At 59.5% G+C, this 113,589-nt stretch carries 110 protein-coding genes and 7 pseudogenes (2 of these 117 cut by a window edge); 53 read left to right on the forward strand and 64 right to left on the reverse strand.

What is annotated here, in order from left to right:
- Positions 1–4: pseudogene (locus J2J99_RS34600) on the forward strand (MoaF C-terminal domain-containing protein); its annotated part reaches 103 nt to the left of the window's first position; the annotation flags it as partial.
- A 26-nt stretch (positions 5–30) separates the two neighbouring features.
- Here J2J99_RS34600 and J2J99_RS22515 read toward each other — a convergent pair.
- The 3 genes from J2J99_RS22515 to hpaR all read right to left on the reverse strand — a co-directional run bounded on the left by J2J99_RS22515 (position 31) and on the right by hpaR (position 3,104).
- Complete coding sequence (locus J2J99_RS22515) at positions 31–1,437, reverse strand: aldehyde dehydrogenase family protein (RefSeq protein ID WP_168298011.1); 1,407 nt, start codon at positions 1,435–1,437, stop codon at positions 31–33.
- 102 nt (positions 1,438–1,539) lie between these two features.
- On the reverse strand, positions 1,540–2,526 hold the full coding sequence (locus tag J2J99_RS22520; protein WP_168298013.1) for a helix-turn-helix domain-containing protein: 987 nt from the start codon (positions 2,524–2,526) through the stop codon (positions 1,540–1,542).
- Between the two features lie 104 nt (positions 2,527–2,630).
- Entirely contained in the window at positions 2,631–3,104 is a 474-nt protein-coding gene (gene hpaR / locus J2J99_RS22525; RefSeq protein ID WP_246735388.1) for a homoprotocatechuate degradation operon regulator HpaR, read from the reverse strand.
- Positions 3,105–3,553: 449 nt separating this feature from the next.
- On the opposite strand from hpaR, the gene J2J99_RS22530 reads away from it, so the two are divergent.
- Positions 3,554–4,036, forward strand: coding sequence for a CBS domain-containing protein (locus J2J99_RS22530; protein WP_168298017.1), 483 nt, complete (start codon positions 3,554–3,556; stop codon positions 4,034–4,036).
- 175 nt (positions 4,037–4,211) lie between these two features.
- Positions 4,212–4,562 (forward strand): 5-methylcytosine restriction system specificity protein McrC, encoded by a 351-nt coding sequence (locus tag J2J99_RS22535; RefSeq protein ID WP_168298019.1) that lies wholly within the window; start codon positions 4,212–4,214, stop codon positions 4,560–4,562.
- A gap of 66 nt (positions 4,563–4,628) precedes the next feature.
- Here J2J99_RS22535 and J2J99_RS22540 read toward each other — a convergent pair whose 3' ends face one another.
- The 3 genes from J2J99_RS22540 to J2J99_RS22555 form a co-directional block, all read right to left on the reverse strand.
- The gene (locus J2J99_RS22540; protein WP_168298021.1) at positions 4,629–5,663 is read right to left on the reverse strand and encodes an NAD-dependent epimerase/dehydratase family protein; all 1,035 of its coding nucleotides are present in this window, start codon (positions 5,661–5,663) and stop codon (positions 4,629–4,631) included.
- Positions 5,664–5,868: 205 nt separating this feature from the next.
- Positions 5,869–6,792, reverse strand: coding sequence for a glycoside hydrolase family 16 protein (locus J2J99_RS22550; RefSeq protein WP_246763159.1), 924 nt, complete (start codon positions 6,790–6,792; stop codon positions 5,869–5,871).
- Between the two features lie 26 nt (positions 6,793–6,818).
- Positions 6,819–7,961: a glycosyltransferase gene (locus J2J99_RS22555; protein ID WP_168298108.1), complete on the reverse strand. Its 1,143-nt coding sequence runs from the start codon at positions 7,959–7,961 to the stop codon at positions 6,819–6,821.
- A gap of 220 nt (positions 7,962–8,181) precedes the next feature.
- Between J2J99_RS22555 and J2J99_RS22560 the strand changes: the two genes are divergently transcribed.
- Positions 8,182–9,246 carry a glycosyltransferase family 2 protein gene (locus J2J99_RS22560; protein ID WP_246638529.1) on the forward strand — a complete coding sequence of 355 codons (1,065 nt, stop codon included), beginning with the start codon at positions 8,182–8,184 and terminating at the stop codon, positions 9,244–9,246.
- A gap of 27 nt (positions 9,247–9,273) precedes the next feature.
- Here the strand turns inward: J2J99_RS22560 and J2J99_RS22565 are convergent, their stop codons facing one another.
- Together J2J99_RS22565 and J2J99_RS22570 are read right to left on the reverse strand one after the other, a co-directional pair.
- Positions 9,274–10,353, reverse strand: a complete 1,080-nt coding sequence (locus J2J99_RS22565) for a glycosyltransferase family 4 protein (RefSeq protein WP_168298025.1) — start codon at positions 10,351–10,353, stop codon at positions 9,274–9,276.
- 71 nt (positions 10,354–10,424) lie between these two features.
- Positions 10,425–11,750: an NAD(P)-binding protein gene (locus J2J99_RS22570; protein ID WP_168298027.1), complete on the reverse strand. Its 1,326-nt coding sequence runs from the start codon at positions 11,748–11,750 to the stop codon at positions 10,425–10,427.
- Between the two features lie 284 nt (positions 11,751–12,034).
- Between J2J99_RS22570 and J2J99_RS22575 the strand changes: the two genes are divergently transcribed.
- Both J2J99_RS22575 and J2J99_RS22580 read left to right on the forward strand, forming a co-directional pair.
- On the forward strand, positions 12,035–14,002 hold the full coding sequence (locus tag J2J99_RS22575; RefSeq protein ID WP_168298029.1) for a hydrolase: 1,968 nt from the start codon (positions 12,035–12,037) through the stop codon (positions 14,000–14,002).
- A gap of 178 nt (positions 14,003–14,180) precedes the next feature.
- On the forward strand, positions 14,181–15,617 hold the full coding sequence (locus J2J99_RS22580; RefSeq protein WP_168298031.1) for an oligosaccharide flippase family protein: 1,437 nt from the start codon (positions 14,181–14,183) through the stop codon (positions 15,615–15,617).
- A gap of 83 nt (positions 15,618–15,700) precedes the next feature.
- On the opposite strand, the gene J2J99_RS22585 is transcribed toward J2J99_RS22580, so the two are convergent.
- The 3 genes from J2J99_RS22585 to J2J99_RS22595 all read right to left on the reverse strand — a co-directional run bounded on the left by J2J99_RS22585 (position 15,701) and on the right by J2J99_RS22595 (position 20,235).
- Complete coding sequence (locus tag J2J99_RS22585) at positions 15,701–17,371, reverse strand: GNVR domain-containing protein (protein WP_168298033.1); 1,671 nt, start codon at positions 17,369–17,371, stop codon at positions 15,701–15,703.
- Positions 17,343–19,388, reverse strand: a complete 2,046-nt coding sequence (locus J2J99_RS22590) for a glycosyltransferase (protein WP_168298035.1) — start codon at positions 19,386–19,388, stop codon at positions 17,343–17,345. The genes J2J99_RS22585 and J2J99_RS22590 overlap by 29 nt, the downstream gene beginning before the upstream one ends.
- A gap of 118 nt (positions 19,389–19,506) precedes the next feature.
- Positions 19,507–20,235, reverse strand: coding sequence for a sugar transferase (locus J2J99_RS22595; protein WP_168298037.1), 729 nt, complete (start codon positions 20,233–20,235; stop codon positions 19,507–19,509).
- Between the two features lie 325 nt (positions 20,236–20,560).
- On the opposite strand from J2J99_RS22595, the gene J2J99_RS22600 reads away from it, so the two are divergent.
- On the forward strand, positions 20,561–21,631 hold the full coding sequence (locus J2J99_RS22600; RefSeq protein ID WP_168298112.1) for a glycosyltransferase: 1,071 nt from the start codon (positions 20,561–20,563) through the stop codon (positions 21,629–21,631).
- Complete coding sequence (locus J2J99_RS22605; protein ID WP_375337279.1) at positions 21,628–23,013, forward strand: polysaccharide biosynthesis/export family protein; 1,386 nt, start codon at positions 21,628–21,630, stop codon at positions 23,011–23,013. The genes J2J99_RS22600 and J2J99_RS22605 overlap by 4 nt, the downstream gene beginning before the upstream one ends.
- 415 nt (positions 23,014–23,428) lie before the next feature.
- On the opposite strand, the gene J2J99_RS22610 is transcribed toward J2J99_RS22605, so the two are convergent.
- From J2J99_RS22610 to J2J99_RS22625, 4 genes are all read right to left on the reverse strand, one after another.
- Positions 23,429–24,451 carry an NAD-dependent epimerase/dehydratase family protein gene (locus J2J99_RS22610; RefSeq protein ID WP_168298039.1) on the reverse strand — a complete coding sequence of 341 codons (1,023 nt, stop codon included), beginning with the start codon at positions 24,449–24,451 and terminating at the stop codon, positions 23,429–23,431.
- A complete protein-coding gene (locus tag J2J99_RS22615) occupies positions 24,441–26,078 on the reverse strand; it encodes a GMC oxidoreductase (RefSeq protein ID WP_168298041.1) in 1,638 nt (545 codons plus the stop codon). The genes J2J99_RS22610 and J2J99_RS22615 overlap by 11 nt, the downstream gene beginning before the upstream one ends.
- A gap of 181 nt (positions 26,079–26,259) precedes the next feature.
- Positions 26,260–27,684, reverse strand: coding sequence for a hypothetical protein (locus J2J99_RS22620; protein ID WP_168298043.1), 1,425 nt, complete (start codon positions 27,682–27,684; stop codon positions 26,260–26,262).
- Complete coding sequence (locus J2J99_RS22625) at positions 27,674–28,789, reverse strand: acyltransferase family protein (protein ID WP_168298045.1); 1,116 nt, start codon at positions 28,787–28,789, stop codon at positions 27,674–27,676. The genes J2J99_RS22620 and J2J99_RS22625 overlap by 11 nt, the downstream gene beginning before the upstream one ends.
- A gap of 822 nt (positions 28,790–29,611) precedes the next feature.
- On the opposite strand from J2J99_RS22625, the pseudogene J2J99_RS34100 reads away from it, so the two are divergent.
- Both J2J99_RS34100 and J2J99_RS22630 read left to right on the forward strand, forming a co-directional pair.
- Positions 29,612–29,958: pseudogene (locus J2J99_RS34100) on the forward strand (phosphomannomutase); the annotation flags it as partial.
- A gap of 33 nt (positions 29,959–29,991) precedes the next feature.
- Complete coding sequence (locus J2J99_RS22630) at positions 29,992–31,419, forward strand: mannose-1-phosphate guanylyltransferase/mannose-6-phosphate isomerase (protein WP_168298047.1); 1,428 nt, start codon at positions 29,992–29,994, stop codon at positions 31,417–31,419.
- Between the two features lie 182 nt (positions 31,420–31,601).
- Here the strand turns inward: J2J99_RS22630 and galE are convergent, their stop codons facing one another.
- Positions 31,602–32,585, reverse strand: a complete 984-nt coding sequence (gene galE, locus J2J99_RS22635) for a UDP-glucose 4-epimerase GalE (protein WP_168298049.1) — start codon at positions 32,583–32,585, stop codon at positions 31,602–31,604.
- Positions 32,586–33,141: 556 nt separating this feature from the next.
- Here galE and J2J99_RS22640 point away from each other — a divergent pair.
- From J2J99_RS22640 to J2J99_RS34105, 3 genes and pseudogenes are all read left to right on the forward strand, one after another.
- Entirely contained in the window at positions 33,142–33,480 is a 339-nt protein-coding gene (locus J2J99_RS22640) for an ArsR/SmtB family transcription factor (protein WP_168298051.1), read from the forward strand.
- Positions 33,470–33,931, forward strand: a complete 462-nt coding sequence (locus J2J99_RS22645; RefSeq protein ID WP_168298054.1) for an SRPBCC domain-containing protein — start codon at positions 33,470–33,472, stop codon at positions 33,929–33,931. The genes J2J99_RS22640 and J2J99_RS22645 overlap by 11 nt, the downstream gene beginning before the upstream one ends.
- A gap of 140 nt (positions 33,932–34,071) precedes the next feature.
- Positions 34,072–34,182: pseudogene (locus tag J2J99_RS34105) on the forward strand (CopG family transcriptional regulator); the annotation flags it as partial.
- 112 nt (positions 34,183–34,294) lie between these two features.
- Here J2J99_RS34105 and J2J99_RS22650 read toward each other — a convergent pair.
- The 4 genes from J2J99_RS22650 to J2J99_RS22665 form a co-directional block, all read right to left on the reverse strand.
- Positions 34,295–35,494, reverse strand: a complete 1,200-nt coding sequence (locus J2J99_RS22650; RefSeq protein WP_168298056.1) for a mandelate racemase/muconate lactonizing enzyme family protein — start codon at positions 35,492–35,494, stop codon at positions 34,295–34,297.
- 14 nt (positions 35,495–35,508) lie between these two features.
- Positions 35,509–36,870 (reverse strand): mandelate racemase/muconate lactonizing enzyme family protein, encoded by a 1,362-nt coding sequence (locus J2J99_RS22655; protein WP_168298116.1) that lies wholly within the window; start codon positions 36,868–36,870, stop codon positions 35,509–35,511.
- 64 nt (positions 36,871–36,934) lie between these two features.
- On the reverse strand, positions 36,935–38,101 hold the full coding sequence (locus J2J99_RS22660) for a mandelate racemase/muconate lactonizing enzyme family protein (RefSeq protein WP_168298058.1): 1,167 nt from the start codon (positions 38,099–38,101) through the stop codon (positions 36,935–36,937).
- 39 nt (positions 38,102–38,140) lie between these two features.
- Positions 38,141–38,851, reverse strand: a complete 711-nt coding sequence (locus J2J99_RS22665) for a GntR family transcriptional regulator (protein ID WP_168298060.1) — start codon at positions 38,849–38,851, stop codon at positions 38,141–38,143.
- A 203-nt stretch (positions 38,852–39,054) separates the two neighbouring features.
- Between J2J99_RS22665 and J2J99_RS22670 the strand changes: the two genes are divergently transcribed.
- The 10 genes from J2J99_RS22670 (at position 39,055) to J2J99_RS22715 (ending at position 48,292) form a co-directional block, all read left to right on the forward strand.
- A complete protein-coding gene (locus tag J2J99_RS22670) occupies positions 39,055–40,533 on the forward strand; it encodes an ABC transporter substrate-binding protein (RefSeq protein ID WP_168298062.1) in 1,479 nt (492 codons plus the stop codon).
- A 72-nt stretch (positions 40,534–40,605) separates the two neighbouring features.
- Positions 40,606–41,565, forward strand: coding sequence for a carbohydrate ABC transporter permease (locus tag J2J99_RS22675; RefSeq protein WP_168298064.1), 960 nt, complete (start codon positions 40,606–40,608; stop codon positions 41,563–41,565).
- Positions 41,562–42,452: a carbohydrate ABC transporter permease gene (locus tag J2J99_RS22680; protein WP_168298066.1), complete on the forward strand. Its 891-nt coding sequence runs from the start codon at positions 41,562–41,564 to the stop codon at positions 42,450–42,452. The genes J2J99_RS22675 and J2J99_RS22680 overlap by 4 nt, the downstream gene beginning before the upstream one ends.
- 10 nt (positions 42,453–42,462) lie before the next feature.
- A complete protein-coding gene (locus tag J2J99_RS22685; protein WP_168298118.1) occupies positions 42,463–43,560 on the forward strand; it encodes an ABC transporter ATP-binding protein in 1,098 nt (365 codons plus the stop codon).
- Positions 43,561–43,593: 33 nt separating this feature from the next.
- Entirely contained in the window at positions 43,594–44,754 is a 1,161-nt protein-coding gene (locus J2J99_RS22690) for a mandelate racemase/muconate lactonizing enzyme family protein (protein ID WP_168298069.1), read from the forward strand.
- Between the two features lie 21 nt (positions 44,755–44,775).
- Positions 44,776–45,525 (forward strand): ribonuclease activity regulator RraA, encoded by a 750-nt coding sequence (locus tag J2J99_RS22695; protein WP_168298071.1) that lies wholly within the window; start codon positions 44,776–44,778, stop codon positions 45,523–45,525.
- Between the two features lie 262 nt (positions 45,526–45,787).
- A complete protein-coding gene (locus tag J2J99_RS22700) occupies positions 45,788–46,075 on the forward strand; it encodes a BufA1 family periplasmic bufferin-type metallophore (protein ID WP_168298073.1) in 288 nt (95 codons plus the stop codon).
- A gap of 62 nt (positions 46,076–46,137) precedes the next feature.
- Complete coding sequence (gene bufB / locus J2J99_RS22705) at positions 46,138–47,019, forward strand: MNIO family bufferin maturase (protein WP_168298075.1); 882 nt, start codon at positions 46,138–46,140, stop codon at positions 47,017–47,019.
- The gene (locus J2J99_RS22710; RefSeq protein WP_168298077.1) at positions 47,016–47,798 is read left to right on the forward strand and encodes an HvfC/BufC N-terminal domain-containing protein; all 783 of its coding nucleotides are present in this window, start codon (positions 47,016–47,018) and stop codon (positions 47,796–47,798) included. The genes bufB and J2J99_RS22710 overlap by 4 nt, the downstream gene beginning before the upstream one ends.
- Positions 47,795–48,292 (forward strand): DoxX family protein, encoded by a 498-nt coding sequence (locus J2J99_RS22715; RefSeq protein ID WP_168298079.1) that lies wholly within the window; start codon positions 47,795–47,797, stop codon positions 48,290–48,292. Before J2J99_RS22710 ends, J2J99_RS22715 begins: the two co-directional genes overlap by 4 nt.
- Before the next feature lie 216 nt (positions 48,293–48,508).
- Here the strand turns inward: J2J99_RS22715 and J2J99_RS22720 are convergent, their stop codons facing one another.
- The 3 genes from J2J99_RS22720 to J2J99_RS34110 form a co-directional block, all read right to left on the reverse strand.
- On the reverse strand, positions 48,509–48,760 hold the full coding sequence (locus tag J2J99_RS22720; RefSeq protein ID WP_168298081.1) for a hypothetical protein: 252 nt from the start codon (positions 48,758–48,760) through the stop codon (positions 48,509–48,511).
- Between the two features lie 126 nt (positions 48,761–48,886).
- Positions 48,887–49,147 carry a hypothetical protein gene (locus J2J99_RS22725; protein WP_168298083.1) on the reverse strand — a complete coding sequence of 87 codons (261 nt, stop codon included), beginning with the start codon at positions 49,145–49,147 and terminating at the stop codon, positions 48,887–48,889.
- 78 nt (positions 49,148–49,225) lie between these two features.
- A complete protein-coding gene (locus tag J2J99_RS34110; protein ID WP_221102383.1) occupies positions 49,226–49,501 on the reverse strand; it encodes a DUF6522 family protein in 276 nt (91 codons plus the stop codon).
- A gap of 324 nt (positions 49,502–49,825) precedes the next feature.
- Here J2J99_RS34110 and J2J99_RS22730 point away from each other — a divergent pair, with 324 nt between their 5' ends.
- From J2J99_RS22730 to J2J99_RS22745, 5 genes are all read left to right on the forward strand, one after another.
- Positions 49,826–50,293: a MarR family winged helix-turn-helix transcriptional regulator gene (locus tag J2J99_RS22730; RefSeq protein WP_168298085.1), complete on the forward strand. Its 468-nt coding sequence runs from the start codon at positions 49,826–49,828 to the stop codon at positions 50,291–50,293.
- A gap of 233 nt (positions 50,294–50,526) precedes the next feature.
- Entirely contained in the window at positions 50,527–51,027 is a 501-nt protein-coding gene (locus tag J2J99_RS22735) for an invasion associated locus B family protein (RefSeq protein ID WP_168298087.1), read from the forward strand.
- 140 nt (positions 51,028–51,167) lie between these two features.
- On the forward strand, positions 51,168–51,704 hold the full coding sequence (locus J2J99_RS22740) for a hypothetical protein (protein WP_246638528.1): 537 nt from the start codon (positions 51,168–51,170) through the stop codon (positions 51,702–51,704).
- A gap of 211 nt (positions 51,705–51,915) precedes the next feature.
- Entirely contained in the window at positions 51,916–52,044 is a 129-nt protein-coding gene (locus J2J99_RS34500; RefSeq protein ID WP_259664551.1) for a hypothetical protein, read from the forward strand.
- 118 nt (positions 52,045–52,162) lie between these two features.
- Positions 52,163–52,717: an SH3 domain-containing protein gene (locus tag J2J99_RS22745; RefSeq protein WP_168298089.1), complete on the forward strand. Its 555-nt coding sequence runs from the start codon at positions 52,163–52,165 to the stop codon at positions 52,715–52,717.
- A gap of 75 nt (positions 52,718–52,792) precedes the next feature.
- On the opposite strand, the pseudogene J2J99_RS22750 reads toward J2J99_RS22745, so the two are convergent.
- Positions 52,793–53,101 (reverse strand): annotated as a pseudogene (locus J2J99_RS22750) (Tn3 family transposase); the annotation flags it as partial.
- Between the two features lie 893 nt (positions 53,102–53,994).
- Between J2J99_RS22750 and J2J99_RS22755 the strand changes: the two are divergent.
- Entirely contained in the window at positions 53,995–54,447 is a 453-nt protein-coding gene (locus tag J2J99_RS22755; protein ID WP_168298091.1) for a MarR family winged helix-turn-helix transcriptional regulator, read from the forward strand.
- A 148-nt stretch (positions 54,448–54,595) separates the two neighbouring features.
- A complete protein-coding gene (locus J2J99_RS22760) occupies positions 54,596–55,003 on the forward strand; it encodes a hypothetical protein (protein WP_168298093.1) in 408 nt (135 codons plus the stop codon).
- A gap of 87 nt (positions 55,004–55,090) precedes the next feature.
- On the opposite strand, the gene J2J99_RS22765 is transcribed toward J2J99_RS22760, so the two are convergent.
- From J2J99_RS22765 to J2J99_RS22775, 3 genes are all read right to left on the reverse strand, one after another.
- Positions 55,091–55,381, reverse strand: coding sequence for a hypothetical protein (locus J2J99_RS22765; RefSeq protein ID WP_168298095.1), 291 nt, complete (start codon positions 55,379–55,381; stop codon positions 55,091–55,093).
- A 44-nt stretch (positions 55,382–55,425) separates the two neighbouring features.
- Positions 55,426–55,824: a response regulator gene (locus J2J99_RS22770; protein ID WP_205918976.1), complete on the reverse strand. Its 399-nt coding sequence runs from the start codon at positions 55,822–55,824 to the stop codon at positions 55,426–55,428.
- A 293-nt stretch (positions 55,825–56,117) separates the two neighbouring features.
- The gene (locus J2J99_RS22775) at positions 56,118–57,455 is read right to left on the reverse strand and encodes a chloride channel protein (RefSeq protein WP_168298097.1); all 1,338 of its coding nucleotides are present in this window, start codon (positions 57,453–57,455) and stop codon (positions 56,118–56,120) included.
- Between the two features lie 152 nt (positions 57,456–57,607).
- Between J2J99_RS22775 and J2J99_RS34115 the strand changes: the two are divergent.
- Positions 57,608–57,815, forward strand: a pseudogene (locus tag J2J99_RS34115) (DNA-3-methyladenine glycosylase I); the annotation flags it as partial.
- A gap of 293 nt (positions 57,816–58,108) precedes the next feature.
- Positions 58,109–59,098, forward strand: coding sequence for a lysylphosphatidylglycerol synthase domain-containing protein (locus J2J99_RS22785; RefSeq protein ID WP_168298099.1), 990 nt, complete (start codon positions 58,109–58,111; stop codon positions 59,096–59,098).
- A 365-nt stretch (positions 59,099–59,463) separates the two neighbouring features.
- On the opposite strand, the gene tnpC is transcribed toward J2J99_RS22785, so the two are convergent.
- The 3 genes from tnpC to tnpA are packed head-to-tail and all read right to left on the reverse strand — an operon-like array spanning position 59,464 to position 61,855.
- A complete protein-coding gene (gene tnpC, locus J2J99_RS22790; protein ID WP_207600943.1) occupies positions 59,464–61,050 on the reverse strand; it encodes an IS66 family transposase in 1,587 nt (528 codons plus the stop codon).
- A gap of 51 nt (positions 61,051–61,101) precedes the next feature.
- Positions 61,102–61,455 (reverse strand): IS66 family insertion sequence element accessory protein TnpB, encoded by a 354-nt coding sequence (gene tnpB / locus J2J99_RS22795; protein ID WP_168302461.1) that lies wholly within the window; start codon positions 61,453–61,455, stop codon positions 61,102–61,104.
- A complete protein-coding gene (gene tnpA, locus J2J99_RS22800) occupies positions 61,436–61,855 on the reverse strand; it encodes an IS66-like element accessory protein TnpA (protein WP_205919397.1) in 420 nt (139 codons plus the stop codon). The genes tnpB and tnpA overlap by 20 nt, the downstream gene beginning before the upstream one ends.
- A gap of 75 nt (positions 61,856–61,930) precedes the next feature.
- On the opposite strand from tnpA, the pseudogene J2J99_RS22805 reads away from it, so the two are divergent.
- Positions 61,931–63,172, forward strand: a pseudogene (locus tag J2J99_RS22805) (cation:proton antiporter); the annotation flags it as partial.
- A 255-nt stretch (positions 63,173–63,427) separates the two neighbouring features.
- Here J2J99_RS22805 and J2J99_RS22810 read toward each other — a convergent pair.
- The 8 genes from J2J99_RS22810 to J2J99_RS22845 all read right to left on the reverse strand — a co-directional run bounded on the left by J2J99_RS22810 (position 63,428) and on the right by J2J99_RS22845 (position 71,123).
- Positions 63,428–63,844 carry a hypothetical protein gene (locus tag J2J99_RS22810; protein WP_168301290.1) on the reverse strand — a complete coding sequence of 139 codons (417 nt, stop codon included), beginning with the start codon at positions 63,842–63,844 and terminating at the stop codon, positions 63,428–63,430.
- 320 nt (positions 63,845–64,164) lie between these two features.
- Positions 64,165–65,136 carry a sugar kinase gene (locus J2J99_RS22815; RefSeq protein ID WP_168301291.1) on the reverse strand — a complete coding sequence of 324 codons (972 nt, stop codon included), beginning with the start codon at positions 65,134–65,136 and terminating at the stop codon, positions 64,165–64,167.
- 16 nt (positions 65,137–65,152) lie between these two features.
- Entirely contained in the window at positions 65,153–65,968 is an 816-nt protein-coding gene (locus J2J99_RS22820) for a carbohydrate ABC transporter permease (RefSeq protein ID WP_168301292.1), read from the reverse strand.
- Positions 65,968–66,909 carry a carbohydrate ABC transporter permease gene (locus tag J2J99_RS22825; protein ID WP_168301293.1) on the reverse strand — a complete coding sequence of 314 codons (942 nt, stop codon included), beginning with the start codon at positions 66,907–66,909 and terminating at the stop codon, positions 65,968–65,970. The genes J2J99_RS22820 and J2J99_RS22825 overlap by 1 nt, the downstream gene beginning before the upstream one ends.
- Positions 66,909–68,237 (reverse strand): ABC transporter substrate-binding protein, encoded by a 1,329-nt coding sequence (locus tag J2J99_RS22830; RefSeq protein ID WP_168301294.1) that lies wholly within the window; start codon positions 68,235–68,237, stop codon positions 66,909–66,911. The genes J2J99_RS22825 and J2J99_RS22830 overlap by 1 nt, the downstream gene beginning before the upstream one ends.
- A gap of 55 nt (positions 68,238–68,292) precedes the next feature.
- Complete coding sequence (locus J2J99_RS22835; protein ID WP_205919170.1) at positions 68,293–68,970, reverse strand: GntR family transcriptional regulator; 678 nt, start codon at positions 68,968–68,970, stop codon at positions 68,293–68,295.
- 7 nt (positions 68,971–68,977) lie between these two features.
- Positions 68,978–69,862: a dihydrodipicolinate synthase family protein gene (locus J2J99_RS22840; RefSeq protein WP_168301296.1), complete on the reverse strand. Its 885-nt coding sequence runs from the start codon at positions 69,860–69,862 to the stop codon at positions 68,978–68,980.
- A 223-nt stretch (positions 69,863–70,085) separates the two neighbouring features.
- Positions 70,086–71,123 carry a class I SAM-dependent methyltransferase gene (locus J2J99_RS22845; RefSeq protein ID WP_168301297.1) on the reverse strand — a complete coding sequence of 346 codons (1,038 nt, stop codon included), beginning with the start codon at positions 71,121–71,123 and terminating at the stop codon, positions 70,086–70,088.
- A gap of 230 nt (positions 71,124–71,353) precedes the next feature.
- Between J2J99_RS22845 and J2J99_RS22850 the strand changes: the two genes are divergently transcribed.
- The 4 genes from J2J99_RS22850 to J2J99_RS22865 all read left to right on the forward strand — a co-directional run bounded on the left by J2J99_RS22850 (position 71,354) and on the right by J2J99_RS22865 (position 75,371).
- Entirely contained in the window at positions 71,354–73,300 is a 1,947-nt protein-coding gene (locus J2J99_RS22850; protein ID WP_168301298.1) for a putative bifunctional diguanylate cyclase/phosphodiesterase, read from the forward strand.
- Positions 73,301–73,440: 140 nt separating this feature from the next.
- Complete coding sequence (locus J2J99_RS22855) at positions 73,441–74,298, forward strand: AraC family transcriptional regulator (RefSeq protein ID WP_168301299.1); 858 nt, start codon at positions 73,441–73,443, stop codon at positions 74,296–74,298.
- A gap of 36 nt (positions 74,299–74,334) precedes the next feature.
- Positions 74,335–75,069, forward strand: a complete 735-nt coding sequence (locus J2J99_RS22860; RefSeq protein WP_375337280.1) for an AzlC family ABC transporter permease — start codon at positions 74,335–74,337, stop codon at positions 75,067–75,069.
- Positions 75,066–75,371, forward strand: a complete 306-nt coding sequence (locus J2J99_RS22865; RefSeq protein WP_168301300.1) for an AzlD family protein — start codon at positions 75,066–75,068, stop codon at positions 75,369–75,371. Before J2J99_RS22860 ends, J2J99_RS22865 begins: the two co-directional genes overlap by 4 nt.
- 20 nt (positions 75,372–75,391) lie before the next feature.
- Here the strand turns inward: J2J99_RS22865 and J2J99_RS22870 are convergent, their stop codons facing one another.
- The 6 genes from J2J99_RS22870 to denD form a co-directional block, all read right to left on the reverse strand.
- The gene (locus tag J2J99_RS22870; RefSeq protein ID WP_168301301.1) at positions 75,392–76,291 is read right to left on the reverse strand and encodes a carbohydrate ABC transporter permease; all 900 of its coding nucleotides are present in this window, start codon (positions 76,289–76,291) and stop codon (positions 75,392–75,394) included.
- A 9-nt stretch (positions 76,292–76,300) separates the two neighbouring features.
- Entirely contained in the window at positions 76,301–77,233 is a 933-nt protein-coding gene (locus tag J2J99_RS22875) for a carbohydrate ABC transporter permease (protein ID WP_168301302.1), read from the reverse strand.
- A gap of 80 nt (positions 77,234–77,313) precedes the next feature.
- Positions 77,314–78,618: an ABC transporter substrate-binding protein gene (locus tag J2J99_RS22880; protein ID WP_168301303.1), complete on the reverse strand. Its 1,305-nt coding sequence runs from the start codon at positions 78,616–78,618 to the stop codon at positions 77,314–77,316.
- Positions 78,619–78,778: 160 nt separating this feature from the next.
- A complete protein-coding gene (locus J2J99_RS22885) occupies positions 78,779–79,846 on the reverse strand; it encodes an ABC transporter ATP-binding protein (RefSeq protein ID WP_004680346.1) in 1,068 nt (355 codons plus the stop codon).
- Between the two features lie 76 nt (positions 79,847–79,922).
- Complete coding sequence (locus tag J2J99_RS22890; RefSeq protein WP_168301304.1) at positions 79,923–80,696, reverse strand: SDR family oxidoreductase; 774 nt, start codon at positions 80,694–80,696, stop codon at positions 79,923–79,925.
- Positions 80,693–81,679, reverse strand: coding sequence for a D-erythronate dehydrogenase (denD, locus tag J2J99_RS22895; RefSeq protein ID WP_168301305.1), 987 nt, complete (start codon positions 81,677–81,679; stop codon positions 80,693–80,695). The genes J2J99_RS22890 and denD overlap by 4 nt, the downstream gene beginning before the upstream one ends.
- 370 nt (positions 81,680–82,049) lie before the next feature.
- Here denD and J2J99_RS22900 point away from each other — a divergent pair, with 370 nt between their 5' ends.
- Both J2J99_RS22900 and J2J99_RS22905 read left to right on the forward strand, forming a co-directional pair.
- Positions 82,050–83,048 (forward strand): LacI family DNA-binding transcriptional regulator, encoded by a 999-nt coding sequence (locus J2J99_RS22900; protein WP_168301306.1) that lies wholly within the window; start codon positions 82,050–82,052, stop codon positions 83,046–83,048.
- Between the two features lie 269 nt (positions 83,049–83,317).
- Positions 83,318–85,597 carry a cation:proton antiporter domain-containing protein gene (locus J2J99_RS22905; RefSeq protein WP_246638526.1) on the forward strand — a complete coding sequence of 760 codons (2,280 nt, stop codon included), beginning with the start codon at positions 83,318–83,320 and terminating at the stop codon, positions 85,595–85,597.
- A 14-nt stretch (positions 85,598–85,611) separates the two neighbouring features.
- On the opposite strand, the gene J2J99_RS22910 is transcribed toward J2J99_RS22905, so the two are convergent.
- Positions 85,612–86,079 (reverse strand): NUDIX hydrolase, encoded by a 468-nt coding sequence (locus J2J99_RS22910; RefSeq protein WP_168301308.1) that lies wholly within the window; start codon positions 86,077–86,079, stop codon positions 85,612–85,614.
- Between the two features lie 104 nt (positions 86,080–86,183).
- On the opposite strand from J2J99_RS22910, the gene J2J99_RS22915 reads away from it, so the two are divergent.
- From J2J99_RS22915 to J2J99_RS22930, 4 genes are all read left to right on the forward strand, one after another.
- Positions 86,184–87,005, forward strand: a complete 822-nt coding sequence (locus J2J99_RS22915; RefSeq protein WP_168301309.1) for a DUF1206 domain-containing protein — start codon at positions 86,184–86,186, stop codon at positions 87,003–87,005.
- Between the two features lie 47 nt (positions 87,006–87,052).
- Complete coding sequence (locus J2J99_RS22920; RefSeq protein WP_168301310.1) at positions 87,053–87,550, forward strand: hydrolase; 498 nt, start codon at positions 87,053–87,055, stop codon at positions 87,548–87,550.
- 145 nt (positions 87,551–87,695) lie between these two features.
- A complete protein-coding gene (locus tag J2J99_RS22925; RefSeq protein ID WP_168301311.1) occupies positions 87,696–88,229 on the forward strand; it encodes a GXWXG domain-containing protein in 534 nt (177 codons plus the stop codon).
- Between the two features lie 105 nt (positions 88,230–88,334).
- A complete protein-coding gene (locus J2J99_RS22930; RefSeq protein ID WP_168301312.1) occupies positions 88,335–88,850 on the forward strand; it encodes a hypothetical protein in 516 nt (171 codons plus the stop codon).
- Positions 88,851–88,925: 75 nt separating this feature from the next.
- On the opposite strand, the gene J2J99_RS22935 is transcribed toward J2J99_RS22930, so the two are convergent.
- The 3 genes from J2J99_RS22935 to J2J99_RS22945 form a co-directional block, all read right to left on the reverse strand.
- Entirely contained in the window at positions 88,926–89,111 is a 186-nt protein-coding gene (locus J2J99_RS22935) for a hypothetical protein (protein ID WP_168301313.1), read from the reverse strand.
- Between the two features lie 72 nt (positions 89,112–89,183).
- Positions 89,184–89,540 (reverse strand): response regulator, encoded by a 357-nt coding sequence (locus J2J99_RS22940; protein WP_168301314.1) that lies wholly within the window; start codon positions 89,538–89,540, stop codon positions 89,184–89,186.
- Between the two features lie 13 nt (positions 89,541–89,553).
- Entirely contained in the window at positions 89,554–91,230 is a 1,677-nt protein-coding gene (locus J2J99_RS22945; protein ID WP_168301315.1) for a sensor histidine kinase, read from the reverse strand.
- Between the two features lie 152 nt (positions 91,231–91,382).
- Between J2J99_RS22945 and J2J99_RS22950 the strand changes: the two genes are divergently transcribed.
- Positions 91,383–92,675: a GGDEF domain-containing protein gene (locus J2J99_RS22950; protein WP_168301316.1), complete on the forward strand. Its 1,293-nt coding sequence runs from the start codon at positions 91,383–91,385 to the stop codon at positions 92,673–92,675.
- Between the two features lie 52 nt (positions 92,676–92,727).
- Here the strand turns inward: J2J99_RS22950 and J2J99_RS22955 are convergent, their stop codons facing one another.
- The 7 genes from J2J99_RS22955 to J2J99_RS22985 form a co-directional block, all read right to left on the reverse strand.
- Positions 92,728–92,928: a hypothetical protein gene (locus tag J2J99_RS22955; RefSeq protein ID WP_168301317.1), complete on the reverse strand. Its 201-nt coding sequence runs from the start codon at positions 92,926–92,928 to the stop codon at positions 92,728–92,730.
- Positions 92,929–93,367: 439 nt separating this feature from the next.
- Positions 93,368–94,402: an L-idonate 5-dehydrogenase gene (locus tag J2J99_RS22960; protein ID WP_168301318.1), complete on the reverse strand. Its 1,035-nt coding sequence runs from the start codon at positions 94,400–94,402 to the stop codon at positions 93,368–93,370.
- An 11-nt stretch (positions 94,403–94,413) separates the two neighbouring features.
- Complete coding sequence (locus J2J99_RS22965) at positions 94,414–95,820, reverse strand: TRAP transporter large permease (protein WP_168301319.1); 1,407 nt, start codon at positions 95,818–95,820, stop codon at positions 94,414–94,416.
- Between the two features lie 4 nt (positions 95,821–95,824).
- A complete protein-coding gene (locus J2J99_RS22970; RefSeq protein ID WP_168301320.1) occupies positions 95,825–96,397 on the reverse strand; it encodes a TRAP transporter small permease in 573 nt (190 codons plus the stop codon).
- A gap of 208 nt (positions 96,398–96,605) precedes the next feature.
- Positions 96,606–97,580, reverse strand: coding sequence for a sialic acid TRAP transporter substrate-binding protein SiaP (locus J2J99_RS22975; RefSeq protein WP_168301321.1), 975 nt, complete (start codon positions 97,578–97,580; stop codon positions 96,606–96,608).
- 24 nt (positions 97,581–97,604) lie between these two features.
- Entirely contained in the window at positions 97,605–98,363 is a 759-nt protein-coding gene (locus J2J99_RS22980) for a FadR/GntR family transcriptional regulator (protein WP_168301322.1), read from the reverse strand.
- Between the two features lie 140 nt (positions 98,364–98,503).
- Positions 98,504–99,232, reverse strand: a complete 729-nt coding sequence (locus J2J99_RS22985; RefSeq protein ID WP_168301323.1) for a Crp/Fnr family transcriptional regulator — start codon at positions 99,230–99,232, stop codon at positions 98,504–98,506.
- 235 nt (positions 99,233–99,467) lie between these two features.
- Between J2J99_RS22985 and J2J99_RS22990 the strand changes: the two genes are divergently transcribed.
- A complete protein-coding gene (locus J2J99_RS22990) occupies positions 99,468–100,841 on the forward strand; it encodes a sensor histidine kinase (RefSeq protein ID WP_168301324.1) in 1,374 nt (457 codons plus the stop codon).
- A gap of 175 nt (positions 100,842–101,016) precedes the next feature.
- A complete protein-coding gene (locus tag J2J99_RS22995) occupies positions 101,017–101,217 on the forward strand; it encodes a hypothetical protein (RefSeq protein ID WP_168301325.1) in 201 nt (66 codons plus the stop codon).
- A gap of 68 nt (positions 101,218–101,285) precedes the next feature.
- Here the strand turns inward: J2J99_RS22995 and J2J99_RS23000 are convergent, their stop codons facing one another.
- Positions 101,286–101,588 (reverse strand): hypothetical protein, encoded by a 303-nt coding sequence (locus J2J99_RS23000; RefSeq protein ID WP_168301326.1) that lies wholly within the window; start codon positions 101,586–101,588, stop codon positions 101,286–101,288.
- Positions 101,589–101,831: 243 nt separating this feature from the next.
- Here J2J99_RS23000 and J2J99_RS23005 point away from each other — a divergent pair, with 243 nt between their 5' ends.
- A complete protein-coding gene (locus J2J99_RS23005; protein ID WP_168301327.1) occupies positions 101,832–102,203 on the forward strand; it encodes a response regulator in 372 nt (123 codons plus the stop codon).
- A 212-nt stretch (positions 102,204–102,415) separates the two neighbouring features.
- Here J2J99_RS23005 and J2J99_RS23010 read toward each other — a convergent pair whose 3' ends face one another.
- Entirely contained in the window at positions 102,416–103,135 is a 720-nt protein-coding gene (locus J2J99_RS23010) for a Crp/Fnr family transcriptional regulator (RefSeq protein WP_168301344.1), read from the reverse strand.
- 276 nt (positions 103,136–103,411) lie between these two features.
- On the opposite strand from J2J99_RS23010, the gene J2J99_RS23015 reads away from it, so the two are divergent.
- Complete coding sequence (locus tag J2J99_RS23015) at positions 103,412–104,158, forward strand: Crp/Fnr family transcriptional regulator (protein ID WP_168301345.1); 747 nt, start codon at positions 103,412–103,414, stop codon at positions 104,156–104,158.
- Between the two features lie 25 nt (positions 104,159–104,183).
- Here the strand turns inward: J2J99_RS23015 and J2J99_RS23020 are convergent.
- Positions 104,184–104,588: pseudogene (locus tag J2J99_RS23020) on the reverse strand (molybdopterin-binding protein); the annotation flags it as partial.
- A gap of 198 nt (positions 104,589–104,786) precedes the next feature.
- Between J2J99_RS23020 and J2J99_RS23025 the strand changes: the two are divergent.
- From J2J99_RS23025 to J2J99_RS23040, 4 genes are all read left to right on the forward strand, one after another.
- A complete protein-coding gene (locus J2J99_RS23025; RefSeq protein WP_168301328.1) occupies positions 104,787–105,335 on the forward strand; it encodes a sigma-70 family RNA polymerase sigma factor in 549 nt (182 codons plus the stop codon).
- A complete protein-coding gene (locus J2J99_RS23030; protein WP_168301329.1) occupies positions 105,332–105,976 on the forward strand; it encodes an NrsF family protein in 645 nt (214 codons plus the stop codon). Before J2J99_RS23025 ends, J2J99_RS23030 begins: the two co-directional genes overlap by 4 nt.
- Positions 105,977–106,042: 66 nt before the next feature.
- A complete protein-coding gene (locus tag J2J99_RS23035; RefSeq protein WP_168301330.1) occupies positions 106,043–106,195 on the forward strand; it encodes a hypothetical protein in 153 nt (50 codons plus the stop codon).
- Positions 106,195–106,365 carry a hypothetical protein gene (locus tag J2J99_RS23040; RefSeq protein WP_168301331.1) on the forward strand — a complete coding sequence of 57 codons (171 nt, stop codon included), beginning with the start codon at positions 106,195–106,197 and terminating at the stop codon, positions 106,363–106,365. The genes J2J99_RS23035 and J2J99_RS23040 overlap by 1 nt, the downstream gene beginning before the upstream one ends.
- A 93-nt stretch (positions 106,366–106,458) precedes the next feature.
- Here the strand turns inward: J2J99_RS23040 and J2J99_RS23045 are convergent, their stop codons facing one another.
- A complete protein-coding gene (locus J2J99_RS23045) occupies positions 106,459–106,986 on the reverse strand; it encodes a sigma-70 family RNA polymerase sigma factor (protein ID WP_168301332.1) in 528 nt (175 codons plus the stop codon).
- 283 nt (positions 106,987–107,269) lie between these two features.
- Here J2J99_RS23045 and J2J99_RS23050 point away from each other — a divergent pair, with 283 nt between their 5' ends.
- The gene (locus J2J99_RS23050; protein WP_168301333.1) at positions 107,270–107,767 is read left to right on the forward strand and encodes a YciE/YciF ferroxidase family protein; all 498 of its coding nucleotides are present in this window, start codon (positions 107,270–107,272) and stop codon (positions 107,765–107,767) included.
- 55 nt (positions 107,768–107,822) lie between these two features.
- On the opposite strand, the gene J2J99_RS23055 is transcribed toward J2J99_RS23050, so the two are convergent.
- From J2J99_RS23055 to J2J99_RS23075, 5 genes are all read right to left on the reverse strand, one after another.
- Positions 107,823–109,541 (reverse strand): GH32 C-terminal domain-containing protein, encoded by a 1,719-nt coding sequence (locus tag J2J99_RS23055; RefSeq protein WP_168301334.1) that lies wholly within the window; start codon positions 109,539–109,541, stop codon positions 107,823–107,825.
- 4 nt (positions 109,542–109,545) lie between these two features.
- Positions 109,546–110,439 carry a carbohydrate ABC transporter permease gene (locus tag J2J99_RS23060; protein ID WP_168301335.1) on the reverse strand — a complete coding sequence of 298 codons (894 nt, stop codon included), beginning with the start codon at positions 110,437–110,439 and terminating at the stop codon, positions 109,546–109,548.
- The gene (locus J2J99_RS23065) at positions 110,432–111,370 is read right to left on the reverse strand and encodes a carbohydrate ABC transporter permease (protein ID WP_168301336.1); all 939 of its coding nucleotides are present in this window, start codon (positions 111,368–111,370) and stop codon (positions 110,432–110,434) included. Before J2J99_RS23065 ends, J2J99_RS23060 begins: the two co-directional genes overlap by 8 nt.
- A 92-nt stretch (positions 111,371–111,462) precedes the next feature.
- Positions 111,463–112,755: an ABC transporter substrate-binding protein gene (locus J2J99_RS23070; protein ID WP_205919172.1), complete on the reverse strand. Its 1,293-nt coding sequence runs from the start codon at positions 112,753–112,755 to the stop codon at positions 111,463–111,465.
- 35 nt (positions 112,756–112,790) lie between these two features.
- Positions 112,791–113,589 carry the 3' portion of a LacI family DNA-binding transcriptional regulator gene (locus tag J2J99_RS23075; RefSeq protein ID WP_168301337.1) on the reverse strand. It continues 206 nt past the right edge of the window, so only the last 799 of its 1,005 coding nucleotides appear in the window; the start codon falls outside the window, past its right edge; its stop codon occupies positions 112,791–112,793.

The following is a 113,589-nucleotide window of genomic DNA, read 5'->3' on the forward strand; positions in this document are numbered from 1 at the left end:
GACGATGATCTAATCGTAAGTCGTCATGGCTCAGCTCAACACCGTCTGGATCGTCGTGAATTCCTTCAGCCCCTCAGCGCCGAATTCGACGCCGATACCGGATTGTTTGACGCCGCCGAAGGGCGCGTTGGGCTGGATCGCGCCGTGCTTGTTGATCCAGACCGAACCGCATTCGAGCTGCATCGCATAGCGCTTCGCCTTCTCGACATCGGCAGACCAGACCGAGCCGCCGAGACCGGCCGGATTCTGGTTGGCGCGGGCGATCACTTCGTCGAGATCGCTGTAGCGGATGATCGGCAAAGCCGGGCCGAACTGCTCCTCGTCGACCAGCCGGACGCCATGATCGACATCGGCAACGAGCGTGATCGGGTAGAAGTAGCCGGGCCGGTCCATCGGTGCGCCGCCGGTCAGGATGCGGCCGCCCTTTGCGCGCGCATCGTCGACAAGATCGCGCACCTTGTTGAACTGCAATTCGTTCTGCACCGGGCCGAGGATGCTTGCCTCATCGAGACCGTCGCCGATGGCGATCTTGCCGGCATAATCGGCAAGTGCGGCGCAGACCTCCTCATAGATGCTGTCATGCACATAAAGGCGCTTCAGCGCTGCGCAGGTCTGGCCGTTGTTGATGAAGGCGCCCCAGAAAAGGCCCTCGACGATGCTCTTTGGATCGACGTCGGGCAGCACGATGCCGGCATCATTGCCGCCGAGTTCCAGCGTAAGCCTCTTCAGGGTGGCCACCGCCGAGGCCATGATCTTCTTGCCGGTCTCGGTCGAGCCGGTGAAGGTCATCTTGGCAATGCCGGGATGAGCTGAAAGTGCGGCACCGATGCTGTTTTCGCCGGCGATCACATTGACGACGCCGGGCGGCAGCACCTCGCTGATGATCTCGACGAGGCGGATGGTGGAAAGCGGCGTCAGGGGCGACGGCTTGATGACGACGGTGTTGCCGGCGCGGGCCGCCGGCATGATGTGCCAGCAGGCGATCATCACGGGCCAGTTCCACGGTGTGATCGAGCCGACGACGCCGATCGGCTTGCGGTGCAGCTCGACACGGCCCTTATTGTCGTCCTGCAGGATTTCGACCGGCAGGTCGAGTTCGGCCGTATGCCGCGTCCAGGCGAGCGCGCCGCCGATTTCGAAGCGCGAGCCCAGGCCGTTGAGCGGCTTTCCCTGTTCCCGGGTCAGGATCTGCGCCAGTTCTTCGGCGTGCTCGCCGATCTTCTCCGCGATCGCCCGGCAGGCCGCTGCTCGCTCCTCATTCGACGTCCGCGACCAGCTTCTGAAGGCTTCGGCGGCCGCGGCGACGGCCCTATCGAGATCGGCTTCCTGAGCAAGCGGCATGTAGCCGACGATTTCGCCATTCGATGGATTTGTAACCGGCGCATGATCGGTCGTCGCGACAGTTTCGCCGCCGATGAGCAGGGTAGACTGCTTCACGATATTCTCCTCCCGTGAGATCGAGGAGAACTATGACTTTCGGTGGAAAAGCCGTCTTGGGGAGAAACGCGCTCCGGCTTGGACGAAAGCGCAGATTGCGCTTCAGACCATCTTTTGCGCCGGTTCACCGCCGCGAAGCAGCTCGCTCGGGGCGCAATCGAACAGCTCCTTGAAGCTGCGATTGAAATAGGAGATGTCGTTGAAGCCGGCGGAATAGGCGACCTCGGCAATGGTCGTGGGGTTGCGCTGCTCCTTCAGCTGCTCGATCTTCTCGCGTGCGAAGCGCAGGCGCTTGTCGCGGATGACGGTGGTGCAGGTCATGCCCATGCCCTGGAAATCCTGCTGCAGCGTGCGGATCGATACGCCGAGCCTCGTCGCCAGCCATCTGGCGTTGAGATCGCTGTCGGTCAGATGCTTGTCGATCAGGATATCGACCATCTGTATGCGCCTGCCGGCGCTGTCATGCAGGGAATTCAGGCTTGCTGTCTGGATGTTGGTCGACAGGAACGCCTGGCGCGTCGTGTCGAACATCAGCTGGCGCAGATGCGGCGAGGCCGCCTCGCTTTCCGGCGTCGTCATCATCTTGGCGATGAGCGCGCGCAGCATCACCGCCATCGGATCGGCGGCCGAAAGCTTGCGGGCCACGTCGAATTCCACCTTGCTGCCCGAATACATCAACTGCCGCGGCAGGTGCAGGGAGAGATGATTGGAGAAGTGGCCGCGGAAAAAGAAGGTGGTCGGCCGCGTGGAATCGACGAGGATGCATTCGCCGACGCCGAGGATGTTCTGCCGGCCGAAATGCTCCACGCCGCAGGCGCCTTCGAGCTGCATGATCAGGAACAGATGCTCGTGGGCATCGCGGCGAATATCGTCCCAGCCGCGATGCACATAATCGAGATCGTTGGAGACATGGGCGAATTCCATGCCGCACACGTCGATGCGGCTTGCCGTGCCGATCACCGTGTCGCCGCGCTCCATCGTGTGCGCGTTGAAATTCCCGCAGATGTTATGAAGGTCGTCCGCCCATTGATCATAAGGCGTCGGCGACCATATGCGCTCGACAAGGCTGCGGTTCTGCAACAGGTCCAACTCTGCCTCCCGACAGTGTCAGTATCGCTGAAGACTGCAACAGGCCGGTCCGATCGTCAATCATATATTTAACACATGAATTAGTCGAGCACTGGAGTTTCGGGTCACTTCTCGTCGCTTGGCGTGTGTTCAAGCCCCAACGTCGCCAGTTCGTCGAGCATGTCCAAGAGCTCCTCGACCCTGGCTTCACCGAAACGCGCGCCGATATCCGCATAGACTTTCAGGCTTTCCGGCATGACGTCGTCGACCATTGCTTGCCCAGCCGTGGTGATCTGCAGCAGCACCCGCCGGCCGTCGGCCTTGTCCTTGTGTTTGGTAATGAAGCCACGCTCCTCGAGCGAGCGGATCATGCGGGTCAGGCTCGGCGCCAGGATAGAGGCCTTATCCGCCACTTCACTTGCGTCGAGCATCCCGGCTTCGGAGAGCACGCGGATGACCCGCCACTGCTGCTCCGTAACGTCATGCGCCGCCAATATCGGCCGGAAATGGCTCATCACCGCTTCACGCGCGCGCAAAAGCCCGATCGCCAGCGACCTCCGACGGTCCGTTGATGGCCGACCGGCCGCCGTCTCCGGCATCTCGTCCTTTTCCTGGTGTGCATTCCTCATGTTGCTTCCGATCGCATGTATTGTTTGACAAAGATCCTTCGCAAATCTGGAACAGCCGACGAAAAACCACAAGGCAGCTAGTTAACATAGCAACTTCCAATCACAAGCCCATTCGGGCTTGGTGAATGAATCCTCGGCCGGGCATGCTGGCCGGGCCCCGCTGCAGCCGAGAGCACCAGCCGTTGCCCAGTGGGGGCTGCCCTGGGCAGTCGACCCTGGTCAAAGGCAATATAACGTTCAAACCGCAATAGAACGACGGCCGCAAAGCTCTCCCCTTGAAACTTCGGGGCGGGTGATCCGCGTTATCGACATGGGTACGATTCATCATTGACAATACGCGCTATCGCAAATTGCGGTACGTCAAGGCGGCCCCCCGACTAGTCCAGTATTGTTCATGCTTTCTAACTGGAGCAGTACACATGACGATCCCCGCCAAGTCAGTGATGACAACGAATTTAGTTACGGTGTCGCCTGAGACGACCGTGGCCGAGGCTGCCCGGCGCATGCTAATCCATCACGTCACCGCAGTGCCGGTGGTGGGTCCCGATAACCGGCCGCTTGGATTGGTCAGCGAAGGCGACGTCATGCGCCACTTCGGCTCGCAGTTTCAGACCAAGCGAGCGCAATGGCTACGCATGCTGGCCGAAGGCGAAACACTCGCCCCGCAGTTCCTCGCTGAAATCCGCCTCAACCAGCAGCACGTTCGCGAAATTATGCACACTGCGATCATCTCCGCTGATGAGGATGCCTCACTTGCGGAACTGGCCGATCTGATGCTGAAACATCAGATCAAGCGCGTCCCTATCCTGCGTGACGGCGTGTTGATTGGCATTGTAAGCCGCGCCGATGTAGTCCGGGCAGTGGTCGAAAAACTGGACGATTTGCTTGAGCCGACGGACTAATCGCCAGAACGTGGCAGGCCGGAGCACATTTGTTTGTCGTCAGAAGATTTGAGACTGTGATTTCACGCCGAAACACATGCTCGTCCATGGATAGGCAATCACAGACCAGGCTGCCAGAGCAACGTGGGAGAAGAACATCAGTTACATTTGTCCGAAGACACGCCGCTCAACCGACATGAAAGCAGCAGTGGGGGTGGCGCGCCTCTTCCGGCGCGCCGCCGACCAGCAACGCCTGCGCGAGCTGGCTTTCGTCTATGCCGATATTACCGGCGTCCCGGTTTCCGCGCTGCGCTGGGATCAGGTGCTGATCGACCGCACCAACCGGTCCTGGCAGGAGCACTTCGCCATGACCCGGCTCTTCCTGCAGGACCGCCATCAGACAACCACCGGCGGCGCCGGCCGGGGTACCGCCATGCTATTCGAGATGAACGCGCTGTTAGAGGAATACCTCGGGCGGTTGATCGCCCGCTCTCTGGCGGGGACGAAGCTCACCGTCTCGTTGCAGGGCGGATGGCTGTCTGTCTGAGTGCACAAATCCCGCGATAACACATCGCCATAGGAATGCGTTAGCCCGTCGATCTCCGTCGGCAGTTCATCGAACGCCCTCCAATTGGCGCTCGAGGTCGCTGCGTGCATCAAGATACCAGTCGACGAAAGCCTTCACACCGACATCCAGCTTGGTCTCCGGTTTGTAACCGGTCAGCGCCACCAGCAGATCGGGACTGGCAAACGTACGAGGAACGTCGCCCTTCTGCATCGGCAGCATCTTGCGCTTTGCCGGCTGGCCGAGTGCCTTTTCGACGGTTTCGACGAAGGTCATCAGGCTCTCGGGCTGACCTCCGCCGATGTTCACGACGCGGAACGGCGCCTGATGCGACAACGTCTCAATGCGTTCGTCACTTACGCGATTTGCCTCAGATGGAATGACAGAAGAAAGCCGAACGAGCGCCTCGACGAGATCATCGATGTAAGTGAAGTCGCGGCTCATCTTCCCTTCGCCGTAGATCTCAATCGGCTGGTCCTCAAGTATGTTCTTGACAAACTTGAAGAGGGCCATGTCGGGACGGCCCCAGGGGCCGTAGACAGTGAAGAACCGAAATGCGGTGGTCGGGGTCTTATGGAGATGGGCATAGCTATGCGCCATCAGCTCCATCGATTTCTTCGTCGCCGCATAAAAGGTCAGCGGCTCGTCGGAGCGGTCTGTCTCGCGGAATGGAACGGTCGGGTTGGCACCATAGATCGAGGAGGTCGAGGCCAGCATGAGATGCTTGACGCCTGCGTCCTTGGCGATCTCGAGGATGTTCCAGGAGCCTTCGAGATTGGACGTCAGATAAGCCCTTGGATTTTCAAGACTGTAGCGTACGCCGGCCTGTGCCGCGAAATGCACCATTACATCAGCCTTGGCGCTCGCCACGGCGTCTTCGAGGGCATTACGATCTTCCAGCATTGCCATCACCTGGCGGAAGGCCGGAAACTGCGCCAGCGCGGCGTTGCGCATATGTTTCAGCGTGATGTTGTAGTAGGGCGTCATGCCATCGAAGCCGACGACCTCGTGGCCATCCTGCAGCAGGCGGCGAGCAAGATGAAAGCCGATGAAGCCTGCAGTACCGGTAATGAAGTAACGCATCTCTACTTCTTCTCGCTCTTCTTTTCCTGCATGATGCCGAAATCGGCAAGGCAGATAACGAAGACAAGGCCGACATAGCCTGAGCCGATCATCGCAATACGCATTCGACCGCATTTCCGGGCTTTGGGCTCGCGAGCTGCAATCGCGCCCGTTACGACGACTGGACCGACCAATAGGCTGCGGCAGCGATCGCCCCAGGTTTTCCTCATTCATAGACCCTGAAATAATCGACCCTCATATGAGCCAACATGTCATCTTCCTTTAGAGGCTGCGGAAACGGGACGTCGGTGCGCAGTGCCAGCGTCAAGAGCGGCCAGAAAACATCGGATTCCTCGTCCAATCGCCTCGAGCGCGTGATTGGCCAATTAGCAGGTTTGCCTGTCCTTCTGTCGATGACGGGCTTTCGGTTGAAAAACGGAATACACCGCTTGTCATCGACGAGCATGCCGTAGCGGCAATAGGCGGCGGTCATGTCGACCGGCGTTTCAACGCCGGTGCTTCGCGAATTTTGGTCGGCCCCTCCCCATTCATGAAGGTAGGTCCCATAAACGGTCGGCTCCCATCCCTTATGTTCAACGATGTCAAGCTCTATGCTTGTCTTCGGCTCCAGGATGCATCGGCCGTTGAGCATCCAGAACGCTGGCCAGGTTATCGGGTGCCTGGGAAAGAGCATGCGCGCCTCGAAATAGCCTTTGCGCCATCCTTTAAGAATTGTACCATCGTTTCTGGCTGTCTGGAGATTCCCCGAAATCCATTGAAACTCTGGAAGAGTGTTTCCGTAGTATTTACGCACATTCATCGGCCGCCCGATGTATTTTGCCGATATCTGCAGCGCCGTGCCGTTTTCTGCTGCTTCATCGGCGACGATGGTATACGGATTGAAACCTTCCTCACCGTATTTGGTGGCGAATGCCGACCGACCGTAGAAACCGGTTCCGTCCGTCGTTGCCTTCGGACCTGCATGCCAAACCGACCAATCGAGCGTCTCGAACAAGTCCTCGAAAACGATTTCCCTTCCGACTGTCGGATCGTCAATAGGTTCGGCCGCAACGGTAGTGCAATGCCACTGGAGGGCAAGCCATGCAGCAGAAGACTGTATGAAATCGCGCCGAAAGAGAGATGACATGATGCACATTCTCCTTGCCGATGAATGACCTACGAGAATTCCTTGGCGGCGGTCCGCAGTGCCTGCGCGTGGACTTCCACCACGCGCTCCGGGCTGTATCGGTCGATGAAGTCTTTGCGGAAATCAGAGTGTGACCGCTCGACAAAGAGGTTGTCACAATAGTATGCCATTGCCTCCGCTAGTGCCGGGCCGCCACTCACAGGAACGAGGCGACCAAGGCGAGGGTCCACGAGGATATCGCTCGGTCCGAATTCGCAGTCGGTCGCAATCACCGGCAAGCCGAACCGGAGCGCTTCGCAAATCGCCAGCGACCACCCTTCCCACCGAGACGTCGATACATATACATCACTCGTCGCAAGCGCAGGAGCGGGGTTGGTTGGGTGATGCTCAATGCTAACCATGCCGTCGAGACCCAGTCTCGAAATCTCAGTCCGCAGGTCCGCCTCGCCGACCCCATATCCAACGATTTTTAGGCTGACGTTTGGCCGGATCTTAGCGAGTTCGGCGAATGCGCGAAGGAGGATGTCCTGGCCCTTCTGGAATGCGAAGCGACCGACATTGACGAATGTCACGACGTCGGACTCTTCTTGGCCCAATGATGCTTCAGCAGCGTCAAATGTTCTGACGGGATTGGGGACCCAGACTTGCGGCACCTTGCTCCTGAACATTTCCTTGAACGATTCCAATTGCCTGGGCGATGTCCCGAACACATAGGATACTTTTGAGAGGAAATAGACACGCATCAGGAGGAACAGAATCTTCGCTTTGATATGACTGCGTTCGCGTTTTGGGTTTCCATGCAAATGAACGGCAAAACGGCGCTTCAGGCCGAGGCATGCGGCCATGCATATGACCGCGGGCTCGATCTGTGGGACGACCACAAGACTATAGTCCTTTGCTTTGATTACGCGCCTGAATGTTCGCATCAACGCGATCCGACCGTTCGCAACACGATCGATGATGTTGTAGCCGCGCGCTTCTGTCGGACGGTTTTTGTGAATGGAGGTGTAGAGCACGTCGACCTCGAAGTCCTCCGGATACCGGTCTGCGAGCATTGTGCAGACGGCATCAACCACGCGTTCAATTCCCGCAAACGCGCTCGTTCCCGGCTGGATGTACAGGATCTTGAGCCGACGTTGGGATCGATCGCGTAGCGGCTGGCCGACTTGCATTTCCATTCGTGCTCCGGATCAAAAGACGGCGAAATTCCATGTTGCCGGCGACACCTGGACGGCAAGGTGAAGACTAGGGCGCCACGGGCAAACGCCGATGGATTTACTACTGGATTGCCACGAATTCACTTCGAGGCCGTACAACCTATAGCCATATCGGCCATTTATGCTTCAGCATATATAAACATATTTTTTATGGACGTCTTGCACCGCACTCGCTATGCTGCTTTGCAACATAAGCCGTGTAGAGAAGGTTTGCAAGATGCTAAAAGTCCAGCCGCTTCTCAGCATCATAATCACTTGTTACAACTACGAAATGTATATCGGAGAATGCATCAGGAGTGTTCTTTCGCAAAACTATGACAATCTCGAGATAATAGTAGTCGATGACGGATCGACCGATCAATCCTGGCAGAAGATCCAGGAATTCGGAGATAAGATCGTTGCGGTGCGCACCGAAAATCGGGGCCAACTGAAGACGTCATTGACGGGGTTGTCGCTCTCGCACGGCGACTTCGTCTACTTTCTGGACGCTGACGACGTGCTTGGCGAAGGCGCCCTTGCGCATATAGAGCCCTACCTGCGACCTGGCGTTTCGAAGATACAATTTATGCTTCTGCCGATAGACCAGACTGGCAAATCGATTGGCAACGCGTTTCCGGCGCTCCAGCCATCCGATGATTCAGGACCGCTCATCCGATCAATTCGAGCAAGAGGCTACTACGACACTCCACCGACATCGGGAAACATCTATCGACGTGACGTTTACGAGGGCCTTGGCGAAATGACCTACGAGCGTGGCATCGACGGCGTCTCCTATTTGCTCGCTCCCTTTGTCGGTCGCGTCGTCTCGATCGATAAGACCTTGGGCAAATATCGAATTCACAATGCCAACCAGTCGTCCTTTTCCGTCCTCACCTCAAAACGCATGAAAGGCTATGTTGATCGCTTCATGGGGCGCCTCCACCATTTGGACGAACTCGTGCAGGCCCGTTGCGCGACAATAGATAAGCTCGAAGTTCGCAACGATTATGCCTACGTGATGGAACTGAAAACGATGAGCCTCGTCGTGGATGGAAAGCGGCCGAGCATCGGCCAGATTTCCGCTTATATCCGGGCTGTGAGGCGTGAACACACCGGCAAGAAGCGCCTTGCGCTTTGCCTCTTTGCCGTTGCCCTCTTCGTCCTGCCGAACGCAATCGCGAAGCAACTGGCAGCGATCCGAATTGACCCGTCTCGATCGCGGCAGATGCGGTCGCGGTTGAAGCAGGCATTCTCCGTGTAGCAACGTTTTCAATAGCCAACCCAAGCGTCACGTTGCCAAGGCAACTGCCTTGGCCCGTGGTATCGCCGAGTGGTAGACCTCCAGCGTCTCTTTGGCGACGCGCTCTATCATCAAGCGTTCAATCCGTAGTTGGCTTTTCCGGCGCCAATCGGCGATCCGATCAGGTGACTCGAGAAGATGGCTCAACGTCTCGGCAAGTGCGTCCGGATCGTTGGGCGGAACCAGAAGTCCGGCTTCGCCATGCTCGAGAAGTTGAGGAATACCGTCGACGGACGACCCGACGATTGCGCAACCGGCCTCACGGGCCTCCGACAATACGAGTGGGGCCGGGTCGGCATGCGAGGGAAGTACGAAAATGTCTGCTCCCAACATGTAAGGATAAGGGTCCCTGGTCGAGCCGACAAAGGTTATGGCCGATGCGCTTTGCAGTGTTGCGGCCGCTTTCTTGTATTCTTCGCGAAATGGACCGTCGCCGACGATGTAGAGATGTGCGCTCGAGAAGGAGCGGTGGACGGTTTCGAAAGCATTGAAAAGGTCCGGGACACCCTTGCGCGGGTGCAGTCCTCCGACAAACAGAATGCTTGGTGAGCGGAGAACCTTGGGCTCTTCGCTGCGCCCCTCGGCGCGGCTCGATCCGATCGTTCCGTTCAGTACGACCTTCAATTTCGACGGAGCCACGCCGCGGCGGCGCATCGAGGCTCCGACCACATCGCTGACGGCGATGACGCGAGTTCCGAGGCCCATCAACGTCGCGCTTTTCTCGAACTCGTTGTGGACTGTCGTAATCAGCGGAATGCGTCTCAACTTGCAGATCGGAAAAGCGATGACGGCGCTTGTCATCATGTGTGCATGAACGATGTCGATATTGAACTTCTTAATATAGCTGCTGAGCGCGAGCAGCGCTTTAATGAGGCTTGGAGCCTTTCGCTTGTGACTGATGAGGAGCGTTTGGATGCCATTTGCTTGCAGAAGCGCGTCGAAGTCTCCGCCTTCGCTTGCGACATATACCTGGTGTCCAAGGCGGACTTGGGCGCAGGCAAGATCCACTGCGGCATGCACATGCCCGTTCAGGCGCCGTGTGTGATTGAGGATATGCAGGATGCGCATCGTCCACCTCTCGTCTAAGGACACTCAATAAGCCTCTGTCGGTTTCTTCGCAGACTGCAAAGCGGCCGCCGTTAGGGATTGCCGATCGCAGTCTCGACATCGATGGTAGAGACCCTGGCGGTCGGCTGATAATTGAAGCCGCCCTGGCGTCCAATCGATTCAATTCCGAAGGTTCGCAATCGTGCGATCGCTTCAGCTGCGTTCTGTGCTGCCCCCTTGCTGTAAATCGGATAGGCATTCGTCAAAATCTGATTGCCTTCCAGCTTCAGATCACCGTTGAACAATCCGTTTGCGCATACATGTTGGCGGAAATCGGCTTCTGCTTGCTCGGCTGAGTTGACGACGCCAGCGATGACTTCGACAGCAAAATACTCCCTCTCCGCCACCCGCCCGTAGAAGTCCGAGTAGACAGTCAACCTCTTCCATGATCCCTGGTGTGAGAAATTATAGATGATCGACTGACGGAATCCTCGATCGCCCGCAAAACTGAAGTAAAGCGTAATGAGGGTGATGGTCTTCAGGCCGGATGTCTTTCCGCTTCCACATATCCGTTCGGCGACCTCGATCGGAACTGTTGAGATAATGCGGCTGGCAGCCACGCTTGAGTCATCGAGCGACATCGCATAGCCGCAATCCGTCTTGTGAACCTGACCGATTGAAGCCGAGAGCTTGAAGACGACGCCGCAGCTTTGGAGTCTGGAGACAGCCGCGGCGTACAGCACGGCGAATCCTTCTCTTGGGCGTGCCATCTGGCGGTTTTTGGGCGCGATTGATCGTTTGCGCTTCAGCAAGCGGCGCAGCAGATTGCGCAGCGAAGCATATTCGGCGATCCAGAGCATGCGCTTGCGCGCAAGTTCGAGATCAATCTCTTCGGCAGGGACACCGTAGAAACGCTTCATGTAGGTCCCGAGCCCGGATCGGTCCAGCAGGTAGGCACCAATCCAATAGCGTGCAAAATCCCGAGCATTGGCCATGCGCCGACAGAAAATGCGAGCATAAAGCACCGACGCGAAGATTCGCACGATGCCTACCGGACCCGCCCCGAAAATGTCGTCGCGTATGGAGATCGGATAGACTGTTATCTTACCCTGGGGATTTAAGCGTCCCCAACTCGGCTTGATGGGAACATAACGCTCAAGGAGCTCCGGGAAATGCCGCAGGAGTGGAGAGTCGTCCTGGAAGATCAGGCTCCCGACGTCGAATGTATAACCTTCGCGAGAGGACCAATCGATGTGGTTTCCGCCAACGTGGTCGTACTCATCCACGACGATCACGCGGTTACCTTGCGCAGAAAGGATCGAGGCTGCGACAAGCCCGGAAATGCCGGCTCCGAGAACGATGATATCAAATTGCTGCACTGCGGACATGCGTAAGGAATGATGGCTTGCGTCATCCATTGGTCGCCCCCGTACTGTCCTCCCGGTCGACTGCAACAGTATAAGGCAATGAAAAAAGAGTCGATAGCTCAAGGAACAACGTCGGAAAAACAGCTGGTATCTGAGTAGTTTTTGCAACGATTCAATGTCGCAAATAAAAAGCAACTTTGCACTTGAAGTGCGTCAAATAATGCGGCAGAGTTTTCGCAGGTGCGAAAGCAACGATAGAGCCTTGCTGCAGTGCGTCCGCTGCGATTTTATTGCCAAAGTCGGGCAAGGTTGATCAATGGCAAAGGGGTCATCCAGTGCTGCTGCAAAGCCTCGACCATCTCCTTCATGGGCCTCTGGAGGGCATTGACCTTATCTCGACGGATGTTTTCGACACGTTGCTGCTGCGTCAGCCACGTTCGCAGAGATCGCGCGCGATACTGGCTGAACAGCGTTTTGCCCGCCTGCTTCGCGATGAAGGAATTGTGATCAGTCCGGAACACCTGTTTCGCACGCGGCAATTGGCAGAGAGGTTTGCCTATCGTGCGTTGAACGTCGGGGGCGGCACGGGCGAGGTCAGGCTGGTCGATATCGTGGCCAGACAATTGGTCATGCTCGGCCTTCCCGAGCGCATGATCGACGAGCATATTTCCCTGGAGATCGCAATCGAGAAGGTTTCACTCTCGGCCAACGAAAAGCTTGCTAAGGTCTTGCGCCTGAAGCGCCAGGCCGGCATTCGCATCGTCGCCGTGTCCGATACAGCCCTGCCGGCGCGTCATTTGGCGGAGTTGATCAACCACTTTCACGGTCCTGGCCTTATCGACAACATCTATTCGAGTGCGGATCTCGGCGCCAGCAAGCGACATGGCCAACTGTTTTCCAGCGTTCTTGCGCAAGAAGGTGTCGCAGCGTCTCGCGTGCTGCATCTGGGGGATGATCTGCTCGCTGATTGTGCCGTACCGAGGAGGATGGGTATCCAAGCCCTGCATCTTCCGAAGGGGCGCCTCAGGCTGCTTGCCGCACGTGCCGATGGGGCTCGGGCCGAGGCCATGCGAGGTGTTCGCAACCAACTGAGGCGGACTACCAACCACATTCCTGAGTTGGCTGATCGGACGGCGTTCGGACGGGAAGTTTTTGGTCCGATCGTTGCCCAATTTTGCCTCCATATCTGGCTCTATGCCGCGCAGGCCGAAACTGACGCAAATGCGGCTATGTTGTTTTGCGCGCGCGGTGGTATTGGCATCAGGGAAGCCTTTGAACGCCTGCTTAAGAAGCTGGGCTTACCACTCGCAATCCGCCGCGAGAATATCCAGATCTCGCGTCTGGTGGCTGCGCGAGCCGCCCTCGTCAGGCGAAGCCCGGCGGTGCTCGACGAGCTCGGGCGCGAATTCGGGAAGAATAGTTTTGCCGAAGTTGCCAACGCATTGGGCGGCCGCAAGTACGACCTGCGCGGATCATGGGAGATGTCTTTCGAGGCAAGCTGCTTCTTTTCGATGCTCGACACGCCCGAAGGCCTTGTCGTGCTTGAGGACATTGCAAAACAGAACGAGCTCTTTGAACGTCATCTGCAGCAGATTGTCGGCGATACCTCGCGCATAATCCTTTGCGATACAGGGCTCTATGGCAGCACCCAGCGTTTGGTGGCTTCCGGGCTTCCCGAACGCCAGTTCGAAACGATTCAGTTCGCCCGATGCAACTACAAGGGACTGAGCGAGGATCATTTCCCAAGGGTGACCGGCCTGGTCGTCGAGGAAGATCTCTATAGCCCGCTCAAGGTCGAAACGGTTATCTTGCGATATTGGCAGATTATCGAGAGCCTGTTTGAACCTGCCATTCCGTCGGTTCGACACTTCAGTGAAGCAGATGACGGAAGCATTCGCAGCAATGCCGGAGACATCGCTTATGGTCGTCTCGACCCGGCCGACGGCAACCTGCTGCTTTCCGGTGTGCTGCAATACATCGAGCAGTTAGGAAACGGAACTCAGATCATGCGTGATGCCGATCTTGCCTGGACGCGCCTGAAGCAAGCGATCACAAACCCACGCGCGTTCGACATGATGGCCCTGGGAGTGGGATCCCGTTCCGTGGATTTCGGCCGCCAGGAAAGTGTCTACGTCCTTAAACAATCCGCAGCCCCCGATCTGGCGCGAAGACTTGCAGCAGTCAAAGCACAGCTCTGGCGGGAAGGCGCCATCGCCCGCGATTTTCCGTTCTTAAAGTCCGCGCTGCTTCCCGCACTCGAGATAGCGCATATTGTAAGGGGAGTGTCGGCGCGCTTGAAATAGATGCGCGCGTGGGGGAGCCTCGTTAGTCATCTATCGGATCGGCCGGGCCTAGCGGCAAGTCACCAAACGGGAGGATGAGTAAGCGCAAGGGCATGTCTTTCAGGCACGCTCTCCATAAGGACATCCGTCATGGCTTCTATACTCGACGTTGCTGGAGCCCCGGATCTTGGAGTAAGACATGCTCGCGGTTAAGGCACTCAAGGGAGCCGGATGGCTCGTCTTCTCCCGCTTTGTCGGGCGGATTATCGATTTCTTCACACTGCTCGTTCTCGCCCGCACTCTGACGCCCGCCGATTTCGGCCTTGCCGCGCTGGCGACATCACTTGTGGTGGTCGTCGACACCATGCTCGAGGTTCCGGTGACACAGGCGCTCGTGCGGCTGCCGACAATCGACAAAAGCCATCTCGACACCGGTTTTACGGTCGGGCTCCTTAGAGGCGTTCTGATCGGGACGATCGTTTTGGCAGCCGCCTGGCCTTACTCGTGGATCAATCGGGACAGCCATCTCGTGCTGCTCGTTGCCGTGCTCGCGCTCGGTCCAATTTCCAGAGGACTGACCAGTCCCGCGATGATCAATTTCGCGCGCCAACTCGGATTTCGACAGACCTTCATACTGGAATCATCGGGAAAACTATCTGCCAGTATAATCGCGATGTTCGTCGTCTTAAATGGCGGAGCCTACTGGGCCATCGTTGCAAACTTCGTTGTCGCCTCTTTTGCCTCGACGGTCGCATCCTATGTCCTTGCTCCCTATAGGCCGGCCTTTTCGCTTGTCCGCCTCCCTGACTTCGCGGGCTTCATCGGATGGTTCAGCTCGGCGCAGTTGATCTCCGCACTGAACTGGCAATTCGATCGTTTTCTCATAGGCGCGCTTGCTGACCGCACCACGCTTGGACGCTATGCAGTGGCAAGCGACGTGGCGGTTATACCGACCCAAAGCCTCATCGGGCCGGCGCTGCAGCCAGTCATGGCGGCGTTCTCGCAAATCAACGCGGACCGGGCGCGGGTGCGCCAAGCGTTCTTGAAGGCAACCCGCTTTGCAATGCTGATCTCGGCACCGGCCTGCGTGGGGATATCACTCACAGCGGACCTTGCCACCGACCTGTTGCTTGGCGCAAAATGGGAACATGCAGCGCCCCTCCTCAGCTTGCTTGCTCTTGCGGTAGCACCGATCCCCTATTTTCAGACACTCTCGTCGGTCAGTGTGGCCCTCGATCGGCCGCACGTGATCTTCCGTTTGAATGCAGTCGACCTCTGTTTCCGGATGCTGCTGATTACAATCGGGTTCTATCTTGGATCGGTTACTGGGGTTAGCCTCGCCAGAATTGCCCTTTCAACGCTTATGTTTGCCTTCTACCTCAGCGAAGCCCGCCGCCTGCTTGAAGTCAGCATCGTCGCTCAACTCAGGAATCTCTGGAAGGTTGCAGTCGCCGTAACCGCGATGGCGATCATGGTCTGGTTTTTGCGCCATGAACTGGCAGGGCGAAATTATCCGCACGTTCTGGAACTTGCGCTGGTGATCGCTCTAGGGGCAGCGACCTACGCCGCGACCTTGCTGCTGCTCGGAGTGCGGCTGATTGCTGGTCGTGGTCGGCTGGAACTCTTTGATCGCTGACCAGTCGCCGGAGCGATCTCGTCGCCATTGTCAGAACGTAGGGCGACCTCTCGAGAACTTTCATTTCATTCCAGCAGGGTCGCTCATCCCCGCGCGCGGTTGAGGACGGTTCCGACTACGTTGGCGCCGGCGCGGCGAAGAAGCTGAACAGACTCCGAAACTTCCTCGATTGTAGTCTTGCCAGCGCGCGCCACAATCAGAACCGCATCCGCGTAGCTTGCCAGCGCAAGCGCATCCATCGAATGGCGAAGTGCCGGCAAGTCGAGAAGCACGTCACCGCGTGAACGGGCTGCCTCGAAGATGCGTCGAACATGCGGGTTGCGAAAGTCGGTGAAAAGATTGGCATTGGCATCTCTGGAATGGATCGGTAGCACCGCGACCCCTCCCACGTCCTCAAAGGAAAGCTGTTCGGGCATAAGACCGGCAAATGCGGCACCGGCAAGTGAGACAGCGGGTAGATTGTCATCAAAGGCGCGGACATCATCGCCATGCGCAGCCTTAAACAGTGTCACCTGCCGGCCGCTGCGGCTGATGATCTGTGAAAGGCTGGTGCACAGGGTCGAAACGCCGGCACCCGACGTCCACCCGACAACCGCAATTACAATGCTTTTTTCATTGCGCAGGCTTGTGCAGGCGATTTCGACTGAGGTGCGCACGTCGCGGATGGCAGATACGAATTTCTGTTCTTGTGGGCTCGTGATACGCCAGGGAACACCTTCGACGCCCGGAACGTCCGGGATTGAACCCAGGCACAGGATTTCCGTCTCCCGGGCGAGCTCTTTGGCGCTTCGGACGCGGCGGTCAAGCGCCATTCGGATAACGACCACAGCAAATCCAAACAGCAGTCCGACCACGCCGCCAAGCGCGATGATAAGCGATTTTCTCGGCGCTGATGGCCCAAGTGGCGGCAGAGCGGCTCCAATGATGCGGGCATCAGCATCGGGTGTCGCAATTGCCGGCAACCCGCCTTCATGCATGGCTTCGCGCGCAGCGTCGACCTGTCGCGCAAGCGAGTCGAGGCGTCCTTGCAAAGCTTCGGTGCCTGCGCGTGCGATTTGCTCCTTGAAGGCCACTGTCTGATAAATATATCCGGAGACCGTCGCGTTTGCGACGCGGGCCGGTAATTTCGGATCCGAAGAGGAGTACTCGATCTCGATGACGAACGATTGACCGACGCGACGCGCATTGAGGCGCGACATGAAGTTGGCGAACGCCGCCCGGTCGGCCTCATTTGCAAGCTCTATGTCGGCACTGCCCTCCACAGGTTCCGATCGGTCAATCCTTGCGCTGTCGGCTTCGCTCTGCCCTCCCAGGCGCAAGCGTAACCCATTGACGAGCCGACCGATCAAGCTTGGCTGCTGCCGCCCGACCTCCGGATCATCCTGCAGGTTCAGGCTCTCGAAGACTGCCGATAGCAAGCGCTCTGACTTTATCGTCTGAAGCTCGCTGTCAGCGCGATTGAGATCGAGGATTTGTTGGGCGCCGGCCTCGCCGCCGGAGATTGCCGATTGGCGTGGTTCGAGCAACAGCGTTGCGGTGGCCTGATAGGTTGGCGGCAGGGAATGGGCATAGAGCGCGGCAAGCAGCAGACCCCCTCCACAGCAGACCGAAAGAGGAACTTTATGACGTGTGCCAAGGTCAATCAGTGCTCGCAACAGTGCAATGGGACCGTCTCCGGTCATTTCCGATTGCGTCTCGTTCACCCGCCAAAGCCTCGACGTCATATCAATAGGGCGGGGTCTGTTGAACATCATTCGTGCTCCTATCGTCCAAGTGGTTGTGGGTTGTCGGCGCTGCGATCGCGGCAGCACGCTCGGGCTCGAGACGACCGCGCAAGGCGTCGAGGGCAGCCAGGAGGTTGCCCTTGGCCCGACCACGCCGGTCAATGAATGGTTCCGGCCAGACGGCACGACCGAAGTTACTGGCGGCATTACGGAAGATCTGACCGATAACCTTGGGCAAGCTCATCGTGCCCTTTTTCATCATGTAGATCGGATTAATGATCTGAGAGTATCCAAGTCGCTCGCCGCTGACCCTGCCGCTCTTCACCCCCATGTGGACGCCAAAGGCGAGGCCCGACTTCACCAGCCGGCCACCGCGCTTGGCGAGGGTTGCGGCAAAGTCGCGGTCCTCCAACCAGCCATAGAGAACAAGGCGCTCGTCGAACCTGACATTACCGATTGAGGAAAATCGAAAGGCCATGTTGCAGCCGTAGGGGCTGAACGGTTCCAACCAGGTCGCCTCCGGTTGGCCAGCCGCCACCAGCTGAACCGCATCCCGAAACGAAATTCCTGGTCCCTTGATTCCATCCGCGAGGACGCCTCCCGTAAATGCTGCAACCTGGCTTTCATCGCGGAACGCCTGTACAGCACTGGCGAGCCAGTTGCCGTCGGCGACGAAGTCGTCATCGAAGAATGCAACCACCTCAGTTCCCGGTTGAACATGCCGTAACGCGCTGTTGCGTTGGGCGGCAAGCCCTGGGGGCCCCGTGATGATTGTCACGTCAGGATGCTCGGCCAAATCGCCGGCATCGGAAGGATCCACACAGGAGATAAGCACCGCTTCGGGTTTCAAGCTTTGTGTGGCGAGAAAGTGACGCACGGTCGCCGCAACGATGTCCGGGCGCCCGCGGGTCGCAAAAATGACACTGACCCGGGGAGAATTCGCGTTCGCTGCGGCGTGGCACTTCACCTCGGCTCCGGGGTTGTCGATGAGTTCCAGATAACCTTTTGCCGTTCGCTCCCACGAAAATTGTCGAACCTGTTCGCGACCTCGACCGGCGAGATCTTCTCGTAGTTGCTGCGACGATTGGAGCGATCGGATGTGCGCGATCCACTCGCCGGGTTCAAATGGCGATGCCACGAGAGCCGCATCGCCGCAAACCTCCGGCATGCTGGCGCAATGGGACGCCACGACCGGGCAGGATCTCGCCATTGCTTCCACGATCGGCAATCCGAAACCTTCCGTCAGCGAGGGGAATGCCAAACATAGGGCACGATCCATCAGATGGGCCAAGTCATGATCGGTCACCCGCCCGAGAAGGAGAACGTTTGGCTGGCGAGGCAAGGTCTGTGTAGCAAATATGCCGTCGCCACCGCCCGCGATGACGATGTCGAGATTCATGTCCTCAAGCTCAGGCGCGATTTCAATCAGCAGAGACAGGTTCTTGTGGAGGGCTCGCGATCCCAAAGCAAGAACGAACGGACGCGGTGTGCCCCTCGAGGCCAATAAGTCTGGAGCCAGTTTGGCCAAGGATGGATCCCAGTGCAGCGCATGCTCATGGCCATTGGGAAGAACGGCGATATCCGACAGGCGGATCGGTAGGTGCCGTGCCAGCTGCCTGGCAGCGGCATGAGAAACGGATGCGATCCGTATCGAGCGCCGCACAAGCAAGGGCTGGAGATTGTGATAGAGGACGCGAAAAGATCTGCTGTAGCTCTGAGGTGCCGCAAATATGTTTGCATCATGAATGCAGACAATTTGGTCGGCTTTTGCAACGGGGGCGGTATTGCACAGATTGAGAAGCCGGTGAGTGCCGCTGAGACAGGCCAGTTCGGTCTGCTCCCAAGCATGGCCGGTCAGTTGGCCAGCCTTTTTTAGCCGTATCCGTTGCAGCTGCAATTCTGATGCGTTTGCGGGAACGAGTATCGTCGATCCGTCCGACGCAACAGATTCGTCCATGGCTTTGACGACATTGCGCGCATAGCGTTGGACGCCCGTCATGTCCTGAGTGAGAAAGCGGCCATTGATTGCAAATGTGCTGGCGGCCATTCGAATATCTCCTGGACAACCGCGCGCTCCGCATGCGGTGCCTCCTTTGAAGGTCCAAATCATACTCGGATTCAGCAGCGTCCCAGGCCGTTGGGGCTTCGCTTGCCAGGCGCCGGTTTCAGTAGCTGCCGCGCGAGCGCAGCACGGCTGGGATCGTCTTCACCATGATTGACAGATCGCCGAGGACACTTTGCTCTGTGACGTAGCGGACATCCAGTTGGACACGTTCGCTGTAGCTGATGTCGCTGCGTCCACTGACCTGCCACAATCCTGTTAAGCCGGGACGAACCTTGATGTAGTCGGCATAGTGAACGCCATAGAGCTCAGCTTCGCTTGTAACAATCGGTCGCGGGCCAACGAGGCTCATTTGCCCGCAAATGACATTGAAGAGCTGAGGGATTTCGTCGATACTGCTCTTGCGCAGGAGCGCACCGAACGGCGTCACCCGCGGATCATCCTTCAGTTTGCGCGTCTCGTTCCATTCCGCCCTGAGGTGCGGATTTGCAGCCAGATGCCGGTTCAGAACCTCGTCGGCATTTCTTACCATCGTGCGAAACTTAAGGCATGGAAACATGACACCGTTCCTGCCGATGCGACGATGGGCGATGAAAATGGGGCGCCCTTGCAAGACCAGCAGAACCGCGACAAGCATTAGGATCATCGGCGCCAGGACCAGCAAACCAACCGCCGCAATTGTTGCGTCGATCGCGTACCTGAAGGTGGCGAAAACGGCAGAAAGGATTTCATGTCCCATCACGCCGGACTTTCGGGACCTCGGCGGCCGGTGAGAATGTAGCTGCGCCTTGTTGAACCTGTCGAGATTCCGACTGAGATCAATTTCCCTCATCTGCGTATTCCCCTTTGTAAAAGCTTAGACTTCGGGCACTTGCAGACAATGCCGTCATGGCATGCACAAGATAGCTAACAAGTATTAAACGATTTGACAATATTTTTATTGCACTGCACTATATAAACTGTGCAGCGCGGGAAAGAGCACGGCACGCGGTGATCCTTCTTATGTCTTAACTGCCTAATATAGCTGCTTACAGTCTCATTTTTAATCGGGACACCGGCAAGAGTTACCCCCGCACTGCATGCCATAGTAATATCGTTAGTTTGGTTTCGAGGAGCTTGGCGTGCGAATAGCGATTGTTCATTACTGGCTGGTGGGAATGCGTGGTGGTGAGAAGGTTCTCGAAGCGCTATGCGATATTTTCCCGACCGCCGACATATACACGCATGTCTGTGATCTTTCCGCCATTTCCAACAGCATCAAGAAACACAAGATACAGACGACCTTCATCGGCGCACTGCCGTACGCGAAGCGGATGTATAAGCGCTATCTTCCTTTGATGCCCATGGCGCTGGAGCAGATCGATCTCGGTGCTTACGATCTTGTGATCAGCAGCGAGTCGGGGCCGGCGAAGGGCATCATACCAACGTCGCCGGCATTGCACCTTTGCTATTGCCATTCGCCAATGCGCTACATTTGGAATATGTACAACAGGTACTACGACAGCTCCGGCTTGATGACACGGTTGATGATGCCGCCCATGGCCCACTATCTAAGGACATGGGATGTTGCGACGGCATCCCGCGTAGATGATTTTATTGCCAACTCCAGTACCGTGGCGCAGCGGATCAAGAGCTATTATCGACGCGACGCGGCTGTCATTCATCCTCCGGTTGATACCGCCGCCTTCGGCCCGGTCGCCCCCGCTGAAGTTGGCGATTATTATCTGATGGTCGGGGAGCTCGTCAGCTACAAGCGGCCCGATCTTGCTGTCGAAGCCTTCAATCAAATGAAGGCCAAGCTTGTCGTAATTGGTGGTGGCGAAATGCTCGATCACCTCAGGCGGCTCGCTGGACCGACCGTGACAATTCTGGGCGCCCAGCCCTTTGATGTCCTTAGACACCACTATGCCCGCTGCAAGGGGCTGGTTTTCCCCGGAGAGGAGGACTTCGGGATTGTCCCAGTTGAGGCGATGGCAAGCGGGCGCCCCGTCATTGCATTCGGTAGGGGCGGCGCAACGGAGACTGTGGTGAACAACAAAACAGGCGTCTTCTTCGAAACTCAGACAACCGAGGCGCTGATCGATGCGGTTGAGCGCATGGAACGACTGGACTTCAACCCAGCCGACGCGGTTTCGCGCGCAGCAGACTTTCGCAGGGACGTCTTCGTGGATCGCTTCCGTAGCTACGTGGCGCAAGCCACCGGGACCGCCTTGGCGGAGTCGGCATGACGCCCACCGGAGTGCCACAACATCGCAACTGGAGCAGCTGGATGCAGTTTCCCTTCTTACGTCGTTTGATCCACGGAAAATCGCTCACTGCCGTGTGGGGTAAAACGAGCTTGAGTCGCAAGGCAGCGACATGCGTCGCCGTCCTGTCGATTGTTGGTGCGGGGGGTGCCGTTCACGCTGGCGAGGAATACGTTCCGGGGCCACAGGACACGTTGAAGATTCGCGTTTACGAATGGCGTCCGAGCACTGGGACTGCGTATGAATGGGCGCCCCTGACCGGAGATTTCGTCGTCTCTTCGGCAGGCAATCTTTCCCTGCCGATCATCGGTACCGTTTCAGTGGCCGGCAAGACCCTGGAGCAGATATCTGAAACGATCGGGCAACGACTTCAAGGTGAAGTAGGACTACAGAAGCGACCCAGCGCTTCTGTCGAAATTTCCTCCTATCGGCCATTGTTCGTAACCGGGCTGGTCGCAAGTCCGGGCAAGTACAATTTCAGTCCAGGGCTGACGGTTATACAAGCGCTGAGCATGGCCGGCGGGATCGGTTCGACCGATGCTAATGTGATTGGCCTGCAGCGCGATGCGCTGTCCAGTCGTGGCCAAATGCGCGAGCTGGAAGCAGAGCGACTGGGTCTCGTCGCGCGTCAGGCTCGCGTTGATGCCGTATTGAACGGCGCCACTTCGGTCGTCTTCCCGCAGGAGCTCGTGTCGCGGGCGAAAGAACCACGTTTCTCCCGAATGATGCAAGAAGAACAGTCCTTGTTCGAGACGCGCGAGCGTTCGATGATGACGGAGATTGACGCGCTCAACCGTGCCAAAGTGCTCGCTAACAACCAGATCGCGGCGCTAAAAGAGAAAGGCGCATCACTCGCCAAGCAGATCGATCTGGCGAGCAAGGATCTCGATGCGGTCAACAAGCTAGCCTTGCGAGGTCTGACGCTGTCGGCTCGCCAGCTTGGCGCCAACCAGAATGTTGCCGAGCTCGAGAGTCGTAACCTCGACGTCTCGCTTGCAATGCTCAAGACCGAGCAGGACCTTGCCAGGGTGGATCAGGATATTGCCGACGTGCACAATCGCTACCGCGTCAATGCACTGACCGAAGCGGCCGAATTGCGTGACCGGTTTGCCTCAAACGGCGAAAAGATCCGGACAGCGCGAGACCTCTTAAGGAACCTGGAGCTCCGCGCGCCGTCGGCCATGGCGTCACTCGCTCTTGAGAACGGCCCGTACACGTTCCTGATGACGATCAACCGCGTCGTCAACGGCAGCATGCAAACCCTTGTTGTCAGCGACAATGATCCTGTCATGCCCGGTGATGTGCTCAGGGTGGAGCATCGGGAGGAACCCGCTGCAACCGCAACCGACGTCAGTAGCAATTAACCGGCTGGTCGTTCTTCGACCTCTACCTCTGCGCAATTTGAGCTTGCCACAAAACAGGAGATACAGGATTATGACCAGTTAAGGGCGATACCGGACTGGGAGGTCGGAGCAACCAATGGGCTGGGCGCTTGTTGTCTCATTCATAATCGGCGCAGTCTGTGGATTGCGTATGCCGGTTGTGATTTTCACTCTGGTTGTACTCGTCGTGATGGTTGTCTATGCAAGCATCAGTTACTCGACGGGAGTCCCGCTAGCCCGTGCAATCGCCTGGGGGTTTGTGTTTGCTGCGGTCCTGGAGGCGGGTAATATTTTCACTCACCTGCTTCTGTATGTTTTCTACACGCGACGAGCCGATGACGCGCGCAAACGCACTCCACAGGAGTTGCAATCGAAGTATCCAGCTGACTAGTCCAATCTAGACCGGGCTATTGTGCCCGATAAGATCAGCCCGTCGATCCATCTGCGCCTCTTTCTCCAATCTGGCAAGCGCGAGCTGTTCTGCTTTCTCCATCCCGTATTTGAATTTGTATCCCGCCGCTTTCAGGCGTTCGCCTGAAAAACGCATGCGCCACAGCGGGTTTCTGATTGGCAGGGAATGGAAGCGGACGAAGTCGTGGAGCCAGTCGACGACCCAAGGAACGCTGACGACACGATAGCGACGGTCCCCACTTGCGGCAAAGGCCTTTCGCATGAAGTCGATGTGCTTGGGCGTGATGCGATCGTCCTCGGCCAGGTTGTAGATCTCAACCCGCCCCGGCTCACCTACACCCGCAAGCCCCCGCTCCATGCACCAGATGAGCGCATCGGAGACATCGCCGACATAGATATGATGGGCATGGCGGTGTGATGCGAGCATGCGCTTGATGATGTTCCAATCGCGTACGCCGATGATCTGTTCGATATCGACGACAACGGTCGGCCGTAGCGCAATGCATCGCATCTGGTCGGCCACGCGAGTGATTGCCCTTTCGCCAGCAAGCTTCGTGCGACCATACTCGCGCACATAGTCAAGCGCCCAGTATTCCGAGGCGACGTCCCGCTCAAGGGAAAGAACGGGCGAGCTCTCAGAGATTGAGACAGAACGACCGCTGCCATATACCGCTACAGAGCTCGTGTAGCAGAAGGCTCGTACGCCGGCATCCTCGGCGGCACGCGCCAAGCGTTCCGTTGCCGTTTCGTTGACAGCCCTCATGCGATGCTTTTTGCCAATTTCGGCCGCCAGATGGAGGACCGCGCTGCAGCCTCCGACCACGGAATTGAGATCCGCGTTACCGGAAAGATCAACCTGACGCCACTCCAGCCGTTGGGTGCTGTCGGATGGCGGCTGCGTCTGCGATGTCGTGGCTCTAACGCGATAACCGCGGTCAAGCAGATCGGCGACGACAACGCGGCCAATCCGGCCCGTTGCGCCGGTCACCAGAATAGTTTCATCCGGCATGGGCCATCTCCGCAAGAAGAGGGCGATGCCGCTTGTCCTTCAGATGATCGGCTAAACGGATCGCCATGGCAACGATCATCTGAGTAGGGTTGCAATGGCCAGCAGTCGGAAAGACTGAACTCCCCGAGACATAGAGTCCCGCAAGGCCGTGAACCTGACAATCAACGTCGACGACCCCTTTTTCCGGACTGCACGACATGCGCGTCGTGGCGGTTGGATGGGCTACGTCGACGAAGCTTTCCGGAATGGGTGCCCTGTCGCGCACCCAATCAGCGAGCACCGGCTGCGGAAAGCCGATCCTCGCCAATTCGGCCGCGGTCAGTTCAGCCATGCGATGCATGGTTCGTGCCTCGTCCGGATGGCTGCGCCAGTCGACTTTCGGCAGGCGCATACCGAACCGGTCGCGGCGCTGCGACAGGCTGACACGACTGTCCGGGTCGGGCATCTGCTCGCACATGCAATCCAACGTAAGTTCCCGCAACTTCCGCGGCAGGCCGTTGCGCGACCCGAAATAGTCGACTGCGCCGCGAGCCAATAACGGAACGTTACGCGCCACGCTCAAAATGTCCTGCGGCAGGCTTGGCTTGCGCGCCGCAAGACGTCGCAGAGAATCCCAGGGATCGTCGCGTGCAAGCACTTCGCCAAGCCAACCCGCACAATTGAGCAAGCGCTCGCGGCGCTGTATCGTCGGACTGAGCCTTAGACCGGCTCGAAAGAACCGGCCTCGCACATTGTAACGCCCGAAACGGCGCCGCAACGCCGCCGAATCAGACAAGGAAAAAAAGGCAGTCGGCCCGCGCAGGTGGTCCATCAGATAGCGCCCGACCTGATCGCGATCGTTGCCAAGAGCCGGACCGTCCGGCTCACCGGAGTTGAGCAGGATGCGTGCATTCTCAATACCCCCGGCACAGAGTACCACTGCGGCGGTTGAAAGCTTTTGCTTGCGCCCATCGTCAGTCGCGAACTCGAGGCCGCGAATGCTCGTGCGTGCATCGTTGGCAAGAACCTGCAGCACGGTAGCGCCAGTGACCAATGTGACGTTTGGGCCGAGATGCTTGCGAATATGACGCCCGAACCGCATATACTCAAAAGGATAGGACTCTGCCTCATCCCTGCTGAACTGCCAGAAGAACGGAAGCAGGAGATTTGCGTCGACCTCGGCCTTCGGTGCAACGCGCTCTGCGATCGACCAGAAACGTTGGTCGCTGTAACCGCTGCCGAGGGCGAGGCCAAGATGGGTCGCACTGCGATCCATGTAGGGTTCCAGTTCCTGCATGGCAATCGGCCATCCTGAATGGTCAACCCATTCCCGTTGCTCGAAATCGATCGCATCAAAGGGACCGCACCGGCCTCCCCAGGTATGCGAAGCGCCGCCCAGGATTCGGTTGCGCACGGACCATTGATCGCGGGCACGCGGCCGGCCGACATTTTCGATCTCGTTAAGAGCGTCTTTTTCAGGAGTGCGCTGCTCCCCGCCGCTTTCCAGCAGCACAACGCTTATGCCTGAATGGGACAGTTCGCGCGCCAAAGTAGCGCCGGCCGGACCGGAGCCTACAATGCAGACATCGCATCGCAGCAGCGGGAGGACGGTTTCCCCGGACGTGGGTTGCAGATTAATAATGAGCATGGCCGACATCCCCCCCTACATCATCGTCGACCGACCGGGGCAGCCGTCCCCCGCATGTCAAGGACGATACGCCTGCGATGCATGTCAGGGCGGCCTTCCGGCATTTCCTGAGAGGAATTTTCCTTACCATATTATCCACCTCGGGTCGTTCAAGTGTGAACCGGTCTTGCAGCCGTCACCGTTACGTGGAGCCGCGTGGCTCCGGCAAATCGCGGGAGGCATGAAGCCGAAGAAAGGGTGCCGTAGGCTCGATCGTGGCAGGTCGGCTGGCGGCCAGGCCTGCCAGGATGAAGAAGAGCAGGCCGAGGTCGACTGTCGGACCGACGACCATGGAGCCGGCGAGTAGACACAGGCAACCATTGCGTGCCGCCAGGCGAATATCGGCGACGTAACTCCTGGCCGGCGCGCCGCCATGGCCGAGCGCGGTGAATGCAAACATCAGAAAGAAGAATGCGCCGGGGACGCCGACGTTTGACAAGAGTGCCACCGGGAAGCTCGAAGTCCGCGCCGTGCCCAGTCCAACGCCGAGGCCGAAGGTATCGAGGAAATTCTGGAGGCCGTAAGTGTTCCAGGAACCACGGGTAAGGCCAGAGCTAGAAGTCGACTTGCTGAGGATGAGTATATCCACATAGTTGTGAACTGTGTTGAAGATGTCCTGTTGCAGAAGGATAACGAGTCCAGCAAGCAGCACCAGAAGCGGCGCGAGGACAGCGACGGTGGCGCTATGGCTGCTACCGGGACCGATGCCGCTGCGCCATACGGCGGTGGCGTAAAGGATCGCTAAACCCACCGGCGCCGCAACGAGCCCTGCAGAGGATGTTGACAGGATGATGAGCATTAGTGACGTGACGGCAAGGGGTCCGGTCCAACGCGAATGTCGTTGGCAAAGCCACGTTGTCGCGGTGAACCCAAGAGCACCGAGCGTCGTTCCGGCGAAGGCTGATGCCTCGGGCCATGAACCGACAATGCGCTTCATCCCGTTGACCTTGTCGTTGTCGTGAAAAGTGTACTGCGCGTTGCGGATGAATTGCAGCACGTCTTGGGCGCCAATAGAGCCGGTAACGACATCGAGCAGAGCGAAGACGATGTTGAGGGTCGCATAGGCGATCAAGCCAATGACAATGGCTCGGTAGCCTGCGAGCGTCGATCCGATAGCCACAATCAGCGTGAAGCAGACGAGATCTGCCGCCAGATAGACGGTCTGGGTGAGATTGCTGGAGACGGGCCCTAAAGGCGCCACGCCGCCGGTCAAGGGCTGCTCGGGTATGCCGAGCGGGATAATCGTTGTCGCATCGGCAAACAGCCGGGGTAGGAAGTAGGCAGATAAGCCGCCGTAAAGGACAAGGCAGGCCAACCAGAAGCCGGGTTGACCGAAGTGCAGAACATCAAACAGTGGCGCAGCGGGGCGCTTGCTGCGCATGGCAGCAACGGCGACGAACATCAAGAAAACATGCGCCGGCTGAACGCTCGAAGAGCCCAGCACGAAAGCCGCTGCTGCACCAAGCAGCGTCAAGCTGACGAAGGCCTTTATGGTTGCATCCTGTCCAAGTACCAGACAGTAGAGACCGAGCGCTATGGTGATGATACCGATAGGTTCAACGGCCATCGCCAGCCACACTCACTCGCGCGCTAGTGACCAGTTGAGCCGCTGTCCTTGGTTTGCCGGTCATTCCCACTATAAGGCCCTTGAACTTGAGGGCGTGCTTTTCGATGGCATGCCAGGAAAAAAAGGCCAGCAGTGCCGTCGCTGGCAACGCCAAGGCGATGTTGATGTACCACTCGCGATACTGGGGAAGGAGATGGGCAACCGCCTGCTGGACGGGGAACGCGTAGAGATAGATCCCATAAGAATAGTCACCGCTGGCGAGGAGCGCGTGCTTTGATGGTTTCGTCAGGCCAATGGCAACCGTCACATATGCAATGGGAAAGGCAGCGAAATAGGGCGCATAGGGCAGGTTCAGCATTGCGAACGAGACAAGTGCTGCAGCGGCCGCACGGACCGGCGTAACCGTCAGGCGATCGCGGCAGATAAACAGAACGACGCCAGCTAGAAAGCTAAGAAGGAGGATGCGCCCAGGCAACGCTCCGTCCATCGGCAGTTCCGCGGCCCCGCGCAGCACGTCGCGACCAATGACAGCTCCATGGGCAAGGAGCACGGCCGTTACCAGCAGCACTGGCCGATACACCAAGCCCATGACCGCAAGCACGGTCAGTACGATATAGCATTCCAGTTCGTAGGGGATCGTCCACAGCGAGACATTGACGGCGTGATAATAGGGATTGTCACGAAACAGGCCGGGGAGCAGGTACTGGATATGGCCTACGATGTTCAGAAAATAGGCCGAGAACTGAGGATCGGAAAAATAGGAGGCAAGCGGCTGTGTGGTGAACAGCGGCCCCAGCACCAGCGCACACAAGGTGACCTCAACAGCAAGCGCCGGCACGAGGCGTAGGGCGCGCAAACCAAGGAAGCGTCCGATATTACGCGTTCGCGAAAGACTGGCGCTGACAAGAAAGCCGCTGAGAGCGAAAAACGCGGGGAGGACGAACGTTACCAGCCCGCGTAGCGGCGGCTGGAACAAGAAGACTTCCCCAGCCTTGCCATAGGACACGGCAAAGCTGTGAATGCAAAGAACGGCTACGGCAAGAACCACTCTCAGGTAGTCGAAGCCGGTGGTATATCCATTCGAAAACCGCTCTCCGATCAACATGGTCTTTCTCCTGTCGCTGGGCGCCGCTGCAAAATGAATACTACGCTGCACTGCAGCATAGACGGTAAGTCAGCATTTGCAAGGTCACATACTGCATTGCGACAAAAATTTTACTGTGCTGCCTGGACTTGTTCGGAATGAAGGAACATCTTCACGCCGGCATGCTCCTACAATACACGCAATAGTCGGAAATATCTCGCAATTACAATGCTTTACCGATCAAATTGGACTTGTGCTGGTTCCCGTCATCGCGCAATCGTGCAAAGTAACATTGCTGCGGCGCAGTCGGAAAATCATCCATAAGATGGTCTGATATCGCATTTGTTGCAGTCATAACGATTCATTTCTGTTGCAAATCTCTACCAATCGTGAAAATCTTGGCATGATCGCCGGAGTTAATCATGATGAATCTCTGGGAAGTTATGCGCGCTCCTGGAAGTTACTGTCGAATGCTGACGGTTACGTTTGTGTTCGCGTTAATTACATATCTGCGCTATAAATCTGTAACATTGACGCTATACTATAGCATTATTTGCATATTTCTTATGCAGCTTGTCTATATTGGTGGCATCCTATTCCTCACATGGCGTGAGAGGCCGGGGCGCAGAGCAGACTGAAAGTTGTACGGACTGCATTGTTGTGTCAGTTCCGGAGAAGAGGAGAAGCCGGCCCTACGACACACGTTGAAGGATTGATGTGTGATGAAATTCGGGACAAGCGGGCTTCGCGGCCGTTCTGTCGATCTGAAGGGCCGGGCTTCGGCGCTTTATGCCACAGCCATCGGACATTGTCTGCTCGACAGTGGCATGGCGCCTCGAGGTCGATTGCTTTCTGCCCATTCTGGCGACGCTCTCACTTGCAGCATCCAGGCGGCAGTCGCTGTCGGTAATGGCTGTCTCCCACCATTTGCCGTTCGCCGCAGCCGACCGCCTTGAAAATTCCCGTTGAGACCAGGGTGAGGTTGATGGCTATCTTCGAAGCGGCTCTGCCAACCTCACAGCGTTCCTGCAGCCGATCGGCGAGATCGGCGGCCTTAGCGACATGGACGGGCTCCCTCCGGCAATGCCCCCGAAATGCGCTGCTATCTTGAGGCAGAAAGCGCAGCCGCAACTGCGGCGTTGCTGCAGACGAGCCTGGAACGCATCCGCTGGTGGGCGAAGGTAAACTGATCGAAAAACAAAAGATTTCCAAGGATTTTCGAAATGACGCAGAAGATCGTTCCCGTGATTCTGGCCGGTGGGAAGGGTACTCGACTCTGGCCGCTGTCGCGCGCCGCAGCACCGAAACAGTTTTTACAATTCATCGGCGATAAGACGCTTTTCCAGAAAGCGCTATCGCGCGTCTCCGACTGCACTCTCTACGAGGCTCCGGTTGTTGTCACGAACGAGGAATTCCGCTTTCTCGTCGCCGAACAGGCGCGCCAACTGGACATAGGCCTCGCCGCCATCCTGCTCGAACCGGTCTCCCGCAACACTGCCGCCGCAGTCGCAGCGGCCGCGACGCTGGTGCGCGATCGCTTTGATGAAAACACGATCATGCATGTGCTGGGCTCCGACCACGAAATCGCGGCCGATGACACCTATTTTGACTGCGTCCGCATCGCAGCCGCCACAGCCTCCGTAGGCAAGCTCGTGACCTTCGGCATCCAGCCGGCCGAACCGGCAACCGGCTATGGCTACATCGAGGGTGGCCAACCGCTGGCGACGGGTGCGTGCGTGGTGGCCCGCTTCATCGAAAAGCCGCTGCTCGCGAATGCCGAAGAAATGCTCGCCGCCGGCGGCTTCTATTGGAACTCCGGTATGTTCATGTTCTCGGTCTCATGCCTTCTCGATGAGCTGCGCACCTATGCTCCGGAGACGATAAGGGCCGCCGGAGAGGCCGTAGCAAACGCAACGACAGACCTTGATTTCACCCGCCTCGATAAGGCGGCGTTTGCCGCGGCCCCGAATATCTCGATCGACTACGCCATCATGGAGAAGACGAGCAATGTCGCCGTCGTTCCCTCGCCCTTTCAGTGGTCCGACCTCGGCAGCTGGGATTCCGTCTGGAAGAGCAGCAACCGGGACGAGCATGGTAACGTGGCAGCCGCCAACACCACCGTCGTCAATACCAAGAACTCGCTCATTATCACCCATGGCGTGCACCTCGCCGTCCAGGGCATGGACGATATCGCGGTCATCGCCAGCGAGGATGCCGTTTATGTCGGCAGGCTAGAGGACAGTCAAAACGTCGGAAATATCGTCAAGATGCTCGCCGCCGCCGCGTCGACATCGCAGCTGACCGAAACACACCCGACGTCTTACCGACCCTGGGGCGGCTACACGTCGGTGCTGAACGGCGATCGTTTCCAGGTGAAACGCATCTTTGTAACCCCAGGCAAAAAGCTGTCGCTGCAGAAGCACCATCACCGCTCGGAGCACTGGATCGTCGTCAAGGGCACGGCCGAAGTGACCGTTGGCGAAAACGTGCAGATGCTCAGAGAGAACGAATCCGTCTACATCCCGCTTGGCGAAATCCATCGCCTCTCCAACCCCGGCAAGATCCTGCTTGAACTGATCGAAGTCCAGACCGGATCTTATCTCGGCGAAGACGATATCATCCGCATCGTTGACGAGTTCGGCCGCAGCTGATCGGCGTCGGGGACCAAGGCAATCCGAGCAGCGAGACATGTCATGCCACAAGTAGAGCGGGCAAGAGAATGGACGGTGGTCTTAGAGACGGTCGGGCCTCTGTTTCAGCGCTTGCGAACCGCGCCAAGGCAGAGGCCAAGCGGATTCGCGGGGCAGCCTGAGAACAGACCTGGATTATCAGATCAGTGCCGGTTTGATTTTGCGTGCCAGTTCCACGCTGAGCGGATGATCTGAGACAAGTCATACTGCGGCGTCCAGCCGAGAACCTCTCGCGCCTTGTCATTGTTGGCAACAAGCGTGTGCGAGTCGCCCTCTCGCCGGCCAACATATTCCAGAGGAAACGGCCGCTCGGAGACGCGCTCGATGGTGCCGAGCAACTCCTTCACGGTCGTCCCGGTGCCGGTGCCGAGATTGAGGGCAACTGACTCTCCGCCGCGCAGCAGATGCTCGACGGCGCGCACGTGGGCATCTGCGAGGTCAAGCACGTGTATGTAGTCGCGCACGCAGGTACCATCACGGGTCTCGTAGTCGGTTCCGAACACCTTGAAGCCTTCGCGGCGGCCAAGGGCGGCGTCGATCGCCAGCGGTATGGCATGCGTTTCCGGCTGGTGCCACTCGCCGATCCGGCCTTCGAAATCGGCCCCGGCGGCGTTGAAGTAGCGAAGCACGACAGATCGAAAGCCCGTGTACGTGTCGTAGTCGGCAAGCGCCTGCTCGACGATGTACTTCGTGCGGCCGTACGGATTAATCGGCACCTGGCGGTGCGTCTCGTCGAGCGGCACGCGCTGCGGCAAGCCATAGGTCGCACAGGTCGACGAAAAGACGAACGACTTGACACCCGCCGCCTGGGCTGCGGCCAGGAGCGTCAACGTGCCTATGACGTTGTTCTCGTAGAAGGCAACCGGGTCTTTAACCGATCCTCCGACCTCTATGAGCGCGGCAAAGTGCAGGATGGCAGCCGGTTTATGTTTAGCCAGGACCTCGTCGAGACGAGCGCGGTCCCGGATATCTCCCTCTTCCGCGGGGCCCCACTTGACGAACTCGCGATGACCGTTTGAGAAATTGTCGAAAACGACCGGTTTGAAGCCCTTGTTCGCAAGATCGAGACACGTATGCGAGCCAATATACCCCGCGCCACCGACGACCAAAGCCGTTTCACCTGCCACGTACCACCTCTTTTTGTTTTATCGCGTTAAGAATGACCCGGATCCTAGCTTGAAACGCGAGTAAAGGCGTATCGCCACGAAGATTAACTTCACAGATACGCTGCGTCCAACATCAACACTGACGACAATAACGTGATGTTTAAAGTTAACATTAGGACGTCAGCGCAAACTATGCTATACTGCAGCACGATATGGAATGCAATGCGCTCCACGAAATGCAGTGAATTGTATTGCGTGATTCCTATACTTCAGCGAAATATATTGATCAATTCAGAAGAGGCGCAGCCTTCGTCCTGCCGAATCGCGTCCCGGTGAGATCAGTTTGACAAGAAGTTTCCAGGGAGGCGCCATCACTCCGACCTTGCTTTGATGCGGCCAGCTGGCCCCGAGTTTTAGTTCCGGCAATAGTGAAGGAATTTCTGTTTTCTGATCCAGGCTAGGCTAGGCCAAGAGTAATCGGGGAAAATCTTCGGTGAGATGTCGTAGCTGGGACCAAAATGTAGCCATTTAGCTACATGTTATTGACAGGGCGTGCGGCACTGCATAATGTAGCCAAATGGGTACCTATTCACACTCACTTCCTACCCTCTTCGGCGCACTATCAGACCCGACACGGCTGGCAGTTGTCGAACGGCTTGCATCGGGTGCAGCGTCCGTTTCTGAACTTTCGAAGCCGTTCGAAATGGCGCGCCCTTCCTTTCTGAAACACCTGCGTGTTCTGGAGGATGCCGGGGTGGTGACATCCGTCAAGCGGGGGCGGGTCAGAACCGTTTCGCTTCGACAAGAAGCGCTCGGCCTCATCGAAGAGTGGGTGGATTGGCATCGCAGACGGGCCGAGGCTCGCTTGGATCGTCTGGGCGTATTTCTGCAATCGGAGAGAGAAGATGACGAATGAAGCGCAGCATCATGAACAATTCGCCCTGGAACGGTCCTACCCCAACTGCCTCGACCACGTTTGGGCGGCGTGGGCGGTGCCGGAAAAGAAGAAGGCTTGGTTCGGTGACGGGCTGATAGAGATGGATTTCCACGAAGGAGGGCGGGAGCGGGGCGCCTTTCGCAACGATATGGGCGAGCACACGAAGGAGGCGACCTTCTTCGAGATCTCCGAACGCAAGCGGATCGTCTACGGCTATTCGATGGCGATGAACGGGCGCATCCATACCGTTTCACTCGTCACTGTTCTGTTCGAAGATCATGGCGGCGGGACAAGGCTGCGACATATCGAGCAGATGTGCGTGATGCCTCCAAGCGACGGCGTCGAGGGACGCAAGCATGGCTGGGGCGCGTTGCTGGATCGGTTGGGAACTTATCTGGAAACCGACAGCCTCGCAGAGACAAGGGCATGAAATTGGCCAGCGTGCTTTCTCGGCAAGCCTGCTTTGGTCCAGCCCGTATATGTTCGGCGACATCTGGCGCGCGGGGGCGGGCGCGTCGCTGGTGACCTCCGCGTCATGGAAGTTCGCGGTTGCACTCATGCGCGAGATCGCGACGGCGTTATAGCGGCGAGCGCAATGGCATTCCTCTCCTGTCAGCTCGGCCGGATGCGCCGCCAGTGACGCTCGAAATCGTGAACGCCTCGAGTGACGAATTGCCGTGACTTTCCTGCTTGGCGCCGGTGATCAGGAAGGGCAACGTTCGCCGCCTTCGAAGTCGTTGCTGACGACACCTCCGCCGGCGTGTTGACGGCAACATACGGCCCCCTCTCCTCTTCAGTCGAAAAAGCTCGCATCCTCTTCCATCAGGTATTTTCTGGCCCCTTCCGCGTCGATGTCGAGCCCCAGACCTGGCGCTTCCAGCAGGTCGACCATGCTGTCCTTGACGATCTGCGACGGCAGGCCGATGACCAGATCTTCCCACCATGGATCGGAAGCGGTCGGATATTCGAAAGCGACGTAATTTGCCGGCAACGTGGCGCAGACATTGATCAGCGCGCCGAGGCCGAGCAGCCCGTTAGCGGTGCCGTGTGGTGCCATCAGGATCGAGTGCATGTAGGCATGCTCGGCGACCCATTTGAGCTCGGCGATGCCGCCAATATCGGCTGGATCGGGGCCGATCACGCGGACCGCCTGCGTCTCGATCAGCTCCTTGAAATTGTGCCGGAGGTAAATCTGTTCACCGGTATGGATCGGGGTCGAGGTGGAGGTCGTCAGCTCCCGATAGGCTTGCGGGTTGACCCAGGGCACGTAGTCTCCTGTCAGCATGTCCTCGAGCCACATCAAATTGTACTTCTCCACCGCGCGAGCGAACCTGATCGCATCGGGCAGCATCCAGCCCGGGCCGCAGTCGAGCGCCAGGCTGACTTTGTCGCCCAGCACTTCCTTCATCGCGATCACGCAGTCGAGCATATGGTTGAAGCCGCGCTCGCTGATCGCTCCCTGATCCATGGCGCCGTGATAGCCGGCCTTCTTCTGGATCACGCCGTAGTGGAAACCCTCGATGGTGTCCTTCATGTTGGAATGGAAGGAGATTCCCTGCTTGATCATGAAGAAGTTCTGCGGCTGCTCCATCATCCATTTGACGTCAGCGGCGTAATCCTCCGGCCGGTCGCCGGTTCGCTTCTGGCGGACCGAGCCGTTGTAGACGCGCACCTTGTCCCGCACCTTGCCGCCGAGCAGTTTATAGGCCGGCACGCCCGCCGCCTTGCCAGCAATATCCCACAGCGCATGCTCGATCGCGCTCACCGCCGCGCCGTACGGCTTGAAGGAGCCGCGCTGGCGGATTTTCAGCATGACTCTCTCGACATCGGTCGGATCCTCGCCGATCAGCGCCTCGCGGAAATGCAGCACAAAGGGCTTGAGGTACGACTTGGTGAATTCGACTTCGCCCAAGCCATAGAGGCCCTCGTCCGTAACGATCCGGACAATCGGGTGTCTGCCGATAACGGCACAGCGGAGATCGGTGACCTTCATCTTCTTTCCTTGCCTCAGCTCCAGGTGCGATCCCAGGAATACTCGTCGTCCCAGTGATCCGTGGGCTGCCAGATGCCGGCAACGCCGGGCTGCAGATGCTGCAAGATCACTTCGTCGACCACGTCGTCGATGCCCAGGCCCGGCTTATCCGAAACAGTGATGAAGCCATTTTTCACCAGCGGCTTGGGAATGCCGGTGACGATATCGTCCCACCAGTCGACATCGGCGGAATGGTATTCGAGCGCCATGAAATTTTCAGTCGCGGTCGCAACATGTGCGGCGGCCATCGCGGCGATCGGGCTTTCTGCCATGTGGATGGCCATGGCGACACCCCGGTCCTGCGCCATGTCGCCGATCTTCTTGGTCTCGAGGATGCCTCCACTGGTGAGCAGGTCAGGGTGGACAACGGAGACCCCGCCGCTGTTGAGCAGCGGCTCGAAGCCTTCCTTGAGGTATATATCCTCGCCGGTGCAGATTGGCACCGTGGTGGAGTTCTGCAGTTGTCGATACTGCTCCGTATACTGCCACGGGATTACATCCTCGAGCCAGGCGGGCACGTATTTCTCAATTCGCCTGGCAAGGCGAATGCCGTTCTGCATCGAGATATGGCCGACATGGTCGATCGCCAGCGGCACATCCATGCCGATGACCTCACGGACCTCGGCGATGTATTGCTCGAGCAAATCGAGGCCCTTGTCCGAAAAGTGCAGACCGGTAAACGGGTGCGGGACGTTATGCAGATCGTACGAAGCGTTGCGGATCCGCCGCTCTTCTATGGTCTTCAGAGGCCCCCGAACGGGACTGGTTCGGTACCCTTCCAGTGAACCGGCGGGAAACACGACCGCACCGGGCACATCCGCAATCTGCATCAGTCCCAAATCCATCTTCAGGAAGGTGAAGCCGAGCTCCATGCGCTGCCTGAGGCGCTTGCCGGTTTCGGTGCCACTCGGCACTGTGGCGTCGGTATCGCAGTAAACGCGTACTTTCTCCCGAAAGCGGCCGCCGAGCATCTGGTAGATAGGGACGCCATAGGCCTTGCCGGCAAGATCCCACAACCCGATTTCAATCGCCGATACGCCGCCGCCCTGCCGGCCGTGCCCACCGAATTGCTTGATCCGGCGAAACAGTCGATCGATGTTGCAAGGGTTCTCACCCAGCAACCGGCTCTTCAGCATCAGCGCGTAGGTGGCGCTGGCGCCGTCGCGCACCTCTCCCAGCCCGACGATGCCCTGGTTGGTGTAAATCTTCAGCAGCACCGAGGCGAACGGCGCTCCGGTAATTTCGGCTACCCGCATGTCGGTGATGCGAAGGTCTGACGGCCTGGAATGCGTGTTCACCCGATTGAGCGCCTCGTCGGCCGAATATGCCTCTGGCATGACTTTTCCTCGTTCTGCTGGGAGCCCATCGCCGCGCACGCTGGGCGGCCGAAAGCGTTGCTGGCTAGTCGAGCTCTATCTCATGGTCTTGGAGGTATTCGCGGTTCATCTCAACGCCGAGACCCGGCCTGGGCGTAAGCGTGAGGCTGCCGTTGGAAACATCGAGCGGCGTGTCGATCAGGTGATCGTATTTGCCGAGGTTCCATTCTGACGTTTCAAGCTTGTAGAAATTCGGAACGGTCATCATCACCTGTGCTCCGGCAACCACGTTGATCGGCCCTGCGGCGTCATGCGGCGAGACGGGGATGTAGTAGGCTTCGCACAGGGCAGAAATCTTCTTGAGTTCGGTAATGCCTCCGGTCCAGGTGACGTCGGGCATGATGTAGTCGGCGAGCCTGTTTTCGAGCACCGGCACGAAATCCCATTTCGTGTGGCCGCGCTCCCCCCAGGATATAGCGGCGCTGACCTTCTCGCGGACCTGCCTGAGGGCGTTGAGGCTCTCGGGCGGACAGGGTTCCTCGAACCAGTCGATCTGACCGGCCTCCTCGAGACTGCGGCAAAGGCGAATGGCGGTGGGAACGTCGAACCGGCCATGCGCATCGATGAGGATGTCGACGTCAGCGCCCGCCGTTTCGCGGATCAGGGCGGTGAGTTCGGCCGCCTCACGCTCATCCTTGCGCGTCATGCTGCCGTCGAGGTAGCCGTTTCGTTGTTCGCGAGCCAGTCCACCAGAGGCGCTGCCCTGGTATGGGAAAGGATCGAACTTGAGCGCGGTGTGACCGGACTCGACGATGTCTCGAATTTCCCTGGCCACCGCCTCCTTGCTGGTAAACTTGGCCTGGTTGGGATGGGTGTAGAGCGCGATTTCATCGCGCACCGGTCCGCCCAGGAGCTCGTATATCGGCTTGCCAAGGACTTTGCCCCGGATGTCCCAGAGGGCTATGTCGATGGCGCTCACGCATTCGACGGCGGCGCCGCGACTGCCCATGTAGGTGAAGCTGCGGAATATCTTGTGCCAAAGATACTCGATGCGCGCCGGGTCCTCGCCCATCAAAGCGGCGCCGATCTGCCGCAGGATCGTGCAGAGGGCCCGATTGGCGAGCCTTGTCGTGGTGGTGATCTCTCCCCAGCCGCTCAGCCCCTCGTCGGTCGTCACTTCGACAAACAGAAACTCTCCCCAATAAGAAGCATCGGACTTGATTAGCCACGGCCGAACGCTGGTGATCTTCATCTCAATTGCCTTTACCTGAAGTGTTCCGGGTTACGATATTCATCCGGCGCGAGCGGCGTTACGCGCACGCATGTGTTCGAGGATGTGCCGCCCTGAGCCTTCGACATGGCGTGCAATAAGTTCGGCTGCCTCGTTCGCCCTTCCGGCTTTGACATGCGCAATAAGCTCGCGATGCTCACTCAGGATCGCTGCACGCCGGGCAAGGGTAAAATCGAAGCGGCGGCCCACGGCTCGAAGCACTTCGCGATGCTTCCACCAAAGCTCGGCAGCATGGCGGTTGTAGTGCTTCCGATACATGACCGTATGAAAGGCGGTGTCCAGCTCGCTATGCCTTACCGTTTCGGTAAAGTTGTTCTCTTCAATGAGGCTTTGGATGCGTTCTAGTTCAGCAATGTCCTCCACCGTCGCCATATTCACGAACCAGCGCGTCAGTGACGGCTCGATCAAAACGCCTATCTCGTAGATATCCCGAACAAAGTCCTGATCGATGGGCCGGACGCGCGCTCCGCGGTTGGGAACGAAGGTGACAAAGCCCTCCCCGCGCAACAGTTGCAAAGCCTCCCGCACCGGGTTGGTCGAGGTGCCGTGGCGCCGGGCGAGATCGGTGATGACGAGCCGCTCGTTGGCTGCGAGCCGCCCTTCGATGATGTCGTCCCTGATCAGCTGGTAAACAGACGCCCCCTCGCTCGAGGCCCCTGTAGCATCGATCCCCTCAGGGGGCTGCGCTCTAAATTCGCTTGTTTCGGCCAAGACCGTCCCCAATCCATACACACATTGCCGGGATATCATGCAAAACCTCCCGAAACAATGTACGATTTCTTTGGTTGACAGACAATCTTCGACATGAAAACGTATGATGAGGTCGAAGGGATACATTAAGTGGGAGAATCCCACGACCTGGGAGCAAGACCGCCTCGATTGAGAGCGGCTTGGGAGAAACCTGGGAGAATACTATGACGAGTCTTTCGCTCGGCGGTGTCGCTGTACGCGGCACTGTATCCACTGCTTTGATGGTATCGCTGATGTCCGTGTCTGCGCTCGGTGCGCCGGTCGACTTGAGTCAGTGGTCACCGCAATATGTGCGCTCCATAGCCGGCACGCAGGAGTTCGACACGGCGGCCGATTGCGGCAAGGTCACCCCGCTCGACTATAAGGGGCGGCTGACATTCTGGTATCAGGGCGTATTCGAGGGCGACCCCGACCTCCTGCGCCAGTATTACAAGGACTTCTTCGAGACCTTCCGCAAAACCTACCCAAACATCCAGCTTGAGGAACAAGCCCTCACCTACAACGATCTGCTGGACAAGTTCCGGACCGCGCTTTTAGGCAATGCCGCGCCCATGGCGGTCCGCCTGCAGATCCTCGGCGGCACCGAGTTCGCCTCAAAGGGCTATTTGCAGCCGCTCAAGCCCGAGGACGTAGGCTATTCGACCGAGGATTTCTGGCCTGGCGCCATGAAGGCGGTGACTTGGGAGGGGGTGACCTACGGTATCCCGACCAACAACGAGACGATGGCGTTCATTTGGAACGCCGACATCTTCAAGCGTGCAGGTCTCGATCCCGATAAGGCTCCGGCAACCTGGGACGACGTCGTCAAATATTCCAAGCAGATCCACGACAAGCTCGGCATTGCCGGTTACGGCCTCGTGGCCCGCAAGAATGCGGGTAATACGCCATACCGCTTCATGCCGCAGCTGTGGGCCTATGGCGGCGGCGTCTTCGACGAAGCGACCGCCAATCCGACTTATAAGGAGGTCCAACTCAATAGCCCGCAGAGCAAGGCGGCATTGCAAGCCTCCTACGACATGTATGTTCGCGACAAGTCGGTTCCGGTTTCGGCGCTCACCAACCAGCAGGCCGACAACCAGCCCCTCTTCCTCGCTGGCCAGCTCGGCATGATGATCTCGCACCCGTCCGACTACAACGTCATGCTCGACCTGCAAAAGAAGACGACGGGCAGCGACAAGGAAAAAGCCCAGACCGTCATCGACAACATGCGCTACGGCCTCATTCCGACTGGCCCCGATGGCAAGCGTGCCGTCGTGTTTGGCGGCTCCAACATCCACATCCTAAAGCCCGAATACGTCGAGGGCGGCAAGGTGGACGAGCTGGCTGCAAAGGCTATCATCTGCATGTGGACGAGCCCCGAATGGTCGCTGAAGATGGCCTATGCCGGCTCGAACCCGGGCAACCTGAACGGCTTCAAGACCAAGTGGATGAAGGAGCGTCTTGATAACATCAAGTTCCTTGATGTCACGACTTCGATGCTGCCCTACGGCATCCCGTTCCCGGCGCTGCCACAGTCGCCTGAGATCATGAATATCATCGTCCCGGACATGCTGCAGAATGCTCTGACCGGGGCCATGACGGTCGACCAAGCAGCGGACGACGCAGCCAAGAAGGTAAAAGACCTGATGGACGGCGGACTCTAATCATCCTGACGATCTGACCGGCTGCACCTTCGATTGCAGCCGGTCTGTTCCGAAGAACAAGGGCACCGCACAGTGACGATCTTGACTGGCAAGGCCGAGGCTCACCGAAGACTGCAACCCGATCGGTCAGCCGTGCTGCGAAACATCTGGGAGCATCGCGCCGACTACGCGTACGTGCTTCCCGCGATCGCCGTGATGCTTATCGTCATCGCCTACCCGATCTACTACACGATCGAACTGTCGTTCTTCAATACACCGCCTGGCCTGCAGCTCCGGGACAAGATCTTCGTCGGTTTCGACAACTACGCCGCCATCCTCACAAGTGCGGTGTTCTGGAAGGTCACCTCGAACACTCTCATCTGGACACTGGGATCCACTCTCGTTTCATTTGTCCTGGGATTTGCCTGCGCCCTGGCGCTCCATCGCGACTTTGTCGGCCGCGGCATCCTACGCGCCATCCTCATCATTCCCTGGGTCATCAGCGCGGTCGCCGCGTCCTATATCTGGAAGTGGATCTACCATTCCGACTTTGGAATAATCGGTGCGGTGCTGGTCGGCCTGGGATGGGCCGATCGGCCGCCGAATTTCATCGACAGTGTCAGCACAGTGCTGCCCTCGCTGATCGTCGTCAATATCTGGCGGGAGTTTCCGTTTGCCATGATCATGATGATGGCTGGTCTGCAGACGGTTCCCGATCAGTTGCTGCGCGCCGCAAAGGTCGACGGAGCCAATGCGTGGCAACGGTTCTGGCACGTCACCTTTCCGCACCTGAGAAACGTCTCGACGGTGACGATCCTTCTGCTGGCGGTGGCCAACTTCAATTCTTTCATCATCCCGTGGATCATGACCGGCGGCGGGCCATCGAACGCATCGCATATCTGGATCACCCACATTTATGAACTCGCCTTCGGCCGACAGCGCTGGGGAGTGGCATCGGCTTATTCGGTCCTGCTGTTCCTGATCCTGATGTCGCTCGGCTACTTCTACGTCCGTGCGCTGAGCGGTAACGAACAGAGGGGTGGAAGCGAATGAGCACAATTGCCGAGGCCACTTATCGAGGCCGAGCCCATCGCCGCGCGCGGATCGATGGATGGCGGTGGGGCGGGCGTATCTTCCTTGTTTTTATGCTGCTTTACACCGCATTACCGATGATCTGGATGCTGATCACGTCGATCAAGTCCGGCTTCGCGGCCATGCAATTCCCGCCGCAATGGTGGCCGGACCAACCCACCCTCGCCAGCTATCAGAAGCTGCTCGACCCGCAAAACAGCGTCGGCCAGGACTTCCTGCGCTTTTTCTGGAACAGCCTTTTCGTTTCAACTACCACGACCATCCTTTCGGTGATCGTGGCCGTTCCTGCTGCCTACGCATTTTCGCGCTTCACCTTCCCCGGCCGCAACTTTCTGTTTTTCGCCGTTTTGCTTCGCAACATGTTTCCGGCAGTGATCTTTCTCGTGCCGCTCTTCATCCTGATGCGCGCGATCGGGTTGGTGAACACGCACGGGTCGCTTGTTCTGACTTACCTAACATTCGGCCTGCCGCTGGCAATCTGGCTCCTCAAGGGCTTCTACGACAACATCCCGGTGCAACTCGAACAAGCGGCGCGCATCGACGGGGCAACGCGGTTCCAGGCCTTTCTCCTGATCGTCATGCCGCTCTCGGCGCCGGGAATCATCGCCACCGCGATCTATTCCTTCATCGGCGCATGGAATGAGTACATCTACGCCTACACCTTCCTCTCCAAGAACGAGCAGCTGACTCTGCCGGTCGGCATCCAGCGCTTCTTCTCGGAAAACACGACGGACTTTCCGGGTCTTATGGCGGCCAGCTTCATGATGAGCGTGCCGGTCGTCGTCCTGTTCCTTGTCCTTCAACGATACTTCGTACGCGCCCTCACCGAAGGCGCGGTCAAGCACTAGGGAGTTGCCGGTGGCCCACGTGGTCCTCAAAGATCTGGTCAAGACCTATGGCAGCTTCAAAGCTGTCAACGATGTTTCGCTGACGGTCAATGACGGCGAATTTGTTGCGCTCGTCGGCCCTTCAGGCTGCGGCAAGACAACCACGCTCAATCTTGTGGCGGGGCTCATCCCTATCACATCCGGCGACATCGTCATCGGCGAGCGGGTGGTCAACGACCTCGACCCCAAGGACCGGGACATCGCAATGGTGTTCCAGAACTACGCGCTCTACCCGCAGAAATCCGTATACAAAAACCTGGCTTTCCCGCTGCAGATGCGCAAATTGCCACGGGACGAGATCGACAAGAAGGTCAGGGAAGCAGCGCGCGTGCTCGACATGACGCAGCTCCTCGAGCGCAAGCCGCGCGAACTTTCGGGCGGCCAACAGCAGCGCGTGGCGCTCGGCCGTGCGCTCGTTCGCGATCCGGCCGTATTCCTGATGGATGAACCGCTCTCCAACCTCGACGCAAAGCTGCGGGTGCAGATGCGGTCGGAAATCAAACGTTTTCACCAGGATCTCAAGGCGACGATCATCTATGTGACCCACGACCAGCTCGAAGCGGTAACCATGGCCGACAGGATGGCGGTGATGAACGGCGGCTATCTGCAGCAATACGATACTCCGGCGCAAGTCTTTGCGAATCCGGTGAACATGTTCGTCGCCAGCTTCGTCGGCAGCCCGGCGATGAGCCTAATCCCATTGGAGGCATCAACGGCAAGCGGTGACAATGTGTTGATCAGCGCGGAGGGATGGCGCCTCGAGCTTTCGCCAAAAAATGCCCAAAAAGTTGCAAGGTCATCCACCAAGAAAGTCGTGCTCGGCGCGCGCCACTCGACGATCAAGCTGCACAAGAGTGCGACGCCGGGGAGCGTCCCTGCCAAAGCCTACACGGTGGAGCCGACCGGTGATGTCACTTTCGTGCAGGCGTTCCTATCAGGCGCCATCGTCAATGTCAGCGTGCCGCCGACCATTGCGGTCACGCCCGACGAACAGATTTGGCTCGAGTTCGATCAGGAGCGAATGCATCTGTTTGACGGCGAAACGGAAATGGCGCTCAAGGCCAACTGAGAGCAGGCGGATGCGTGTGACACGAGGGCGTGGATGACGAAGCTTAAAATCACGGCGATCAAGCCCTATCCAGTATGGGTGGGGACGCGCAACCAGATGCTGGTCAAGGTCGAGACCGACAGTGGCATCTTCGGCTGGGGCGAGAGCGGCTTGAGCGGTCGCGAGAAGGCCGTCGCCGGTGCGATCGAACACTATCGCGAGTTTCTGATCGGCCACGACGCGATGCAGATCGGTCGAATCTGGCAGGAAATTTATCGCAGCCAATACTTCGAAGGCGGGCGCGTTCTGCAGGCGGCGATTTCCGCGATCGACATTGCCCTTCACGACATCAAAGGCAAGGCGCTGGGGGTTCCAGCCTACGAACTGCTGGGGGGCAAGCAGCGGGACCGCATTCCTACCTTCGCCTCCACCGGCGACGAGGCCGAGGGTGAGGTTGCCATCGAACGAGCCCGCGAACTCCGCGCACAAGGGTGGCAGGCGATCCGCTTCTTCCCCATCGGGCAAAACAGCAAGGACATCTTTGAGCCGCGGGAGTCGATCGGCGCTACCGCAACGATGCTGAACAAGGCGCGCCAGGAACTGGGCGACGACGTCGTCCTCGGCATCGATTATCATCATCGGTTGTCGGTGGCTGAGGCGGCGAGCTTCTGTAACAAGCTCGACCGTGGCGTGCTGGATTTCCTCGAGGAGCCAATACGAGACGAGACACCGGAGGCTTACGAATCCCTGCGCACCATGACCGACATCCCCTTCGCAATCGGCGAGGAATTTGCCAGCAAGTGGCAGTTCCTGCCTTACATCGAGCGCGGCATTCATCAGTTCAACCGGCTCGATGTCTGCAATGTGGGCGGACTCACCGAAGCGATGAAGGTCGCGGGCTGGAGCGAGGCGCACTATGTCGACCTGATGCCGCACAATCCCCTTGGTCCCGTCTGCACGGCCGCAACCATGCATCTCGCCGCAGCGGTGCCGAATTTCGCCTGGCTGGAGACCAGGGCACCCGAAGCAAAGCTGGGCTTTGATAATTCCGACTTCTTCCCCGTACAACCACGGCTCGACGGCGCTGACTATCCGGTGAGCGACCTGCCGGGGCTCGGCGTGGAGGTCAACGAAGATGCGGTCAAGGCAGAGAGCTTTCGCTTCTGGGAAGCGCCTCACCTGACGCGCCGCGACGGTTCTGTCACCAACTGGTAGTTTCATCCACCGGAGCCTATAATGACGCATACGCCCGATATCACGCGACCGCCCAGAGACTTGATCGACGCGCTGAAGGAGATCGGCGCCGCGACTATTGCCGGTACGCTCGGCCACATGGGCTTCCGCAATCCGCATATGGTCGGCCCGGTATCACAGAGCCGCGGCAAGTCGATCGTCGGCCCTGCCCTGACGCTTCAGTTCCTGCCGCAGCGGCCGGACCTTTTCACCGAGGGAGAATATGCAGATCCGGAGACGCAGTTGCACCGGCACGTGCTCTATCACGTGCAGGAGGGCGATGTGGTCGTGGTCGACGCGCGCGGCGACATGAGCTCGGGCGTCTTCGGCGATATGATGTCGACCTATTTCAAAGGCAGAGGCGGCGCTGGCATCGTGATCGATGGCTGCATGCGCGACCGGCCCAATGTCGAGAAGCTCGATCTCGCCCTCTGGCTGCGCGGCTGGACGCCCAACTACCATGTCCAGACGAGCATCTATCCGAACGCCGTCAACGTCCCGATTGCCTGCGGCGATGTCACGGTAATCCCCGGAGACATCATCGTCGCCGATGATGATGGGGTGGTAGTGCTTCCAGTCGCAATGGCCCCGAAGGTAATCGAAGAATCGCAAAAGCATCACGATTGGGAGGAGTTCTCGCGAGCGAAGCTAATGGGGGGCGGGTCGTTGCAGCGCTACTATCCGCTGCATAACGATGCCCTCGCAGAGTACGACGAGTGGCGCAAGACAAACCGCTTGGAGCGTAACCCCTGAGGCGCGCGTAAACCCCTGTCGTCACCCGCAATAGCCGCCGAAAACATGGCGCGCTCTTCCTTGTGCTGACCGCTCAAGCTGATCTCTCCCTATGCGTGCGACTAGTCAGCTGTTGCGCGTTAGCTGACATACTGTCCGGCGACGGAGAAAAGGGATCACGAACTTGTGTTCGCGGTCAAAGGTAACCGCGGAGCTCTCCGGAACGAATAGGTGGTTACGCAGCCGATAATCGGCCTGCGGACCTTAAAGAGGAGATCACCTAATGAACCGTTCCACGATCGCGCTCGCCCTCGCCGGCTCCCTCGCCAGTGCAATCGCATCCGCGTCCTACGCTGCACCGCTCGCCCCCGAAAAGATGGTCGGCAACGAGAAATGCTATGGCATCGCGTTGAAAGGCCAGAACGACTGCGCGGCCGGCCCCGGCACCACCTGCGCGGGCACCTCGACGGTAGATTATCAGGCCAATTCTTGGAAGGCGGTCCCTGCCGGCACCTGTGCTTCGATGAACGTCGACGGTCATAAGGGCATGCTGGAGCCCATGAAGGGCTGAGCCCGACGGGAGGCTCGGTTTGCCGGGCCTCCCCTTCATCCGCCGATATCGGGAGAACAGCAATGACCGTTTCCGCAACCCGAGCCATGGTCTTGCCGCCACGCGCTGGCCTTGGTCTCAAGCCGGGGCATTACGAAACCATTCTCGCCATGAGGCCGGATGTCGGCTTTTTCGAGGTTCATGCCGAAAATTACATGGGTGCCGGTGGGCCGCCCCACCGCTATCTCGAGGCGATTGCCGAGCTCTATCCGCTGTCGCTCCATGGCGTCGGCCTATCCATCGGTGCTGCGCGCGATCTTGACAGGGAACATCTGAAGCGGCTTCGCGGCCTGATCGACCGCTACCGGCCGCAGAGTTTTTCGGAGCATCTCGCCTGGTCGACCCACGACACCGGCTTTCTAAACGACCTTCTGCCCTTGCCCTATACGCCCGAAACCTTGGCAAGAGTGGTCGACCATGTCGACGAGACTCAGCAGTGGCTCGGCCGGCAGATGCTGCTCGAAAATCCTTCGACCTACGTATTGTTTGCTGAGAGCACGATCGACGAAGTGGATTTCCTGACAGAAATCGCCGACCGTACCGGCTGCGGGCTGCTGCTCGACGTCAACAATGTCATGGTTTCGGCGGTGAACCATCGGCTTGATGCGGTTGCCTATATCGACCGCTTTCCGGTCGAGCGGGTGCGTGAGATTCATTTGGCGGGCTATGACGAGACCGTTGACGGCGCCGGGGAGCGGCTCTTGATCGACGCTCACGGTACTGCCGTCAAAACCGACGTGATTGAGCTTTACCGGCACACGCTGGCCGTGAGCGGCGCTCTGCCGACGCTGATCGAGTGGGATAACGACGTACCGGAATTTGCCACCCTCCACGCTGAAGCGGTTCGCGCCGATGCCATGCTGGCCGAGGCGGCCCTGGTTCGTGGCACAACCCGGGTGGCATGACCATGAGTTTCATCGAGAGCCAGAATAGTTTCGCGGCCGCACTCCTTCATCCGGACCGGCCACTTCCGGAAGGCATCACTACCGCCCGCGGCGCGGCCGATTTGTCGCGCTTTGCCGTTTACCGGAACAATGTCTATGTCGGTCTGACGACGGCACTCGGCGAACGCTTTCCGGTGACGAAGCGCCTCGTGGGCTCCGACTTCTTCGCCGGCATGGCCCGCGCCTATGCTGCAGATCACAAGCCTGCCTCGCCGCTAATTATGTATTATGGCGACGACTTTCCAGATTTCATCGCAGAATTCCCTCCTGCGGCCTCAGTTGTCTATCTTGCCGACGTGGCCCGGATCGAGGTCGCCTGGACCCGCGCCTATCATGCCGCGGATTTCCTGCCGCTCATCGCCGCCGCGCTTGGCGGCATTGCGCCAGAACGACTGGCCGACGTGGTGCTCGTCCCGCATCCCTCCGCCCGGCTCGTCCGGTCGGACTTTCCAGCCGGCGCCATCTGGAGCGCCCATCAGGGTGAGACCCTGGCCCCAGTCGCTGACTGGCATGCAGAGACGGTGCTGATCGTGCGGCCAGCGCTGCACGTTGAGGTTCATATCATACCGCCGCGGGATGCCGCATTCGCCGCCTTGCTCCTGGAAGGCGCGACCCTCGGCGAGGCGGCAGAGGCAGCATTTACCGCAAACCCCGCTTTCCAATTTGGATCAGCGTTGATTGGTCTGATCGGTCTTGGCGCATTCAGCGCTTTCGAACCTAATGAAGGGAACCTCCCATGATCGTCGAACTTGCTTCCTCCCGCAGTCGCGGCGCAGTGCTTGTCTCTCTTCACCATGGCGCCGAGCGCCTGCTCGCTTCCATTCCACAGTCGCTGCCGTTGCTGGCGCTTCGTATCGGCCTGGCGGTCCCGTTCTTCAAATCGGGGCTGACAAAATGGGACGGATTCCTGACCCTCTCGACCGGAGCCAGATATCTGTTCGAACAGGAATTCAAGCTGCACATATTCGGCAATCAATTTCCCTATCCTATGCCGCTGACCATGGCGGCAGCGGCCGGAATTGCCGAACTTGTCTTGCCCGTCCTGTTGGTGCTCGGCATTTTCACCCGCTATGCGGCACTTGGTCTGCTCGCGATGACGGCAGTGATCCAGCTCACCATTCCGGACGGATGGGCCAATTTTCATCTGCCTTGGGCTGCCATGGCGTTGACGCTTGTCGTGTATGGTGGCGGCAGGATTGCCCTTGATCCCCTCGTTAAACTGCGTCGAGATTGACCCAGACTCACCGATCGTGGATCTGCTGAGCTCCCTCACGTCGCTGATGGGAGGAATCATCTTTAGGCAGTTTACGCTTCAACGAATATCCGCGGCATCAATCAGCCGGCGGAGGTCGTGAGTGGATATGAACCGTAGACTGCGATTTGAATCGTGCAGGGAGAAGATCATCTGTAGAATTCTGTGTCGCAGTTATCCGATTGCCCCTGTCAGCGACTAGATATCCTTGCTGATCTGAAGGATCGGATCGATGGATTTCTTCTTCCGCTGAACTTTATTGCTGATCGCTTTGGCCTTTACCGGCTGAAAACCTCTGTTCGTGAAGGCGGGTCCCTCCCCCTGACGACGCATCTCGTATGTGTGTGCTATGACTGGCGCGTAATCTCGCAGCGCAAACGCCACCATCAGTACTGCAAAAAACATTATCATGGCCGTTGAAAACACAACGAATATTTGTCGCCCTGCCATGTCGCCTCCCCCCGCACTATTGGGTTGACGTGTGACGCCGGGATGCATGGCAGCCACAAGTGAGCCTGACCCAGTCTGTCGGGTCGCCTGCAGAGCTTTTTGTCCGTTCCAACGTCGATGCCACCACTATTCCTCTTCAGTAGGAGCGGCCTGAGGAACCCGGAAGATTACCTTTCGAGGCCGCTCGCCCTCCTTCGTAACGAGCACGACGATTGTGCATCGGTCATCATGGGGACGGATCGACAGGAGACGCCCATCGTTGTTCGCCAGGATTTCCTCGGCCATTTGGCCGCAGTCGACGATTTTCGCCCGCGCCAGCTCGATGACCTGCTGCGGCCCATTCGCTGCTGCGCCAGAAAGGATGATGGACGCGGCGACCAGGATCATTGCGGCCCTCCATCTTCAGCTTTGCCCTTTGGCGAAATCGAATTCCCAACCAGCGCCACGAGCTTCACCCCGCAATCTCTAGGAGTTCGACGGGCGCGAAAGCTTTCCGCGCAAATATCTGATTTCCTCATGCACGATGCGCTTGTCGCCTCCCACTACCGCTTGCCAGACGCGATTGCCAAACCGGCAGGTTAATCGCGTCAATCCCTCATGCTCATTCGATCCGGTCTCGGCCACGACCACGATGAGACCGAGATTTCGGTATCTTTTAAAGTCCTGCACCGTCAGCCCAAATCTATCAGCGATATCGTCGGTCTCCAGGAGGTGGCTGTCGTCCGAACCGGCTGAGAACATTCGCTAACGCCCCTCCAAGAACCATCGCCGCAAGCAAAAGGCATCCGAAACTGAGTCGAAAAGAGCGCGGCCGGCATCAAGACGCGGTCGTACTTGCGGTCGAATGGCTTTCCCAGGGAGTTCGGCCACCAGCCAGCATTTGCTCATTCTTATTGCCCTTAAATACCCATTTTTCCCGTCAAGAATTGAGACTATGGTCCGCGACCGCCACGCAACTGAGCGCAGAGTAACCCTGCCGGAAGAATAGCGTTTGCAGACTGCCTCAATTATCCTGACTCGCGTCAGACTATATCATGCTGTGATATGAATAAAGGAATTTATCGAATGAGTTCCGCAGAAGCTGCGAAGTTTACAGAAAACAGCGAGAGATCCGCGGAGACGCCCATCCTCGATCAACGCATTTATGAGGGCCTGGCGGGAATGAGGCTGGCAATGAGACGGTTTCTCTCTTTCAGCGAAACTGCCCTTTCTGCTGCACGGGTCACCTCCCAGCAATATCAGGCTTTGCTGGTGATCAAGGTTGGCACGATGATCACGATGGGAACGCTTGCCGAGCAGATGCTGCTGCAGCATAACGGTGCGGTTCAACTCGTCGACCGGTTGGCTTCGGCCGGTCTCGCGCAACGCATCCCATCTGTGGAAGACAAACGCAGTGTTTTCATTACCCTTACATCGGAGGGAAAAACTTTGGTCGAGGCGCTGGCGAAAGTCCATCTGGAGGGAATGCTCGCTAATGAGCCATTGCTCGCGGAATCGCTAACAATGCTGCGCAGCCTGGCGCTGCTCGGCTGACCGCCTCACCAGGCGACGGGTGTCCTCTCAACCGCATGTAGAGCGTTCGATGCCAAGCCGGCGCTGGTAGGTCAACAGTTTTCGCGAGACCGCGTCGATCATCGTCGCCTACGATGACAAGAATTGGTATTTTCCGTTAACTTTGCGTTTACCCTTTCGGCCTTGGATGGCACCAGTCACGAGCGGTCTGACAAAGGCCAGCGCCTCCAAATTATCGCCGGAACAGCTTAGACATGAAAATCACGGTCTCTTCTTTTGCGATCCTCGCCCTTAGCGCGTCCGCGTCCTTTGCTCAGCCCAGCCTGGTCAAACAGTCCGATCACTGGAAAGTGTTCTCCTACCCGTCGAGCGGAAAGAATGTTTGCTACACTTTGACCGTGCCCACCCAATCGGAACCGACAAACGTCGATCATGGCAGCAATTATTTCATTGTCGCGCCCGCCACTGGCGGCAGGGTGGAATACGAGCCCCAGGCGCGTTTCGGATATCCACTGAAATCGGGTACGCGGGTCCAACTGCAGATCGGCGACAAGACCTTCTGGTTGTTTACGAAAGACGACAGCGCCTGGATGCAGAACGAAGGGCGTGAGCCAGAACTGGTGGATGCTATGCGGGCCGGCGCGGAAATGGTTGTAAAGGCAACCTCCCACCGCGGCACCGCCACAAGCTACAGCTTCTCTCTCGACGGATTTACCGCAGCATTGAAGGCTGTCGATACCTGCGGATCGCGGTAGATCGCGAGGCGGGAAGGATTCGGCGGTAGTTCGTGCTCGCACTCGCTCGCAATAGAACCTCGAGGTCGACCTTCAGTTAAAAGTTGACGTGTTCTCTGGCGGCATTATATCATTACGTGATATAATAGAAGGATACGGCGTTGAGCGAAACGGAACCGGCTGGATGGCGGGACTATCGGCCCAGCAAGCGTGTTTGGGCCTGGTCCATGTTCGGCGCCTCTGCGCTGACCATGTTCATCGGTTTCACCTTGGGCGGATGGCTGCCCGTTGGCCGCGCCAACGTCATGGCCAACATAGCGGCGCGCAACGCCCGTGCAGCGCTTGTTGCGGATATCTGCGTTCATAAATTCGTATCATCAGCCAATGCTGCGCAAAACCTGGAGGCGCTGAAGGCCGCATCATACTGGGAGCGCGACAGTTTCATCGATAAGGGTGGGTGGATCACGATTGCCGGCTTGAAGAAGCCAAGTGCGAACGCTGTCGATCGCTGCGTCGACATGCTTGTCACTATGAAACAGATCCCGCCCCAAGTCGGTAACCTTGCAGAAAACGAGCGGCGAAGCGTATCGGATAACATTGCAAACCGGCCGCTCAAAATTCCCGGACGCTTGGTGCCGCACGCTCCGCCCGAGATCGCGCAGGGAGTGACCTCCGATGAAAATCGCGATGATCGATGACGGCCCTGCCGGTGTGCATGTGAGCTTCGATCGCCATGCCGGCCGTATGTTCGACGGCGTCGTCGGAGTCGAGGGGCTCCATTCGCGTGTCCGAGTTGCAATTCGTGCCGGAGACCGGCCATGTTGTGTCACGCGTTCATCTCAGGTTCATAATTGACAGGAGTGCGAATCGCCGGCAGAATATCACAGCATGATGTAAAGGAGATTTAACATGGCGCGGACTGTCTTTCTTGCGGCAACATTTGCCGTCTATGTCGTCGTCATGTTTACGTTGGCATCCATTCCTGGCGTCGGTTCGTTGGAAACCGCCGACGCGGCCAACGCCGCAATTATCAATTGATCGATCCGATAATCATCGATGTCAGGAGCTGCACGGTACCGCGCGCCCATGAATAGCGGTGTGCGAATCTCTGTCGCATTTTGATCATTTCGATGCAAAAGTCATTTCAGAGAAACCGATGCTGCTTCGCAAGATTATTCTAAAATGGCTTATGGCATTGGCGGCGATTGTTTCACAGCATGACATTTCAACCGCCGCGTCCTACCAGGCCGCACCTTCGAACTGGGTAGTAAAAGGGCGCGAGACAGGTCTGCCTATCCCACGCTTCGTCTCGCTGAAGGCGAGCCGGGCGCGCATGCGTGTGGGCCCAGCCTTCGAATATTCCGCTAAATGGATCTATCAGGCCCCAGGCCTGCCTTTGGAGATTACCGAGGAATACGGGAACTGGCGGCAGGTTCGCGATTGCGATGGCGTATCCGGCTGGATGCATCGTTCGCTACTATCGAGCCGCCGCATGGCGATCGTCGGCCCGTGGCTCAAGGATATGGCGGCCTTAAGAGTGCAAGCGCGCGTCGGCGGCGCTGTAGAAGCCAGGCTTGAGCCAAGGGTGCGCGTTCAAGTCCTTTCCTGCTCACTTTCCTGGTGCGACGTCAGCCTCGACAAGGTTCAGCTCAGAGGCTTCATCGAAAAATCGTCTCTCTGGGGCATTTATCCCAAGGACGTTTTTCCGTGAGGATACACGATCCATGTTGGCGGTTACTCCGCGTCGGCAGCGGTTTGCTCAGCGCCGACGTCTGGCAACGATGCACTCGGTCCGGCCCATCTGGCGCAATGCCTGTGCAGGAACACTTTGCCTCGTTGTCGCCAATAGTGGCTTCAGCGTGAGCGAGACGGTGACGTTGCGCATGCGCAGGGAGGTCATCAGGCGCAAGATGTCCTCCCACTGCGCCCGGATCAGATCGGCGTCGATCCTGTCGCCCATGACATCCTGAAGAATTCAGTATTGCTTCGCCCGTCCGAAACCATAGAGGCAGCGGCCGTCGAGATCGGGGATGCGCGGCACGAAGTCGAAGCTGATCGCGTATCAGCGGGCGAACACAAGGTCGCAGAGGCGGCCGCGTCCATCGCAACCTCGGTTTCAACCTGCGGGGCGACCACCGGGCTAACCCGAAAATGCCGGCCTAGCGCCAGCGCTAAAAAACTTCCAACGATGTCGACTAACGTATCTGGCGCGGAAGGACGTTCATCGGGGTCGAATGCGAATCCAATGACGGCGCTCTGGCCCCCCGCCATTGACACAGGCCAAAAGTCAAAGCGCGAGGCCGAAGTGGGATAGGTCCCGGGCGTGCGACAGTGCCCATCCCCAACGATATCGTGCCGCCTCGAGATCGGCTTCCTGGGGCTCAACGCCGCCGATTCTGTTGACGCTATCCACGTTGCCCTCTGTAAGGAGTATCACCACGACGGGAGCCTGAAAGAGGTGTCGTTCGACGGACGCAGCATCAATCGCGCAATTAAATCGGAAGCAATGACGTAAGCGACTGCTTAAGACTGTCGATCGTCGCTCCCGCACGCCGTCTCGCGATAAGGCTTTCGGCCGCCTCAGCCGCGCTTGGATCGAGCTGGTTGATCCCGCGCTGACGACACCATTGATCAAGCAAGACGCTCAACGCGACGAGGTCAGCGGAGCCTATCGAAACTTGTTCTTCTCGAAATATTCGCCACATGATGCGCTCCGATCTGACGGCCTATGGTGAATCGTGTTTGTGCAATACGTCGGGAAATGCGGCGCGCGCAGCTGTCGCGACAGTCGGAGTTGACAAGCTTAGAGGATTTGGCCCTCATCTCCTTCTGTTGCCCGGGAATTGGGAATATGGTTCGCGAGTGCTGCAATCGGCCGTTCGTGCGATGGCGGGTTAGGCCGCTTCTGCCGTTGCGCCCTCGCGAACCTCCTCCCAGTGCGGACAATCAACAATATATCATCGCGTGACATAATAAAAGGAAATTTGCATGGCTGACCGCAAAGGCCACGACGCGCCACCTGTGGAGTTGGCGCAAGGCATCTATGAGGGCTTGGCAGGCGTTCGGCTCGCCATGCGTCGATTCCTCGCTTTCAGCGAGGCGACCCTGGCCGATGCGCAGGTCACCTCGCAGCAGTATCAGGCAATGCTGGTCATAAAGACGAGCGCCCAAGGTCGGATCATGGTTCGCGAGTTGGCCGAGCAGATGCTCTTGCAGCATCATGGTGCGGTACAGCTTGTGGATCGGCTTTCGGCCGCGGGATTGGTAGAACGCATTCCGTCCGCCGAAGACAAGCGAAGCGTCCTCATTGCACTGACTTCGGTGGGGGAACGTGTTCTGGAGACCCTCGCGGGCATCCATTTGCGGGGAATGCTGAAACACGAGCCGCTTCTGGCGGAGTCGCTCTCCCAGCTTCGGCGCCTTGGCAACCTTGATCCTTAACGGCATGTCGCCCGGAAGTGTGCAGCGGTCCGGGGACAATGGCATTCAGCAGCGGCCTTTTTCATCAACGGCTGTCAAATCGAGGGTTGAAGTCTTCTCCCGCTTTTTATATCATGGCATGATATAACAACCGTGAAGGAGAAGGACTATGTCGGATATGGAACGTGCCGGCTGGTCATCATTCCGCCCCTCTAAGACGCTCTGGTTCTGGTCTATTGTCGGAGCATCGGTTTTAACGACGATAGTCGGATTTACGTGGGGCGGCTGGGTGACGAGTGGCCGCGCCTCGACGATGGCTGAGCTCGCTGTCCGCAATGCGCGCGCCAATCTCGTCGCCGATATGTGCGTGCACAATTTTGTGAGCTCAAGCGATGCGGCGGAAAACCTGAAAGCATTGAAAGCAAAATCCTCCTGGCAACGTGAGGACTTTATCAAGGATGGCGGCTGGACGACCATAGCAGGCATCAATGATCCGGTTGCGAACGCGGCCGATACCTGCGCTGATCATCTCCTGAACATGAAGGAGTTACCGGCCCTGGCAGTGACCGATAGCTGATAAGCTTTGACCGATCGTGATGAGATGTTCGGTCAAAGCAGGCTCGCCCGAAATGATTTCGGGCGAGCCTTTCCCCTTGATGTGCGACTATCCGTCATCAATGTGCTGCAACATCTGGCAAACGCCGCGCATCATCAGTCTCGCCGCACTCAATACGGCGTCCGATAGAGGTTCGCCCCGCCGTGCAGCTCTACCGATCTTCAGCAAGCCATTGAGTTCAGTCGCGTTTTCGACGAATCCGTCAAGTACATCCGCGATATCAGCTGGAAGGGCGCCACCGTTCGCAACCACCTCGCCTTTTGCGTCGATCAGCCCTCTCGCCTGCAGCTGCCTCTCGAGACTTGCCAACCAGATGCTGACTTCCGCACGGTCGTTCATTTTCTCTCTCCCCGGAACTGCATCATGCCAGGAACGAATTCCTGTCACACGAAGACGCGCATCCCTCTGGGCGCCGTGGCTCGCCTTCCCTCCCGAGTATCTCGAATAAAGGTCAGCACCGTCTCGATCATTGCAGGACTGGCCGGCTTTGAAATCATCCCGATGACTTTTGAGAGATCCGTTTCGATCGCTTCCGGATTGCCGGTTACCATCACGACCGCTATCCCGAATTCGTTCGCGAGGTATTGCCCGATGCGAGGACCGGTTGCCCCGTCGCGCAAGTTGATATCGACGAGCGCAATATCGCTGTGAGGAGCAAGGGCTTGCGCCGAAAGAAAGCCGTCGGCGGTTCCTGATACTTCAAAACCGAGTCGCGACACTATGTCGCACATATCGGTTGCAAGAAGAAGGTCGTCTTCGACAATCATCATTCGTTCTAGCATTATGCCATTTCCTCCCAGAGTTAGCTGAATCGTTGAATATATTTTGGTTGTCAGTTCTCCTATTTTTCAGAGAGTTTCACAAACTATAACTGAGATTATTCCTTTCGTTCATCTCACGTTCAGAATTGCCATAGTGTGGCACATCTTACGATGAATGTCATCTCGTGATATAAAATGCGCAGCGGTGAAGGCGCGTTTCCTCCATAACTTGACGATTTGAGATGCCCTGCGCGCGGAACGCGTGCCCAGGCGAGCGAGCGACGAGATGGCAATCGCCTTCCAGATTCTGAAGGCTAGCTCCGGGGCAAAGCCCGCCGCGCCCTGATCGCCGCGGCGATGAAGACACGCGAGAGACCGTGATAGAGCGGCTCGCGCGAGAGGATGCGCGAGGTGATGTAGCCGATCATCGAGACGGCCATGATCGGGATGACGGCCTGGTGGTCGCCGGTCATTTCGAGGATGATCACGAAAGCGGTCATCGGCGCCTGCACAACGCCGGAGAAATAGCCCGCCATTCCGAGGATCGCCGCAAGTGCGATGCTGGTGCCGAAGAGCGAACCCATCGTGCTGCCAAAGCCGGCGCCGACCGCGAGCGACGGCGCGAAAATGCCGCCCGGAATACCTGAGATCATCGACAGGAAGCTTGCGGCGAGCTTTTCGACGAAGAAGAGCAGAGGCAGCGCATGGCCTTCGACAGCGCCCCTCGCTTGGTCATATCCGGTGCCGAAGGTGTTGCCGCCGGAGGCGAGGCCGATCAGCGCGACAGCAAGGCCGCAGAAGCCGGCGAGAACAAGCATGCGCGACAGCGGCCGCGGCTGCGCCCAACGGCGGATCCGCTGGCCGAAGTGGAGCGCGAAGCCGCTAAAGGCCGCGCCGAGCGCGCCGCCACCGATGCCGCAGGCAAGCACGAGGCTCCAGTCGCGAAGTTCACGCGGCGCGGCGGAAGCTTCGCCGAAATAATTGTAGCTGCCGGCCAGCCCGAGAGCGGCAAGTCCGGACAGGATAACGGCGGTCAGGACCAGACCGTTCGCCCGCGATTCATAGGTGCGGCTCATCTCCTCAATGGCGAAGACGATGCCGGCAAGCGGCGTGTTGAAGGCGGCCGCAATGCCTGCCGCGGAGCCGGCGAGGATCAGCCCGCGCGCCTGCGCCATGCCGCCGAAGCGGGCGACGGCAAGCATGATCGAGGCGCCGACCTGCACCGTCGGCCCCTCGCGTCCGATCGAAGCGCCGCAGAAGAGCCCGAGCACCGTAAGTACGATCTTGCCGAAGGCGATCTTCAGGGAGAGCAGTCGCGTCCGGTCCTCCTCGTCACGCAGATGCCGCGCGGCGATCGCCTGCGGAATGCCGCTGCCCTGCGAATTGGGAAAGAGCGTCATGGCGAGATAGGCCGACAGCATGAAGCCGAGCGGCACCAGGAGCAGCGGCAGTAGAAACGCCCATTCGCCCAACGACGTAACGCTCGCGAAGGCCTTCTGCGCGAGATCAGCCAGCCTCGCGAAGCCAACGCTGATCACGCCGATAGCAAGCGCCCCGCACCAGAAGACCAGCCGCGGCCGCCAGAGCGAGAAGGATCCCCAGATTACGCGGGAACGGCGAAGCACTTTTGAATTGCGATAGGGTATGAACATCAGGGACTCGGCAACATGACCTCAAACAGATCCTCTTTTAGCGCCAATCGATCTGAAACATCACCTCTCCTCGAATTATTTTGATCGTCCCGATCTCATCGAGATCGCGCCCGGCCGTAGGATAATCGTTTGGCTTTTCTCAGGGCTAAGAAATGGCGGCGACGATCTTGGGCTCCGACGGGCGGCCCCGCTGCCGCTGGTGTGCTGCCGCTCCGGAATTCATGGACTATCATGAACGAGTGAGGCTTTCCCGCTAATGATGACCGCCGGCTTTTCGGGAAGCTTTTCCTGGAAGGCTTCCAGTCCGGCCTGAACTGGTGCACGATTGTGGCCAAGCGGGAGAATTTTCGATCTGCCTTTCTGGCACGGCCGCTTTCTCCCGCGCATACTTCAGAGAATCTGGGCTCTGGCCTACCATGTCCCTGGCGGGTCAGCACAACGCGTCGACTGCTTCAGATCGGCTATTGTTGCGAAGGATTGGCGGATGTCCCGGCAGTGGAATGAGCTAAGCGGCTTGTGCAGAAACATGCAGCAGGTCAGTCTAAACACACGTGGAAACCCAGACCTCGGCCGCGCTATCCGTGGTTTCTACCGCGTTGCGGGTAAGGATCAATGCCCGCACCAGATGGGACTTGTCACCAGGCTGCCACCAGATGAATGACGATCTCGGCCATCGGCTTTCCGAGCCACCGACAAAACTTATACCGGCTCCGCCACCAGGTCTTGCCGTTCAGACTATATTTTGGAAGGTGACGGGGGTATCGGCTCTCGGAGTGAGCATCTGGCTCCTTTCGCGTGAATTGCGTACCCTGTCGTTTATGGATCTCGAGGAGAGCCTTGCAGCCCTACCCGTGACGGCCTGGCTTGCTTGCGGCGGCTTTGCGATCGTCGCCTACCTGTTCCTCGGGTGCTACGATTGGCTCGCACTCACTTACCTGAGGAAGAAGATGGATCCAATCTTTGCGGCGACTTGCGGCGCAGTCACATATGCATTCTCCCATACGATTGGAGCTTCGGTCTTTTCCGGCGCCGTCATTCGCTACCGCGCTTACTCGCTCAAGGGACTATCTGGCGGCGAAGTCGCCAGGCTTGTCGCATTCTGCAGCTTTACGTTTGTTCTTGGCGCAATGGCGGTAACAGGAGCCGCGCTGGTCGCAGATCCACTTGTTCTGGACCGCTTCACGGATGCCTTCCCACTCAATGCTACGCGCATTGCGGGTAGTTTGCTGACCGGTATCGTGATTTTTTATATAACCCTCAGCATGCTTCCGCTGCGGCGATTAAAGATCGGAAAGCTCGATATCGCCTATCCAACGCCTGCAATCGCGCTGCTTCAGGTCACCGTTGCCGCAGCCGAGATCATATTCGCGGCGATGATTGTCTATTTCGCGCTGCCGGTGGAAGGAAATCCAGGCATTGTCACGGTGACAGGAATATTTATGCTGTCGTTTCTGGCTGCGCTCGTCTCACATTCACCAGGTGGCCTTGGCGTGTTCGAGCTTGTGTTCATCACCAGCATGCCGGACATGAATCGCTCCGATGTGCTCGCCGCACTCCTTATTTTCCGTTTGTTCTACTTCATCCTGCCATTCGTCTTTTCGCTGGCGATTATCGCGAGATTCGAGTTCGGCCGACGGCTTTAGAGACGTCATTCTGCGGTGTCTTCGCCAAACCTACCGCCTTAAGCGGGACGACGGATAAGAGAGCTCCGACCGACGGTGCGCCGTGACGAAATTCAGTCCCTTAAATATGCTTGGGCCTTGCTCATCAGACTTGCAGACAACTCACAATATACGACAACCTGATATAGCTTCGAACCGGTCGAGTCGATCGCCTTGACCCCCAGACGGTAGCCTGGCGGGGGCCAGTACCGGCGAAACCTTGAGGAATGTGCTTGTCCATTTTCGATCTCATTGCCCTGTTGCTCACCCGTAAGCGCGATTTTCAATGCGCATTGACGGCAGTTGACGGACACTTGCGCTTAGCTGGGTAGCAGTACCCAGCTTTATCAGGCCGCAGTGGTCTTGGAGTAATTGAAGGGCAGCAGGTCGCCGATGTCGTCGGCTTCGTCAAGCTGAGGCAGCTCAGTGAGGACGTGGCGCAGCCAAGAGAGCGGATCGACGCCACAGGCGCGGCAGGTCAGCATCAGACTGTAAATCACAGCGCTGGCCCTGGCTCCGTCAGCGGTATCGCTGAACAGCCACGATTTTCTTCCGGTGGCAAAAACTCTGATCTCGCGTTCCAGAATGTTGTTATCGATCGGCATCCTGCCATCGCTGGTGTAGCGCGTCAGATAATCCCATTGGTTCAGGGTGTAGGACACAGCATCGCCGAGCTTGGTATCCGGTACGACCTTCGGCGCGATGTTATCGAGCCACGTCTTTAGGGCGTTCAGGACAGGCAGGCTGTGCTGCTGGCGGAAACGGCGAATGCAATCGGCCTTTGTCTCCCCTGGATCTGGGGTCTTGTCTCTCGCCTGCCTTTCGATCCGGTAGAGCTGTTCGAAGAACCGGAGTGCCTGTTCCGGCGGTCCGCCTCCATTCTTTCTCGCCTTGAGGGCATCAACGAAGCGCCGCCTGGAGTGAGCCATGCATCCGACATGGGTTGCGCCATTCAATGTGCGCCAGGCAGTGTAGCCATCAGTGACGAGTATGCCACGGTAGTCACCAAGGAAGGTCTGCGGATAAATCTGACCGCGGCCGGGCTGGTAGTCGAGAAGCACGATCGGCTCGTCACTGTTCTCGCTGCTGCGGTACGCCCACATGTACGACGTGCTGGTGGCTTCCTTGTCCTTTTCCTTCAGCACCTGAACCGTCGTCTCATCGCCATGGATGAGAGACTGCGATTTCAGCCGCAGCTTCAAAGCATCATAGATGCGGTATAGATGCTTCTCGCTCGAGCCGATGACCCAATGCGCAAGAGCGCCACGGCTGATCGGAACGCCAGCACGCTCGAATGTCTGAGCCACGCGGTAGAGCGGCGTGCCATCTACGTATTTGTGGACGAGAGCAAAGGCGAGCGTCGACGCGGTGGCGATGCTGCCCGGCAGGGGTTGCGTGGGCATGGGCGCGATTACGACAGGCGTGTTAATCCCTGTACGGTCACAGTGCCGGCAGGCGTATTTGAACCGTACGTTCTGCAGGACCTTTGCCTTGATCTCGATATGGAGCTGCTCGCTAACGGCTTCGCCCATTCGATGCATTTGGCTTTTGCAGCACGGGCAAGCCTTCTGATCATCAGCAAGGTCGTATTCGACACGCTCGCGCGGCAGGTCTGCCGGCAGAGGCCTGCGTCCCCGCTTTTTGCCCGTAACGCCCTCGGCCGCAGGCAAGCCAGTATCCGGAAGCTCGACGTCATCGTCTTCCTCGCTACCACCTTCGACCGCAGCCTCTTCGGCCTCGTTGAAGAGACGATCAATGTGCTTCTCACTGCGGGGTGCAAAGCGATGGAGCTTTGCCAGTGCCAGTTCTTCTTCCAGCTTGACGACCCGCTGCGAGAGCGCTTCCTTCTCGGCTTTGAGCGCGGCGATTTCGGCAGCGTTGGCTGCTAATTGCGCCATCAGTTCTGCAATGCTCGGTTCGCCGGTGCGCGTCATCAGATTCTTGAATCTGAACCGCCCCTGCGCGTCAATCTCAATTCGCCATCCTCAGCCAGCAATCTGATACTGCCGCACGGGATGGCGGACCATCGCATCGATATCGATGCCGTCGAGGATCCAGTGGAGTTGCTCTGTCGTCAGCGTCACCACCGCAGTTTCCCGACGGGGCCACCTGAACCGGTCTTCCGTTAGCTTCTTCAGGACCATAACAAACCCGGACCGATCAAAGAACAAGAGCTTCACCCGGTCACGCCTGCGATTGCAGAAGGCAAACACCGATGGAGCAAACGGGTCCAGCTCCATCACCTCTTGCACAAGGACCGCGAGGCTGTTGATGCCCGCGCGGAAGTCGATGGGTTCCCGGTGGAGGTAGACCTGCAGATCAGCGCCCAGTCTGAACATGGCTCAACGCTCCTATGATTGCCGCCAGACCATCGACATCGCTGCATTCCAGCGTCAGGCTGACCCCGTTCGGCAGCACCGCGCTCAGCTTGGATGCATGAGATCGCTTGCCCACCGGCTCCACCTTCGTCAGTGGACCGCTGGCAGAAGACGAGTGCATATCCGTAGCTATCTGAACCGGAACGAACGTAGATACCGCAGGCAATGCACTATCTTCTTTGGCTCTCTTCACCCATTTGCGAACGAGATTGGCGTTGACGCCGTGCTCCAGAGCTAGACGCGAAACCGAAACGCCGGGCTCTAAACACGCTGCGACAAGCTGATCTCGGGAGGAAGGGTCATATCGACGGCGACCGTCGCGGCCAACAAGCCGCACCTGCAGTTTAGGAGCATCGTCCATGATTTGGTGTCCACCTGTTTTTGGTGGACACTTCATGCATCAGAGCACTCCGCTTCAAAAGGCGCATAGAAATTCGCGCTTACGCTCACCCTTACGGCTTTCTTCTCTTGGGTCAATCAGCGCTACCTGCGCCTGCCACCATCCATTGGCATCCTTGTCATGGGCTTGGCATCCTCGAGCTTGCTGGTCCTGCTGGAACTGGCGTTGCCGAACGCAGCCCTCTATGAACAGCTCTCCAGGTTGGTGCAACAGGTGGACTTTCAAACGACGGTCATGAACGGAATGCTAGCCTTCCTTCTGTTTGCAGGATCGCTCCACGTCGATTTCGAAGCGCTCCGTTCGCGGTTGGCCGTTGTCGGCTTGATGGCAACTGCTGGCACGGTGATGTCAACTGGCCTCGTTGGCTCATTGATGTGGGGGCTGGCACACATGATCGGCCTGGACCTGCCGTTCGCATGGGCGCTCGTCTTTGGCGCGCTTATAAGCCCGACGGACCCTGTGGCGGTCCTGGCGACTTTGAAAGCCGTGAAAGTGCCTGCCGAGCTCGAAACGGACATGGCAGGTGAATCCCTGTTCAACGACGGCGTCGGCGTCGTTCTTTTTACCGCTCTCGTTGTTTTCGCGGCTGCTAGCGGCGGAGACAGCGTCGGGCCGACGGAGGTGGGCGAGTTGTTTCTTCTCGAAGCCATCGGCGGCGGCCTGCTGGGACTCGTCTGCGGTTACGCCGCGTATCGCGCGATGCGGGCGATAGACGATTATCCGGTGGAGGTTCTCATATCCATTGCTCTGGCAATGGGCTGTTATTCGCTCGCAACGGCGCTGCACATGAGTGGCCCGATCGCCGTTGTCGTCGCCGGCATTCTCGTCGGCAATCGCGGCCCGCAGGATGCTCTCAGCGATCTCACCCAGAGCTACCTTTTCGGCTTCTGGACCTTGGTCGACCAGATCCTCAATTCCATCCTGTTCCTGTTGATCGGCCTTGAGGTGCTGGTCCTTCGCTTTGACGCCTCATACCTGCCGCTCTCGCTGTTGGCGATCCCGGTCGCAGTTACCGCGCGGCTCGTCTCAACGGCGTCCGCCGTCGCGGCTCTCAAGCGCTGGTACAGCTTTCATCGTGGAACCGTGGCGGTCCTCGTATGGGGCGGTCTGCGGGGCGGAATCTCAATTGCGCTGGCGCTCTCGCTTCCCGAGACCGAGTGGAAGCCCATCCTTTTGTCGGCGACTTATTTCGTCGTTGTATTTACTATCTTGGTCCAGGGACTGACGCTCAGACGCGTTGCCAAGCGCGTTTTGATACAGCAGGAAGCCGTGGCCTGAGTTTCAGCAACAGAGAAGGTGTTAATAGAGTGCCTGTCGTCTGATGGCTCCTCGCGTCCGGAAATGTCTCTCCCTGCGAAGCAATTCGCGGCAACAGAAAGAGGCCCGCTTCAGCGGTGTGTGCTTCAGCAGGCCAATTTTTCTTGGGCGGCCTCAAGGCCTCGAAGGTGTTCGCCTGTCAAAGCGGCTGAGGTAATCAAAATGCGAGATCTCATCGCAACGCCCCTAGCCTTTGAGGTGGATCTCATAAGAGAGCTAATGATGGCCACGATTCAGCACCGGCTTGAGCTTTGCGATCATATGACGCTCAATGCTCAGATAAGGGCGAACTCTTCCCGCAACCGTGTCAATCGCCGGCGGCTGATGCCCCAAGGCCCTCAACCTGCCCTGCCTTGCCAGCGCAAACCATTGCTTCGCCTCCCATTCTGGAGTCGGGCTATCCAATCCTAAAAGCGTATTGTTGATGTCTTCACCGAGGGCGAGCATCGCAATCCCGATCGGCCGATTGCATGCGCCGACGCGTAGTATAGTGCCACTTTGGTCAATCCAGGCATAGACTACACCTTCAAGCGTCGAAAGCTCGTTATCCGTCAGCTCCACAACAACACCGTTGCCTACTTCGGTTAGAGACATGAAGGCAATTGTGCAAAATCGCGACCAATCGATATCCATAGGCATATTCAAAAAATCCGAACCAAGCACAACCTTCAGCGCAGGCAGTTTCCGATAGCGTCATAAGGAAGAGAGCCTTCCAGGTGACGTTCCGAAAAATGGCCGTAATATCATAGCATGATATTAACGGCAATCGCATCGAACATGGAAGTGCTTGCCATGACTGTTCCAGCATTCATCGGGCCAGTGACGCACCTAAAGACGTCACTAAGGACGTAGCCAGATGCCGGGCCGATGTTTCGCAAAATTAGGCGAGGCCAGCTTCATGCGGCGGCTAGGGCACATCGCGCCGTCGGCGACGACACTGCGACCGGCCTCAGCTATCGAACGCTTTCGCGCGCCTTCCGGGAAACGCCGACGTTCCAATCCCTTAGAGCATCGCACACCTCGGCTCGCGTCGGCGCGCCGGTGCGCCCGCCGAAGACCTGGCATTTCAGCGCCGCCGCCATCGACGACAAGCGCATCGTCTCTTCGATCGGCAGGCCTTCGGCGATCGCCAGCGCGAAAGCGCCATGGAAGATGTCGCCCGCCGCAAGCGTGTCGATTGCTTTCACCTTCGGCGCCGCAAGATGACGGATGTCGCCACTTGCTTCATCGAACCACAGACAGCCGGTTTCGCCAGCCGTAACGCCGATGAAGGCGTGTTCGAATTTCCGCTTCAGAAGGCCGACGCTTTCCACGAGATCTGCCGCTCCGGCAAGCTGCTCGGCGGCCGGCTGGGAAAATACGATGTAGCTGGCGGCCGGCGCAAGCATCTCGATGACGCCCTCTGCCGCAACATCGCCGTCAAGAATGGTCGGTATGCCGGCTTCTCGCGCTGCTGACAAAGTCGCGAAGGCAAGCTTCGGCCATCGGACGTCGACGAGCACCGCGTCGAAGGACGAGACGTCCCGTTCGGTCACCGCCTTGACCGTATCGTGCAGCCGCAAATCGTAGAAGGGCACGATTAGGCGCTCGCCCTGATCATCGATGAGGATGGGCGAGATGGCCGAGCGGGCGCCGTCTATCCGCAGCATGTCGCTCGTCTCGATGCCGCTCTTGCCAAGATCGGTAATGATGCGTTCGCCGGCGGCATCGTTGCCGACCGCACCCCAGAGGCAGGCAGCGCCGCCAAGCCGGACGATGGCATAGGCCGCGCTCGACGCCATGCCTTCTGCAACCTGCAGCATCTCGTAGGGCAGGATCTTGCCCTGGCCGGCGGGCAATGCACGGACGCGAAACAGCGTGTCCAGAACCGCCGCGCCGACACAGAGAACGCGGCGGGGCGGGGTGAAGTCGGATGAAGTCGTCAATCGTCGTCTTGCCCGTTCACTTGACGGCTCCGGCCGTCAGGCCTGCCACGATCTGTCGTTGCGCAAACACCGTCAAGATCAGCACGGGCAAGGTAACGATCAACGCCGCCGCTGCGAGTGGCCCCCAACTGACCTGCTCGAAGGAGAGCATGTTGTAGACGGCGACGGGAAGTGTGCGCGTCTCGCGACTGGCGAGCACGATGCCGAAGACGAAATTGTTCCACGAGAAAATGACCGACAGGATGAAGGCGACGACAATCCCCGGTCTGGCGATCGGCAAGGCGACAAGACGGAAAACCTGCCATGGCGTGGCGCCGTCGATGCTTGCCGCCTCTTCGAGCTCCATCGGGGTCGTTTCGAAATAACCGATCATGATCCAGACGACGATCGGCACGGTGACCACAAGGTGGATAATGATCTGCGGCAGGAGCGTCCCCAGAAGATTCAGCCACTGGAACAGCAGGAAGAGCGGAATGAGGAATGACAGGCCCGGGGTCATGCGGGCGATCATGATCACCATCGCCGACTTCTCCGCCTTCAGGCGGGCGATGCCATATCCGGCAGGCACGCCGATCAGCAGCGCCAGAAGTGTGGCCGAGCCTGTCACCAGCAGTGAATTCCAGAGATAGAGGAAGAAATTGTTTTCCTCGAAGACCTTCAGATAGTTCGTCCAGGCGAAGCGCTCCGGAATGAAGATCGGCGGATAGGCGCCGTTGTCGATTTCATACTTCAGCGACAGCGAGATCATCCAGAGGAAAAACAGGATGACCGGCGAGATCATCACCAGTGCGACGAACAGCAGTCCGATGCGGTCGAGCGCCTTGCGCTTCATCAGCGTCCCTCCCCGTTGGACCAGTTCGCCCGCTGCCGGACCATCAGAAGGACGAAGGAGAGCAGAACGATCAGGATGAAGAACACCACTGCCATGGCCGAGCCGTAGCCGATATCGTAGTAGGCGAAGGCGGTGTTGTAGAGATAGATGTTGATCGTTTCCGAGGCCGTGCCCGGGCCGCCCTGGGTCATGGCATAGATGATGTCGAAGCTCTTCACCGCGTCGATGCTGCGGATGATCACGGCGATCATCAGGAACGGCGCAATCATCGGCAGCGTCAGATAGCGGAATTTCTGCCAGACATTCGCCCCGTCGATCTCCGCACTTTCATACGGCTCGCGCGGAACCGCCGCCAGGCCGCCGAGGACGATCAGCATGACAAGCGGCGTCCATTGCCAGGTCTCGACCAGAACCAGCGAGGGGATGACGCTGCTCTGGTTATAGATCCACTCCTGCGGTCCGATGCCGACAAAGGACAGGAGATAGTTGAGAACGCCGAGCTGCGGATGGAACATCATCGTCCACACCAGCGCGATGGCGACAGGCGTCGCCATCATCGGCATCACGAAGATGCCGCGCAGGAGCCCGCGCAGCGGAAACTGAGCATCGAAGATCAGCGCAGCGAGCGTCCCCAGAAGCAGGGGCGCCGCCACGGAGAGGACAGTATAGAGCACCGTGTGCCAGAGCGACTCCCAGAAACGCGGGTCGACCGCCAGGCGGGCATAATTGTCCAGCCCCGCAAAGACCTGCGATTGACCGAGCGTCCAGCTGTTTACGCTCATCCACAGGGTAAACACCCATGGAAAAACGATGACGGCTGATATGACGATCAGCGCCGGGATGACGAAGGGCCAGTAGTTGGGAGCAAACCGATCCGGTTTGCCCCTTCCTTTGGACGCGGCCTTGGTCGTTGCGGCCGTTTCGATGCTCGCCGAAGCCATTATCCCTCGCTTTTCGCCAGCACGGGTTCGAACTGGGCCGTCGCCGCCTTCAGCTCGGTTGCCGGATCGGCGCCGCCGATCATGTTGGTGAGACCGACGCCATAAATGTCGCGGAACTCGGTGACCGGAATAATGACAGGCAGTGCAAGCTGCGAAATCTTGCCTGAACCGGCAACCGCATCCAGCCATGTGCCGGGCATCTTGACGCCTTCTCGGACCTTCGCATCCTCAAGAACGGATTGGCGGAAAGGAACGCCGGCGCCGGCCTGCAACAGGCGTGCACCCATCTCGTGCGAAATCGCCCATTGGCAGAAGAGATAGGCTGCTTCCTTATTCTGGCTTGCCGCGACGACACCAAGGCCGTCGCCGAAGGTTCCCGCGGCTTGTGCTTTCGGGCCTTTCGGCATGATGCCGTAGCCGACCTGGCCGACGACCCGCGATTTTTCCGGGTTTTCGATCGGCGGCGCGAAGCCGACTCCATCAAGCCACATGCCGATCTTGCCTTGCAGAAAGGCCGACTGCGCCTCGGCCCAGTTAAAGCCCGAGACGCCGGGAGGGGCGGTCTTGGTCATCAGCTTCTGATACAGCGTGGCGGCATCGATCGCTTCCTGCGATGTCGTGCGCAGCTTGCCGTCCGGTCCGAGCGGGCTCGAACCATAGCCGAGCATCAGCGTCGTCCAGACCGGCGTATTTGCGTTCTTCAGGCCGCGGGCAACGAAGCCGTAGGTGTTGGTCGAGGGATCGGTGAGTGACTCGGCGGCACTTGCCAGTTCGTCGAAGTTCGTCGGGTAAGCAAGCCCCTTCTTTTCGAATAGCGCCTTGTTCCAGTAGATGATCCAGTAATCGACCGAGAAGGGCAGCGAACGCAGGACGCCGTCCGCATCCTTGGCGAAGGCGAGGCCGGCTTCGGCAAAATCGCTTTCAGTGAGCGACGGGTCGGTCAAGGACGGGTCCTTGAGAAAACCGCTGATATCGGCAAGCCAGCCGCCTTTTTCAAACTGTCGTTTCTGAACATGGTAGCTCAGATGCACTACGTCGAAGCTCGGCTTGCCGGAGCTGAGCTCGATCGTCGTCTTCTGGCGCTGCTGCTGTTCAGGCGTTGCTTCGGCATTGACTTTGATGCCGGTGAGTTCCTCGAATTCGGGCAGATACTTGGTCAGGATCTCGCTGCGCGGGCTCTTGACCAGATTGACTTCGAGCGTGGTGCCGGCGAAACGCTTCCAGTCGACGGCAGCGGCGGCGGGCCGCATGCCGAGCATACTGCTGGCCCCAAGAGCGGCAGTCCCCGCCAGAAAACCGCGCCGCGTCGGATTGAAGAATGATGGCATGTTGATCCTCCTCCTTATGTCGGCGATCTCCTCATCGCCGGCTGTTCATTCCCGATTAGATCCTGAGCGCACGATCCCTTGCATGATTGATGTGTGCGACAAGGCTGTTGACGGCGTCCTCCGCCGATCGTCGTTCGATTGCCTCGAGCACTTTCAGATGCTCGCCCATGACGGGCCCGACGTGACCGTCGATGCGAAAGCGATCCTGGCTGATCAGGCGCATCTTGATCGAATTCACGCGGTAAGCGTTCGAGATAATGGTATTTCCTAAGGCGTCGATAAAGGCATCGTGCATGCCCCAATCGACCGCCTGGGCGCGCAGCTCCAATTCGTGCGAGCCATCGCCGTTTCGGATGGCGTCGGCAATATCCCGATGCTGTTTCAAGAGTCCGGCGATCGTCTCGTCCGACGCAGACCGGGTGAAGAGCGCCACGGCCTCCTTTTCCAGGAACACGCGCAGCTGGAAGGCTTCGCGAATGAGGTTCAAATCGATGTGAGCGATCTGCAAGCCCCGCTGCGGCACCGTCTTGATCAGCCCTTCGGCTTCAAGCCTGGGAATGAGCTCGCGGATGGCGCCGAGCGTCAGCCCCGTCAGCTCGACGAGACGGCGCTGCGAAACGAATTGGCCGGGACGCACGTCACGCGCAAGCAGATGGCGCGTGAAACTTGCATAGGCCTTTTCCCGCAGCGTCGGATGCTCGTCCCTTCCGTCCATTGCCTCCTCCAGCAACATGTCCGACCTACGCGGCTTTCGACCGGAAAAGATCGTCGAAAGCATGGGAGAGCTGGGCCTGCTCCTCTCCGGATATTGAAACCAGCGGCGGGCGAACCGCAAGCCAGATTTCATCCGATGTCTGATGCGCCACCATGGCTTTCACGGCTGGGACGACCGGATATTTGAGCAGTTCGTCAACGAATGCCTCGATGCGGGGATCGTCCTTGCCGTCTTCGGCCATCAGCTTGACGTCGCCGGGTACGAAATTCGCCATGCCGGAGATCGCGCCCTGGCCGCCCAACCGTACGCCCCTGGCAAGATGGCGTTCATCGCCGATCAGGATGATGAGGTCGCCATGAGCCTTCAGCAGGCTTTCCGTGAAGGGCCAGTCGCCGGAAGAATCCTTGACGCCTGTGACGATGTTCGGAAAGGCAGTCCGCAGCCGGCCGATGAGCGACACCGTCAGCGGGACCATGGTGATGGAGGGAATATTGTAGACGATGATGTCCCGCGCCCGATCGCCCAACTTGGCGAAGACCGCCGAAAACCACTGGAAGACGCCGTCGTCGCCGACATTTTTGAAATAGGACGGCGGAGCCAGAAGGATATTCCTCGCTCCCAGGGAAAGGGCGTGGCCCGCCTGTATCGCCGCATCCTCCACTGAGTCGACCAACACGCCGGCGATGATGTTCTCTGCCGCGATCCCCGCATCGAGGAAGGCCGCGAGCACGCGCTCGCGTTCCCGGCTTCCGATGGATGAACCCTCTCCCGTCGTCCCGAACAATGTCACGCTGCCGCAGCCAGCAGCCAGGCACCGCCGCCCCTGGGCGATCATCGCATCGAGGGCGATCTCGCTATCGCCGTCAAACGGCGTAGCAAGGGCGACAGAAAGCCCGAATTTTGATGGCAATATCATTCCTCCCCATCTGGTGGATCAGATGTAGCAGGCTGACATGTTAGTTGTAAAGACCGGGTGCGAGAAGTTCCTTCATGCGGAACCGCCGCCAGCGCCGCGCCGGCAGGGCAATTGCCTTGCGACCATGGCTTGCTTCGGCTGCGAAGTTCGCGACAGCTATCCTCGCGTGTACAAATGTTGCGGCCCATACGCCATTTGCATGTCGGAAAGGCACGGCCTAAGGCTTTCTTTCGATTTCACAGTAGACAACGCTGCGGTTTGAGCCGGACCAAACAGACACCTTCGCATCCGTCCCAGTTACACTTTCACTTGCGATCGAGCCCATTTCGCGTTCTGACCGCAACAGCAGCGCCCAGTTCATAAATGTCTCCATATAACCGTCGACGTCCGTTTCCGGGGAGAAATTGGCGAAGAGGAAGGTGCCGCCAGGCTTCAGCATGCCGATGCACTTCCTGGTCAGCTTGACGGCCACCGCGTCCGGCAGATAGTCGTAGAGACCTGCGGCGTAGACGAAATCGAACATACCCAGCGCATGCCTTCCACCAAGCACGGATTTGACCGACCCGTTCACAGCCTCGACAGAGGTGCCGGCGAAATCGAGGGCCACGGTTCCAACGCTCATCGGATCCTGATCCAAAGCCACCCAGCGTTTGATCGCGCCGGTGCCGAGCGCGCGCGACAAAGGCGCTTCCCGAAGATGCCCCGACGCGATGGCCAGGACTTCGGTAGAACCGGGCCGCGCCGAAGCGATTTCGTCGACACGACGCGCCAGAATGTCTCGGCGCTCCCTGACCGCGACGGATGACGAAGCGTTTCGGGTATAGGCGTAGATCGTACGTCCCAGGTCGCTCGACGATGCGACTGCATCTTCGATCTCGGGCCTGCCGTAGATGAAGTCGAGAAGACGTGCGTCGCCGGAATAGCCGCGCGGCTTTTCGAACGACCAGCGGGTCAGTGGATCCTGATGCAGATAGTGGGCAACCGGATGAGATTGCGCTATCGGAACGATGGCGTCCCACACGTCAGGATGAAAACGACGCCGCAGCTGATGCAGCGCGTCGGTAAGACGCTCGATTATCGCACCAGGCTCGACGCCGGACTTGAACTGACGGATCGACACGTCAAGGCTGATGGCAAGCTCGGCTTCGGCAACGATAAGGTCGCCGGGCTTCGGCGCGACGAACCTCCTTGCTGCCTGACGAATTTCACCGGGCGCAACGAGACTTTCACCATCCAAGACAAGACTTCGCGCCATTTCGAGACCCCCTTAACCTGGCGTTAAGCATAATCAACCTCGAGACAGGATGCGACTGGAATCTACACGGGATAAGGGTAATTCTACTGTTGCGGGTGGGAGCCTGCTTCTCTACGAATGTTAAGTAACGAGACAAACCCGTTGCAGGTTGCCGAACGAAATTTTGGAGGGCGCCCACGCATGGCTTGCAGTTTATTTTCAGTAGATCGTAGCCCGGTTAGCGTCGTTACATGAGCGCGGCTTACACGACTGTGCGGCGCGATGAATCAACCGACAGCTTTTCATTTGCCGAGGCTTGCAAATCTCTGGAAGCCGAAAATGATTCTGTCAGAAGGCAAAGCTCACGGCACGGTCTTTGGATCGCAGTCGCCGTTTATGTGTCGTTCGCACTTCCCGACCGGTGGCTTATCCCCGACGTTGCGCCTGTGACGATCGCCGCGCGATTCGTCGTCGCAACGGTGGCGCTGCTGGCTTTTGAAGCCTTGCTACTAGCGAAAGCGAAAACCGTCTGGCTGGACATCACATGCGCCTTTGCACTGCTTGCGGGCTATTTGGGCTGGCTTTACCCGGCGATCGGCACCCGTGACGTGACTGCCATGTCTTACTACATGATTTTTGGCGCCATCTTCATGATGGGCGCCAACCTCTTTTTCAGTTTCCCGTTTCGGCTGTCGGTGATCACCTCCAGCTTTGTGCTCTGCGCGTTTTTCGTGACGCTCGAGGCGTATTTTCCTTCAAGTCAAATCTACAAGCTTGCCTACGGGATGTTCTACATGTCCTGCTTTGTCTTCACGTCTTCCATCAACTGGCGATTGAATGTCGAGCGTCGAAACGTGTTGCTGAACGCGGCGGAGGCTCGCTATCAGCACTGGGAAGCGTCCGAGCGGGGAAGGTCGCTGCTGGAGCTTTCAAATACCGACTACCTAACAGGGATAAACAACAGGCGTGCGCTCGACCGGCGGCTCGACGAATGCTGGGCCGCCTGGAGAGACGAAGGCCGCGACTTCGTCGTGTTCCTCATCGACGTCGACTTTTTCAAGCGCTTCAATGACCGTTACGGGCATCAGGAAGGAGACCGATGCCTGACTGTCGTCGCCAATGTGCTGAAGGCGGTTGTCGAGTCGTCCGGCGGCATGATCGGCAGGTACGGCGGCGAGGAGTTTATCGTGGTCATGCCGGCTGAAACTCCCTCGGTCGCGATGAGCCTGGCCGAAAAAATCAGAATGGAAGTCGAGTTTCTTGCGATTGCTCATGACGAGCGACCAGATGACAGCCCGATCGTAACCGTCAGCATTGGCGTCGCTTTCACCCGCGAGGACGTTGGAGAGAAAGTTGAACGGATAGTGCGTGAAGCCGATCTCGCTCTCTACAATGCCAAGGCAAGCGGCCGAAACTGCATTCGTAGATTTGACCCCTCGTTGCCTCGCCCCGATGACAACGCGGGTAAACTCGTCCCGCTGCTGACGGCCGCCATTGACCGCAAACTGGTCTCGCTCGTTTACCAACCGATCTTCGACCTGACGAACGAGAGAGCAAAAGCTGTCGAGGCTTTGATGCGCCTCAGAATGCCGGATGGCACAGCGGTTTCGCCGAGGACATTCATTCCGGTTGCGGAGCGAACAGGTGCTATCCTCGAATTGGGCAAGTGGGCGATCGAGACCGCCTGCCGCGATATATTGATGACAGATCGGATGGCCACCGTCAGCGTCAACGTGTCGCCGATCCAATTGCGCTCCCCCGGTTTCGCTGCGAGCGTCGCTGATATTCTTGCGCGGTGCGGGGTCAGCGGGTCGCGGCTGGCCTTGGAAGTCACCGAGGGCCTGGATATGGATATGCAGTCGGAGGTGCTGAAATGCATTGCAGATCTGCGGGCTCTCGGCGTCGAAATCTGGCTTGACGATTTCGGCTGCGGCTTCGCCGGCCTCTCCTGGCTGAGGGCGATCGAGTTTCAGACCGTCAAGGTCGATCGAACCTTTCTGCACGACTGCTCCGACCCACGCGGTTTGACGATGCTTCAGGACATGGTCTCTCTCATCCGCAATCGTGGGAATACCATCCTGGTGGAGGGCGTCGAAACCGCAGCACAGTTGTCCCTGCTTAAGGATCTTCGCATTGACCGCGTTCAAGGCTTTCATATGGGCATGCCGGTAAGCGCCGAACGTCTGAACGCGGCATAACCCCAGCTCAACGTTTCAGAAGACCGATATGTTTTGCCGATCGGCTGCGAACGTGTTGCCGAGCTCCCAAGGCAAAAGGGCCAGTTTCGCTGAGCACTTTTGTTCAAGAAGCGTCGCGGAAAAACTGATATATCCGCCCGATGCAGAGCATCTCACAGGAACAGGCGACCGAAGCCATGCCACTCGCAGGCGCGGAGACGACGCGCTTTTGGCGCGATCCGCGCTTCGGCGGTATGGAATGCCTGAGTGCGACCTTCCTGACACATGAGTTCGCACCGCACGCCCACGATACGTTCAGTATCGGCGCCATCGAGAGCGGCAGCCAGATCGCCACGATCTGCGGGGCCCGCGAGGCCTCCGGCCCCGGCGATCTCTATTTGATCAATCCGGGAGAGACGCATGACGGGGCGCCAACCGATGGCGGCTATCGCTATCGCATGATCTATCCCGACCTTTCGCTGTTTCGCGAAATACTGGAGGATATCACCGGCCGCGTCTTTCACGGCACGCCGGCCTTCGGCAAGCAGATTCTGCACGATCCCAAGCTGGCCGCGGCGTTTCTTGGTGCGCACCGGACCTTGGAGTCGGGAGCCGGGGCGCTGGAGACCAGCCAGAGCATGTTCCTGGTGCTCGACGCAATGTTTCGCCAACATGGAAGCTCAATCATCGTGCCGACCGATACCGCGGAGCGTTCAGCAGTTCGGCGGGCGCGGGATTACCTGACGCAGCATTACACGACCGATCTGGGGCTGGAGGAGCTCGCCGCGGTTGCCGGGCTGAGCCGCGCGCATCTGATCCGCGCCTTCCGCAAGGAATTCCATATCACGCCACACGCCTTTCTTACCGATATTCGCATCAGGAGTGCGCGCCGCAGGCTGCAGTCGGGCGAACTGCCGGCGGAGGTTGCGCTGGAATGCGGTTTTGCCGATCAGGCGCATTTCACCAGGCACTTCAAGGCTCGTACCGGATTAACTCCCGGCCAGTATCGGGCGCGATAATCACTTTCATTCAAGACGGCTGTTCGGGACGGCTTTATGACCTCGGCATCACGCGGAGGTTCGAACGTGCGCAAAAATGAAATCTGGGCGGAATTTTCAGGCGGAATGCGGGCGATCGTGCCACTGGTCGCCGCCGTCATTCCCATTGGGCTGGTCTTCGGCGCCGTCGCCGCAACGAGGGGACTCTCGCCCCTGGAAGCCGGGCTGATGAGCGCGCTCGTCTTCGCCGGCGGTTCGCAATTCGTGGCGATGGACATCTGGACACATCCCGCCTCCTGGACGAGTCTCGGTTTTGCAGCGCTTCTCGTCAACATCCGCCACGTGCTGATGGGAGCATCGATCGTCACAAAGATGCAGGCGTTTTCACCACGCGCCCGTTATCTCTCGGTGCTTTTTCTGGCCGACGAAATCTGGGCGATGGCGGAATTCCGCGCCGGTCTGGCGCGGCTGAAACCGGCATGGTTTGCTGGGCTGGCAGCGCCCTTCTATCTGGCATGGGTTCTTTCCGGGCTGGCGGGTGCCACACTCGGCGCTTTTCTTGGCGATCCCGCAGCGCTCGGGCTGGATTTTGCCTTTCCGGCCGTCTTCATCGTGCTCGTCATGGGATTCTGGAAGGGACGAGAGACCGGCGCCGTTCTGCTTGCGAGCGCCGCAGCGGCCGTGCTTACCCATCACTTCGTACCCGGCGTCTGGTATGTCGCGGCCGGCGCTCTTGCCGGTGTCGCGGCGGCGACCTTCAGCGGTATGCGCCGCCTGGAGGTGATGCCATGACGTTCGACCTGCAGACCCTGCTCGCCATTCTGGCCATGGCGGCTGCGACGATCCTGACGCGTGTCAGCGGGCTCTTTCTGCTGCGCTATGTGTCGCTAGACGGCGGCAGGCGCAAGGCGATCGAATCCATCCCGCCCGCAGTGCTCATGGCCGTGGTGGCGCCGACCGCTTTTGCGACAGGCCTCGCGGAGAGCGTGGCCTGTGCCGTTACCGCGCTCGCTGCCCTGCGTTTGCCGATGCTGGTCTCAGTCGCCGCCGGCGTCGTCTGCGTGGCGCTGCTCAGGGCGATCGGCATCGGCTGAGCCGATGCCGCCGCAACTGACTACTCCTTCACCGCACCCGTCATCGAGGACACGTAATAATCGACGAAGAAGGAATAGAGGATGACAACAGGCAGCGAGCCGAACAGCGCACCGGCCATCAGCGATCCCCATTCGAAGACGTCGCCACGCACCAGTTCGGTCAAGACGCCGACCGGGATAGTCTTGTTCTCCGAGGACTGAATGAACGTCAGCGCATAGATGAATTCGTTCCACGACAGCGTGAAGGCGAAGATGCCAGCCGATATCAGGCCGGGCACGGCGAGCGGCAGGATGATCTTCACCAGAATCTGCCAGCGGTTGGCGCCGTCGACCAGCGCGCTCTCCTCCAGTTCGAAGGGGATCGAGCGGAAATAACCCATCAGCAGCCAGGTGCAGAATGGGATCAGGAAGGTGGGATAGGTGAATATCAGTGCCAGGCGCGAGTCGTAGATCCCGAGCTTGAAGACGATGAAGGCGAGCGGGATGAACAGGATCGACGGCGGGATGAGATAGGCGAGAAAGATGACGAGGCCGATCTGCCGAGAGCCGGTGAAGCGCACGCGCTCGATCGCATAGGCGCCGAAGACCGAGGCCACCAGCGACAGCGCCGTCGAGCCGACGGCGACCAGCATCGTATTCCACAGCCAGCCCGGATAGGATGTCTCAAGGAACAGATATTTGATGTGGTCGAGCGTTGGCTTGACCACCCAGAACGGGCTGTAATTGTTGTAGTCGGTCAGCTGCTCGTTCGGCTTCACCGCGGTGATCGCCATCCAATAGAAGGGAAAGAGCAGCACGAAGACGAAGACCGCCATCGGCAGGTAGAGCATCACCACGCGGCGCGGCAGCCGGTTCAGATAGCTCATGCCCTCGGCATTGTCGGTCAGGACCTCATTGGCCGTTTTGAGATTGGTCGACATCGTTTTCCCCTAATCCTGGCCGCCCTGCTGCCATTTGCGGCGCTGCAGACCGAAGAAGCTGAACATGATGGCGCCGAGCAGGAAGGGCACCATGGCGACGGCGATGGCGGCCCCCTCGCCCAGCTGCCCGCCTGGAATGCCGCGCTGGAAGGAGAGTGTGGCCATCAGATGCGTGGCGTTGACCGGCCCGCCTTTGGTCAGCACGTAGATCAGCTGGAAATCCGTGAAGGTGAAGAGCACCGAGAAGGTCATGACGACCGCGATGATCGGCGTCAGCATCGGCAGCGTCACATAGCGGAAGCGCTGCCAGCTGGTCGCGCCGTCGAGCGAGGCAGCCTCCTGCAGCGAGGCCGGGATGGTCTGCAGGCCGGCGAGCAGCGAGATTGCCACAAAAGGAATGCCGCGCCAGACATTGGCGACGATGACCGAGATGCGCGCATTCGTGGGATCACCGAGAAAGTTGATCGGCCCGCTGATCAGCCCCAGCTTCATCAGCGACCAGGAGATGATCGAAAACTGGGAATCGTAGATCCACCAGAAGGCGAGCGCCGAAAGCACCGTCGGCACCACCCAAGGCAGGAGCACGATCGCGCGGAAGAAGGATTTGAACGGAAGGTGCTGGTTCAGAAGCAGCGCCAGCCAGAGGCCGAGCGCGAATTTCAGCGCCGAGGCGATGACAGTGTAGAGAATGGTATTGAAGACCGACAGCCAGAAGACGGCGTCATTGGCGAGGAACTGATAGTTTTCCAGGCCGATGAAAATGCCGTCGCGGCCGATCCGCGTATCGGTGAAGCCAAGCCAGACGCCGAGCCCCAGAGGGTAGGTCAGGAAGCAGACAAGGAACACCGCAGCCGGAAGCATGAACAGGAAGCCGAGCACATTGTTATTCTGCATTAGCGAGGAGATCGGTCCACGCGTATCCCCGGATTTCAAGGTCGACATTGCTTGTCTCCAGATTGCATTCAGTTCTTGAGAGACGGACGGCATGCCGGCAGCCGGCATGCCGTCTTCCTGACGCTGGATCAGACGCGGTAGTAGCGGTTCGCCCGGCGCTCGGCTTCCTTCATGGCATCCTCCGGCGACATCTGGCCGGTGACGGCGGCGGCATACATGTCGACCAGCACATAGTCGGCCATGGTCGCGGCCGAGGCATAGCCGAGCGGGCCGGCATAGCCGTTCGGGCGCAGCTTTTCCGAGGCGCGGGCATAGGGCGCGTGGACCGGATCGGCGGTCCAGATCGGGTTCTTGGCGAAGGCCTTGAGCGGCTGGCAGCAATAGGCGCTGGAGCCCTGGATCCAGGCGTTCATCTGGTCGGCTTCCATCATGAACTTGATGTAGGCCTTGGCCGCTTCCGGATATTTGCTGTGTTTGAAGAGAAGCAGCGAGCTCGTCTGGAAAAGCTCGACGCTCTTGCCGACCGGCCCGATCGGGAAGTTGGTCGTGCGGATGTCCTTGGCGATCTCGGCGAGCTTCGGATCGTTCTTGGCCGTGTAGTAGACCGAGACGCCGTTGGCGATCAGCGATACCTGGCCGGCCAGGAAGGCGCGGTTGTTATTGACATCCTGCCAGCTTTCCGTACCCGGAATGAAGGTCGCGTAGAGTTCCTTGGCATAGTTGATCGACGCCAGCGTCTCCGGGCTGTTGATCGTAACCTTGCCGCCTTCGTCGACCATCTTGCCACCATGGCTCCAGAGCAGCCAATGGGCATAGTTGTTGCCGTCGCCGACCGCTTTGCCGTGCGGGAAGCCAGCGGGCGTGCCCTTTGCCTTCATCGCCTTGCAGAGCTCGAGGAAGCCTGCGGTATCGTTGGGGAATTCGTTGAAGCCGGCCGCCTTCACGTGGCTGTCGCGATAGACGACGGCATTGCCGATCGTTGTCAGCGGCATGGCGATGAACTTGTCGTCGCGCGTGGCATAGCCCTTGAGGCCGTCGTACCAGCCCTCGTACTTGTTGCCGAGATAGTTGCCGAGTTCCGTGAGATCGACCAGCTTGTCCGGATATTGGTGCGCGTCGTCGAACCAGCACATGATGAGATCCGGGCCTGAGCCGACATTGGCGGCGACGGCTGCCTTCGGACGGATGTCCTCCCAGCTCTCCTTGTCGACGCGCACTTCCACGCCGGTCGTTTCGGTGAACTTCTTGGTATTGGCGAGCCAGGCATCCTCATCGCCCTTCACGAAAGGCGTCCAGCGCAGGAGCCGGAGGCTCGCGCCGCTCTCCGGCGTGTAGGTCGGTTCGGCCTGCGCATAGGACGGCTTGATGCCGAGACCGGCGACACCGGCAACGGCAGCCGATGCAGCAAGAAATTCACGTCTCTTGATCGTCATGAGATTCCTCCTCATTGAAACAGCGGGAGCATTCTTCCGGCATCCACCTCCCGCTTGGTGAACGGCGGTCTGGCATCTCCGGGGAAACTTGCGCTCCCGGGATGCTTGTTCTCCGGCGGCAGGGAAGACTCCTCCTCTCCCGTGCCGCCGCCGGATGGCGTCAGTCGGTCAACCTCTTGCCGCCTTCGGCATCGAAGAGATGAACATGCTTGGCGTCGATCGCCACGCGGATGGCTTCGCCCGGGCGGGCATCGACACGCTCGCGGAAGACGCAGCTGACCTCGCTGCCGCCGAGGCGGACGGTCAGATGTGTTTCATAACCGGTCGGTTCGATCACCACGATCTCGGCCGGCAGGCCGTTCGGATCGAGCGATATGTATTCGGGGCGCAGCCCGTAGACGAGGTCGCGGCCCACCGCACTTGCGGGCGGATTGGCGACCGGCAGCCGCGTGCCGTTGGCCGCAACGAATTGACCGGGATTTTCCGGATCGAGCCTGCCGTGGATCATGTTCATCGCCGGCGAGCCAATGAAGCCGCCGACGAAGAGATTGGCGGGGCGGTCGTAAAGCTCGAGCGGCGAACCGATCTGCTCGACGATGCCGTCATGCATCACGACGATCTTGTCGGCCATCGTCATCGCCTCGATCTGGTCATGGGTGACGTAGACGGTCGTCGTCTTCAGGCGCTGGTGCAGTTCCTTGATCTCGGCGCGCATGGCGACGCGTAATTTCGCATCGAGGTTGGAGAGCGGCTCGTCGAACAGGAAAACCTCAGGATCGCGCACGATGGCGCGGCCCATGGCGACGCGCTGGCGCTGGCCGCCGGAAAGCTGGCGCGGATAGCGGTCGAGCAGCTTGTCGAGGCCAAGGATGCCGGCGGCATATTTCACCCGTTTCTCGGCTTCCGCTTTCGGCGCTTTGTTGAGCATGAGCGAAAAGCCCATGTTCTGCTCCACGGTCATGTGCGGATAGAGCGCATAGTTCTGGAAGACCATGGCGATGTCGCGGTCCTTGGGCGGCAGCGTGTTGACGACGCGCCCGCCGATCTTGATTTCGCCGCCGGAAATGTTCTCGAGCCCAGCCAGCATCCTCAGAAGGGTCGACTTGCCGCAGCCAGAGGGGCCGACGAGGATGACGAATTCGCCATCGGCAATATCGATGTCCACCCCCTTGATGACGGGATGCGCGCCGAATGATTTCCGGACGTCTTCGAATTGAACGTTTGCCATACTCCCTCCTCCCAAATCATGAGCATTACGCAAGCACTGTATCTATGTCGGTTTCGGCGGGCCGCAGCCCGCCTTCTCACCCCCGCCCGACGAAGGGCATCTTCGTCGCCATCACTGTCATGGTCAGCACATTGGCGCTGAGCGGCAGGCCCGCCATGTAGACGACCGCATCGGCAATATGCGCCGGGTCGATCGTCGCCTCCGCGGCGATACTGCCGTTTGCCTGCAGCACACCGGCCGCAATCCCCGTCGTCATGTCGCTTGCGGCATTGCCGATATCGATCTGGCCGCAGGCGATGTCGAATTCGCGCCCGTCGAGAGCGGTTGATTTAGTCAGCCCCGTGATGGCGTGTTTCGTCGCCGTATAAGGCGCCGAATTCGGTCGCGGCGTCGTGGCGGAAACGGAGCCGTTGTTGATGATGCGCCCGCCGCGCGGGTTCTGGCTCTTCATCAGCCGGAAGGCCTGCTGGGTGCAGAGAAAGGCGCCGGTGAGATTGGCGGCGACGATGGCGCTCCACTGCTCGAACGAGATCTCCTCCAGCGCAACCCCCGGCACCGTGACGCCGGCATTGTTAACCAGGAGGTCGAGCCGTCCGTATTTTTCCGAGATCGCATCGAAGAGCGCGCGAACGGAGTCCGGATTGCCGACATCGGCGGAAACCGCGAGGAACTCCGCGCCGGTTTCGCTGCCCAGCTCGGCTGCGGCCTTTTCAAGCACGTCGGCCCGCCGTCCGGAAATGACGACAGTGTAGCCAGCAGCGCCGAGCCCCCGCGATATGGCACGTCCGACGCCGGTGCCGCCGCCGGTGACAAGCGCGATCCTCGCATCTCCGCTGGCCGATTTGCTCATGCGATCCTCCCGTCGAGTTCATCCTCGATGTGCACCTGCAGGATTTCGTCGAAGCTCGTCTCCGCCTTGAAGCCGAGCGAAGAAGCTCGCTCGGCATCGAACTGCGTCGGCCAGCCGGCGACGATGCGCTCGATGACAGGATCGGGCACGCGTTTGATGAGCGCGACCGCCTTGTCGCCGGCAACCCTGCGCAGAGCTTCGATTTCTTCGGAGACGAGCGCGGAAAGACCCGGCATGGTAAGATTGCGCCGTGCGCCGATCCGTGCCGTATCGATCGTCGCGGCATGGACGAAGAAGCCGACGGCCGCGCGCGGGCTGGCGAACCAGTGCCGCACGCTGTCGCCGACCGGCAGTATCGCTTCCTTGCCGACCAGTGGCTCGCGCAAGATATTGGAGAAGAAACCTGATGCCGCCTTGTTTGGCGCGCCGGGCCGCACGCAGATGGTCGGTAGCCGGATGCCGATGCCGTCGAAAATGCCGCGGCGGGAATAATCGGAAAGCAGCAGTTCGGCGATCGCCTTCTGGGTGCCGTAGCTCGTCAGCGGCGTCGTGAAGAATTCGTCGGGAATGACCTCCGGGAACGGCGTGCCGAAGACGGCGATCGAGGAAGCGAAGACGAGACGCGGTACATAGGCGCTGGCGAGACCGGCCTGGCGGATCGCATCGAACAGAGCGCGCGTGCCGTCGAGATTGACGGCGTACCCTTTGTCGAAATCCGCTTCCGCCTCACCCGATACGATGGCGGCGAGATGGAAGATCAGCTCCGGCCGGCCTTCGATCAGCTTGTCGGCGGCGCCCGCCCCGGCGAGGTCGATCGTCAGCGCCGTCGCGACCGGCCGGAGCGGTTCCGGCACCGGCGGTGCAAAGGCGTCCGCAAGGGTCAGCCGGGTGACAGGCCGGCCGAAAACCAGCGGCTCGCGCGCGATCTTCTCAACCAGCTTGCGGCCGACCATGCCGGCGGCGCCCAAAATCATCACATGCATGGCGGCTCTTCCTCCCGTTCGGCCGTTGTCTTCGGCGAGATCGCGCTGCTCGTCGCCTTCTCTGTTGCAGCTGGCGGCGCGATCGGAATGCGTCCGATCGAATTCAGATAGGTCTGCAACCTGCAGGTCAAGCCGGCTTGGCTGATCCGCAGATATTCGCGTTCAAACATCCGTACGATGCGGGACGTCCGAAGCCTTGTCCGTCCCGCTTTTGCTCCTGCGTTTTGTTCTTGTTATCGATACCGGTATCGGTAACAACGCCTATTTTTGTCGCATATGTCAAGTACTGCGTGTTTTCCTTTTTTTGGAAAAGAGCCTATGAATCTGGTGTTGGCCGCTGGCGAGGCAATTCGACTAAGGAATCGGTTCGATGCGTAGATCCACATTGGAAGAGGTTGCCGCCGCGGCCGGCGTCAGTAAGATGACGGCATCGCGAGCCCTTCGCGGCGCGGCCGACGTTTCCAAAGAGACGCGCGAGAAAGTGCTTCAGCAGGCCGAGCGGCTGAGCTATGTCGGCAACCGGCTGGCGCTCTCGCTGTCGTCGCAGCGCACCAACCTCGTCGCTGTCGTCGTTCCCAGCATGTCCAACATCGTCTTTCCCGAGATGCTGGCGGGCATCTCGGCAGGATTGCGGGGATCCGGCATGCAGGCGGTGTTCGGCATCTCCGATTACGACATGGCGAAGGAGCGCGAGATCATCCGCGACATGCTCTCCTGGCGGCCTGCCGCCATCATCGTCACAGGCCTCGACCAGCCGGTGGAGACAGTCAGAATGCTGCAAAATGCGGAGATCCCGGTGATCCAGCTGATGGACCTCGACGGCACGCCAATCGATTTCAACGTCGGGCTTTCACATGGCAAGGCGGGAGAGGAGATGGCAAGAGCTCTTTTGGCGGCCGGCCGGCGGCGGTTCGGCTATATCGGCAGCGCGATCGACAGAGACTTGCGGGCGGGCAAGCGGAAGGCCGGCTTTGAGAAGGCCTTGCGCGAAAGCGGCCTTTCCTTCGTGGATGAGCGGTTCAACGCCGCTTTTTCCTCGGTGGCTCACGGCAAGCGGCTGACGACGTCCATGCTCGCGGAGACGCGCGATCTCGATTGCATTTACTACTCCAACGACGACATGGCGACCGGCGGCGTCTTCGCATGCCTGGAACTAGGCGTTTCCATCCCTGCAGACATTCTGATTGCCGGGTTCAATGGGCTTGACGTCGCCCGCGCCCTCCCCGTCAAGATTGCGACTTCGATCTCGCCGCGGCGTCAGATGGGGGAAGTCGCGGCAGCCCTTCTGCTCGCTGCGAGCAGAAGCGACGGAAATCCGCCTGCAGAAAAGATCATTGCTTTCGATCCCGAGATCACCGGCGTCGATTAGGCTCCAGGAACTACCCGTCAACAAAGCCGCTCTATCCGATTGCGGGATGGCTGATGACGTCTCCGAGGGATACAGACGTCGTCTGGCGCCGAACATTGAAATAGCGCCAAGCTCGCATATCTGCCCCTACAGTGCCGCAGACTTTCTGAAAGAGGTCCTCGATGAGCCGGTCCCGATTGCATGCCGCCGCGGCGATGCCGAAAACAATGTCCGCGGACGAATTGTCGCTCGATTGAACATAGCCTGAGATTGCAGGGGCAATGCGGAATATGATCTTGAAAGACGCCCGGCGTTGGCAGGTTGCAGTGGCGGTGCTGTTCCTTTTCACTGCAGTCACAGCTTCAGGCGCAGGCGCTACGCAGCAAGGGACGCCATCGGAAAGCCTATTCCTGGTTCAGGTCATCGTCCTCGTCGTCATAGGGCGGCTGCTCGGCGAATTCATGGTGCGGATCGGCCAGCCTTCCATCATGGGGCAGATCATCGGCGGTATTCTTCTCGGTCCTTCGGTCTTCGGCGCTCTGTGGCCGGATCTTCAGCTTCAGTTATTTCCGACGGGCGAAGCGCAAAGGAGCATGACCAACGCCATCGCGCAGCTCGGCATCCTGTTTCTCCTGCTACTTGCCGGCATGGAAACCGATCTCGGCCTGGCGCTTCGGCTGCGACGCGCCGCCTTCGGCGTCTCGTTGAGCGGCATTCTGATCCCGTTTGCCGCAGGTTTTGCTTTGGGCGAGCTTCTCCCCGCATGGCTTCTCCCCCATCCGGAAGCTCGCCTGGTGACGGCGCTCTTTCTGGGAACGGCGCTATCCATCTCGTCGGTCAAGATCGTCGCGTCGGTCGTTCGCGAGATGGATTTCATGCGCCGCAATATCGGCCAGCTGATCGTCGCATCGGCCATCATCGACGACACAGTCGGCTGGGTCATCATCGCCGTGACGTTCAGCCTCGCAGGACATGGTTCCGTCGATCCGTGGATCTTGACGAGAAGCATTGTGGGAACGCTCGCCTTCATGGCGTTCAGCTTTACGATCGGACGCCGCATCGTCTTCGAAATCATCCGGTCGACCAACGACAAATTCAAGAGCGATTTGCCGGTCCTCAGCGCCATCATCGCGATCATGGGCACGATGGCCATCATCACCTCCCTGATCGGTGTGCACACGGTTCTCGGTGCCTTCGTCGCCGGCATTCTCGTCGGTCAGTCGCCGATATTGACCCGCCAGATCGACAGTCAGCTCCGGGCGCTGACGACAGCCCTGTTCATGCCTGTGTTCTTCGGATTGACCGGGCTTGAAACCGATCTCGGCGTGCTCGGGGATCCTGCGATCCTTCTCCTGGCGCTCGGACTTATCCTTATTGCGAGCATCGGAAAGTTCGGCGGCGCATTTGCCGGGGCGAAGTTCGGTGGGTTTACCAATTCCGAAGCCGTTGCGCTCGGCTGCGGTATGAATGCCCGTGGCTCTACCGAAGTCATCGTCGCATCGATCGGTCTTTCGGTCGGCGTTCTCGATCAACGGCTGTTCTCCATCATTGTCGCCATGGCTGTGGTGACCACGATGGCCATGCCGCCGACATTGCGCTGGGCTCTTGCAAGGCTGCCGATGCGGGAAGAGGAGCGCAATCGTCTCGCACGCCAGGAATTCGAGCAGCAAAGCTTCCTTTCGAAATTCGAGCGGATTCTTCTTGCGGTGGATAGTTCGGCCAGCAGCGATCTTGCGACCCGCATCGCCGGGTATTTTGCCGCCCTGAGGAAGATGCCTATCACCGTATTGCATATCAATAGCCAGGATCACGGTGCGGACAGGGAAGCTGGCGCATACCAGGCCCGGCAACCGGGCAGGACCGACGGTACGTCGCTCGCCGAGCAGGTGAAGGAAAGTGCGCAACGAACCGTCGGTCGCCTGAACAGTCCGGAGGACACCAGCGATGGCGACGTTCACATAATGACCGCGGCCACGAGTGGGGATCTCAAGGCCCTGCTTGCCGAGGGCGCCGAAAAAGGCCACGACATGCTCTTTGTCGGCATCGAGCCCACCGCCGCTCCGGAGGGTGGTTTTGACAAGAAAATCTCGGTGATGAGCAAATCGTTCAAAGGAACGACCGCCATCTGTTCGCAACGCGGCTCCCTGCCGGATGATGACGGCAAGCTGCGCATTCTGGTGCCGATCAGCGGCACGGAACGCTCGACGCGGGCGGCGGAATTTGCACTGGTTATCGCCAAGGCGAGCGGCGCGAAGGTTGCTGCCCTCTACATTCGTGAACCGCAGCAGGCATCGCTGGCCCCGCGCGTGAGCGATATAGCCAACCCGCATCTGGCCGCATTCAGGAGAATCGACGAGATAGCCAGCTACAACGACATCTCGGTGGAAAAGATCACCGAGTCGAGCGGCGCACCCGATCTGTCGATCCTGCGCCAGGCGCGCAGGGGCAGGTTCAACCTGATCATCCTCGGGGTCAGTCGGCGGGCCGGCGAAACACTATCCTATGGGCTGATCGCCGATAATTTGCTCGAGGCCGCCGACCGCTCCTTCATTCTTGTCGAAACCGAGTGATCGCAACGCCTCTTTCATTGGCTTCTGCCGAGCTGTTTTGCAAGATCTGCAAGCATCGCGACCTGCCCCTTGAGAAGCTTGCTCTCAGCCTCTGCGGTGGGAAACCACCCGGCGCGGTCGACTTCGGGAAAATTCTGGAACCGGCCCGATCGCGGCGGCCATTCGAGCTGGAACTCTGAACTGCGCACCGTCTCGACATCAACCTCCGCCTCCACCGACCAGACAACCACAACTTTTCCACCCGGTTGGCGATATTCGCCGAGGGGGGCGAAGGCCCCCTCAATTTCCACGCCGAGCTCTTCCCGCGCCTCCCGGATTGCTGCCGACAATTCGTCTTCACCGGGTTCGATCAATCCCTTCGGAATCGACCAGGCGCCCTCGTCCTTCTTCGCCCAGAATGGACCTCCGGGATGGACGAGCAGGACCTCAGGCCCCGACTCCAAAAGGCGGTAGATGAGAAGTCCGGCGCTACGGACCGGCATCGGCAACTCCCGGCACCCGGCATGATGTGGCCTTGTCCGCGATGACAACTTTCCACGTCGTGGCGCGTTAGAGGTGACAGTCGCACAGATGCGCGGAGTATACCATGCCCAAAGGATTTCGTTTCGACCTGCTTGCAAAGAGCGGCTATGTGGCGCGCGGCGTCGTGTTCCTGCTTGTCGCGGGGCTGGCCCTGTTCTCCGGCATTGCCGGTGGAAGGCCGGAAACGAAGTCGGCGCTTTCGACGCTGCTCGCACAGCCTTTCGGCCGCGTCTGGGTGGGATTGATAGGCATCGGCCTTCTCGGTTTCGTTGCCTGGCGGCTGGCCCAGTCCCTAGCCGATTCCGACGGGCATGGCACCGGCACCAAGGCGGTCGCCATCCGCACGGTTCTCTTCGGCAGCGCCGTCGTCTACCTCGGGCTTGCCGGATACGCGCTGGCCCACGCGTTTTTTACGGGCGGCGGAAGCCAAGGTGCGGGTGAGAAGGGATTGGCCCAATGGATCATGTCGCAGCCGTTCGGCGCCTATCTCGCCGTCGCCGTCGGCCTCGGCTTCATCATCGGCGGGATCGGGACGGCAGCCAAGGGCATCACCAGGAAATTCGAGCGCTATCTCAGGCTCGCCGACGCCAGCGGCGTGGTAACCACGGTCTGTGTCTACGGCCTCGTCGCCCGCGGCGTCGTCTTCGTGATCACAGGAATCTTCTTCGCCTATGCGGGTTTTCGCGTTGACCCGCAACAGGCGGGCAGCATGGCGGATGCGCTTGAATGGGTTAGAAAGCTTCCCTTCGGCGCGGTCCTTTATATCGCCGTCGCGGTCGGACTGGCGGCCTTCGGGATCTATAACCTCGTGGAGGCGCGCTATCGCATCGTGCGCAGCCCATCCCTTGCCGACGTCAAACATTCGATCCCGACAGTCGGCCACTAGCGAAAACGCCGACTTTCCAACCGGGCGAGCTGCGCCATCTCTGTCAGATGATTTATTTCACCGGCGATACCCACTTTGCAGATTCGCGCGTCCTTCGCATCGACCGACGCCCCTTCCCCGACATGGCCTCGCATGACGTGACGCTGATCCAGAACTGGAACGAAATTGTTGGTCCGCAGGACGACATCTGGCACCTCGGCGACGTCATGTCCTTCCGCGGCGGGGACTGCGATCAGCTGCTTTCGATGCTGAACGGGCGCAAGCACCTCATCGTCGGGAATAATGATCCGTCGACGACGACGGAGGCGACGGGATGGGCAAGCGTTCAGCACTACAAGGAGATGATGCTGGACGATCATCTGCTGATCCTGTGCCACTACCCGTTCCGCACCTGGAACAAGATGGGCAAGAAATCGATCAATCTGCACGGACATTCGCATGGCCGTCTGAAGCCCCTGCCCCGCCAGTACGATGTCGGCGTCGATGCGCAGGGCCTCAGGCCGGTGTCGCTGGACGCCTTGTTGTCAACGAAGAGCGGGCTGTGATCCGCCGTATCGAGAACGTTCGGCGTTGGGAAACCGTCAAGGCCGCGGCGTTCTCCTTGCCGAGGCGCCGAAATAGGATGACCTGGCCGGTGGCCGCCATTTGCTTTATCGCGAGCGAGAGGTTTGATCGCATGACTGGAAACGGATGGACAGCATGGGCTGGCAGGACGAGATGAAGGCCTGGTTCTCTTCGCTGAAGCCTGTCCGGCCGGTCGAGATGATCGGCTTGTGGAGGGGAGCGGGTATTCCGTCGGATCACCCGTTCGACGGCGTCCTCGAGAATCTTGGCTGGTTCGGCAAGCGGTTTCACGCGGACATGCGCGCGGACGCCCTCCTCTTTCAGTGGCGAGCGGATCGGCTGGTGGCCATCGAACCCGGCTTTTTCCCAATCAGGCTCGCCATTAAAGCCGCACCGTTCGGGCGCACAAGGATCGCCCGGACGTGGCTTTTTTACCTGCAGAAGGCATTGCGCGCGAGGGGCAGGACCGCGTCGCTTGCGCTTCAGCCCTCGGGGGAGGGCGCTACTGCGGCAATGAGTTACGACCGGCAGCCGATCATCGATTACTTTCGCAGGATGAATGGGCAGGAGCTGGCCGGCATGATGTGTATTGAAGGCGACGCCCGTCGTTATTTCTTCAAGCTGCGAAGAATCGATGCCACCGCGGCGACGGAGGGATAAGTCAGGAAGCGGACGGCCTTTGACGCGCGCGGCAAAAAGGATCCGACGCCGGGAACAATCTGCCATGCTGCCCTGTTGTTCGGAGACGCAAACTCGGGGGCCACCATGCGTACGATTCTGATCGCAACTTTGCTCTTGCTGCCTTGTCTGCCCGTCGCAGCAATGGCGTCGGACGGTTTTTTGCAGTCCTTGGCCGGCGACTGGAGCGGGACTGGAAAGGTGCTTACCCGGATTGGCGGCACGAACCTGAATGTTACCTGCACCCTCCGATCGGATGCGAGCGCATCGATCGTTTCGATGAACGGGAAGTGTCGCGGCCTCGCGGTTTTCACCAAAACCTTCTCGGCGACCGTCAAGTCTGCCGGTGAGCGTTATACCGGCAATTACATCGGGCCGTCAGGACTGCCGTCGAAGCTTGCAGGCACAAGGAAAGGGACTGGCCTCAACCTGCGTGTGACCTGGGCGCGGCTGGTCAACGGTGATCGAGACGCAGTTTTGATGATCGAGAAAGTCGGGCAGGACCGGCTTCGACTGCAGACGGTCGACCAAGATCCTGCTTCCGGCCAGTCGGTGGTGACCAGTCGCATCGATTTGCAGCGGCCCTCGACGGCAGAAAGATAGGCCGCGCGCCGAAAACCGCTCACACTTTTCGGCATCATTCTCTAGCGGCGCAACATTACGATCGCTGTCTTGGTTTCAGTTCTTTTTGGCGTGGCGGTCGCCGCGATCGCCTTCTCCGGACCTCGCATCATTCTTCGCCTTGCGCCGCTTGTCGGCCGAGAGCGAGCGGCCCACGTCCGCCGACTCGGTGAAGCGGCCCTGATCGTCGCGGCGGACGTAGCGCTTGTCAGTACCCGTATCGATGAGCTCACGTTTGGACATGATGTTCTCCTGCTGTTGGAGCAGGCAAAACGCACGAGTTTCCAAAAGGATGCATTGGCCTCGGTTCACGGATCAGGCGGCCATTCTGACGAGCGTCTCGCAGAGCTGCCGGCTATCGTAAGGCTTGGCGAAGAAAACGCCACGCTCGGGCAATTCATCCTTGTGCGGCTGCTTCATGCCGGAGACGATGATGATTTCGACGGGTGGCCAGCGATCGCGGACGGCCTTTGCGAGTTTCAAACCGTCCATGCTTCCCGGCATGTCGATGTCTGTCAACAGGATCCGAATGCCGGGCACGCTTTCGAAGAGAACGAGAGCTTCATCGGCACTGCGTGCTTCGAGCGCCTCCAGGCCCGCATCCTCGACGATACCAACCGCCATCATCAGCAGCAGAGCTTCGTCCTCGACCACGACTACCTTGGTTTTCATGTTCCGCTCGCATTCATGTATCCCTACCCAAAGGGTCAACTTCGGCTTTCGCAACCGGTTCCCCGATCAAAAATATAACTTCGAAGACGAGGCCCCCGGGCTTGTAGTCCGACCTGGAGCGCGCCTGCGCCTTCGACGGGAAGGCCCGTTCTATCAGCACCGAGCCGAAGCCCTTTTTCGTCGGCGTCGAAACCGGCGGGCCACCCGCTTCCGTCCAGACAAGAAGGACGCGTCCGTCGTCGCGCTTCCACTCAATAGTGACCGTTCCATTTTCGCTTCCGAGACTTCCATATTTGGTCGCATTGGTCGCCAGCTCGTGCACAACAAGCGAAAGCGGCAGGGCGATGTCCGCCGGAAGAACAACTTCCGGACCATCCAGGCGAATGCGCTCGGCCTGCGAGGAGACGTGGGCGCGCAAGGCGGCGGAGACAATCTCCCTGACAGGCGAGGCCGATCCCTCGCGCGACAGGATGAGATCATAGGTGCCAGCGAGCGCGGCGAGCCGCTCGGCGAAGGAATTGTATCTTTCTGGATCGGAGCGTGAGAAGGTTTGCCGGGCAATCGCCTGAACGAGGGTGAAGCCATTCTTGACCCGGTGCGCCAGTTCGCGGACCAGGAGGCTGCGCTCCTCCTCCGCCTCCTGGTTCTGGCGTCTTCGTTCATCGAGTTCGTCAAGCAGCCGGTCGAAGGTCGCACCGACGACATCGAGCTCGTCCGATCCTTTCATGCCGGTCCGCGCCGTCGTTTGACCGCTGCGCCACTTTTCCATCACATCCGCAATTCTGGAGATCGGCAGGAGGATGAAGCGGTTGCCGATGAAGATCGCGGCGAGGAAGGCAAAAAGTGCACCGCCGATAATGGCGAGGGCATTCATCGTCGTCGCCCGGTTGATCGGCGCGAAGGCTTCCTCCTTGGCGAAGCCGGCGCTGACATAGAGCGGGCTGGAGGGCAGTGCGATCGGGCGATATCCGAGGATGCGCTCGGTTCCGTCCGGGCTGATCACATCGATTACGTCGGGCTGGTCGGCGTGGATCAGGCGCTGAAAAGCATCGGGTATGACGGTGCCGACGAAGCGCTCGGGCGAAGGAACGTGTGCAACGATCGTGCCGTTGCCGTCGGCGATCGTCACGGCGTTGCCGGGAGCAACGCCGCGCTCAGTGACGCGGTTCTGCAGCCAGTCCAGCCGGATTCCGCTGACGATAACGGCCTTCATGGCGTCGCCCTCCATCAGGGGCATGGCGAGCGGCAGGACGGGTCTGTCGACAAGGCGGCTCTGCGTATAGGTGCCGACGACGAAGGCCTTGGTGGTCAGTATCTGCTGGAAATAGTCTCGATCTGAGAAGATCACGCCCTCAGGAAAAGCCATGCTGCCGCAGACCGGCCGTCCGTCGAGCCCGACAACGAAGATGGTGCGTATGTTCGGAATGCTCTCGACAACCGCCTTGAGCGCCTCATTGCAAGCCGGGACGTCGATCTGCTGGACGGAAGGCATGGCGGCGACGGAGACGAGAAGAGCGTGCAGGCCCTCTATGATCCGTTCGACTTCGGACGAGGCTTGTCTGGCCGCTTGCGCTGCGGATGCGCGCACTTCTTCATTGCGCTGATGGCGGAGGGCGACTTCGTTGTAAACGAGCATCGCCACCACCGGCGCCAGCGCCGCGACCGCAACTGCGACCAGCTTAAGTCTCATCCTGCTCCCTCTCGGAATAAGCTAGTTAGCATGTTCGAAAGGGTCTGGCCCAGATCACGCGGACAATCTTGTTTACAAAATATCAACGCAGGACCCCGGACGTCCGCGCGGCAGCCTTGCCGAGTTTCCGATTGCGGCTAGATAGGGCAAAGATGAATGATGCCAAAAGCACGTCCTTCGACCGTCCCGCAGCCGGGTCCTACTCGCCGCAGCCGCTGACCGGCGCGATGGCGGATGAAGTCGAACGCCTTTTGTCGGGCCGGACCCGCGATATTCGCCTGACGGGCGACCTGCGGCGCCGCTTCGATGAAAGGCGATGGCGCCAGACGGCGAAAGTCATCCGTTCTTGGATGACATGGGTCGCCTTCGTCGACGTTTTGACGCTGGCGCTGAATGCCTTGCTGCTTCCCCGCGAGGTCGCACTGTCGATGGTCGCCCCGGCCTGCCTGCTGCCGCCGGCGGCGATCCTGACGGCACTCGTCTGGACCAAACCGCGCCCGGCGGCCGTTCAACGTGCATCGCTTCTCGGCGGCATGTGCCTCATTCTGCTGTCGGTCGCACTGGTCGGCGTCTTTGCGGGAGGCGAATTCTACGAGCGCCATTTGACCATCATGCTGTTCGTCGCCACGAGCGCAATCACCATCTTCGGCGTGCCGCTCGCCTGGACGATCGCAATCGCCTGTTATGCTCTCTGCCTCTATTTCATCTTTCAATGGTACAACCCGCTCGTGGAAGCGGGCAGTGTCGTGGCCGGAACCCTGTTCTTTTCCTGCGGAATCATCGCGACCGTGGTCGCCAGGCGAACGATGAACATCCTGGCGCAGAAGACATTTCTCCTGGACTGCAGGGATCAGCGCCGCGTCGCGGAATTGGCCGATGCGAATGCCCGATTGGAACGGCTGGCCAGAACCGATCCGCTGACGGGGATTGCCAACCGCCGTTGGATGATGGAAACGCTTGAAAGCCTCTGGCGCCATGGCCGTGAAACCGGCACCGTCGCCATGCTCATGTGCGACATCGACCACTTCAAGGCGCTGAACGACAAGCTCGGGCATGGCGAAGGCGACCGCTGCCTCGTCAAGGTCGCCGGCATCATCCAGAGCTGCGTGCGCGCCGATCGCGACCTCGTCTCACGACACGGCGGCGAGGAATTTCTCATCGTCCTGCCTGATGTCGAAGAAAAAGAGGCCGTCTCGGTGGCGAAGCGAATACGGGAAAGTGTCGAAGCCGCCGCCCTTCCGAACCCGTCTTCCAGCGTCGGCCCGTCGGTGACGCTGAGCGTCGGGGTGGCCTTCAAATCGGCGGTCGACACCGGCGTTTCCCTGGCCAACCTCCAGCACGAAGCTGACGTGGCACTTTATCGCGCCAAGGAAGCAGGCCGCAACCAGGTCTGCGTCTTCCATCGTCCGCCACCAGCTGCCGAGCAGATCGCCGCCCGCCGCTGAAGGCCGAACTGGGCGGGAGATTTCGATCGACGGGACATCGGCGCGATCGGTGTCAACGGATCACCAAAACCGCTGCCATGGCGGCCGCCGAGATGAAGCCGGCGGCGCTGAGCCCGAACGCCAGATATTCAGCGGCCCTTTGCCGGGAATGGCCAAGCTCCACCTTTCCAAGGACGGCCGTAAGGCCGCCCGCTATCCAGCTCGCCAATGTCAGTGCGCCGAAGAAAAGCGCCCACTGCGTTGCTGTCTCCATGATTTTGCTCCCGTTTCGGCCGCGCGTCCGGCAGGAACAGTCCCGCGCGGGTCTATCAGTAACAAAGCTGGGCCCGCCTTGTTTCCACGGAGCGTTGCAATTTTTCTAATTTCTCGGCACGCCGCTAGCCCGGATTGCAGCTTGTCAGGTTGGTTGCGCTGCGAAAAAGCGGTTTTGCGGCTTGACGTTATCATATTGTTTAGAGGGCGACGGAGGCTAAGCGCACCGTCTGCTTAAGGGGCTAGAGATCGAGGTCGTGACTGGATCGAAAGCGTTTCCCACGGGCCTGTCTCGCCCGGCACCATCATCATCCACCCGGGAGCCTATATTAGCGGCCTAACCGACTACCTGAGCCGCTGACGACGATCGGCACGAAGATCCATCTCGCCTGGCGGGAATGGCGTGCCGGAGCGGAGTGAGGCTGTGTCAGGCACGCGCTCTAAAATGTGAGCTGTACTTTACAGGCAGCCGTGCGGTCGCCGGCTAGTTCGAAGGCGGCCGTGGCATCTCGCAGTGGCAGGCTGTGGCTGATGATCGGCCGGACTTCGATCTCGCGGCTTGAGATCAGTTCGGCCGCGGCTGCGAACTCCGCGTGGAAACGCTGCGTGCCGTGGATCTGCAGCTCCTTGCCGACGATAGCGTTGAGGGGGACCGGGATCTCTCCCGTGACACCGACCTGCACGATCGTGCCGCGCGGCCTGATGGCGGCGATGGCGCTGCGGATGGCGGGTGCGGCGGCCGAGCATTCGAAGACGAGATCGAAATAGCCTTTCCCCGTCTCGAATTCGGCAAGTGCTGCAGCCTCTTTAGACACATTGATCGTCCGGCTCGCGCCCATCGCCTTTGCCCGCTCCAGCGCCGCATCCGCCAGATCGGTCACGATGATCTCGGCCGCGCCATGATAGCGGGCGGCGGCAACCATCAGGCAGCCGATCGGGCCGGCGCCTGTGATGAGGACGCGTTTGCCGGAGATCTCTCCGGCACGCGATGCTGCGTGCAGGCAAACGGCCAGAGGCTCGCTGCAGGCCGCTTCGGCCGCCGTCGTCGCTGCGCCCACTTCGACGCACTGCATGGCCGGCACCACCAGCCATTCCCGGAACATGCCCTGCTCGTGCGGCAAGCGCATCGCGCTGCCCATGAAGCGCATGTCGAGGCAGTGGATCGCCAGTCCCTTCCGGCAATATTCGCATCGGCCGCAGGGCTGGCTCGGATTGACCGCGACCAGCGTCCCGGGTTTCAGATCTACCCCTTCCCCTGCCCTCTCTACTATTCCCGATGCCTCGTGACCCGGTATGATCGGTTCGCGCACCCTGACCGGCCCGAAACCGCCATTCTGGTAATAATGCAGATCGGAGCCGCAAATGCCTGCGGCCGCCATTTTCAGCAGCACTTCGCCTGGGCCGGGTGGCGAAACGGTGTCGGTCTCCACCCTGAGATCGCCCTTTTGATACAGCCGTGCCAGGCGTGTCCGCATTGTGGCCCCTCCTATCTCAATAGCCCGAGTTGCTGCGGTAGCCAGAGCGATACGGCTGGGATGAAGGTGATCAGGATCAATGCGAGGAAGAGCGGCACCAACCAGGGCAGGATCGCCATCGTCGTGCGTTCGACCGACAGTTTCGCGACTCTGGACAGCACGAACAGCACCATGCCGAGCGGCGGATGCAGCAGGCCGATCATCAGGTTCAGTGTCATGATCAGGCCGAACTGAACCGGATCGATTCCGAATTTGGCGACGATTGGCAGCAGGATCGGCACGAGAATGGTGATCGCCGCGATCGTATCCAGGAAGCAGCCGACGAAAAGCATCAGCAGGTTCACGAGGATCAGGAACACCCATTTATTGTCGGTGATGGACAGGATCGCATCCGAAAGCAACTGCGCAGCCTGGCTGACGGTCAACAGCCATGCGAAGACGGAAGCTGCGGTGACGATGAAGAGTACGGATGCCGTCGTCTCGATCGTATCGAAGCTGGCCTTGGCGAGCGTCGAGAACGTCATGGTGCGGTAGCGCACGAGGCCGAGGAACAAGGACCAGAGCACGGCCGCGACCGCGGCTTCAGTCGGGGTGAACCAGCCCATCGTCATCCCGCCGATCAGGATGACGGGGGTCATCAGCGCCATGACGGCGGAAAAGCCGAAATGCCAGTCGAGCGCCAGAAGCACGAGAAGGGCGATGCCCGCAGCGGCATTCATCGACAGGCCGGCCCGCATCATCAGATAGATCGCCACCGGCACCATCAGGACGACGAGGATCTCCAAGCCGGCCGACAGGAGCTCGCGCACATTGAAAGGCGCGTCCGAGCCCCAGCGCTTGCGATAGGCGAAGGCGGCGACGGTGATCATCATCAGCAGCGTCATGACGACGCCGGGCAGGATGCCGGCCATGAAGAGCGCTCCGATCGAAACGTTCGCCATCATGCCGTAGATGACGAAGGGCAGCGACGGCGGGAAGATCGGCCCGAGCGTGGCGGAGGCCGCCGTGACGCCCACCGCCGCTTCGACCGGATAGCCGTGGTCCTTCATCGCCTTGATCTCGATCGTGCCGATGCCGGCGGCATCGGCGAGCGCGGTGCCAGACATGCCCGAGAAGATCACCGAGCCGATAATGTTGACCTGCGCCAGCCCGCCCTTCATCCAGCCCACCAGCGCGACCGCGAAGGAATAGATGCGACCGGTCACACCCGCCGAATTCATCAGATTGCCCGCCAGGATGAAGAAGGGGACGGCGAGCAGCGGGAAGCTTTCGACGCCGGCGATCATGCGCTGGGCGACGATGATGTCCGGCGCGATGCCGTAGAGCACGATGTAGAGCACGGAGGCGACGGCCATCGAGATGGCGACGGGCACACCGATCAGCATCATCACGAGGAAGGAGCCAAGAAGCAGCAGCATTGGATCAACCCTCGACGGTCTGGAATTCTTCCGGGCGCTCCAGAACGGAGTAGCCGCGACGCATGTTGGCGATGAAGACGATCACGGCGCGGATCAGCATCAGCACGAAAGCGACAAGCACCGAGTAGAAGACGATGTTGCGCGGCAGGGCGATGGTGACCATCTCCTCGTCGGCGACGATGTCGACGTAGCGCCACATCAGGTAACAGCCGTAGGCGAAGAAGCCGATGCGGATGATATCCACGAAAGTGGCAAGCACGCGCGCCAGCCCCGCCGGCATGTAGTGATAGAACACGTCGACCTGAATATGCCGCGAGGTGCGCACGCACATCACGGCCCCCAGAAAGACAACGCCGATCAGGCAGTTGATCGCGATTTCCTCGGTCCATGCGTAGCTGTCGTTCAGCACATAACGCGTGAAGAATTGCAGGAAGACGCAGCCTGCCATCAGCCAGAAGACGATCAGCGTGATCCAGTCCTCGGGGGCGTAGTCCGAAACATTCGCGGTCGGCGCGTGGCCTTCGAACTCGTGGCCGATTTCCTCGGCCGTGATGGGGGTGTGAATTTCTTGCGACATGGTCGGCCTTGTTCCTCTTTGGGAAGGAGGGCGCGGCACGGGCGCTTATTTCTGCTTGGCGTCATGCTCGGCCTTGTACCGAGGATCTGCTGCCCTATTCGCTGGAGGCAGATGCTCGGGACAAGCCCGATCATGACGGAAGAGAGGTTGGCGAGCCTAGCCGGCAATTTGGAGGGCGCGACGCCGAAACGCCGCGCCCGGGTGGCTCCTACTGAATCGCCCGGATCGCTTCCCAATCGGCCTTCTCGTAGCCGAAGTCCTCGAACTTGACCTTCTCCATCACGGTCTTTTCGAAGTCGGCCTTGTCGACCTCGGTGACGTTGATGCCCTTTTCCTTGAAGGTCGCAACGAGGCTGTTTTCCTTGCCGGCGATCGTCTTGGTCGTCCGTTCGGCCGCCTGCTGCATCACTTCACCGAAGATCTTCTTGTCCTCGTCGGAAAGCTTCGCCCACAGCTGCTTCGAGATCACCGTGTTGAGATGATCGACGATATGGCCGGTGAGGATGATGTTCTTCTGGACTTCATAGAACTTCTTCGCTTCGATCGTCGTCAGCGGATTTTCCTGCGCCTCGACGGTACCGTTCTGGAGAGCGAGATAGACTTCGGCAAAGGCGATCGGCGTGGTGTTGGCGCCGCAGGCGCGCGGCATGGCGAGATAGGCCGGCACGTCGGGCACACGAATCTTCAAGCCCTGCATGTCGGCGCATTTGGCAATCGGTTTGTTCGATGTCGTATGACGCGTGCCGTAGTAGCTGACGGCGGCGATGTGATTGCCGGTCTTGTCTTCATAGCCTTTGGCGAGGCGCTTGAAGACGTCGCTCTTGGTGTAGGCGATCAGATGGTCGGGATTGCGGAAGATATAGGGAAAGTAGGTCACGCCGATCGGCTTGTAGTCGCGTGCGGCAAAGCTCGATCCCGATATGATGATGTCGACCGTGCCGAGCTTGAGGCCCTGGTTGATGTCGGCTTCCTTGCCGAGCTGCGATGCCGGATAGACCTCGATCTTGTAACGCCCGTCGGTGCGCTTGTTGATCTCTTCAGCGGCCCAGACGGAATCGGTATGGAAGGGCTCGGAGGTCTCATAGACATGAGCCCATTTCAGCACGGTCTCAGCATGCGCGATCACGGTCGTCGCCATGATCGCGGCTGCGGTGCAAAGTATTGTTGCCAGTCTGCGTTTCATCGCTCTCTCCTCCCGAGCTCGGGTTTAAGTCTTGTCCGTTACTTTCGCGGGTCGCGTGTTGCGGCCGCGCTCCTCCTCTCCCGAAAACTCCTCCCCGAAGCTCTCGGAAAACCTCTTCTGTGACATGGTGAGATGGACGCGCATGGCGGCCTTTGCACCGGCTGTATCACCGGCGGCGATCGCATTGCGGATGGCCTGATGCTCCACAAGGGCGCTGCGCCATGTCGTCGGCCCCTCGAAATGGCTTGCGAGCTTGGCGAAATAGGGGGTCATGCGCATGTCGAACATCTCGCCGGTCACGCGCACCAATGTCGCATTGCCGACAATCGCGGCAATGCCGGTGTGGAAGGCGCGATCAGCCGCAAGGACCGTACTTGCTTCATGGACGCCGCCGCTCATGCGCATCAGCGCTTCATCGAGCAGAGCCACGCCTTCCGGCTTGGCGCAGCCTGCAGCTTCTTCGGCGATGGCGCATTCGATGATGGCGCGCGCCTGCAGCAGCTCGAATGGACCTTCTACCGGCTCGCGGTCGCTTGCCCCCGCATTGGCGGCGTGCCGGCGCACCACGTAGATGCCGGATCCCATGCGGATATTGACGAGGCCTTCGACTTCCAGAACGATCAGCGCCTCGCGTACGGTCGGACGGGAAACCGACAGTTGCTCGGCGAGCTCGCGCTCGGCCGGAAGGCGTTGACCGACCGCGAGCTCGCCGCTCGCAATCATCAAGCGAATCTGGTCCGCCACTTGCCTGTAGAGCCGGCGTGATTCGACTGGCGAAAACAAAGTGACCTCCTCGCGGCGGCTTCTCCTCAAGCCGTCTGGTCAACTGGCCTGACCAATTGACTCCTATCATCGCCCGGGTTGTGCGTCAATCGGTCGCATAACGCGTAAACAGGAGAAGTCACGCTCTGGTCACCGGTGGTCTACTTGGCCAGGGCGATAAGATGGCGGCTGGTCTGCGGCCAGTCGTGGCCCGTTATGCCAGGTAGGTTATAGGCATCCGCCGCGAAGGCTTCGAGGGAAGCGCGATTGCGGACGATCAACAGTCCGCGCGTCGAGTAGATGAAATGCTCGCCTTCGAGAACGTGTAAAGCCTCGGTAACGCTGGAGCGCCGCACGCCGAGCATATCGGCCATATCTTCGTGGGTGATTTCGATCTGCTCGCCTTCCAGGCGATCGTGGCACATCAGGATCCATTTCGCCAACCGGACGTCGATCTTGTGGACTGCGTTGGAAAGCGCGGTATTGGCGACCTGAATGAAGAAAGTATGCAGAAAACGCGAAAGCAGGCGGCGGACGATCGGACGGCCGATCAGGAAGCCCGCCAGAGCTCCGGCCTCCACTCGGCGACCGTGACCGCCGATCTGCATCATAACGTGGAACGAAAAGCGCTCCATTTCCACCGTCAGAGCGGGTGGCGACATTCCGTCCCTGCCGAGCATGCCGATCTCGGTCTTTCTGCCCTCGGGGCTGGTCGCGATCATGGAAGCGACGCCGTTCTCCAGGAAATAGTAATGACTGACCGGGAGGCCCACGTGAACGAGCTCGAAATTTCGCGGCAGGCGCAACGGCTCCAGGATGCGCTCCAGCGCCAGAAGCTCCGGATCCCCCAGCTGTGCCAGGATCACATTTTCGCTTTCGAAAGCTCGCATTGCTCTGCCCTCTGTTTGGCACGAGGACATGTCTCCCAGCCGCCAGCGCCGCAATGTTCACTCCGCCGTATTCGAATTATGGACCTCGGAACGGCCGACCACGAGACGCTGAAGCTAAACTCGCATGCTTGCCAGAGGTTCCACGGTCAAGGTTTGTACGCAAACGCACGTCGGAGGGAAAGTTGCTGTAGCAAGTGCTAATGTTGGCCGACGACGATTCCCGGAGCAGGCTGGCATGGACCGATATCTCCTTCCGAGCGACGAGACGGAAATCTATCGACATATCGTCGAGAGCGCGCGGGACTATGCCATTTTTGCGATGGATCTCGACGGTACCATCGTGACTTGGAGCGCCGGCGCGGCAAATCTCTTCGGCTACTCCTCACCCGAAATCGTCGGACAGAACAGCGTGGTGATCTTTACATTCGAGGATCAGCTTGCCGGCGCTCTGCACAAGGAGATCAGGCTGGCGCTCACGGCCGGCCGGGCAGACGACAATCGCTGGCACGTCAGGAAGGACGGCACTTCGTTTTGGGCTTCGGGGCTGATGATGCCGCTTCTCAATACGGCCGGGGAGATCTACGGCCTGGTGAAGATCATCCGTGACCGCACACAGACGCTTCATCAGGACGAAGCTTTGCGCGCCAGCGAAGAGCGCCTCCAGCTTATTCTCAAAAGCGCTATCGATTACGCGATCTTCGCCTTCGATCGAGATGGGCGGATCATTATTTGGAACACCGGCGCCTGCCGCATCTTCGGCTACGAGGAAAGCGAGATCCTCGGTTGCGATTCGCGCATTCTCTTCCTTCCTGGCGATCGCGCCGAAGGCGCACTGGAACGCGAGATGGCGGCAGCGGCCGAGCGCGGTCGGGCCGAGAACGAAAGGTTTCATCTGCGCAAGGACGGGTCTACATTCTGGGGCAGCGGATTGACCATGCCGCTACGCGCTCAGCGCGCCGGCTATCTTAAGGTGCTTCGCGACGATACCGAGCGTCATTTTGCCGACGAGCACCAGCAGATCATGCTCCGAGAGATGAGCCATCGCGTCAAGAACAGCCTCGCATTGGTCGCGGCGATGCTCGCCATGCAGGCCCGGTCGGCGAGGCAGGAAGAAGTCGGCCAGGCACTTCGCGATGCCGAGGCACGTGTCGGAACGATTGCCGAGGTGCACGACCAGCTATGGCGTCAGCCTCATACCGAAACGGTGGATCTGGCAGATTTCCTGTCGAGCCTCTGCCAGCGCTTGGAGCAGTCGAGCTCGCGCCATACTGTATCCGTCGACGCCGATAGATGCGTCATCGATGCCGACCGCGCTATCCAGATCGCCCTCCTCGTCAACGAACTGGTGACGAACTCCTTCAAACACGCTTATCCCGATGTCCGGGGCCACGTTGCCGTCAGCGCCCGTTGCATCGGTGAGGAAATCCGTTTCGAGGTTGCCGATGATGGAAAGGGATTGCCGCCGGAATTTTCACCGGGCGAGCGTAACGGGAGCAGTCTCGGAATGAAGATCGTGCGCGGGCTCGTGCAGCAGTTGAAGGCCGAGCTTCACATTGAAAGCCGGGAGCCCGGCACGGGCTTTGTCATCCGGTTGCCCAGGAACGGTTGATGCGGGTTTGCTTTGCAGGGTCACTGCTCAAGCTCTTGTATCTCCAAAAGGGTCGCTCTTCCCACAGAGCCGCCGCAAATATGGCTATGATTTACGTTTTGACACATATAGCGACCTTACCCGCGACCGCAGAGTGCCGGTATGAGCACGGGCTGTCTCCCGCCGGGAGAAGGTCATGGCCGTGTCGGATCAATGCGATAGTCGCAATTTGCTGTTGAAGGCTTTGCCTGCCGAGTCGTTCGACATGCTCTCGGCCGATGCAGAGATAATCCCGCTGGCGTTGAAACAGGTGCTGGTCAAAACCGACCAGCCGAATGATCACGTCTGTTCGAAGCGCCCTCGCAAAGATCCTGAAGCTCATCGACGATCTGTCTGAGGACGGTCTGCCGCTGCGGAAAGCTCGGACCGGAGGATTAGTCCGAAATCGAGGTGCTGCGCCGGTTCCTATCCGTGATGACACGCTGACTGGCTGGCTTTCGCGGCGGAGCGTGAGGCCACGTCCGATGCATCTGCCGAGGTCGGCAAGCCTCGCTCATCCAGGTGCATGTGGCGCATCAGGCCTGCAAGCTTATGCGGATTGCGGATGCCGCACTCGAACCAGGAGACGAGTTCCCGCGCAACATGCTGGGCCGCCGGACTGCGGATTTCGAAGGAATTCTCCCGACACCATCCCCTGAGCACCGCATGCAACATGGCTATGTCTTCAGGCTGCAGCGCCGGCTTCGTAATTCCCGAATGCTGGCTCATCCGCATTCCTCCCCATTGCATGAGCCGATCCTAATCTTCAGATTTTCCTTTTCAACTACGGGTACGGAAGCGTACGGAGACGAATGGCCGTTGTTTTTCCTCCTCTAAAGTTGTGGAACCAACGGGGTCGGATCAGGTTCGGCAGTTGACTGTGTTAGGCACGAGGAAGCGGATTGGCTGAGGTTTGAGTCGCCATTGCACAGCATGAGCACCGTCAAACCAAGCTTAGTGTAGGCATCCGTCATGAAATCCCTCAGCCCCCTTGCCGGCAAAACGATCCTCATCATCGGTGCGCCGGGATTCCTTTCGGACGACGCAAAACAGGCATTGATCGCCTGTCGGGCCTCGGTTGCCGGGCCGGTCGTCATTTCCAGCGCGATGGAACGCTTGACCGAGGGGTTGGTGTTCCAGGCCGCGATTATCGACGTCAGTATCTCCGATCAGATGATGCTCTGGCTGAACGAATGGCTGGAGACACGAGGGATACCCTTTGTGTTTGCGCATGATCAGCGGTCCAAACCGCCTCGGGGCGGCTTTGTCCTTAGCGGCCGTCCTGCCGACCTTGACGCGATTATCGCGGCGTTGTTCGGGCCAGACCTCTCCTATTATCATTGAGGTGTCCGCTTGCGTACAGTTTGCGGTGTTGCTGATCGGACTTTATCGTCACGGCGTGACGGACGACGACAGGTTGCTGTCGGCCGGCCGGCTGGCACTGACGCAGGACGCGACTGGCAGGACCGAAGCGGTCATCTCCGGCGCGGGCAGGTCCGAGGGCGGAATGGCCGGATCGTAGTGCGGATTGCGAGGCTGGCGGCCGCGCGTCGAAATCAACGCGCAAGGTGTCTTCCGATCAAACGCCGATATTCCTCTTCGGCTGCTCCATAGGAGCCGTGCGCCTCTTCGATCAGTCCGCGCCGATTGAGAATGACGATCTGCCGCCGGGTGGAACGGATCAGGCCCTTGCCCTCAAGCAGGTGCAACGCGACGGTCACGCCGGCGCGGCGAACCCCAAGCATCACGGCCAGGAATTCGTGGGTTAACCAGATGGTCATGCCGTCGGTCCGGTCATGAACCATCAGCAACCAGCGGGCAAGGCGCTCCTCAAGTTTCGCATGGCCATTGGCCAGGACGGTCGATGTCGTTTGCGCGAGAAGCGCCTGGACATAGGCAAGAAGCAAGCCGCGCAGAGAACGGCTCTCTTCCATCGCGGCAGACAGGATACGCGCCGGCAATTTGAAACCGTGTCCGGAGACCTGCATGAATGTACGGTTCGCCGACTGGTTGCCGCCGAGTACGACCGCGGCGCCGGTCATGCCCTCGCGGCCGACGATCCCCACTTCAATGTCCCGTCCGCCCGGAAACCGCGCCACGATCGAGGCAAGGCCCGATTCAAGCAGGTAGACGTCGCTGACCGGCGTATGCTCCGTTTCCAGGATCAAGGGGACATCCAGAGTAACCGGCTCAAGATGAGGCAGCAGAAGCTCGCGCTCTTGCGGCCCCATGGCGCGCAAAAGTTCATTCCGAAAATTCAATTGTTCGTCTTCCATGTCCATCCACGCAACGATGATGATGCGATCGTTGTTGCGGGCGAACCTAACCATCTAGAATCATTGAGCAATATATTGTGCAATAGCGTACAGACGTGCTCGCGACCTGTGCCTGCGATAAATATCCGCGGGGGTGGCGATCGGCAATACGACGACGATGGGAACCAGGGAAGGTTTTGGGAGTTGGGCACGGCGAAAGCCGCCTGCAATCGCAACCTAGCTTCGGCGGTCCTGCCAGATGGCATCCCGCCAATCGCTGGAGGGGCAGAAATCATGATGCAGCCCAAGGAGAATCGCCTGCTGGCTCTCTTGCCGGAGCACGAGTATGCGGCAGTCGTTGCCCATCTCGAGCCCTGTGCCATCCCCCGCGGTCACATCATCGTCCCGGCAGATGCCACGATCGAGCACGCCTATTTCCCATGCTCGGGCATAGGCTCGGTCATCAACATCTCGCCTGAGGGCAATCGCGTCGAAGCGGGATTGTTCGGCCGCGACGGTTTTGCACCGGTCGCGGCGGCGATAGGGGCTGGTATCAGTGTCCCTGAGGTCACCGTCCAGGTGCCTGGTTTCGCCTATCGTGTGCGGCAAACCGCGCTACTGGATCTAATGACAACGCAGCCGGTCTTCGCCAGCCTTCTCCATAAGGTTGTTCATGTTCTGGCGACGCAGGCCGGCTTCACCGCGCTTTCCAACGCCGTCCATGAGATCGACGAGCGGTTGGCCCGCTGGATATTGATGTGCCACGACAGGGTCGACGGCAACGAGCTCGCGCTGACGCACGAGTTCATCGCCTTGATGCTCGCGGTGCGGCGCCCGAGCGTCACCACCGCCCTGCATTTGCTCGAAGGCTATCGTTTCATCCGCTCCGTCCGCGGTCTGGTGATCATCAGGGATCGCGCCGGCCTGGAAGACTTCGCCTCCGACGCCTATGGCAAGGCGGAGGACGAATATGAGCGGCTGATCGGGCCTCTGAGGAAACCGAAGCGCAATCTGACCGACATGTCTTCCACACGCCCGGCCTGACCAGGCGGATCGAAGGCCTGCCGATTTAAATCCCGGCATAGCATTCATAGCCGCGATCCTCCCAAAAACCGCCATTGCCGCCGCAGAGCTGGCCGAGATCGGCGACCGCCTCGATGCGAGTCAGATATTTCGCCTGCTTGTAGCCGAGCTGCCGCTCGACCCTCAGCCTCAACAGCGCCCCATGCGCCGCCTCCAGGTCGCACCCTTTCATCAGCGACCACTTTTCGACGAGCCCGCCGACATCAAGTCTCCAGGTCGAGAACTGCCGGCTCATCTAGTCGAGATATTGCGGGTTATCGGGCATGCCGGTGCCATTCGAGCGGAGGACCGACGAGAGATCGGCCTCGGTGAACTCACGGGCCAGCGCGTCATCGCAGAGCAGAAAACGTTGCGTTTTCATGTTGAAGCCTTTGACGATCTTCAGCACCGATCAGTGCAGGCTGCGAGGTTTCCTGGAATGAGATTGCGGTATCCGCCGGCGGCCTGCAGATGGTACACATCTGTCCATTCGAGACGCGTTGGAATGCGTTACAGCTTCGCGTGCATGTGATAGAGCTGTGATGCGGAAAAAATATATGGTTTTCGCTGTAACCGATTGGCTGCTTTTACGAATGAACTCCCTGACAGCATGACCACCGCCCATTCGGAAGAAGCCCTGAGAGCACTGATGCTTCTCTCCCTTGACGGGGACGAGGCGGCCTATCGGCGGTTACTCACCGCTTTGCGCATGCTGCTCGTAGGTTATTACAGCCGCAGGATGGCTGCGGCAACGAAAGCGGATATGGAAGACCTGGTCCAGGAGACATTGCTGGCACTGCATTCCCGCCGATCCACCTACGACCGGCAAAGACCTTTCACCGCCTGGTTCTTCTCGATCGCCCGCTACAAGTTGATCGACCATCATCGCGGCCACGGTGGGCGCAGGCTGGCCGAGACCGAGCTTGGCGAGGAGATCGAAAGCGACTTCAGCGAGGATACGCTGACCGCCCGCATGGATGTCGAGCGGTTGCTCGACGGATTGCCGCCGAAGCAGCAGGAACTGATCCGTCAGGTGAAGCTTGAGGGCCGATCCGTCGCCGACACCGCAAACCGCACCGGCCAATCCGAATCGGCGGTGAAGGTCAGCATCCATCGCGCGCTGAAGACGCTCGGGGAGAGATTGCGAGGCGCATCGTGACAGAGACGGACGACATCATCGAACGCCTGGCAAGCGGCCTGAAGCCGGTGCCGCGCAATGCGCTGCGGCGCCGCTTCGCGCTCGGCATAATCCCGGCCCTCGGGCTCTCCCTACTGCTGATGTTGATTATTCTCGGCCTCAGGATCGATATGCCCGACGTGCTGATGCTGCCGGTCTTCTGGATCAAGTCGGCCTATAATGCCCTGATCGCGGTGGTGGCCTTTGCCGCCGTCTTTCGGCTTTCCCGCCCCGACGGCTCCGAGGGACGGTTTTTCGCTCTGCTTGCCCTGATCTTTGCAGCCATGGCGACTGTGGCCGCCATCCAGCTCCTGCTAGCCCCGGCCGGGACCTACCCGGTGCTGATTCTTGGGTCCTCGGCGCTGCATTGCCCGCTGCTCATCATCGGCTTCGCCATCCCCATTTACGCCGGCGCGGTCTGGGCGTTGCGCCGGGCAGCACCCGTGGATCTGCGGCTGACGGGGTTCGTCGCCGGCATCGCCGCGGGAGCAGCCGGCGCCTGGGTCTATTCCTGGTTCTGCACCGAAAACGGCATGCCTTTCGTGCTGATCTGGTATTCGCTTGGCATCCTGCTCACCGGTGCCTTCGGCGCTTTCACCGGCCCTCGCCTGCTTCGCTGGTAGATCTCCTCAAACTATTGCCTGGAACATTCCGCCTTTCGCCGGGTTCGGGGATCGAAGGAGAGGAAGATGAACCACGATTCGGATCGTCGCGCTTTCGTCATCTATATCGGCGCCATCATAGCGGTCGGGCTTTTGATCGTGCTCGGCGCTACGATCTCCTGGAATACGAGCGGTAGGAGCGATCAGCCCAGCCAACTTTCAAGAGAAGCCAACCCCTGATGGAACGGCCCAAGGACGACTCGATCCGGGTGGAGCGGCTGAGCGCTGACCAGCAGCGCAGCAGCCAGAGAGTCGTGTGGCTGGCCCTCACTCTGATCGCAACGGCCCTCGCCATCGCCTTCCTGCTCTACGTCTCGATCCTCATTTACGGCGTGATGCAAAGGATGTGAGCGCGCGGCGGCCGCCACATCTGTTCTATCTCCGGCGCGCGGTCGGCCGCAGCCGATAATTGATTGTGAGTTGGAGCTTACGCCTAAGGATGTTCAGTCGGCGAGATTGTTTCCGAGCATTGCAATGAGGCAGTCGCGGGCGCGGCTCACGCGGCTTTTCAAGGTACCGATCCGGCACCCGCACATTTTGGCGGCGTCCTCATAGGTCGTTCCGGCAGCCACCAATGTCAGGGCCCGGCGCCTGTCCTCGGAAAGGTGGGTCAATGCCCGCTGCAATTCGTGCTCCCGCAGCACCCACTCTTGCGTCGGGGCGATCGCCACCTGTTCCATAGCAGCGTCCATTCCGGCCGGCTCGCGCTTCTGCCGGCGGTAATTGGTGCAGAAGGTGTTTCGCAGGATCGTGAAAAGCCAGGATTTGAGGGAGGTGCCGGGGTGGTAGAGATGCAGCGAGTTCAGCGCCTTCAGCAAGGTTTCCTGAACGAGGTCGTCGATGTCATCATCGCTGCGCAGGAACCTTCTGGCAAAGGCGCGCAATGCCGGCGTCAGTTCGACGATCTCCCGCTCGATCGCGGATTTTTCTTTACAATGCGACGCAGGGCGTACTGAAGACGAGGAAGCCATTTTTCTCTCCTGAGATTTGAGAAGGAAAGCCGCTGGCTCTCCATTCGTTGCGGTACGGTACCGAACAAAAGTCCAGCTTGGGCCGCGACCTTCGCCGGCGCGCGGACGGGAACAACGGCGCCTGGCAATTGTTCGGTGATCGCCGTCTCGATGTTGCTCGGGCGGTCTCTTCCTTGGCCGGACAGAGATGACGCCTCCGGCCACGGGGGCGTCATATTTCCGATCGGAACATCCGGCTCATGCGAGAGTTTTTTGTCCGCACGACACGCCATAGGAGGAATAAATGGCAACCGAGAAGACACTGAACGACCTGTTTCTCGATACTCTCAAGGACATCTATTACGCCGAAAAGCAGATCCTGAAGGCCCTGCCGAAGATGGCGCGCGCCGCGCAATCGGAAGAGGGCAAGGCCGGTTTTCTGCAGCATCGCGACGAGACCCAGGCGCAGGTCGAACGCCTCGAGCAGGTTTTTGAAATGATCGGCAAACCGGCACGCGGCAAGACCTGTGAGGCCATTCAGGGCATCATCGCCGAAGCCGAGGAGATCATGGACGAATTCAAAGGCACGGCCGCCCTCGATGCCGGCCTGATCTCATCGGCGCAGGCCGTCGAGCATTACGAGATCGCCCGCTACGGGACGCTGATCGCATGGGCAAAACAGCTCGGCCTTAAGGACGCGGTGCCGCTGCTGCAGGCAACGCTGGCCGAAGAAGAGGCAACCGACAAGAAGCTCACGCGGATCGCCGAGTCTTCGGCCAACGTGAAGGGCAAGGCGGCCTGAGCACCCATTCAACAGCGGCCGCCGCCCCGGCGGCCGTGCCCGGCTCCTCCGGCGATCAAAGCCCAAGCTGCCAGATTTCGGCGGCGATGATATTTCCCCCGGGTGCGATCAAACGCGCCGCACCCACCCCCTTGAAGCCGGGCAGCCGCTTGGTTCCCGTCCAGCGGCCATCGTCGGCGAAGACCTCGATCGAGCCCGCATCGAGAAAGATCCGGATGGTCGACGGGCGTGCGCCGGCGGCGATATAGCGGGGCGATGCCTTGGCATTCGCCACAGAGAAGGGAATGCTCAGCCCGTCGTCGCTTGCCTGAACCGCGAGCGTCGCTTCGGGATGTTCGAGATCGAGGCGAAAAACGTTGCCGGCCTCACGGAGGGTAAGCAGGATCTCGACGGAGCCGTTGGCGAGATCGACGGTCCGGCCCTTAAGAAGGCCTTCGGCATCGAGCTCTCGCTGCCGTAGGCTTTCGACACCTGATACCGGCGGCGTGATCAGCGCACCGCCTTGCAATGCCAGCCGGCGCGGCAGGGTCATCGCTGTCGGCATGTCGAGTTCCCTTGATATATCCGTCCAGTTCGCAAGCCAGGCAATGCCGATCGGGCCGGCATCATCGACGAAGGCCTGGAAAGCATAGGCATCGGTAGCGAAATCCAGCTCCTGTTCGAATTCGACCAGAAACCGCTGGCCATCGAACCGGCCGACGGTGGCAAGCGTCATGTTGCGCCGGCCGGTCACCGGGTCGCGGCTGGTCAGCAGGCCGAAGATCAGGGCCCAGCGCGTCGAAGGATCCTTTGCCGGACCGTCGAGCGGCACCATGCAGGGGCACTCCGCTGCGGTCATGCCGAAGCGGTTTTCGCGGTGAAGGATGCCGAGGAAGGTCCATCCCGCCGCTGCCGAAGGATCATCGGTTTCATAGAGCAAGATGACGCCGCCCTCTCGGTCGCGTGTCCCGAGCAGCATCTTCCATTTCTCGTCCGGTCCCTTGAAGACATAGGGATCGCGGAAATCGGTCGTCAGATCGAGGCCTGCGGGGCGCGCCGGCAGGATCAGCTCAGCCGGCTCGGCTGCCACCAGATCGCGGGTTGTGGCGGTAAGCTGAACCTGCTCCTCCGGAATGCGATCCTTCAGGTGCTCGGTGAAGAAGATGCGAATGCCGGCCTTCTCCCCGGGGAGCGCGATCGCCGAGCCGGAAAATGCGCCGCCTCGCCCATCGGCCTGTGCGGCAAACTCGTCCGAAGGCGGAAGAAACACCGGGAGATGCTTCCAGTGGAGATAGTCGTCCGAGATCGCATGACCCCAGTGCATGTTGTTCCAGCGCAGGCTGTGCGGATAGTGCTGGTAGAAGAGATGCAGCCTGCCGCCGAACCGTCCAAACCCGTTGGGATCATTCATCCAGCCGAATGGCGGGCGGAAGTGGTAGCCGCCGGAAATGTCGGGCGCGGCATTGGCAGGCCCGGTATGGAGCAGCCGGATGCCTTCTTCCAGCACATGGGATTGGGCAAACGCATAAAGGACCGAGAGCTCGGTCGTGACGGGATCATAGGAGAAATCGGCTTCCCCGCCTCTTTCCAGCGTCATCCGCCGGAACTGGAATTCATCCGAATTCGACGCGTCGATGGTGGCGAAAAGCTCTCCGTCGACGCAGATGCGCAGCCTTCCCGGGGCGCCGCCATGCGATGCCTTGATCCAGGCGTGGATCGTCGACCCGGCGGGCAGGACGGCGCTGATCGTCTCCAGCCCCGCTTCATCGGAGGGAGAAGTCGCTTGGCTTGTCATCAATTCAACCTTTCACGGCAGAGCCGATAAAGGAGCTCACGAACCAGCGCTGGAATGCGAGGTAGAGCCCCAGGATCGGTATCATCATCAAAACGGAGGCAGCCATCGCCCGATCCCAATAGATGCTGTCCTGTCCGAAGAAGGTTGCGATCGCCACAGCGATCGGCCGGGCATAGTCGGTCTGCGTGACCAGGATCGGCCAGAGATACTGGTTCCAGGTCTCGATGCCCATGAGGATCGACACGGTGGCGAGTGCGGGCAGGCTGAGCGGCAGGAAGATGGAGCGATAGGCCCGGAAAAAGGAAGCCCCATCGATCTCGGCGGCCTCAAGCAGCTCTTTCGGCAACTGCGCGAAGAACTGGTAGAACAGGAAGATGTAAAGGGGGCTCGCGACCCAGGGCACGATCTGCACCGCGAAGGTATCGGACATACCCGCCCTGGAGACCATGATCACCAGCGGCATGATAATGCTTTCCTGCGGGATCACATAGAGCGCGACCACGACGGACAGGATGACGGCGCGACCCCTGAGCGATCCCCAGGCGAGAACGAAGCCGGCCATCGAATTGACGACCAGGCCGGAGCAGACCGTGGTGACCAGGATGATCAGCGAGTTGATGAGGTAGCGCCCGAAGGCGAGCTCGCCGGAGAGGTGGCCGACTTCGGCATAATTGGAAAACGTCGGGTTCGAAACCCAGAAGGCGCGGAAACTGCCCATGTCGGCGAGAATCTGGAACCGGTCGTCCTTGAGACTCGCGACGACGAGCAGCAGCAACGGAGAGACGACCACCAATGCGATGATGAAGATGCAGACAGTCTGGATGGCGCGCAGAACCCTGGCGGCGGAACGGGGCCGCGCGGCGCGGGCCTGTGGGATCGAGAGAGCGATATCAGACATCGAAGCGCCTCAGGAGCTGGCGCTGGATCAGCGCGATGACGAGGACGATCACGAACAGGATGACCGAGACGGCGGAGGCATAGCCCATCTTCTGCTCTTCGAAGCCGGCGCGCACCATGTAGTGCACGACAGTTTCGGTGCTGCTCTTCGGCCCGCCCTGCGTGAGGATGGCGACCTGCGTATAGAGCTTGAAGGCCTGGATAGTGGTGATGACAAGCACGAAGACATGGGTCGGCCGCAAGCCGGGCATGGTCACATGCCAGAAGCGGCGGAAAGCACTGGCGCCGTCGATCTTGGCGGCATCGTACAACTCGTCCGGAATGCCCTGAAGGCCGGCGAGGTAGACGATCATCTGGAAGCCGTAGGCCTGCCAGGCCGAGAGCAGCACGAGCGAGAACATCGCCCATTGCGGGTCGCCAAGCCAATCGATCGGCTGGATCGCGCCGCCTGAGAGGAAGCCGAGGATCTGGTTGAAAGGACCTGTCGGATACTGGAACAGGGTGCCCCAGATGACGCAGACCACGACCATCGAGGTGATCGCCGGCAGGAAGAACATGCTGCGCAGCAGATTGCGCAACGGCAGCTTCTGGTGCAGCAGCAGCGCCGTTGCGAAGGCGAGGCCGCACTGCGCCGGAATGATCCAGAAGGTGAAGCGGGAGACGTTCCAGAGGGCCGTCCAGAAAAGATCGTCCTGGACAATGCGGATGAAATTGTTGAGCCAGACGAACCGGACCGGCGTCGGGCGCGGCACCAGAGGTTGGTTGGTCATCGCCGTCCAGAAGGACAGGAGGAACGGCACGATCAGAAAGAGGGTCAACAGGATGACGGCGGGCGCCAGCATGGCGGCTTCCTGCATCAGCCGTCCCTTGTCATGCCGGCGCGCCGAGGCCTTTCGAACGACCGTCGCAGATGTCGATTGCTGCAAGACCATAGAGCTCCTCCTTTCGCAGCTTATTGCCGGTCCCACCCGGCGATGTCTGCTGGAGACATCGCCGGGCCGCGACCTGGCGGCGGCAATGACGCCTATTGCTCGTCGCCGAACGGCGGGTAGCCGTCATTATCCTCGATATCCTGATCGATCTTCTTGGCGGCCGACGTCAATGCCTCCTTCGGATCGCCGCCATTGAAGGCCTCGTCGACGGCCTGCATAAAGGCGGAGGTGATGGTCGGATAGGCTGGATGCGGCGGGCGCGCGATGGCTGTCTTCGATGCCTGTTCGAAGGCGATCGCCATCGGGCCGCCCGGGGCGTAGAGCGGAGATTCGGCGGCGAAGCTCTTCAGGCCGGGATAGCCGGACTGGCTCGCGACGAAGGTCCGGTACTCCTTGTCCTTGAGCAGGAAGCTGATGAACTTGCCTGCGATATCGGGATGCGCCGACGTCTTGGTAACCGCCCAGATCCAGGTGCCGTTAGGGCTGGCACCCTCGGCGCCGAATTTAGGAAGCGGCAGCACGACGATGTTGTCCTTCATGGTCGCGGCGGCCTCGGCATAGACCCAGTGTCCGCCGAGCGCCAGCGCAGCCGGATTGCCTTCGGCGAAGAACTGGTTGGTTCCGGCCGACTGCGGCACGACCCAGTCTTTCTTGACCCATTTCTGCATCATCGACAGCGCATCGACGCAGGCCTCGCTATCCAGCGTGCCCTCGGATTTCCAGGCCTTGCGGTCGATGAGATCGCAGCCGGCCGATTGCAGGATCGGGCCATAGGCATAGGTGATCCATTCGGTCTTGATGCCGTAGCCGCGGAAGGTGTCTATCGGCCACTTCACGCCGTCGAGCTTCGACAGCTTCTCGAGATAGGTTTCGAACTCCTCCCGACTCCAGGCATCGTCTACGGATTTCGGGATGCGGGCGCCGATCGCTTCGAGATACTTCTTGTTGCCGTAAAGAACGACTGATGAGTCGGTCAGTCCGATCGCATAGAGGTCCTTGTCGATCGGATATGTGCCCTGGGCGATGTTGGACGCCGTCATGTCGTCGAGGACATCCTCGTCGATCAGCGGCTTGATCGGCTGAAGATAGCCCGACCAGACGTAATTGGCGAGGAACGGCGCATCGAGCTCCATGACGTCGGGCAGCTGCTTGGCCATAACCGCGGCGCTGAACTTCTCGTTATAGGCGTCGTGTGGCGCATAGATGAACTGCACGTCGACATCGGGATTGGCGGCCTCGAACCGCTCGGCGACTTTGCCATAAGCGGCGACAAAACCTGGGTCGCCCTGATGCATGACCTGGATTACGGTTTTCTCGGCTGCCTGCGCTCCCATGGCTGATAGCGCCGAGGACAGGACCAGAGACCAAAGTAAACGATTACCCATTAGAATTCCTCCTCCATTGAATGGGCCTACTCAATTTATACGGATGCCCGCTCCACCAGTTGGAACGGCAGTTTCTGCACCCCGACCGGGACCCGGTCTTCGGCAAGCAGGATTTGCGCGGCCTGGCGGCCCATGGTGCGATGGGGAAGCGCCATGGTGGTCAGCGGCGGGTCGAGGCGCGAGGCGATCTCGACCTGGTTGTCGAAACTCGCAACGGCAACGTCGTCGGGAATGGCCGCGCCTGCCCGGCGCAGCGCGGCATAGACTTCCATGGCCACGCGGTCATTGCCGCACAGGATGGCATCGGGGCGTCGGGGGCCGTTCATCAGTTCATGCACATGCGCGGCGACCAGGCTGTGGGCCCGGTCGCTGTAGATCGGCTTGCTGACGGCGGGCAGGACGATGGCGCCGGCTCCGTCGATGCCGGCATGATCGAGCGCCTGCCGGAAACCGAACTCACGGAGTTCGCCCGCTAGCAGCCCGGGCAGATTGATGAAGGCGATGTTGCGCCGGCCGGCATCGATGAGATAGCTGGTAATCTCGATCGCCGCACCCGTTTCATCGGGCACCAGCGAGATCACGCGGTCGTTGGCATCCCGGCAATTGATCATGACGCCGACCACATCGGCAAATTCGGGCGGCAGGTCGACGCTCTTGTGATACATGGCGGCATAGGCGATCGCCCGCGGGCGAAATCGCCGCATCTCGTCGAGGATCGAGGCGATGCTCCTGTGGCCGCCGAGCGTCATGGCGAAGACGGCCATGTCGGCAGCACGCACGGCGCCGTCGAGCCCCCTGATGATCTCGGTGGCGAAGGGGGATGTGATCAGATCG

Source organism: Rhizobium binae (assembly GCF_017357225.1).
Classification (GTDB): Bacteria; Pseudomonadota; Alphaproteobacteria; order Rhizobiales; family Rhizobiaceae; genus Rhizobium; species Rhizobium binae.

Coding starts and splice junctions, on each gene's coding strand:
- J2J99_RS22730 (WP_168298085.1), top strand. CDS start 49,826: ATGAGTTCCGCAGAAGCTGCGAAGTTTACAGAAAACAGCGAGAGATCC.
- J2J99_RS22975 (WP_168301321.1), bottom strand. CDS start 97,580: ATGAAACGCAGACTGGCAACAATACTTTGCACCGCAGCCGCGATCATG.
- J2J99_RS22920 (WP_168301310.1), top strand. CDS start 87,053: ATGATTTATTTCACCGGCGATACCCACTTTGCAGATTCGCGCGTCCTT.
- J2J99_RS22905 (WP_246638526.1), top strand. CDS start 83,318: ATGATCTTGAAAGACGCCCGGCGTTGGCAGGTTGCAGTGGCGGTGCTG.
- J2J99_RS22785 (WP_168298099.1), top strand. CDS start 58,109: ATGAATGACGATCTCGGCCATCGGCTTTCCGAGCCACCGACAAAACTT.
- J2J99_RS22580 (WP_168298031.1), top strand. CDS start 14,181: ATGCTCGCGGTTAAGGCACTCAAGGGAGCCGGATGGCTCGTCTTCTCC.
- J2J99_RS23055 (WP_168301334.1), bottom strand. CDS start 109,541: ATGACAAGCCAAGCGACTTCTCCCTCCGATGAAGCGGGGCTGGAGACG.
- J2J99_RS22950 (WP_168301316.1), top strand. CDS start 91,383: ATGAATGATGCCAAAAGCACGTCCTTCGACCGTCCCGCAGCCGGGTCC.
- tnpB (WP_168302461.1), bottom strand. CDS start 61,455: ATGTTCAGACTGGGCGCTGATCTGCAGGTCTACCTCCACCGGGAACCC.
- J2J99_RS22865 (WP_168301300.1), top strand. CDS start 75,066: ATGACGTTCGACCTGCAGACCCTGCTCGCCATTCTGGCCATGGCGGCT.
- tnpC (WP_207600943.1), bottom strand. CDS start 61,050: ATGACGCGCACCGGCGAACCGAGCATTGCAGAACTGATGGCGCAATTA.
- J2J99_RS22655 (WP_168298116.1), bottom strand. CDS start 36,870: ATGCCAGAGGCATATTCGGCCGACGAGGCGCTCAATCGGGTGAACACG.
- J2J99_RS22900 (WP_168301306.1), top strand. CDS start 82,050: ATGCGTAGATCCACATTGGAAGAGGTTGCCGCCGCGGCCGGCGTCAGT.
- J2J99_RS22660 (WP_168298058.1), bottom strand. CDS start 38,101: ATGAAGATCACCAGCGTTCGGCCGTGGCTAATCAAGTCCGATGCTTCT.
- J2J99_RS23050 (WP_168301333.1), top strand. CDS start 107,270: ATGGCAACCGAGAAGACACTGAACGACCTGTTTCTCGATACTCTCAAG.
- J2J99_RS22760 (WP_168298093.1), top strand. CDS start 54,596: ATGTCGGATATGGAACGTGCCGGCTGGTCATCATTCCGCCCCTCTAAG.
- J2J99_RS22530 (WP_168298017.1), top strand. CDS start 3,554: ATGACGATCCCCGCCAAGTCAGTGATGACAACGAATTTAGTTACGGTG.
- J2J99_RS22585 (WP_168298033.1), bottom strand. CDS start 17,371: ATGATGTTCAACAGACCCCGCCCTATTGATATGACGTCGAGGCTTTGG.
- J2J99_RS22830 (WP_168301294.1), bottom strand. CDS start 68,237: ATGCCATCATTCTTCAATCCGACGCGGCGCGGTTTTCTGGCGGGGACT.
- J2J99_RS22960 (WP_168301318.1), bottom strand. CDS start 94,402: ATGCGGACACGCCTGGCACGGCTGTATCAAAAGGGCGATCTCAGGGTG.
- J2J99_RS22565 (WP_168298025.1), bottom strand. CDS start 10,353: ATGCGCATCCTGCATATCCTCAATCACACACGGCGCCTGAACGGGCAT.
- J2J99_RS22915 (WP_168301309.1), top strand. CDS start 86,184: ATGCCCAAAGGATTTCGTTTCGACCTGCTTGCAAAGAGCGGCTATGTG.
- J2J99_RS22560 (WP_246638529.1), top strand. CDS start 8,182: ATGCTGCTTTGCAACATAAGCCGTGTAGAGAAGGTTTGCAAGATGCTA.
- J2J99_RS34110 (WP_221102383.1), bottom strand. CDS start 49,501: ATGTTCTCAGCCGGTTCGGACGACAGCCACCTCCTGGAGACCGACGAT.
- J2J99_RS22610 (WP_168298039.1), bottom strand. CDS start 24,451: ATGCCGGATGAAACTATTCTGGTGACCGGCGCAACGGGCCGGATTGGC.
- J2J99_RS22925 (WP_168301311.1), top strand. CDS start 87,696: ATGGACAGCATGGGCTGGCAGGACGAGATGAAGGCCTGGTTCTCTTCG.
- J2J99_RS22770 (WP_205918976.1), bottom strand. CDS start 55,824: ATGCTAGAACGAATGATGATTGTCGAAGACGACCTTCTTCTTGCAACC.
- J2J99_RS22775 (WP_168298097.1), bottom strand. CDS start 57,455: ATGTTCATACCCTATCGCAATTCAAAAGTGCTTCGCCGTTCCCGCGTA.
- J2J99_RS23000 (WP_168301326.1), bottom strand. CDS start 101,588: ATGAGCCAGCATTCGGGAATTACGAAGCCGGCGCTGCAGCCTGAAGAC.
- J2J99_RS22955 (WP_168301317.1), bottom strand. CDS start 92,928: ATGGAGACAGCAACGCAGTGGGCGCTTTTCTTCGGCGCACTGACATTG.
- J2J99_RS22850 (WP_168301298.1), top strand. CDS start 71,354: ATGAGCGCGGCTTACACGACTGTGCGGCGCGATGAATCAACCGACAGC.
- J2J99_RS22965 (WP_168301319.1), bottom strand. CDS start 95,820: ATGCTGCTGCTTCTTGGCTCCTTCCTCGTGATGATGCTGATCGGTGTG.
- J2J99_RS22870 (WP_168301301.1), bottom strand. CDS start 76,291: ATGTCGACCAATCTCAAAACGGCCAATGAGGTCCTGACCGACAATGCC.
- J2J99_RS22825 (WP_168301293.1), bottom strand. CDS start 66,909: ATGGCTTCGGCGAGCATCGAAACGGCCGCAACGACCAAGGCCGCGTCC.
- J2J99_RS22855 (WP_168301299.1), top strand. CDS start 73,441: ATGCAGAGCATCTCACAGGAACAGGCGACCGAAGCCATGCCACTCGCA.
- J2J99_RS22595 (WP_168298037.1), bottom strand. CDS start 20,235: ATGAGGGAAATTGATCTCAGTCGGAATCTCGACAGGTTCAACAAGGCG.
- J2J99_RS22970 (WP_168301320.1), bottom strand. CDS start 96,397: ATGTCGCAAGAAATTCACACCCCCATCACGGCCGAGGAAATCGGCCAC.
- J2J99_RS22670 (WP_168298062.1), top strand. CDS start 39,055: ATGACGAGTCTTTCGCTCGGCGGTGTCGCTGTACGCGGCACTGTATCC.
- J2J99_RS22880 (WP_168301303.1), bottom strand. CDS start 78,618: ATGACGATCAAGAGACGTGAATTTCTTGCTGCATCGGCTGCCGTTGCC.
- J2J99_RS22835 (WP_205919170.1), bottom strand. CDS start 68,970: ATGTTGCTGGAGGAGGCAATGGACGGAAGGGACGAGCATCCGACGCTG.
- J2J99_RS22570 (WP_168298027.1), bottom strand. CDS start 11,750: ATGGATGACGCAAGCCATCATTCCTTACGCATGTCCGCAGTGCAGCAA.
- J2J99_RS22710 (WP_168298077.1), top strand. CDS start 47,016: ATGACCATGAGTTTCATCGAGAGCCAGAATAGTTTCGCGGCCGCACTC.
- J2J99_RS22990 (WP_168301324.1), top strand. CDS start 99,468: ATGGACCGATATCTCCTTCCGAGCGACGAGACGGAAATCTATCGACAT.
- J2J99_RS22620 (WP_168298043.1), bottom strand. CDS start 27,684: ATGGCCGTTGAACCTATCGGTATCATCACCATAGCGCTCGGTCTCTAC.
- denD (WP_168301305.1), bottom strand. CDS start 81,679: ATGCATGTGATGATTTTGGGCGCCGCCGGCATGGTCGGCCGCAAGCTG.
- J2J99_RS22845 (WP_168301297.1), bottom strand. CDS start 71,123: ATGGCGCGAAGTCTTGTCTTGGATGGTGAAAGTCTCGTTGCGCCCGGT.
- J2J99_RS23010 (WP_168301344.1), bottom strand. CDS start 103,135: ATGGAAGACGAACAATTGAATTTTCGGAATGAACTTTTGCGCGCCATG.
- bufB (WP_168298075.1), top strand. CDS start 46,138: ATGACCGTTTCCGCAACCCGAGCCATGGTCTTGCCGCCACGCGCTGGC.
- J2J99_RS22590 (WP_168298035.1), bottom strand. CDS start 19,388: ATGGCCGCCAGCACATTTGCAATCAATGGCCGCTTTCTCACTCAGGAC.
- J2J99_RS23015 (WP_168301345.1), top strand. CDS start 103,412: ATGCAGCCCAAGGAGAATCGCCTGCTGGCTCTCTTGCCGGAGCACGAG.
- hpaR (WP_246735388.1), bottom strand. CDS start 3,104: ATGCCGGAGACGGCGGCCGGTCGGCCATCAACGGACCGTCGGAGGTCG.
- J2J99_RS22995 (WP_168301325.1), top strand. CDS start 101,017: ATGGCCGTGTCGGATCAATGCGATAGTCGCAATTTGCTGTTGAAGGCT.
- J2J99_RS34500 (WP_259664551.1), top strand. CDS start 51,916: ATGGCGCGGACTGTCTTTCTTGCGGCAACATTTGCCGTCTATGTCGTC.
- J2J99_RS23025 (WP_168301328.1), top strand. CDS start 104,787: ATGACCACCGCCCATTCGGAAGAAGCCCTGAGAGCACTGATGCTTCTC.
- J2J99_RS23065 (WP_168301336.1), bottom strand. CDS start 111,370: ATGGTCTTGCAGCAATCGACATCTGCGACGGTCGTTCGAAAGGCCTCG.
- J2J99_RS22890 (WP_168301304.1), bottom strand. CDS start 80,696: ATGAGCAAATCGGCCAGCGGAGATGCGAGGATCGCGCTTGTCACCGGC.
- J2J99_RS22690 (WP_168298069.1), top strand. CDS start 43,594: ATGACGAAGCTTAAAATCACGGCGATCAAGCCCTATCCAGTATGGGTG.
- J2J99_RS22725 (WP_168298083.1), bottom strand. CDS start 49,147: ATGATCCTGGTCGCCGCGTCCATCATCCTTTCTGGCGCAGCAGCGAAT.
- J2J99_RS22680 (WP_168298066.1), top strand. CDS start 41,562: ATGAGCACAATTGCCGAGGCCACTTATCGAGGCCGAGCCCATCGCCGC.
- J2J99_RS22615 (WP_168298041.1), bottom strand. CDS start 26,078: ATGCTCATTATTAATCTGCAACCCACGTCCGGGGAAACCGTCCTCCCG.
- J2J99_RS22820 (WP_168301292.1), bottom strand. CDS start 65,968: ATGAAGCGCAAGGCGCTCGACCGCATCGGACTGCTGTTCGTCGCACTG.
- J2J99_RS22630 (WP_168298047.1), top strand. CDS start 29,992: ATGACGCAGAAGATCGTTCCCGTGATTCTGGCCGGTGGGAAGGGTACT.
- J2J99_RS22745 (WP_168298089.1), top strand. CDS start 52,163: ATGCTGCTTCGCAAGATTATTCTAAAATGGCTTATGGCATTGGCGGCG.
- J2J99_RS22765 (WP_168298095.1), bottom strand. CDS start 55,381: ATGAACGACCGTGCGGAAGTCAGCATCTGGTTGGCAAGTCTCGAGAGG.
- J2J99_RS23040 (WP_168301331.1), top strand. CDS start 106,195: ATGGAACGGCCCAAGGACGACTCGATCCGGGTGGAGCGGCTGAGCGCT.
- J2J99_RS22715 (WP_168298079.1), top strand. CDS start 47,795: ATGATCGTCGAACTTGCTTCCTCCCGCAGTCGCGGCGCAGTGCTTGTC.
- J2J99_RS22600 (WP_168298112.1), top strand. CDS start 20,561: ATGCGTGGTGGTGAGAAGGTTCTCGAAGCGCTATGCGATATTTTCCCG.
- J2J99_RS22910 (WP_168301308.1), bottom strand. CDS start 86,079: ATGCCGGTCCGTAGCGCCGGACTTCTCATCTACCGCCTTTTGGAGTCG.
- J2J99_RS22720 (WP_168298081.1), bottom strand. CDS start 48,760: ATGGCAGGGCGACAAATATTCGTTGTGTTTTCAACGGCCATGATAATG.
- J2J99_RS23005 (WP_168301327.1), top strand. CDS start 101,832: ATGAAATCCCTCAGCCCCCTTGCCGGCAAAACGATCCTCATCATCGGT.
- J2J99_RS23070 (WP_205919172.1), bottom strand. CDS start 112,755: ATGGGTAATCGTTTACTTTGGTCTCTGGTCCTGTCCTCGGCGCTATCA.
- J2J99_RS22650 (WP_168298056.1), bottom strand. CDS start 35,494: ATGAAGGTCACCGATCTCCGCTGTGCCGTTATCGGCAGACACCCGATT.
- J2J99_RS22985 (WP_168301323.1), bottom strand. CDS start 99,232: ATGCGAGCTTTCGAAAGCGAAAATGTGATCCTGGCACAGCTGGGGGAT.
- J2J99_RS22930 (WP_168301312.1), top strand. CDS start 88,335: ATGCGTACGATTCTGATCGCAACTTTGCTCTTGCTGCCTTGTCTGCCC.
- J2J99_RS22875 (WP_168301302.1), bottom strand. CDS start 77,233: ATGTCGACCTTGAAATCCGGGGATACGCGTGGACCGATCTCCTCGCTA.
- tnpA (WP_205919397.1), bottom strand. CDS start 61,855: ATGGACGATGCTCCTAAACTGCAGGTGCGGCTTGTTGGCCGCGACGGT.
- J2J99_RS22555 (WP_168298108.1), bottom strand. CDS start 7,961: ATGCAAGTCGGCCAGCCGCTACGCGATCGATCCCAACGTCGGCTCAAG.
- J2J99_RS22945 (WP_168301315.1), bottom strand. CDS start 91,230: ATGAGACTTAAGCTGGTCGCAGTTGCGGTCGCGGCGCTGGCGCCGGTG.
- J2J99_RS22605 (WP_375337279.1), top strand. CDS start 21,628: ATGACGCCCACCGGAGTGCCACAACATCGCAACTGGAGCAGCTGGATG.
- J2J99_RS23035 (WP_168301330.1), top strand. CDS start 106,043: ATGAACCACGATTCGGATCGTCGCGCTTTCGTCATCTATATCGGCGCC.
- J2J99_RS22935 (WP_168301313.1), bottom strand. CDS start 89,111: ATGTCCAAACGTGAGCTCATCGATACGGGTACTGACAAGCGCTACGTC.
- J2J99_RS22535 (WP_168298019.1), top strand. CDS start 4,212: ATGAAAGCAGCAGTGGGGGTGGCGCGCCTCTTCCGGCGCGCCGCCGAC.
- J2J99_RS22540 (WP_168298021.1), bottom strand. CDS start 5,663: ATGCGTTACTTCATTACCGGTACTGCAGGCTTCATCGGCTTTCATCTT.
- J2J99_RS22810 (WP_168301290.1), bottom strand. CDS start 63,844: ATGGATATCGATTGGTCGCGATTTTGCACAATTGCCTTCATGTCTCTA.
- J2J99_RS22625 (WP_168298045.1), bottom strand. CDS start 28,789: ATGTTGATCGGAGAGCGGTTTTCGAATGGATATACCACCGGCTTCGAC.
- J2J99_RS22885 (WP_004680346.1), bottom strand. CDS start 79,846: ATGGCAAACGTTCAATTCGAAGACGTCCGGAAATCATTCGGCGCGCAT.
- J2J99_RS22755 (WP_168298091.1), top strand. CDS start 53,995: ATGGCTGACCGCAAAGGCCACGACGCGCCACCTGTGGAGTTGGCGCAA.
- J2J99_RS22640 (WP_168298051.1), top strand. CDS start 33,142: ATGGGTACCTATTCACACTCACTTCCTACCCTCTTCGGCGCACTATCA.
- J2J99_RS23045 (WP_168301332.1), bottom strand. CDS start 106,986: ATGGCTTCCTCGTCTTCAGTACGCCCTGCGTCGCATTGTAAAGAAAAA.
- J2J99_RS22700 (WP_168298073.1), top strand. CDS start 45,788: ATGAACCGTTCCACGATCGCGCTCGCCCTCGCCGGCTCCCTCGCCAGT.
- J2J99_RS22860 (WP_375337280.1), top strand. CDS start 74,335: ATGACCTCGGCATCACGCGGAGGTTCGAACGTGCGCAAAAATGAAATC.
- J2J99_RS22735 (WP_168298087.1), top strand. CDS start 50,527: ATGAAAATCACGGTCTCTTCTTTTGCGATCCTCGCCCTTAGCGCGTCC.
- J2J99_RS22695 (WP_168298071.1), top strand. CDS start 44,776: ATGACGCATACGCCCGATATCACGCGACCGCCCAGAGACTTGATCGAC.
- J2J99_RS22645 (WP_168298054.1), top strand. CDS start 33,470: ATGACGAATGAAGCGCAGCATCATGAACAATTCGCCCTGGAACGGTCC.
- J2J99_RS22940 (WP_168301314.1), bottom strand. CDS start 89,540: ATGAAAACCAAGGTAGTCGTGGTCGAGGACGAAGCTCTGCTGCTGATG.
- J2J99_RS23060 (WP_168301335.1), bottom strand. CDS start 110,439: ATGTCTGATATCGCTCTCTCGATCCCACAGGCCCGCGCCGCGCGGCCC.